The sequence below is a fragment of the Alcaligenes parafaecalis genome (genome assembly GCF_026344135.1).
In the GTDB taxonomy this organism is placed as follows: Bacteria; Pseudomonadota; Gammaproteobacteria; order Burkholderiales; family Burkholderiaceae_B; genus Alcaligenes; species Alcaligenes parafaecalis.
This window is the reverse complement of the sequence record NZ_JAPKNA010000002.1, coordinates 115343-230685: the sequence shown is the minus strand read 5'-3', so window position 1 is coordinate 230685 and position 115343 is coordinate 115343. Positions and strand designations below refer to the sequence as shown.

Genomic DNA, 115343 nt, shown 5'->3' with positions numbered 1-115343 from the left:
GATTAGCCTAACCCATGCCCCTTCGGATTGATCTTCGACTAAACTCTCTAGATCAACTCCATCAGCATCAATCGTAGAGCCAGACAAACGATCTATACGAATTTCTTTTCCATTCACCAATCCATCTGCAAATATTAAATATTCTTTTTGTCCAGAAAGGCTAAATATATTGCGAAAAGAAAATAAATTTCTCTCTGGCTTTGATATCACAAAACCATCTAGCTCCATAAAACCATGGCTCATCTATTTTTCCATCAAATCAATTTCTTGATTAATCATATTTTTAGATTCGCTTTGAGAGCGCACTCGTTTCTGCGCATTCCAGGACAAACGTGAAAACTGTTCCGGCGCATAATACAAATCTTCAATTGCTGCTGCCAAGCCTACCGCATCTTCGCTAGGCACTAGAGCACCACACTCAGGATCAACAAACTCAGATACCGCCGAAACCGCATTTGTAACCGGCACAAGTCCTGAAGCCATCGCCTCATCCCGAGACACGCCCTGTGAATCACAGCGTGTTGGCACCAGAAATATCCCATATTTTTTATGCAGTTTCGCGATCTCAGACTGAGTCAAAAACCCTCTCTCTATATGGACATTAGGAAACTCATGTAAAGGAGCTAACGTTTCTTCAAATAGCTCACCATCACCAATAAAGTGAAACCGCAAGTCTTGGAAAAAGGGTTTTTCACTCAAATACTGCACAGCCTTCACGCTAAGATCATTCGCATAGGCACGCGCTGTATATGGCCGGATAGACAACACACACTTACGCTGCTCAACATCCTTTTCCTGATAGGAAAACAGTGAAGTATCGATAGCGTTGTGGATAATGCTGTACTTGTCTTTAGGAAGGCTGACCCCCAGATCAGAGAACACTTCTTGAGCGAAGTACTGGGACACAAAAACCATATGCAGATTAGGGTGCGGAGCCTTAAGGATATCGCGCCAAAATGCATTGCGTTGCTCCCCCAATTTTTTCCGACGGGTAATTTCCGATTCTGCAAGCCCCTCGAACTCAAACTGACGACGCTCCCAAGCCTGGATCTCAGACCCATGCGCCCAAACAGTAACTCGGACAGTGTCCAAATACTTCTGCAGCACGCGCCACATATTGCTGTCAAGAATATGCACTAGCACATGACGGATCTGACCGGTAGCCAGTGTGGCATCAAGCAGGTCGGCATCGCCATTTGCCACATCGATCCCTTCAAACTCACGATAGCCCGCGGGATCCTTACTGATTCGGAAAATATCGACGATCTGCCCTTCACGCTGGTAAGCACGAATTCGGCTATGTAGAAACCCGTATCTATACAAGTCCTCATAGGCCGGATACTGCTTGGTCAAGACAAGATAAGGGGACCGACAAATAATGGCGGCGGGTCGCTCGGCATTGCTGCCCAAAACCAACCGTTCAATCAATACATCACCGCTTCCTTCAATGCGCAAGCCAAAACGAATCTGGGTGCAATGGGCGGGAATAGCAAGTGCATGTTTGTCACCTGCATGATTCATCTGATGGGAGATTTTCTTACCGTCTTTATCCTGAAACTCAAATACGGTCTTAACAGCCAAACTGCCCTCGCAACAAAGCTCAAACTGGCTATTAAGCAGCAAATTCATTTCCTCACGCGCTTTGACCTTCTTGGCATATAAATACACAAACTGCCCAGGCTTCAACGTCGAAACTATCCGCAAGCGATTCTCGTGCACACCAAGACTTACCCCCTCGCGAGCGGCCAGCATAGTGCGTAATTCAGTCGCACTGATTTGAGGAAGGTTGCTGCTATCTCCACCCGCCAGAGAGGAAGCAGCTGGCAAACGTGCCGATGTGGCCGCCAGATGCTCAGAAAATGACACACCCAGATCTGCTAAAGGCAGATCATCCACTTGCCTATGCAGCTCAACCGGCAAAGCAACACCATTCTCAATGTAATTGAACTCGTCAATCGCCAAAACCTGTTTCACACCGAACTTGAACTGCCCTGGGCTAGCCAGTATCTCGGTCTGCCAGCCCTGTGACAATGCCGACAACCTAGCGATACCACTACGCGCGCTTACTGAATCCACGTAACGATACTGGCCGTTGGGAGATTCCAAGACAAGCCCCCCCTCTTTGACCTTGTAATGCGTGGACTTACCAAACGCAGAGGCACTGCTATAAGTACTGGCCAAAGCCAAATCAGTCAGATAATGCTCGCCGTAGTAGTCGTCCTTACACCACTCACCTACCAACGTTCCCGGATCCACCGTACGCAGATGATTAAGCAACGTCTCTACATTTTCATGCTGGATGAAGTCAACCGAATTAATCTCTGGCTTTGGTAAACTGCATACAATATGCAACTGTTTATATGGATAAGCCTGATGTCGGAAAGTCTCCACCAAACTCAGCACCTCTGCTTGTGTCGATGCAGCAGCGAGCAGCACAACAGGTGGCAACGGAGGGGCGTAAACGGTATTCGTCAGCTTGGCACGGATATAAGCCAGGCGATGCGAATAGGTATGCTCCCCCATTACTTTACGCAAGCCCAACAAACGAGTCTTACGATAAATAACATCGTCCTGGACAACGTCCTGCAACCAGCGGGTCAATGTTTCAGGTTGATCTGATGAGGCCACCAGATCGCCAAACAGCAATCGGACTCCGCGCGAAAAATTCGATACCACAACCGTATTCGAGGCCAGCAACTCAAACACTCTTCGCGCAAACATCGTCTGTGATTGCTTGATGGTGTTCATATTGATGCCGTAGCGATAACCTTTATAAGCTTTATCAATTTCGGCGAACGGTAGTTTGCCCAGAATCATGGGCTTGTACTCATCGGGGAAGGTGTAATGTGGATGTGGGTTATCCGCATTACGATCATAGATCTCAACTGGACGCAGATCTTTGACTGCATCAATCAGTGCAGCAAAGTCTCGTTGGCGCTCTGGATAACGAAGATAGTAAGAGCCCGCAAAATTGAAAGCGTCCTTACGATCAAAAATCTCGATTGGATTATGCGTTTTGGGCTGTGCCGCGAAAGGCAAAAAGTAGACCTGGTCGTGGCCTACATGAGCCTTGTACTTGGGCACACAATCAATGTCAGTCGTAAACACATAATCCACTTGCTTGGCCAAAGGGATAAATGTGCCAAAGTGCACTGGATCCTCTTTATTCCAAAACAAGGTAGGCACGCCATTACGCTTGCACCAATCGATACAAGCGTTAATTTCCGGCCCATTTGTACTGATCTTCAGTTTCCAGAGCTGCTCAAATCCCTGCCAGGCTGACTCAATAAAAAGTATATGTGGCTTGAAGCTTTCTAGCTGCTCAATGCAATGCTCAGGATGCAACTGCAACAGCTCACATTCCGGGTCGTAGGAGTGAAAAGTAAATTCATCCATTACCCCCGCCACACGCAGTTGCTTAGCAGGCAAATTGGCTAACTCACCATAGCTTGCAGACACGCCTAGGCGTGACTGACATAAAGCTAAGTTCGCAGCAAAAAACTGGTGCCCCAACTGCTCTCCCAGCTCTTTGTACAGAGCCATCGCCTGAGCATAATCCCCATCGCGAAATGCCCGCGCAGCACTACTTACTTTCGATTGCAACATATCAGCCTTTTCTGCTTCTCTCGCGCTTATTCCGCAAACAAACCCACAACGTCAATGCACTGAGCATGCTTACGAATCTCAGCGACTTGCTCGATGAATGGACGATGTTTAACAAGAACGCAGACAACATCGGCATCAGCCAACGCGCTACCTAAAGCAGACAGCTCAATACCTGTGCCTTGCAGCTTGGCAGGCAAATCGTCGATGTTGGGTTCTACGGCATGTACTTTGCAGCCCAGGTTGGCAATTTTCTTGGCAACACCAACAGCGGGGCTTTCACGCAAGTCATCGATATCCGGTTTGAATGCCAGGCCCAGGCATGCCACTTTGATATCCGCCATGCGAGCGTCAGGACGCAACGACAACACACCTGCAATTGCCGCTTTCACTTTTTCTACTACCCACTCCGGCTTGTAGTCGTTGATCTCACGAGCCAAACGAACAATGCGAGCTTCTTCAGGAGTCTTGTCCACAATGAACCATGGGTCCACGGCGATGCAGTGACCACCCACCCCGGCACCGGGCTGCAAAATATTAACGCGTGGGTGACGGTTAGCCAGGCTGATCAGTTCCCACACATTAATATTCAAGCGATCGCAAATCAGAGACAGCTCGTTGGCAAATGCGATATTGACGTCGCGGAAGCTGTTTTCTGTCAGCTTGCACATCTCGGCGGTACGCGCATTCGTTGGGACCAAGGCGCCTTCTACAAAAATCCGGTACAACGCAGTAGCCATTTCAGTAGCCTTCTGAGTCATGCCACCGATCACACGGTCATTACTAACCAGCTCATGCACGACGCGACCAGGTAAAACACGCTCAGGACAATAAGCAACCTGGACATCAGCCTCCTCACCAGCTTGCTGAGGAAAACTCAAGTCTGGACGTGCCTGCGCCAACCATTGAGCCAATTGCTCTGTAGTGCCTACCGGAGAAGTCGATTCCAGAATAACCAGATTGCCTTTTTTCAGCACAGGAGCAATCGCTTTAGCAGCATCGGCGATATAGCTCAGATCTGGTTTGTTGCCTTCAAGGAAAGGAGTAGGTACGGCGATCAGAAATGCATCAGCAGGCTCAGGTGTCAGCGTAGCGCGCAGGTAACCGCCATGAACGGCGGCCTGCACCAACATGTCCAGTTCAGGTTCAACGATATGAATCCGGCCTTGATTGATCGTGTCGACCGCGTAAGCGTTCACATCAACGCCAATCACCGTCTTGCGACGGGAGGCAAATAATGTTGCGGTAGGCAGGCCGATATAGCCCAAGCCGATCATGGATAAAGTTTCAAACATGCTGGTCTTCCGAATCAATAGTTCAAAGTTTTTAAAATTTCACCAATGCGGGTAGCGGCTTTGCCGTCACCATAAGGGTTGTGCGCCCGTGCCATACGATCATATTCAGCAGTGTCATCCAGCAACTGAGTGGCAGCGCTGACAATGGCTTGTGTTTCTGTTCCCACCAAACGCACAGTTCCTGCATCCACAGCTTCAGGGCGCTCGGTCGTGTCTCGCATCACCAATACCGGCTTACCCAAAGAAGGCGCTTCTTCCTGAATGCCCCCGGAGTCGGTGACCAAAAGGTCACAACGATCCATCAGATAAACAAAGGGCAAATAATCCAGTGGTTCGATCAAATGAACGTCGGAAACGTCGGATAAGATACGACGTACTGGTTCCTGAACATTTGGATTCAAGTGCACTGGATACACCACCTGCACATCGCCACGGGAGGCAATCTGGCGCAAGGCCAGGCAGATGTTTTCGAAGCCAGAACCAAAGTTCTCGCGACGATGCCCCGTCACCAGAACCAAGCGTTTGGCTGGATTGATAAAAGAGAACTGCGCCTCAAAGCGGCTACGTAGTTCCGAGTCCTGACGTACACGTGCGGCTACATCCAGCAGCGCATCGATTACGGTATTGCCCGTGATGTGTACCGTCTTGGGATCCACACCTTCACGCAACAAATGCGATTGTGATTGCTCGGTTGGAGCAAAGTGCACATCAGCCAGTACGCCTGCTTGGCGACGGTTCATTTCTTCTGGCCAAGGCGAGTACTTATTGTGAGTGCGCAAGCCAGCCTCTACGTGACCAACCTTGATCTTGGCGTAATAGGCCGACAAAGCTGCGGCCATGGTGGTAGTCGTATCACCATGCACCAGAATCATGTCAGGTTGCCATTGTTTGTACACATCACGCATACCCAGCAGCACATTGCTAGTGATGTCATACAGGTCCTGGCCAGGCTTCATCAGGTTCAAATCAAAATCAGGTTTGATGGAAAAAATATCCAGAACCTGATCCAGCATCTGGCGGTGCTGACCTGTTACACACACACGCGCATCAAACGCAGAGTCGGCAGCCAGCGCCTTAACCACCGGAGCCATTTTGATGGCCTCCGGTCGAGTGCCAAATACAGTTAAGATTTTCATAAACTTACCTTGAGTCTTTAGGGTAAACAGTTAATAAACAGGCGTCTTTTTCAAGCTTGTATTCAGTAGATGTTCCAGTCATTCCCAGGGCTTCTATATCTGCCAACCAATGTTGCACCACTTGTTTTTCATCTTCGCGGATATAGTCATCCATCAAAAAATCAATGTGTGCGTTAGGGAAATACTCCACCAACAAAGGACCTGCGGGGTATCGGGCTTGAGGGCCCGTAGCCGCCGGAGGACCATCTACAATCACCAAAATGCGTTTTCGAGAAGCTTGTCTTTGCTTGGCAAGTTTGGCCAAGGTGCTTTGGCAGCTGTAATACGGATAAACTTGACCATCCGCCGCCTGCCAATCCTCAATTGGCGCCAGTGTCAACTGGACAGTCTTCTCCAGCCCTGCTTGCTGGATATAAGCCAATGTTTGCTGATAATACGAATCCAGATGCTCGAAGGAAACGAACTGAGTCTGACGAGTGCCGTTACGTTCAGCCATCAAGGCCAAAGACTTGGCCACAATAACGGTGGACATCCCTGACCCAAACTCAATCACAAGGTCATAGGGTTTAAGCACCAATTGCCGCATCAAACATAATGCAAAGTCCGCAGATACAGGCCAACTGTGAGCTTCGCTGTTGAACGCGGGTAGCACTCCGGTGGCAAAATACTCCTGCATCCCGACAAAGGACTGCAACTGACGTACCGCATTGGCACTATTATTCTTAAGCGCTGTTTCAAGATGACGACGGACTCGTACCAAATCGTCAGATTGCTTTTTAAACAATTCCTCATAGGCGGTTGGCACGGCCATCTCACGCTCGACCAACGACTGCACCTGAACATTCAGGCGCTCAAGCAAGTCCGTTTCGCGTGCAGTCTGTGCCGACAATGCTTGCTGTAACTCTAACTGACGAGTCTCCAGTGCGGCTTTACTCTTTTCCAAGTTCAGTTGCTCTTTAGCTTGCTGCAGCAGTTCTCCCTGGCGCTGCGCAGCCAAAGCGATGTGTTCATCACGCACTTGGAAAGCTTGACTAAGCTCAGCCTGCAAAGACTTGTAGCCTGTTCGCTCCACATTAACTTGCTGCCTAGCCTCATCTAGTTCCTGCGCTATTGCCTGAACTTGAGATTGCAACGAGTGCACTTCATCCAACCGCTGGGCAGCAAGTTCAGCCAACTCATCACGAGCACCTATCAACTCTTGTACTTGCGACAGAAAAGAATCTTTCTCTGCCTGCGTATCCCGCAATTGCCCCTGGAGCTCCTCAGACTCAACCACTGATTCTTCTAACTGAACCAATAAGGACCCGACCTCCCCCAAGCGTTGCTCCGCTATTACATTCAATTCATCGTGAGCAACAATCAAGGCTTGAAGTTGTGACAAAGCTGCCTCTTTGTCCTGATAATGCGTCTGCAACTCTGCTTTCAGGCCCTCATACTGCTGGGCCATATCCGCTAAGCCGCCCTGTACAGTGACGCATTGCTCAAACCATTGCCCCGCCTGGACTTCCTTTTCAGCCAAGGTTTGCTCAAGCCGCTTCAGATCAGCTTGCAAGCCCAAGCACTCACGCTGCACCTGTGACTTCAACAACCCTTCTTGCTCGAGCTCACGTTTCAAAACCGCTACTTGCTTAAGCGCAGTCTGCGTATTGCTCTGCTCCTGAAGTACAAGTTGTCGCTGTTGATCCCCTTGCAGTTTTCGCTCTTGAAGCCTTTCCTGGTGCACTTCCTCTAACTGCCGGATCTGCGCCCGCAGCGATTCAGCTACTACACGTTGCTCTTGCTCCGCTTGCTTCAAACGCCGCGCCTCATCTCGCGCACCCGATAGCTGTCTACCTTGCTGCTCCAAAGTACTGGCAATCGTGTTGCGCGACTGAGCCAACTCATCCCATTGACGCCGCACATCCTCATATTGCGCATCAACTCCGGACAAAGAGCGAGCGTTATCCAAACGGAATTCTGCCGCCTGCTTCAGCAAACGATCGCGTTGACGCGCCTCAGAATCAGTAAAAGGCACATCTTCCGGCAAGAGCGTCAAGAGCGCTTCTGCCTCCAGCAAATCACCCGACTCATGTAATCGAAACGCCAACCACTTTTGACGAAACCCACGTGGCTCCAAAGCAAACGCGCGGCGCGCCATCGTTGCAACCAGTGCGGGCTCTGTCGTCATATAGGTCCGGGCTACGGCTGTCCAAGCACTGGCTTGCACGCTTTTTGACACAGAAGCCTGACTCAACAAGGACTCGACCTGTTGGTCCCCTCCTTGCTGATAAGCCTGAATGATTTTGTCAAAGGACTTTCCACCCAATGCAGCAGGAGGCTGCGTGCGACGACTTTGACGCCAAGCCTGACGCAAACGCCCAGGCACCGAAATCAACGAGCCTGTGGACTGCACACCCTCAATCAAAATATCGCCTAACTGAGCGGCTAAAGCGTATTGAGTCTTTAAATCATGCAGTTGTGTTTGCACTTTGAGCAGGAACTCCAACCGAGCAGTTTCCGCCTGAGACTCTATAAGTCGCACATCTACAGGTGCCACATTAATGACCGTCGGCGTCAAACCACTCCAAACATCTTGGGGGCTATCGTACAAACGGCCCAACTCTTCCTGCACGACCTGCAACTGGTCTAACAACAAGCAGTTTTCCTTCTCAATCTGCTGCATATGCTTGGACTCGGAGCAATCCTGGCCTAACTCAGACGGCACAACAGGTGACATAGACATTAAATGGATTTCCTATCTTTCTTGTTAGTCCACATGGTCAAGCACAATGCTCTTGAGCAGCTTCAATATCCCAGCCAGGATCAGCGCCAACAGCAAGGTCACCAAGGTGTTATAGAGACGACGCGGTTCCATCGGGTACTCAGGCAAGGTCGCTGATTGCAACACTGACACTTTCTCCAACATACGAGTTGCATCGATACGCCCTTTCTCCAGAGCACTTAAAGAGGACTTGTAAAGCTCTTGGGTGAACTGCACGTTCATTTCAAGGCGATAAAACTCTTCTACGTACTTATTCAAGGTCCCACCTGATGGCGTCGCCAACTTCAGCTTTTCCTCTTTGATTTGTGCATCCACGGCTCTCAAAGATTGCTTCAGCATCAAGATATTGGGATGATCCCGATCCAAAGTTTTAGGCAGAGAGGCTAGTTGTGTCTGCAATTGCGCGCGTTGCCCTTCTAATGCCGCCACAATGGCATTAATACTTTCAGCTGTAGCTTGGGGCGACAACAAACCTGCCTTGTTTTGATAGTTCAGCAGGTCCTGGCTGGCTTTCTGAAAGCGGTCTTGAGCTTGATCAACCTGAGTAACCAAGAAATTCACTTGCACCTGAGCCATTTCATGGCCAAGCACATTCATATAACGCTCTCCTTCCTGGACCAACTGTTGGGTAATAGCCTGTGCCATTTCCGGGTTGTAAGCTTGGACCTTGATGCGTAACACACCAGAGAAGTCATCAAACTCCACCTCTACACGGCGCAAATAATGACGATGGAACCACTCTAACGAGGCATCCTGGAACCACATCCGCGACACCAAATCATGATCAGCGGAGCTGTAATGAGTACGTAAATCCAAAGACTCATCAAGCTTCTTGAGCATGTCCACAGACAACAAGTAATCACGTAATAACAGCTGATTCGCGCGGTCAACCGTAGCTACACCCGATACCAGCATCCCCAGGTCAAAAGACGGTGCTCCTACCGTGTCTGTCTTTCGGATAATGACGTTGGCCTCGGACACATAGCGGTTCGAGGCAAAGACTAACCAATACGCCGAAGCCAAGACAGCCAAGATCAGAATCACACGTACGGCATGATCAAATAAACGCAATGAAAACCATGAGCGGAGGCGAGCCCCAAAAGCAGGTTTCTTTGAAACAGCCTTATCGGGAGCGGCACTAGCAGCCTGCGTAGTGACTTGTGGTGTATCTGTCATTTTGGAAGTGAATCCTTGTAGGCATTGAGCGCATCGTCAATATGTTCAAACCAGTGCGCTCGCCCTTGATGCAGCCAGACACCAGCCTGGCAAAATTGTTTTAAGGTTTTATTGTCGTGGGCCACCATGATCAGGCCCGCACGATTTGTCATGGTTTTAAAAGCGTCAGCTGCTTTTTTACGGAATGCCGCATCACCTGCCGCTGTAACCTCATCCGAGATGTACACATCAAAATTAAAAGCAAACGACAAGGCAAACTGAAGACGGGAACGCATACCAGAGGAATACGTATAGACCGGCTCCTCAAAAGCTCGGCCCAGCTCAGAAAAATCTTTAATAAAAGCGAGCCGATCTGCCAGATCCTCCTGATGTCCATGGACCCGGCACACAAACTTCGCGTTTTGACGGCCCGTCAAGGTACCTTCCAACCCTCCGTTGCCCATCGGCCAAGACACCCTGCACAAACGCTGCACAGTGCCTTTATTGGGATGGTCCACACCACCGATCAACCGCAACAACGTAGATTTTCCGGCACCGTTAGAACCAATCAGACCCACATTCACCTTGGGAGGAATCGTTAGGTTTACTCCCTCCAGCACCCAACGCCCAACACCATGGGCCGTCTTGTAGCGTTTATAAACATCATTGACGACGATCATTTCATCACCAACTGCTGTGTAAAGCGTCGATACAAAACCAGACCTAAAAACAGGCTCACTATCCCCCACAGATACAGGTATCCCATGCTGATGCCCGGCACCATGTGGTAGTAATTTGAAAACCCTTTGCGTACCAACTCCAAGCCATGCACCAAAGGATTGAACAAGAGCAGATCCCGATACGGCTGGGGAACCGCAGAAATAGGCATGATGACTCCTGAAATCAGATACAAAGGCATCATCATGATTTTCAGTATGTGCTCAGTTTCGCGAACCAAGGCCATCAACACAGAGGCAACCAAGCCATAGCCCACGCCAAAGAGCCATAACCCGAACATAGTCACTAAAACTTGCAGAGGATCATCAGGCCGCACGTCATGTCCAAGCAACGCTGCGCCAGTCAAAATAATTGCAGACACCAAGGTCATCAAAAACGCTTCCAGGACGCCACGAGCAACCGAGGTATCAAATGGCTGCACCTGCCTATAAGCAAACAAAGGCTTATTGCTATCGACTGCATGCATCACCTGCATCGCAGTACGACGAAACATAAAAAACGCCAACATCCCCACCACAATCCAGACAGTGACATCAATGCCACCGACCGTGCGCAAACGAATCACTGTGAAGATGAATGTGATGAAACTGATATGCAGCACTGGCTCCATTAGCAACCAGAACCATGCAGCCCGCATATCAAACAAGCGATCCAGAGACTCTCGCAAAAGTAACGCCCGCCAGACCGACCAGGTGACGGCCATGGGGCTACGCACCTGCTTATTCATCCCGGCCTCTGCTGAAGAAGTTGTTCTTAGCCATGAACCCGATCACTTCATCATGTTGTTCAATGTCGTACTAGGCACAGCCACCGACACCACTAGACGCAAGAACTTCTGGAACTCAGCCGCTGGCGAGTTGGACACGTAAATCACGTCCTTATCCTGCACAGGGAAGTTCTGGGTGACGAAGAAAGAAGCTGGGTCACGCAGGTCGATCTCGTACACCACGGGTACGACACCTTTCTTGTCCAGCAAGGTCGACTCTGGCGCACCATCCACCAGCGCAGCATCTTCAAAGCGGAAGACAAACACACCGCGAGCATCAGCTCGTGACGTATCCAAGCCCCCGGAGCGGGCCAAGGCCTGTACCAAGGAAATGCCTTTAGCTTCAAACGGAATCTCTTCGTTCTTGCCTGTGGCGCCCAGAATGGAAAAGCTCTGGTTTTGGTACAGCGCGGTAATCACATCACCCGGTTTCAGCATGATGTTCTGGCTCGGATTACGGATGATCGTATCCAGCGCCATGGTCGATGTATTCATCTCACGCGAGAGCTGAATGGCGATACGGTTGACCGCTTGCTTGACGCCACCACCTGCGGCCAAGGCATCCAGCAGGCGTTCGCCTTTCGGCGTCAGCGGCATCAAGGTGCTTTGATTGACTTCACCCACCACAGTCACGTTAGAAGAGTTGTTCTGGGTAACACGCACCAATACTTGGGGGTTGTTGGCCTTGCCTTGCAAACGCTTGGCAATGCTTTCTTCAATCTGTTGGGTGTTACGGCCCTGAACGGCGATGCGGCCTGCAAATGGCATGCTGATCATGCCATCTGACGTCACCATTTGTGACGGGAAGGCTACTGCATTAGTTGTCGCTGCCGTCGCTTTGGGGTCCAAGGAAATGCTGCCAAACAGCATGGCAGGCGGTGCTTCCCAAACCGACACTTCCAGCACATCCCCAGGGCCAATCAGATAGTTGTTCGAGCCCATGCTGGGGAACTGAGCCGCAAAATCGCCCATGCGCTTTTTAGCTGCCAGCTTCCTGGTCAACTCGTCTGTCACGTTAACCAGGGTGATGCCTTCTATACGGCCCTCACGCCGCTCTTGTACTTGCTGGCGGCTAGGGCCATCAGCTGACATCCAGTCCGGCATCGTGGCACATCCGGCCAGTACGGCGACCAGGGCGCTGGCCATGACGGGCCGTCCCATTGCTGCAATCTTGCTAACTGCTGTGTGTAGTAATTGAGCCATGCTTATTTCTTCATGAGCGTGTGAACGGTTTCACACGCCAGGTCTATGTCATCCTGGCTATGCGTGGAGGACAGGAAAAAGCGCAGACGTGCTGCTTTCTCTTCCACCGCAGGATGGATAATGGGTTGCACATTCAAACCGGCATCAAACAACTGGCCGGACAATTTGACTGCTTTCAGAGAGCTGCCTGTGATCGCGGGAATGACGGCGTAGCCTTGGGCAAAGCCGGTATTGACTCCCATCGAGCGCATCGAATTCAGAAACTGACTGCCGCGCTCTTGCAGGGTATGCACACGCTCGGGTTCCCGGCGCATGATCTGCAAGGCTTTAAGCGAAGCAGCCGCCAGCACCGGGGAAATCCCCACGCTATATACAAAACCAGAGGCGGCGTATTTGAGCAGCTCCACCAGCGCGCGGTCGCCAGCGATATAGCCGCCGCAGCTTGCCAGGGTCTTGCTCAAGGTGCCCATCCAGATATCGACATCACGGCCTGCCACAGCAAAATGTTCGTGCGAGCCGCGACCTGTCTTGCCCAGCACGCCCAGGGCGTGCGCCTCATCGACCATCAAGAACGCTTTATAGCGCCGTTTTATGTCAATAAATGCAGGCAGGTTGGGAATGTCGCCATCCATGCTGTACAGACCTTCGATCACAATCAGCACACGCTCGAACTGGCCACGAATGTCAGCCAGAATGCGCTCCAGAGCGGCGCTATCGTTGTGAGGGAAGGAACGGCGGGCGGCACCCGATAACTGGATGCCTTGCAAAATACTGTTGTGGATCAGGCTATCGTGAATCACCAGATCCTTGGGGCCGAACAGGTAACCAATGGTGCTGACGTTGGTGGCGTGTCCACTGACAAAAACTACGCAATCATCCACCTCGTAGTTCTGCGCCAACTCTTCTTCCAGCTCTCGCTGTACACGGCGCTCGCCAGCTACCAAACGGCTGGCCGAGGCTGATGTGCCGTACTGGTCCATCGCTACTTTAGCGGCTGCGTTAACTTCAGGGTGCGCGGACAGACCCAGATAGTTGTAGTTGGCAAAGTTCAGATAGTCCCGCCCATCGATACGGGTGCGCGCAGCGGCCACGCCGTCGTGACTACGAAAGAAGGGATTACGCACGCCCATCCGATCCGCCATGGCTTTGGGCACCAGCATTTTCTCGTAGCCGGGGTGGCGATCAAAGCGGGTAAAGGACTCCGGGATGTGGCTGGCCGCAGCCTGACGGCTTGCGGACTGCTCGGCCATGCGGCCATCGCTGGCAGCTTGTCCGGCTTTACGTCCCAGAATGCGCTGAATCAGCTGTGCTTTACTGCCTGGCACCAGATCGTTCTTACTCATGAATCAGTGATGTCCCTGTTTCTGCCAATCGCTGTACATCCTGCGCCAAACCTTGCAAATCAGCCTCGGACATCTCATCCCCATGCTGACGTACGACATCGGCTACCAAATGCCCTGCCCCCTGCTCTGCCGAGTCCTCGCCACCGGCCGTCAGCTTGTCCACAATGCGGGCCGCGACGTTCCAGACGGTGGGGGAATCGTTCAGTACCATGGCGGGCAACTGCACGCCAAAGCGTTGCTCCAAGCCCAAGGCCAATTCCACAGCCATCAAGGAGTCCATGCCCAGGTCATGCAAGGAGCGTTGGGTTTCGATACGGTCTACTTCGGTGCGCAGAATGCTGGCTACTTCTTGTGCCACCCACTCGGCCACCAAAGCGTGAATTTGCTCGGGTGTTTTACCCGCGATCAAAGCGTGAATATCCTGCCCGTCGCTGCCGGAGTCGTGATCCTTGCGAGCACGGTTCAAGATGGCGAAGCGTTCGCTCTGGGCCGAGGCCAGCAAGCGGGCCAAGGCGTTCCAGTCAAAGTTGGCCACGATGGACACTTCACCATTGGCGGCCAGAACGCGATCCAGTTGATCCAGTGCCTGATCGGACTGCAACGGTGCTTTGCCCAGGCGCTTACCCAAACTGTCTTTTACGGTTTCATTGCGCGTCAGATAACCTGCATCGCCAATCGGCCCCCAAGCAATACAAGAAGCCGCCAGACCCTGGTTCTGGCGCAAACGCGTCAAACCTTCCAGACCTGCATTGGCGGCCACATAGTTCGCCTGCCCGGGGTTACCAATAGAGGTCGTCACCGAGGAATACAGCACGAAGTGAGACAGCTTCAAATCCTGAGTAGCCAGGTGCAGATTCCATGCACCCACCAACTTGGTTTGCAGCACCTTGCTCAGGCTGTCCTGATCCATATTGGCGATCAGGCGATCATCAAACACGGCGGCGGCATGCAGCACACCAGTCAGTGGGCTATCACTTGTCTGAATCTGCTCGACGACGGCCTGTACCGCTGCGAAATCCGTGACGTCACACGCCACGATTTGCACACGACAGCCTTGTGTCTGGAACTGCTCCAGCAGCTCTTGTGCACCAGGAGTATCGGCACCTCGACGACCTGCCAAAACCAGGGATGTCACACCACGCTTGACCAGCCACTGGGCCGAAGCCAGGCCAAAGCCGGACAAACCACCCGTCACCAACCAAGTGCCCTGTGCGGACAAATCAAGGGGAGCGATAGTGTGTTTGGACGGCAATGCAGGCTGAGCATCTTTTAAGGACACCACCAGCTTGCCGATGTGACGAGCCTGCTGCATTGCGCGGAATGCATCAACCACATGCTCAGCACCGAAGCTACGGTATGGCAATGGGAACAGCGCGCCATCATGGAACAGTTCCATGACTTCTTTAAACAGGCGTCCAGCCAAAGCTGGACGTCCCGTCAGCAACTGGTCGGCATCAATACCAAAGTAGCTGATGTTGCTCTTGAAGGGGCGCAGGCCGATAGGTGTGTTCTCGAAGAAGTCGCGCTTGCCCAGCTCCAGGAAACGGCCAAATGGGCTCAAGACATCCAGGCTGCGGCGCATGGCTTCACCCGCCAGCGAGTTCAGCACCACGTCCACACCTTCACCGCCGCTAGCGTCCATCACATCCTGAGCAAAGCTCAAGCTGCGCGAGTCGAACACACGGTCTGCTCCCAGCAGGGAGGCAAAGACGCGCTTCTCGTCTGTACCTGCGGTGGCATAAATTTCTGCGCCCAAATGACGGGCCAACTGGATTGCGGCAATCCCTACGCCACCAGCAGCACCGTGGATAAGGACTTTTTCACCGGGCTGGATCTGGGCCAGATGCGTCAGGGCGTAGTACACCGTGAAGAACACGGTGGGAACCGTAGCCGCAGCCTCAAAATCCCAGCCTTCAGGCATGGGAGCGATCGCATCGGCACGCGTCACAACATGACTGGCAAAGCAGGAGGAGCCAAAGCCCATGACTGGCTGACCCACCGCCAAGTGGGTGACATCAGCACCCACGCGTGTGACCACACCCGAGAACTCCAGGCCCAGGCTGGCACCGGCAAAACCGTTTTCTACGGCTTCATCCGGCAACAAGCCCATCAAATACATCACGTCACGGAAGTTCAGACCGGCTGCCATCGTACGGACTTCAACCTGATCCGCCGCCAAAGCCGGGGCTTGCATGGCTTGCCATTCCAGATTGCGCAGTTGTCCGGGCACCTGGAAGTCCAGCTTGAAGCGGGCGTCCTGATTCAGCCGCGTTTGTCCTGCCTGGGTGGCATCTGCCAACACCAAGGTATGACGCGCGTCTTGGGACAAGACGACTTCAGTCGCCTGATCTGGCCACAGCAGCTCTCGCTCCAGACGCAGGCTAAGATCGCTAGCCAAAGCATCATCTGCCAAATCGATCATGGTGCAGGACAGGGCAGGCAGCTCATTCATCAGAACCCGACCAAAACCCCACAGAGCCGACTGGGCCGGATTAACCGCCCAATCCAGCTTGTCTGCCATAGCGGGCAAAGCACCACCTTGAGTCACCAGCCACAAAAGGCTTTGAGCAGCGCGTGCGGACAGGCTTTGTGCCAGACTCAGCAGCTTGCCGCTAGTATCGCTGGCGACGTCCACGGTATCGCCCCAACCCAGCATCTGCACCACATTGATGGCAGCCTGATCGGCCAACACATCGTCTGACAAAGGCCAGGCTTGAGCACTCACGGCTTGGCCAGCCGCTTGCAAACGCGTCTGCAAAGACTGGGCTTGCATCTGGGAGGCGTCATCAAACAGCAGCACCCAAGTAGCCGCGGGCACGGACTCTGTACTCTGTGTCGTCTGAGTCTTGGCCGCATTGGCCAGTAGCAGATAGGCACCTTCACTTAAGTCTTGGGCAGCAGGCTCCAGAGCGGTTTGCACCTGCTCAAAACCCGCCTGCTCCAAGGCCTTGTGCCAGCCCTCAGGCGACAACAAGGAAGAGGATTGCGTATCACCGGACTCGTGCCACCAGCTCGGTTCCAGGCCAGACAGGAAGTCGGCATGCCAGTCCGGGTGACATTCAGCCAGCAACAGCACACCCTCGGCGGCCAGCCATTGTTTGCTATGCGCCAGGGCAGGCGGCACATGCACCGTGCGGTGCAAGCTATGGCGCAGAATCACGACATCAAATGCAGTGATGTCAGCCTGCTCCAACTGCCATTCCTGCAAGTCAAAACCAATAACTTGTACATTTGCCAAGCCATGATGCTGAGTTGCCTGACGCGCTTGTAAATCAGCGTCGGGCAATGCCAGCACATAGTCGAACTGATCTTCAGACAAACAAGCCGCCAAGGTCTTGGGCAAATTGCTAGGGCCTACGGCGACTTCCAGCACGCGCAGGCGCTGCGAGGCAGGCAAGTTAGCGGCCAGCTCGCGCAATTGGGCTTCCAATGCCAGACGCACACCCAGATACATGGGGTCGTCGTCATACAGCACTTCAACCACGGGAGAGCGGCGCAAGGAGGCCAGCAATTTCGGGCCTGACACTTCGCCACGCAGCAAGGCAGGCAGTTGACGGCCCACCGAGCCAATTTGGGTCAGTTGTGGCAGGCTATTGGGTGAATCCTGCAAGATAGTGCGCCACAAATCTTGAGCAGGCGGCATATCGGCCTGATCCACCACATTCCAGCCCTGCTCGCTGTCTTGCAACAGCTCTTCACGGCGGAGCAGATCTGTCATCCAGCGGCCATATGGGCTAGTCATGACGTCGGCGCTAATAGCGGAAGGCTGGGTCGACAGGCTTTGGAAGGCTTCGTAGATAAAAGACAGACTCAGCGCATCCAGCAAAGGCAGGCTTTGCTGGAACCAGGTTTCGCGTTCTTGCTGCTGATCAGCCAGTGCTGCCCAACCGCTTTGGGCCAGTTGTTCGGGCGCGAGCGTAACAGCAGCTCGCTCATCACGAGGATGAGGGCGCAGATACGGGGTAATTTGCCAGTTGGAGACCGCATGACGATCCTGGCGCAAGAAATACGCTGCGCGGAAACGGCAAGCCTGCGCGCTGGCCAGCAAGCAGCCATCAGCACCGTACAGCTCAAAATCTGCCAAGACCGAACGAGTACTACTACGACGCAGATGCGCACGGAAGTGCGTCACCTGTCCTTCAGTGGACAAGGTAAAACGCCCTACTTTCACAGGCAGCAAGGCCACGCCTTGGCCCGCTTCAATATCTTGTGCGAAAAAATCCACCAGAGACTGGTAGCACACGTCCATCAAGGCCGGATGCAGCAGGTAAGCTTCCTGATCCAGGCTGATCGGCATATCCAGTTCAGCACTCAAATAAGTGCCCTGAACGTGGGCCTCTTTCAAGCCCTGAAAGGCAGGACCGTAATCCAGACCCAAGGTGTGAGCCAGACGGTAATGACGCTCGCGATCAATCTGCAGCGTGGACGACACCAGAGGCTGTAGTTCCGCTTTAGGCAGGCGCTCATCAGACGCCAAAATACGGCCACTGGCATGGACGACCCACTCGTCCTGACTCAGGCGCTGACGGCTCTTGATATGGAAACTGCCATCGCGCGGATTCAGTACAAATCGCAGGCTGCGGGCATGCTCACCGTCGAACACCAATGGGGCCAGAATATCCAGCTCATCCACCAGAATCAGGGTTTCGCCCAACCACTCGCGGGCGGCGGCCAAGGCCATTTCCAAATAAGCGGCACCGGGGTAGACCATCGCCCCGCCAACTTTGTGGTCGGCCAGCCAAGGCAGAATCACTGGGTCCAGCACGTTTTCCCAGCCAAGATCGCTGTCGGGTAAACGCCAACCCAGCAAATCATGCACGCGACGGCGCTCAATAGAGCGCATCCCTTCTGTGCTGGACTTGTACCAATGGCGCTCACGCTGCCATGGGTATACAGGCAGATCCACTGAATTACCGGCCACGGGGAAACGGGCTTTCAATTGGGTCGGCAACAAGGCCAAGGTATGCAAAGCCGTATCGGCCAGGCGCTGCGGGCCATCGTCATGCTTGCGCAGGCTGGACAGCACCACACCCTGAACATCAAGCTGAGTCAGGGTTTCACGGATATAGCGCTGCAAAATAGCGTGCGGGCCAATTTCCAGAAACACACGACAGCCCTGTTCGCCCAGGCAGGCAATGGCTTTCTCGAACTGCACGGGCTCACGGATATTGCGCCACCAGTAATCCACGCCCAGCTCTTGCGGGGGCAGCTCTTCACCGGTAACGGTCGAAACAAAACGGGCTTGTGCTGCTTGCTGGCCGGGCTGCAAATCGCCCAGGCTCTTTTCCAGATGCGGCAACAAGCCATCCATATAGGGGCTATGAAAGGCGTAATCCAAATCCAGCAGACGGAAGAAAACGCTTTGGCCTTCCAGGGCAGACTGAATACGCTGCAAGCCTTCCAGGCTGCCGGACAGAGTGATATTGGAGGGGCTGTTCACACCCGCCACATTCACGCCCAAGTCTGCACCCAAGCCTTCCAGCAAGATATTCACCGCTTCCAGCGACAAACCAACAACAGCCATCCGGCCTTGGCCACGAGTCAGACCCTGAGCCTGACTACGGGCACAAATCACGCGTATGGCTTGCTCCAGATCCAAAGCACCGGCGGCCCAGGCTGCAGCGATCTCTCCCACACTGTGACCAGCTACAGCATCGGGTTGAATGCCATCTTCGCGCAGCATGCGCGTCACAATAACTTGTACGGCAAACAGCAAAGGCTGGGCGACTGTTGTGTCGTCCATGCGGGAAGCGGCAGGCTCGGCCTGTAATTGCTCCAGCAGCGAGAAGCCCGCCAAGGGCTTCATCATGCTGTCCAGTTCGGACAGCAAAGCCGCGAAACGAGGGGACTCGCGCAACAAGGTCACGCCCATGCCCAGCCACTGCGCGCCGTTACCGGCGTAGACAAAGGCCAATTGGCCTTCTTTGCTCAGGGCGTCTACGGTTTGCAGACCTTGTGGGGCCTGACCGTGCGCGTAAGCACGCAATTGCGCCACGCCTTCTTCAACCGTTTCGGGTTGAATGATCAAACCACGGGCCAAAGTCTGGCGACGGTGAGCAACAGCGTAGCTGACATCGTAAAAATCTTGGGCTGTTTTGCCATCCAGCAAGTCCGCATAATTACCCGCCTGTTCGCGCAGGGCGGCTTCTGTCTTGGCCGACAAGACCAAAGGTGGCAAACCCGCGTTCGGCAGCGTTATCGATTGGCTTGCTGTCGCTACAGGAGCCTGCAGCAAGACGTGGGCGTTGGCACCACCAAAACCAAAAGAATTCAGGCCAGCCACCAACGGCTTGCCATCGCTACGCTGCAACTCACGGCCCTGGGGCAGCAGCTCCAGGTTCAAGCCGTCAAAATCAATGGCGGGATTGGGTGTCTTCAAATGCAAAGCAGGCGGCAAGGCCTGATGCTGCAAAGCCAGCACCGTTTTGACCAAACCGGCCATGCCGGAGGCCGATTCCATATGCCCCAAGTTCGCTTTGACTGAACCGATAGGCAAGCGCTGTTCGCGCGATTTGCCATACACCGCGCTGATCGCGGTAGTTTCAATGGGATCGCCTACAGCCGTACCGGTCCCGTGGGCCTCTACAAAGTCCACATCACCCGCTGTCAGGCCACTGCGCTCCAGCACGGAGCGCATCAACTCAATTTGCCCCTGACAGCTAGGAATAGTGATGCCGGTCTTGCGAGCGCCATCAGCATTCACACCCGTTGCCAAAATGACGGCCTGTACTTGATCGCCATCGGCCAAGGCCTGCTCCAAGGGTTTGAGCATCAATACAGCGCCGCCCTCGGAGCGTACATAACCATTACCGGCTTCATCAAACGCCTTGCAACGGCCATCTGCCGACAGCATCGAGGCTTTAGTAAAGCCAACAAAGGGATAAGGATGCAGCAACAGATTGACGCCTCCCACCAGAGCGCTGGAGGCCTCGCCATTGCGCAGACTTGAACATGCTTGATGCAAAGCGACCAAAGAAGACGAGCAGGCGGTATCCACCGCCATGGACGGTCCATGCAAATCGTAGATATAAGACAGACGATTGGCCGCAATACTCATGGTATTGCCGGTCATCATATGAGCTGTCAGGCTGGCCAGATCATCCAGGCCGCGCATGCCGTAATCCAGACCGGAAATACCAACATAAACCGCGCAATCGCTACCGGCCATGGCAGACGGCAAGACACCGGCATTCTCCATAGCTTCCCAGGACAGCTCCAGCAACAAACGCTGCTGGGGGTCCAGCCAGGCGGCTTCGCGAGGGGAAATGCCAAAGAAGTCCGCATCGAACTCGTCGATACGAGACAGAACGCCCGCCGAAAAGGTGATGCTGCGGCCCGGTTCGGACCGTTTATCGTGCTGCAACTCGGCCGTTGCCCAGCGATCTGCCGGGATTTCCGTAACCAGGTCACGCTTTTCAATTAAGGCATTCCAGAACTGTTCGGGTTGCGACAGGTTGCCCGGAAAGCGAAACGCCATACCAATAATGGCGATTGCACCAGACGAAGTACTGCTTTTATTAATATCCGTACGGGATGCTTCTAACTTATTAGCATCCTTGCCTGTATTTTGAGACACGCACCCTACCCTTTCGATCTTTACTGACTCGCCCTGTCACCCCGGAGCACGGAATAGTCATATTTGATAAAACGCTATTTCGGACAACGACTTCTGACATCATCGTGTCGCAGGTAGCACACCAGCAAACAATGGCGAAAATTACACACCGTTACTATGGTTTACAAACAATAATTACATGGAATATATAAGCCCCATGCAATTTGATAATATTTATTTTTCGATTTTTATTTAATTCTTTACACAATAAATAAATATCTAAATTAAATATCCACTGACAATATTGTTCTATTTATTTTTAAAAACAAAAATACTAATATTTGAAAAACAACCAGGCCTTGGGCGCATTTACCAAGGCAATTCAATCAAAACACTGGGGAAATATCAAAGGTGTTTGTATTTTTCTGCCACCCTGCATAAAATAAAAATCACAATTAAATATTTAGCAAAAACTCTTATCCACCCAGAAAACTCTTTAACCCAAGAGGTAGCCCGCAGCGTTTCAAAAATATTTATAGCTGCGAATGTTACCATTGCGCAGTTGTTCTAATCTATAAAGAATTGAAATGGAACAGGGGCTTACTGTAACAATCCGATGCTGCCAAAAAGCCGCGATATGGGCTGCATGGCAACTATCAGGCGGCTTACGGCCTAGTCATTAGTGTTACTTACTACCCCAAACATTGACAAGAAAAGACTGGTCAGTCGTATATAAAAAGTCATTTTTGATACAAACACGACAAGCGCACGACGGGTGCAAACCCGTTACTGGTGCAGGTATACAACGATCTGCTGCTCTGACCTGACGATCCGGCCCCGAAGCAGTGTTTTCCCTTAGCGACCTCAAAAGCACCCGAATCAGGGTATTTTTCTTGGGGGTTATCCCTCATTTATAGCCAGGGGCACCTAGGCTCTATACGAATTGTCTTATGGCATGCCTGTCGCACGCCGTTACATTGAGATGGCTTCATCTAATAATTAATCCACTCTGGAGACATTTCATGGGTACGAACGCGACCACCGCACCCGTCGACGAACGATTACCAAACGGCAGGCTGGCTGCACTGGGCCTGCAGCACGTTTTGGTAATGTACGCCGGTGCCGTCGCGGTTCCACTAATTGTGGGCCGGGCATTAAATCTGACGTCTGAAGAAGTATCTATCCTGATTGCTGCTGACTTGTTTGTCTGCGGCATCGTATCCATCATTCAATCGATGGGTTTTACACAGTACTTTGGTATCAAACTGCCTGTCATGATGGGCGTAACCTTTGCCGCGGTAGGCCCTATGGTCTCGATGGCGCAGGCCAACCCCGGCCATGACGGCGCCCAACTGCTCTTTGGCACTGTGATCGGGGCAGGGATCATTACGATGATCATTGCCCCCGCCGTCAGCCGAATGCTGCGCTTCTTCCCCCCCGTGGTCACCGGCACGATTATTGCCATGATCGGTATTACGCTGATGCGCGTGGGGATTAACTGGATTTTTGGCAATCCCTTCGGCCCGACTGCCCCCAGCGTCATCAACCCGGACCATTTGGCCTGGATACAGCACGCCCAATCGGCAGCGGCCATGCCAGGCTCTGCCCTGCCTCCCTTACCGGAAGGTCTGGCCCTGAAGGCGACAGTCCCTAACCCACGCTACGCCAACCTGACAGGCCTGGGCATTGCGGCCATCGTGCTGACCTCGATCCTGCTGATCGCTAAATTTGCAAAAGGTTTTCTGGCGAACGTAGCCGTATTGCTGGGTATCGTCATTGGCGCGGTTGTTGCTTCGGCCATGGGCATCATGACCTACGAGAAGGTCGCCAATGCAGCTTGGGTTGATCTGGTCTTGCCGTTCCACTTTGGTATGCCCAAATTCAACCTCCTGCACATTGCCACTATGACACTGGTCATGATCGTCGTGCTGATCGAATCCACCGGCATGTTCCTGGCGCTAAGCGACATGACAGGCAAGAAAGTGGATCAGAAAGATCTGGCTCGCGGCCTGCGTACCGACGGTCTGGGCACTTTGCTGGGCGGCATCTTCAATACCTTCCCGTACTCCAGCTTCTCGCAAAACGTAGGTCTGGTTGCGGTAACAGGTGTTCGCAGCCGCTTTGTCTGCGTGGCCGGTGGTGCCATTCTGATTATTCTGGGCCTGCTGCCCAAGATGGCCGCCCTGGTAGAGTCCCTGCCTACCGTGGTTCTGGGCGGCGCCGGTATTGTGATGTTCGGTATGGTCACAGCCACGGGTATCCGCATCCTGTCCGGCGTGGACTACAAGACCAACCGCAACAACTCCATGATTGTGGCTATCTCCATTGGCGTCGGCATGATTCCTCTGGTTGCGCCCAACTACATGCAGTGGATGCCTCACGCCATTCACCCGCTGATCGAATCGGGCATATTGCTGACCTCGATTGCTGCCGTTCTGCTGAACTTGTTCTTTAATGGTGCTAAAGAAGATACACAGGCAGCGGTAGAAGCCGCCAAGCACGCCGAAGCGTAAATCGCCCGCCATGCTTGCCATGAAACCGGCCTGTCTACTGAGTAGACAGGCCGGTTGTTTATCGCCTAACGGTTCCAAAAGCTCAAGACCTTCGTCAGCCAGGAGTATTGCATCTAAGCTTTTTATGCCCCGGTCATCACGAAGCAAAACGACGGGCACCCGCCACACACAAGGCCGCGCCTAAGGTGACCCAAATCATGCTGGGATTGACGGCCTCGCCCAACAAGGCCGCCGCCAGCCCCAGGCCCATAAAGGGCTGCAACAACTGCAACTGCCCTACCGCCGCAATCCCGCCCTGCGCCAGCCCTCGGTACCAGAACACAAAACCCAAAAACATGCTAAATACCGACACATAGGCAAAACCTAACCAGGCCGAGGCTTCAATCCCGCTAAAGCTCTGCGGCCAGAACCAGATCATCATGACAAACATGAAGGGCGAGGACAGCACCAAGGCCCAGCAAATCACTTGCCAGCCTCCCAGACGACGCGACAAGCGTCCCCCTTCGGCATAGCCCATACCGCACACCACCACAGCGGCCAACATGTACAGATCGCCCTGCCAGGCGGCATCCAGACCTTCCCTGGCGGCATACGCCATCACCACCAGGCTGCCTAGAATGGAGAAAAACCAGAACACGGGTTTATGCCGCTCACCGGCCAAGATGACGCCAAATACTGCCGTACACAAAGGCAACAAGCCCAGATACACAATGGAATGGGCCGAGGTAATGTGCTGCAAGGCCAAAGCGGTCAGCAAAGGAAAACCCAGGACAACACCAAAGCCGACCAGGGCCAGTGAGGCCAGGTCTGCGCGTTGCGGACGCGCTACTCGTCCGATCAGCAGCCAGAGGCTTGCCAGCAAGGCGGCCACTACTGCTCGCCCCCCCGTCAGGAAAAAAGGATCCATGCCCAGTACAGCAACTCGTGTAGCCGGTAATGAACCCGCGAAAATTGCTACCCCGATAAAGCCGTTCAACCAACTGACTGCCTTGCTATCCATCATTCACACTCCCACCAAGAAGCTTGTCAGTACAACACAGCTATGCCAGCATACACAGGCACAGTCCAGTACAGTTTTTAAAAACTGTATTGCTCATTAGACCCATACACCGTGCCCAGCCCATGCCCTCTTTGACTCGCATCGACCACATCATGCAATCCGTGCGTGAACGCATTGCCGCGCGCACCTACCCGCCCGGCACCCGGCTCCCGTCCGTACGTGCTCAAGCCCAATCGTCAGGGGTATCAATCTCTACGATTGTGGAGGCGTATGGCAGGCTGGCTGCCGAAGGCTTGATAGAGGCACGGGCAGGCTCCGGTTTTTACGTGACCGCCCCCTTGGCCCCCTTGAGCCTGGCTGCGCTGGAACCGGCACTGGAACGGGATATCGACCCCCTATGGATCTCGCGCCAATCGCTGGAAGCAGGTCAGGATATGTTGATGCCGGGCTGTGGTTGGCTACCATCGGACTGGATGTACGACCAAGGCGTACGCCGAGGGCTACGCAAAGCCGCACGCAGTTCTAATGCAGACCTGACGGATTACGGCTCGCCCCTAGGCTTGGAGCCGCTACGCCAACTGCTGGCCCGCCGCCTGGTCCAGTCCGAGATTGACGTCGCCCCCCATCACATCATGTTGACCGACTCGGGCACCCACGCCATTGATTTGATCTGCCGCTTCTTTTTGGAGCCGGGCGATACTGTGCTCGTGGACGACCCCTGCTACTTCAATTTCCATGCTTTGCTGCGAGCACATCGCGCCAAAGTTGCCAGTGTCCCGTATACCCATCAGGGACCGGACCTGCACGCCTTTGAAGCCGCCTTGCAAGAACACAAACCTCGTCTGTACATCACCAATTCCGGTATACACAACCCGACCGGAGCGCGTTTGTCAGCCACAACTGCCCACAGTGTTCTGGCCATGGCGCAACGTGCTGATCTCTACATTATCGAAGACGATATTTTCGGGGATCTGGAATCTCGTCCTGCCACCCGCCTGGCCGCGCTGGATGGCCTGTCCCGGGTGGTACAGATAGGCAGTTTCTCCAAAACCTTGTCTGCATCCTTACGCTGCGGCTATATCGCCGCCCAGGCTCCCTGGATAGACAGTCTGGTCGATCTGCGTACGGCCACCAGTTTCAGCAGCAACCGTCTAGCTTCTCATATCTTGCACAGCGCACTTAGCGACAGCGGCTATCGCAAACATCTGGAGCGAGTCCGGCACCGGCTCTCCAAGGCTATGGACCACACCGTGACACAACTGGAACAGCTAGGTCTGACACCGTGGTTGCGCCCCCGCGAGGGCATGTTTCTGTGGGCTTGCTTACCCGTCGGACACGATGCACTTAGTCTGGCACGCGCCTGCCTGCCCCATGGTGTAGTGCTGGCTCCCGGCCCCGTTTTCAGCCAGGCCCCGGATGCCGCTCGGTTTCTGCGTTTCAACGTGGCCCAATGCAGCGACAAACGGATCTTTAGCGTGTTGAAGCGGGCACTTGATAAAGAGTTGTCTGTTTAAAGAGTCAGGCAACTCCCGATCTGGCTGTAGCCGCCCAAGCCAGACGCCCGCGCCGCAGCCAGAGGATTACAATCGGCTCTGTTAGACGGCCCATGCGGACCGCCACCACCAACACCATTCCCATGTCCCCCAAAGACTTACGCGATTTATTCCTGCTGGCCGCCATTTGGGGCGGCTCGTTTTTATTTACGCTTCAAGCGGTTCCGGAGTTTGGCCCCTTTCCGCTGACGGCAGTCCGTGTCGGTGTCAGCGCCCTGGCCTTGATGAGCTACATCACCATCACAGGACGCTTGCCAATCTTTCTGGCGAACTGGAAACCCATCTTTGCCTTGGGTGTTCTGAATGCCGCCGTGCCCTTCTCCTTATATGCCTTTGCGGCCCTGCGTCTGGAGTCGGGATTACTGGCAGTTCTGAATGCCATGGCACCCTTGTTTGGCGCACTGGTCGCCCGCGTCTGGCTAAAAGAACGTCTGACACCCAGCCGCATACTGGGGCTCTGTTTGGGCTTTCTGGGTATTTTGATTCTGGTGTACGACAAGCTGAGTTTCAACAAAGGAGCCGAAGGCTGGGCCGTCCTGGCATCCTTGTTGGCTACCGTGTTTTACGGCATTGCTGCCAACTTTACAGCCCGCTATCTGCGAGGCGTACAGCCACAAGCCGTAGCTGCAGGCAGCATGGTCAGCGCGACTCTGATTTTATTACCTGCTGCCATTTACTGGTGGCCCGCCCAACTGCCGGGCCTGCATGCCTGGGGCGCAGCGCTGTCTCTATCCTTGTTGTGTACGGCGGTCGCCTACCTGATTTTTTACCGTCTGCTGTCCAATGTCGGCCCGTCCAAAACCATTACGGTGACCTTTCTGGTCCCGCCCTTTGGCGTACTGTGGGGAGCCTTGTTGCTGGACGAAGCTCTGACTGCACAAATGCTGATCGGCATGAGTACGGTCCTGTTTGGCACCTTGCTGGCCACGGGGCTGATTGGCAGGCGCAGGGCAGCGTAAGTCTGCTGCGCTGCCCGCAGGCAGCGCTTCTAGCACCTGAAAGCCGAGGAGCAGAAATCAGTCCTCCAACCCCTGCTCCTGACGCCAGTGCTGGTAACGTCGCTCCAGCACGGGACGCAGGGTTTCGTAGGTATCCCAATCGTCAGGCACATGGTAGATGGACGGCAGAACCTCGTCGTCCAGCGTTTCCACGTAATCGTCCAGATACAGCTCGTCGTAATAAAAATCGCTGAAGGATTTGCCCAGATCTGACAGATCTTCGCTGACCAGCACATCGTCACAACACTCTTGCAGCAGTTGCGAGCCCTTCAGCATGTGATCTCGACACTGCCGGACTTCGTTGGGATAGCGATCCAGAAAGGCATTAGCCAACAGGCCTTTTTCTACCAGCCAGGCCAAATACATGCCGATATGTGTGCGCCCGCCTTGCGGACCCAAGTCAGAAGGGTAGTCCCCACCCACATGCCAGTCCACAGCATCGTACTTAACGGGATCAGTGTGCGTTTTCAATGTCGTACCTCCGTAGGTATGTGAATGTCCTTGGGAAGCGGCTGCCCGGATTTTGCTCGTGCTCTTGCCTTTTATCAGTATATCGATCACACGGCGGGCCACTAGTATTTTTGCAGATACCTGCTTCCTGTTTCAAAGTGGGGCATACCAGCGCTCAAGTACGACGACAATCCGCAGCACTGTTTCTATCTATCCCACAACATAGCGTCAATCACCATATGAATTCGACACAGGCCGAAGCTGCAAGGCGACCTGTTCACGATCAACAGCGCAAAGCGCAGGATCATTAGGGTCGCATAGCACAGCCACGGTGTTACCCGGACGGAATCGGCTGAACAACTCGGGCTGCACCAGAACATCTACAAACGCCCTGCTGCCAGCCACATCCAGGCTTAAACGCAATAGGGGGTAAGCCAACTGGAGCACACCGGGAAGCAATTCATCGTGGGCCACGATCATCGCTTGGCACCGCTTGGCATCTTGTGACACCAAACGCTGATACAAGCACTGCTCAGGCAAGGCCCGCTGATAGAGTATAAAAGCTCGGCCACTAGCAATCAGGAAACCGACGGGCACGAGCAGTACCAGCGCGGCCAGATACGGCAAAGAGCCGCCCCACTCCAAGGTAATACCGACAAGTACCACCATTGCCGCCAAGCCAAAAGCCAAGAGCATCCACAAAAGCAGCACGACCATCTCACCTCCTTTGCAAGCACCCGCTCAAAAGCAGTTATCAAAGTGCGACAGGCGGAGTGGATGCTGGGCCTGCGTATCCAGTCGACCGCCAGATAAAAGAACTATGGTGCGAGTCCATGTCCACTCTATGACAACAACAAACCTTTACGTTTTTGATACTTGAGCAGTTTTAAGCAAATTTGCTTATAGGTATGGAGCAGTTACCCTCCAAAGCCTGGCGAGCATCAATAAAAAAGCCGCCCGAAGGCGGCTTTGTACTACAGCGATAGAAGCAGTGGCAGACCTGAGATTAGGTTCGCTCGAAAATCCCGGCAGCGCCCATGCCTGTACCAATACACATGGTCAGCATGCCGTACTTCAGTTGACGACGCTGCAAGGCATGAACCACGGTAGCAGCACGCATGGCACCGGTCGCACCCAGAGGGTGGCCCATGGCAATAGCGCCACCCAGCGGGTTGACGCGCTCTGGGTCCAGGCCCAGATCACGAATCACCGCCAGAGATTGAGCGGCAAAGGCTTCGTTCAGCTCGATCCAGTCCATCTGATCTTGCTTCAGGCCAGCCAAGGCCAAGGCATGAGGCACGGCTTCTTTAGGACCGATACCCATGATCTGTGGAGGCACGCCACGGACCGAGAAGGTCACGAAACGGGCCAAAGGCGTCAGGTTGTGCTCACGCAAAGCACGTTCGGACACCACCAGCAAAGCGCCAGCACCGTCAGAGGTCTGCGAGCTGTTCCCGGCCGTTACCGAACCACGAGCCGCAAATACGGGACGCAGCTTGGCCAGCACTTCCAGGCTGGTATCAGGACGTGGCCCTTCGTCACGATCAACCACTTGGGTTTTGACCGAGATCTCCTGAGTGCTCAAGTTAGGCTGACGACGCGTTACCGACACGGGCAGAACCTCACCCGTGAACTCGCCGGATTCCCAAGCCTTGACGGCTTTCTGGTGCGAAGCCAAGGCAAACGCATCCTGATCTTCACGGGATACTTTCCACTGACGGGCCACTTCTTCAGCCGTCAGACCCATGCCATAGGCAATGCCATAGTTTTCATCCGAAGTGAAAATCTCCGGGCTGAATGTGGTGCCAACGCCCATTACGGGCACTTGGCTCATGGATTCCACACCGGCAGCCACAATGATGTCCGCCTGACCCGTACGGATACGGTCGGCAGCAATGGCAATGGCACTCAAACCCGAGGCGCAGAAACGGTTGACGGTCATGCCCGCCACGGTATGTGGCAGACCTGCCAGCAAGGCAGAGATACGCGCCACGTTAAAGCCTTGTGGGCCTTCGGGCAGCGCGCAACCAGCCACGACTTCTTCAATGGCAGCCGGGTCCAGAGTGGGCACACCCGCCAGCGTGCCGCGAATGGCTTCAGCCAGCAACTCGTCAGGACGGTAGGCCGAGAACACACCGCGAGGTGCTTTGCCAATGGGCGTACGCTTGGCAGCGACGATATAAGCTTGTTGTACAGTCATGTCTACTCCTTGATCCGCTCTAGTTACGCACCGGCTTGCCAGTACTCAACATCCCAGTAATACGTTCCTGGGTCTTGGGGGAATTGAGCAGCTCCAGGAAAGCCTGCCGCTCTTGCGCCATCATCCATGCTTCATCCACCAACGAGCCTGGATCAACATCGCCCCCGCAGATCACGGTTACGACCTTCTCGGCGATATGGAAGTCATATTCCGAGATGAAACCACCTTCTTTCATGTTCACCAGTTGAGCCTTCAGCGTGGCGATGCCATCGCGACCGGCAACCGGGAAGCGACGTGGCAAAGGAGCACGCCAACCGGTGCTGGCCAGAGCCTGTGCCTGACGGACGGCAACGTAAACCAGTTCCTGGCGGTTCATGACGATGGTGTCGGACTCTTTCAGGAAGCCAAGCTGACGAGCATCCAGAGCGGAGCGCGACACTTGAGCGCTGGCAATCGCCAGAGCAAAACGCTTCAGGTAAGCCAGCAATGGAGCATCGGGTGCGCCCATCGCCTGGAGTTCAGCGGAGCGGCGAGCCGAGTACGCCAGGCCACCTGCACCTGGAACCAGACCCACACCCACTTCCACCAGACCGATGTAAGACTCGAAATGAGCGACACGGTGCGCGCAATGCACAGCCAGTTCGCAACCACCACCCAAGGCCAGACCGGCAACCGCAGCCACCACAGGCACTTGCGCGTAACGGATACGTAAAACCATGTCTTGCATGGCACGTTCCACCGGCTCAACTCCAGCCACACCTTCTTTCTCAAACACAGGCAGAATGGCTTTCAGGTCGGCGCCTGCGGAGAATGGATCACCATCCTGAGCCACCACCAGAGCCTGATACGAGGCTTCGGCCAATTCAATTGCCTTGAACATGCCATTGACCACACCGGGGCTTAACGTGTGCATCTTGGTCTTGAAGGACACGATCAGCACATCTTGTGGGTGCGGTGCAGGCAGCGTCCAGCAGCGTACGGACTCATCTTCAAAAACCGTAGTGGTTTCCAGAGACTCGACCTCGCCCACCAGCAAAGGGGTGCCAATGTGACGCTGGTAAACAGGCAGTTCGCTACGGCCTTCAAAGCGCGATTGCGACGGATTCCAGGAACCGGCGGCGGTATGCACGCCTTGCGCCTCCCATACGGGACCACGGGTAGCCCAATCTGGCAGCGGCTGGCTGCTGAGGGTCTTGCCATCCTGGATATCCTGATTGATCCACTCGGCCACTTGACGCCATCCGGCAGCTTGCCAGATCTCGAACGGGCCTTGCTTGTGACCAAAGCCCCATTTCAAGGCCAGGTCCAATTGACGTGCGTTGTCAGCAATGTCTTGCAGATGAATGGCGCTGTAGTGGAAGGTGTCGCGCAATACCGCCCACACGAATTGAGCTTGAGGCTTGTCGGACTCACGCAACTGACGCAGGCGCTCAGCCGGGTCACGTACAGCCAGAATGGCAGCAACATCGGGATCAATTTTCTGATCAGCAGCCACGTAATCACGTTGCTGAGCATCGAAGCGCTGAATCTCACGGCCTTTCTTGCGGAAGAAACCGGCGCCTGTCTTCTGACCCAATGCGCCCGCATCGATCAAGCCCTGCACTTCGGGCGGCAAGCCAAAGTGAGCTTTGAAGCTGTCATCAGGCAATTGATCCTGCATGGTGCGGATCACGTGAGCCAGCGTGTCCAGACCGACAACGTCGGCGGTACGGTAAGTACCCGATTTGGCACGGCCCAGGCGAGTGCCTGTCAATTCATCAACCTGCTCGTAAGTCAGGGAGAAACGGCGCGCCTGCTCAAACACGGACAGAATGCCAAACACACCGATACGGTTACCGATGAAGTTAGGGGTATCTTTGGCACGAACCACGCCCTTGCCCAACTGCGATACCAGGAAAGTTTCCAGAGTATCCAGCAAGGCTGGCTGGGTGTATTTGGTGGGGATCAGCTCCACCAGGCTCATGTAGCGTGGTGGGTTGAAAAAGTGCACACCGCAAAAACGTGGACGCAAGGCTTCGGGCAGCACATCCGCCAGGGAGGTGATGGACAGGCCGGACGTGTTGCTGGCGATGATGGCGTTGGGATTCAGAGCTGGCCCGATCTTGCGGTACAGGTCCTGTTTCCAGTCCAGACGTTCGGCAATGGCTTCGATCACCAGATCGCAATCGGCCAGACGGTCCAGATTATCTTCGTAGTTGGCAGGCTCGATCAGGTCAGCCAGGTCTGGCGTGCCCAAGGGAGCGGGATTCATTTTGCGCAGATTGGCAATCGCACGAATGGCGATCCCGTTTTTCGGACCCTCGCGGGCGGGCAGATCAAACAGAACTACTGGTATGCCTGCATTCACGCAATGAGCGGCAATTTGCGCGCCCATGACGCCGGCACCGCACACGGCGACCCGACGCAAGGTACGGGCACCGCCCGTCACTGCACTGGCTGAACTAGATGTCATAGGTTTGTCTCCAGGAAACTGAAACCCCACGCAGCATAGGGTCCCAAACGGACGCTCTACGATGCGAGGCAATCGAATAATCGTACACGCACAACCGGTTTTAAGACCATAAAGTCTTTTTTATTTTGATTCAAAGATGGGCATAGATCAAATCCATCTTCATAAAACTGTCCATGACTCGATCGTGGCTTGCTTGTTCAGCGACTCCAGCACCGCACACGGAATTCAAACAGTCGTTTCAATCTCTTTTATTTCAACAGATTGAACCATGCAAAAGCTCATTGCACCCCTCATTAATCAGAAGCGGATCCAGCCTTGGCAAGCTGGCATCACGCATGGTTTCAAGATATTTTTTTAATTCTTTTTTTATTTATTTCAATCAGGTTTCTATTTAATTTTTAAGGCCTTATTAATTAATTTATTTCTTTAAATATTTCAAACAAATAAGAAACACCTGGGAATGAAAAAAAATTTGGCCTCCCCTGGCCCAGACCCCATTTTCCTGCCCCCAAAGGCCCGAAAACATCGTCAAGCCGGGGACAAGCCTGCCCACACATGCCCACAAGAGGGTAAAAACAGCTTAATTTGTATGCCAGAATGTTCAAACCTCCACTTTTACGAGCCCGATCCGCCTTCATTTCTCTATGACCCGGTCCCAAGAAGCTGCCCCTTTATCCTTAAGTGCTCTGTTTCTGATCTTTGCCCGCATTGGCCTGACCAGCTTTGGCGGGGGCTTGAGTGGCTGGTTAATGCGCGAGTTTGTCGTCCAGCGCCGTTTGATGAGCCAAGCAGACTTTCTGAGCGGCCTGGCCCTGTCCCAGGCACTGCCCGGCATCAATGTGGTCAATCTCTCTATATGGATCGGTTACCGCCTGCAGGCCGGGCCAGGGGCCTTGGTTGCCACGCTGGGCATGGTGCTCCCACCGCTGCTCTTGGCCATTCTGATGCTGATTGGCCTGGAACAACTGACGGGGTCTACCCTCGTGCCTCAGGTCATGGCCGGAATTGCCGCCGCAGCCATCGGTCTGTCGCTTGAAATGGGGGTACGCTCGGCGCGCAGCGCCGCCACCGGAATCGTGCCAATTGCGATCATGTTGGCGGTTTTTGTCGGCATTTTCGTCATGGAATGGAGCCTGATCCCCGTTATTCTGATCTGCGCGCCGCTGTCCGTCTGGTATGCCTGGTTGCAGCTAGGAGACTCATCCGTGGAGCAATCATGATCACGATTCTGCTCCAGCTCATGCGTGTATTCGCCCCCCTGTCTTTTCTGACGATAGGTGGCGGGCAAAGCATCATTCCCGAGATTCATCGGCAATCAGTAGAAATCCATGGCTGGCTCAGCAATCAGGAGTTTCTGGATCTGTTCGCCCTGTCACGCCTGACGCCCGGCCCCAAATCCTTGCTTGTCACCCTGGTGGGCTGGAAAGCGGCAGGCTGGGCCGGAGCCCTGGCCGCATCCGTCGCCATTTTCCTGCCCTCTGCCTTGCTGATCTATTACCTGGCGACAATCTGGAAGCGCTATGAAGGCACCCGCATTATCCGCGCCATCGAGATCGGCCTGCTGCCCATTGCCGCCGGGATGATTCTGGCGGCCAGCGGCACGATTCTGAAAGCGGCTCAAGGCGGGCTGTGGGCCTGGGGTACAGCTCTGGCCTGTACGGCCATTTTGCTGCTTAGCCGCATCAACCCTTTATGGTTGCTGGCAGGCGGCGGATTGCTGTTCGCTTTGATACAACCCGCGACCTAAGACAAATTCGTCACATAAAAAGGACGACTTCACAGCCAAACCCGGCTTGAAGTAAGCGGCTGTATCAAGGGCCACAAAAGGGTCATAAAAGAGTCACGATCTGCCGTTCATGGAGTGCAATACATTGAGCCGCCAGACGCGCAAGCGGTACAATGGCAAGTCCTTTTATCCCATCTTGCCCGCGACATGGCTGTAAATACTGACCAAGCCGTACTAAATCTGGATTCTGCTTCGCTGGGCTATGGTGCCTTCACCGTGCTGGCGAACGTGTCTATGACCGTCCAGAAAGGTCAGGTCGTCGCCATGATGGGGGGCTCAGGTTCCGGAAAAACAACACTTCTGCGTGCTGCCACCGGGCAAATCCGTGCGCAGAAAGGGACTGTTACGGTTTTTGGCCAGGACTTGGCCAAACTCGACGGCGAGGACCTGCGCCAAACGCGCCAACGCATGGGTGTCCTGTTTCAGCAAGGCGCTCTGTTTACCGACCTGAATGTGTTTGAAAACGTGGCCTTTCCCTTGCGAGAGCTGACCAATGCCAACGAATCCGACATCCAGGACCGTGTGCTGGACAAGCTGGATGCCGTAGGTTTGCGCGCCGCCGCCCATTTGGGCGTGAACGAGATCTCTGGCGGCATGGCTCGCCGGGTCGCCTTAGCCCGCGCCATTGTGCTGGAACCGGAACTGATTCTGTACGACGAGCCCTTTGCCGGTCTGGACCCCATTTCCATGGGTATTACCGCCCAACTGATTCGCGACCTGACCGACCGCCTGAACTGCGCTTCGGTACTGATTACGCATGATGTGGCCGAATCCTTTGCCATTGCCGACCAGGTCTATATGGTGGGCCAGGGCCGCTTGCTGACCCAGGGTACGCCCACAGAGCTGCGGGCATCCAAAGATCCTTACGTACAGCAGTTCCTGCGTGGCGAGCCCGACGGCCCTATCGCCTTTAACTACCCCGTCACCCCGGCTTTTGAAGCCTGGCTCCAGAATCGGACGACGCGCTCATGAATTTCATCACCGCCCCGATTAGCGCGCTAGGCGCTGCCATACGTAATAGCATTTACGGCCTGGGTGCATTCAGCCGCCTGTTTGCCGCCTTGCTGGCCCGTTCGTCCCTCTTATGGCGTCGTCCGCGTCTGGTTTCCCAGCAAATCCACTTTATTGGCAACTATTCGCTGCTGATCATTGCCGTTTCCGGCCTGTTCGTGGGTTTTGTACTGGGTTTGCAGGGGTATTACACGCTGAACCGCTATGGCTCCGAAGAGGCTCTGGGCCTGCTGGTCGCTCTGTCACTGGTGCGTGAGCTTGGCCCCGTCGTCACCGCCCTGCTCTTTGCAGGCCGGGCAGGCACCTCGCTGACCGCCGAAATCGGCCTGATGAAGGCTGGCGAGCAGATTGCCGCCATGGAAGTCATGGCAGTAGACCCCATACGCCGCCTGCTGGTGCCGCGTTTTTGGGGCGGCATCATTGCCATGCCCATACTGGCCGCGGTGTTTTCCATGGTCGGTATTTTGGGCGGCTATGTAGTCGGTGTACAAATGATCGGCATTGATGCAGGCGCCTTCTGGTCGCAAATGCAAAACGGCGTCGATGTGATTGATGACGTACTCAACGGAGTGATCAAAAGCCTGGTATTTGGCCTGATCGTCACCTTGATTGCGCTCTATATGGGCTGGCATGCCAAGGCCACGCCCGAAGGCGTTTCTCGCGCGACCACACGCACGGTCGTCAGCGGCGCTTTGGCGGTATTGGGCACGGACTTCCTGCTCACCGCCCTTATGTTCAGTTAACTATTTAGGAATTGCTCAGCTATGAATCGCGAGAAAACCGATTTCTGGGTTGGCCTGTTTGTTTTGCTGGGGCTGGTCGCACTGGCATTCCTGGCCCTGCGTGCGGGTAACCTCAGTACTTTTTCCTTTGCCAAAACCTACCAGGTATCGGCCAAATTCGATAATCTGGGTGGCCTGAAACCGCGTGCCCCTATCAAGGCCAGCGGTGTGGTCGTGGGTCGCGTGGGCTCCATTGGTTTTGATAATCAGGATTTCAAAGCCGTGGTTACGCTGGATATGGACGAACACTACAAATTCCCCCTGGATACCTCGGCCTCTATCCTGACCTCTGGTCTGCTGGGCGAGCAGTACATTGGCCTGACCGCCGGTGGCGACGATAAAGACCTTCAAGGTGGCAGCACCATTACCTATACCCAAAGCGCGGTTGTGCTGGAAGAGCTGATCAGCAAGTTCCTCTACAACACAGCCTCCAAGGAAGGCGGCTCCAAAACGGAGTAAGACCCGGCTGCCTCATGCTCATTACAGACGACACAATCATGAATACAACAACAACTCGCCGCTCTTACTCCCTGCCCCGTGGAGTCCGTTTGAGCCTGATCGGTGCCAGTGCTGCGCTTGTGGCTGGTTGCGCCAGCGTGCCTAACCCCAACCCCCAGGATCCCTGGGAAGGCATGAACCGCGGCATCTACGCCTTTAACGAAACCGTGGACGGCGCGCTGATCAAACCGATTGCAGAAGGCTATAACGCTCTGACGCCGCAGCCTGCACGCACATGTATTAGTAACATTTTCAACAACCTGGGCGATGCCTGGTCGGCCGTCAACAGCTTCCTGCAAGGCGAGCACGTTGACTTCTTCAACACCCTGGGTCGCGTCCTGTTCAACTCCACCATGGGGCTGGGCGGTTGTATCGACGTTGCCACCATGAACGGCTCCAAGCGCATCCCCAACGACTTTGGCGTGACGCTGGGCGTATGGGGCGTCAAATCTGGCCCTTACGTGGTTCTGCCCTTCTTTGGCCCCAGCACGGTTCGTGACGGTGTGGCACGCGGCACCAGCTTCCTGGAAGGCTTCTCGTCCACGGGTCCGATCATGGCCATCAAGGATGTACCCGTACGCAACAGCATCATGGGTCTTTGGGCTCTGGATGCCCGCGCTGGCGTGCTGGATGCAGAAAAACTTGTTAACGACATCGCCCTTGACCGCTACAGCTTCATACGCGACGCTTACCTGCAACGACGCCATGCCTTGGTGCAAGCTCGCCGCACCGGTGGCGATACCAGCCAGGATTTGCCTGATTACTCGGACGCAGACGAATAAAAACGCCCTGCCCGCAGAACACTCATCTGGAGTTTTTTTATGATTTCCCGTCCCGCCTTGGGCGGGACTGCTTTGCAGTCCTCTCCCTCTCGCCTGATTTCCTGGATTCTGACCGTCTGTGCAGCCTTGGCCCTGTGTTTGCACGCTGTGGCGGCTCAAGCACAAGCGGCTGACCCCAAAGGGGAGCCCAACAAGTTTGTTGAAGCGGTCGGCAATCAGGCCTTGCAAGTCGTCAAGGAAAGCGAATCCATCCGCAAGGGTGATCGTGCTGCCATCATGGCTGCGGTCAACGACCACATCATGCCTTACGTGAATCTGGAAAAGACCACCCGCCTGGCTGCTGGTCGTTACTGGCGTCAAGCCAATGCCGAGCAGCGCCAGAAGCTGGTTGATGCCTTCAAGGGCACGCTGGTGCGTACCTATAGCGGCGCCCTGTCCCGCGTTGACGACAAGACCCAACTGACCATTCTGCCTTTCCGTGGCGATGCCAATGCGGATGATGTGGTGGTGCGCTCCTCGCTGACCCAGCCTAACGGCGGCCCCGTGGGCGTGGATTACCGTCTGGAAAAAACACCAGAAGGCTGGAAAATCTACGACTTGAACGTGGAAGGCATCTGGCTGATCCAGAACTACCGCAACCAGTTCTCCCAGCAAATTGAACAGGGCGGTATTGATGGCCTGATTCAGGCGCTGAACAAGCAAAACAGTTAAGACAGGCCGTGGCAAGCACGGGCGCTTTGGTCGGGCATTCTTAAGCAGACCAGAGTCGTACTCTATAATAAAGAGCCTGATCACCCCCAAACAGGTCTACGCCCATGCGTAGGCCTGTTTAGTTAACAAAGACGCTACAGCGACGACTTCCACCGCCACACCCGCGTCAGGCCAACCCACACTGCCATGTCCGCCTTCAAACTCGATAACGTCAGCAAACGCTTCGCTCCCCAAAGCCGGGGACTCAAAAGCCTGTTTTCCCCTCCTCGTTCCGATGCCGGTTTTCTGGCCGTCGATCAGGTCAGCCTGACTATCGAACATGGTGAATTTTTTGGTTTACTTGGCCCCAACGGTGCCGGTAAAACGACCCTGATCTCCATGCTGGCGGGGCTGACCCGCCCCACTAGCGGCCAGGTCAGCGTCTGTGGTTACGATGTGCGCACCCAGTACCAGAAAGCCCGCCAATCGCTGGGCGTGGTGCCGCAGGAAATTGTTTACGATCCCTTTTTCACCGTCCGTGAAACCCTGCGTCTGCAATCGGGCTACTTTGGCCTGAAAAACAATGACGACTGGATCGACGAAATTCTGGCCAATCTGGCCTTGAGCGACAAGGCAGACGTCAATATGCGTGCCTTGTCCGGCGGCATGAAGCGCCGCGTGCTGGTGGCCCAGGCGCTGGTGCACCGCCCCCCTGTCATTATTCTGGATGAACCCACTGCCGGTGTGGACGTGGATCTGCGCCGCACGCTATGGGAGTTCATCATTCGTCTGAATCAACAAGGCCACACCATCTTGCTGACCACCCACTACCTGGAAGAAGCCCAGGCTCTCTGTGGTCGGCTGGCCATGCTGAAAAGCGGCAAGATCGTTGCCCTGGATACCACGCAAGCCATCATGGAGCGCGCAGGCGGCCACGATCTGGAGGATGCATTTGTGCGCATCATGCACAACGAAGGAAAAATGGGGGTGGCGCTGTGAATCAGAACAACTCCCCCAAACACTGGGGCGTGCCTCAGAACACGGACGCTCCCGCAGCTAAAATCGGGACCCTTAGCCTGCCCCCGCAACCCAAAATGGGTTCGGGCTTTCCAACGCTGCTGCGTAAAGAGCTGATGCGTTTCTGGAAAGTGGGCTTTCAAACCATCGCCGCCCCCGTGCTGACGGCGCTGATGTACTTGCTGATTTTCGCCCACGTCCTGGAAGGCCGCGTCACGGTGTACGACTCCGTGCCCTATACCGCCTTCCTGATTCCGGGCCTGATGATGATGAGCATGTTGCAAAACGCCTTTGCCAACCCCTCCTCGTCACTCATCCAAAGCCGTATCACGGGCAATCTGGTCTTTATCCTGCTGCCGCCGCTCTCACACCGCGAAATCTTCTCGGCCTACCTGCTGGCGTCCATCGCCCGCGGCATCTGTGTGGGCCTCTGTGTCTGGCTGGTGTCCCTGTTCTTTGTGTCTCTGCCCGTCTCCAAGCCTTTGTGGGTGTTGGTCTTTGCCATCCTGTCTTGCGGCATCATGGGCACCTTGGGGCTGATCGCCGGTTTATGGTCTGAAAAGTTCGACCAACTGGCGGCGTTCCAGAACTTTTTAATCATGCCCGCCACCTTCCTGTCGGGTGTGTTTTACTCCATCCATAGCTTGCCGCCCTTCTGGCAAACTGTTTCACACTGGAATCCGCTGCTCTACACCATTGACGGATTCCGCTACGGTTTTTTTGCCGCCTCGGATATTTCTCCCTGGTTCAGCCTGACCGTTGTCGCCAGCGTCTTTGTTGCGCTGTGTCTGATTTCGCTACGCCTGCTTGCCTCAGGCTATAAATTACGGAATTGATTTCATGTTGCCGACCCCCGAACAAGTTCACCAATACATTGCCGACAACCTGCCCTGTGAACACTTGCAAGTGCAAGGCGATGGTTCGCACTTTGAGGCCCTGATCGTCAGCACCGCCTTTGAAGGCAAACGTCTGATTGCCCGTCACCAACTGGTCTACAAGGCCCTGGGTGACCGCATGAAAGCTGAAATCCACGCCCTGTCCATGCGCACGCTTACCCCCGACGAATACAAGGCCAATCCGAATGGATAAATTACGCATCACAGGCGGTCAACGCCTGAATGGCGAGATCACCGTCTCTGGCGCCAAAAACGCCGCCCTGCCTATCTTGTGCGCCAGTCTGCTGACGGCTGATACGGTGTACCTGGAAAATGTCCCGCGTCTGCGCGATATCGACACCACCCTGAAGCTCTTGGGGCAGTTAGGTGTTAGCCAGGCACGCAATGGCACGCTGGAGCTGAATGCGGGCAATATCACCAATCTGGAAGCGCCGTACGAACTGGTGAAAACCATGCGTGCCTCGATTCTGGTGCTGGGCCCCTTGCTGGCCCGCTTTGGCGAGGCCCGCGTCAGCCTGCCCGGTGGTTGCGCCATTGGTCAACGTCCCGTGGACCAGCACATCAAGGGCCTGGCAGCCATGGGTGCGGAAATCCATGTCGAACACGGTTTTGTGAATGCCCGCGCCAAACGCTTGCGCGGTGCCGTTGTGCGCACCGATATGGTGACCGTCACCGGTACTGAAAACCTGATGATGGCAGCCGTCCTGGCGGAAGGTCAGACCATTCTGGAAAACGCCGCACGCGAACCCGAAATTATTGATCTGGCCGAACTGCTGATCAAAATGGGTGCCAAGATTCAGGGCCACGGCACGGACCGCATTGTGATTGATGGCGTAGAGCGCCTGCACGGTGCCACCCATCGCATTTGCCCGGATCGCATCGAAGCTGGTACGTTCCTGTGCGCTGTTGCCGCTACGGGTGGCGAACTGACCTTGCGCAATACCGATGCCGACGCCATGGGTGCCACTCTGGACAAGCTGCGCGAAGCGGGCCTGCAGATTGAAACTGGCCCTGACTGGATCAAGGCCAGCATGAATCAGCGCCCCAAGGCCGTCAGCTTCCGCACCAGCGAATACCCGGGCTTTCCCACGGACATGCAGGCCCAATTGATGGCCTTGAACACCATTGCGGATGGAACTGCCTCGGTCGTGGAAACCATCTTTGAAAATCGCTACATGCACGTACAGGAACTGAATCGCCTGGGTGCACAGATTGATATCGAAGGCCATATGGCCGTCATTACCGGCGCCCCCTATCTGACCGGCGCCACCGTCATGGCAACGGATCTGCGTGCTTCGGCCAGCCTGGTCATTGCTGGTCTGGCTGCTCGGGGTGACACCACCGTCGAACGCATCTACCATCTTGACCGTGGCTACGACCGTATGGAAGCCAAGCTTCAAGCCGTAGGCGCCAATATCGAGCGAATCAGCAGCAAGGAAACCTAATGAGTCCCGCCGGTTTAAATCAACCCCTGACGCTGGCCTTGTCCAAAGGCCGGATTTTTGACGAAACCCTGCCTTTGCTGGAAGAGGCCGGTATCAAGGTGCTGGAAAGCCCAGAGACGTCGCGCAAACTGATCCTGCCTACCAATAGTCCTGACCTGCGTCTGATTATTGTGCGTGCCACGGATGTCCCGACCTATGTGCAGTACGGTGCCGCCCATATCGGGATTGCCGGTAAGGACGTGCTGTACGAGCACATGGAACAGCACCCCGGCGGTCTGTATCAGCCGGTAGACCTGAACATTGCCCGCTGCCGTCTGTGCGTGGCCGTAGCCGAAGGCTTTGACTACCATTCGGCCGTCAAGCAAGGTTCGCGCCTGCGTATCGCCACCAAATACACCCGAGCTGCCCGTGAACACTTCGCCAGCAAGGGTGTGTACGTGGACCTGATCAAGCTGTATGGCTCCATGGAGCTGGCTCCGCTGGTCGGTCTGGCCGACGCCATTGTGGATCTGGTATCCAGCGGTGGCACTCTGCGCGCCAACAAACTGGTGGAAGTGGAAGATATCAGCCCTATCTCCTCGCGCCTGATCGTCAACCAGGCCGCCATGAAGAACCGTGGCGCTCAGTTGCAACCCCTGATCGACGCATTCTCGCGCGCCTCGGTGGACGAGTAAGCCCTCTGCACCTCCCAGGGGTAAACAGTCGGTGAATCCAGCTTAGGCAAAAGGCGTAGACCGCTTTTTGCCTAAGCGAAATGTTATACACTGGCCCTTGAACCTTAGCTTTTTCCTATAGCGACATGTCACTGATCCATCGCCTGAACTCCCAATCCGCCCAGTTCGATGCCGAACTGCGCACTCTACTGGCTTACGAAGCGTCCGAAGACGCGTCTATTGAGCACGCCTGTGCCGAGATCCTGCATCGTATCCAGCATGAGGGAGACACGGCCTTGCTGGACTACACACGCCGCTTTGATCGCATGGCGGTTGAACAGGCCAGCGCATTGGAAATCACTAAAGAAGAACTGTTTGCGGCTCTGGACAGCCTGCCTGCCGATCAGCGCAAGGCACTGGAACAGGCCGCCGAACGCGTGCGCCGCTATCACGAGCATCAACGCACGGAAACCTGGACCTACACAGAAGCCGACGGCACCGTGCTGGGACAACAAGTCACTCCCTTGGACCGTGTGGGACTGTACGTTCCCGGTGGCAAGGCGGCTTACCCCTCTTCCGTTCTGATGAACGCCATCCCTGCCAAAGTGGCGGGCGTTCCTGAACTGATCATGGTCACGCCTACACCCGATGGCGTGCGCAACCCCATCGTACTGGCGGCTGCCGCTCTGGGCGGTGTTGATCGCGTGTTCACCATTGGTGGCGCGCAAGCCGTAGGTGCCCTGGCCTACGGTACAGACACAGTGCCTGCAGTGGACAAGATTGTCGGCCCCGGCAACGCCTATGTGGCCGCTGCCAAGCGCCGCGTCTTTGGTGTGGTGGGCATCGACATGATTGCTGGCCCCTCCGAGATCCTGATCATCAGCGACGGCAGTGCCCCTGCCGACTGGGTGGCCATGGACCTGTTCTCCCAGGCCGAACACGACGAGCTGGCCCAGGCCATCTTGCTGTGCCCCGATGCCGACTTCCTGGATCAGGTTGAAGCGGCTATCGAACGTTTATTGCCTGCCATGCCACGTGCGGACATCATCCGCCGCAGCCTGTCGGGCCGTGGTGCCCTGATCCACGTCCGTGATCTGGACGAGGCCTGTCGGATCAGCAACCATATCGCGCCGGAACACCTGGAAGTCTCTACCCAGAACGCCCAGGACTTGTTGGGCAAAATCCGCCATGCTGGCGCCATTTTCCTGGGCCCCTACAGCTCCGAATCGCTGGGCGATTACTGTGCCGGGCCTAACCATGTCCTGCCGACGGCACGCACTGCGCGTTTCTCGTCACCCTTGGGCGTCTACGATTTCCAGAAACGCAGCAGCATTATCCAGGTTTCAGAATCAGGCGCCCAAACACTGGGACCCATAGCCGCTACGCTGGCACAAGGCGAGGGGCTGTACGCCCACGCTGCCAGCGCGCAATTCCGATTGAACCAATCCTGATACCGGCCTTGCCGCCGGCTCTGATATGCGTACCGCCGAGATTACCCGCAATACTAATGAAACCCGCATCCGCGTGGCCGTTAACCTGGACGGCACTGGCCGTCACTCGCTCAACAGCGGCGTGCCTTTTCTGGACCACATGCTGGACCAGATTGCCCGCCACGGCCTGATTGACCTGGACGTGCACTGTGAGGGCGATACCCACATCGACGATCACCATACCGTCGAGGATATTGGCATTGCGCTGGGCCAGGCTTTTGCCAAGGCCGTAGGCAGCAAAGCCGGTCTGCGCCGTTACGGCCACTCCTACGTGCCGCTGGACGAAGCTCTGTCGCGCGTGGTCGTGGACTTCTCCGGTCGCCCAGGTCTATTTTATTTTGTGCCCTTTACCCGCGCACGAATCGGCCAGTTCGATGTAGACTTGGCACGCGAGTTTTTCCAGGGTTTTGTGAATCACGCCCTGGTTTCTATGCACATCGATAACCTGCGCGGCGAAAACGCACACCACCAGTGCGAAACCGTGTTCAAAGCCTTTGGCCGAGCATTGCGCATGGCTCTGGAGCTGGACCCACGTAGCGAAGGCGTGGTGCCTTCGACCAAAGGGGTTCTGTAAACGTCCTTCGGACACATATCGTGACCACTATCGCTATTGTCGATTACGGTTCGGGCAACATCTTCTCGGTTGCCCGAGCACTGCATGCCGCCGCACCTGATGCGCGCATCATTCTTGCTCAAACCCCTCAAGCCATTCTGGATGCGGACCGGGTTGTATTACCCGGCCAGGGCGCCATGCCTGATTGCATGGCCCACCTGGACCAGTCCGGTTTGCGCGATGCCCTCCTGACGGCAGCACGCAGCAAGCCCTTGCTGGGTATCTGCGTTGGCGAACAAATGCTGTTCGACTCCAGCCAGGAAGGCGACGTCCCCTGTTTAGGTCTGATTCCCGGCCAAGTGCGCCGTTTTGAAGGCCCCAACTACAAAAGCAGTGATCCTGCTGACTCCGGCCCCGGGTTGAAAGTGCCCCATATTGGCTGGAACCGCGTACACCAGACTCAGGATCATCCCTTATGGGCTGGCATTGAGGATGGCGCGTTCTTTTACTTTGTACACAGCTACTTTGTCGATCCGCTGCATATAGATCAAACTTGTGGTTCGACGCACTATGGCCAACGCTTTACCTCTGCGATAGCAAACGCTAATATTTTTGCGTTGCAATGCCATCCTGAGAAAAGTGCAGACAACGGCCTGCAACTGTTCCGGAATTTCGCCAACTGGAAGCCATGATTTTTCAATAAGCCTCCCCAGCGTTTTTCTGACTTTTTCCGACCCAGTATTTCTTACGTTTTTTACGGCTAAAGACCATGCTTTTGATTCCCGCCATCGACCTTAAAGACGGGCGTTGTGTGCGCCTACGCCAGGGTGACCTGGATGACGCCACTATTTTCTCGGATGATCCGGCCAAAATAGCAACACAGTGGCTAGAGCAAGGGGCCCGTCGCCTGCATCTGGTGGACCTGAACGGCGCCTTCGCGGGCAAGCCCAAAAACGGCGAAGCCATCAAATCCATTATTGCTGCCATTGACGGTGAAATTCCCGTCCAGATCGGCGGTGGTATTCGCGACCTGGATACCATCGAGCGCTATCTGGATGCTGGCATGAGCTATGTCATCATTGGCACCGCCGCTGTCAAAAGCCCCGGCTTTTTGCAAGACGCCTGCAGCGCTTTCCCAGGCAGCATCATTGTTGGCCTGGATGCTCGTGATGGCAAAATCGCCACCGACGGCTGGAGCAAGCTGACGCGCCACGACGTGCTGGATCTGGCCAAGAAGTTTGAAGACTACGGCTGCGAATCCATTATCTACACCGACATCGGCCGTGATGGCATGCTGACAGGCGTCAATATTGAAGCCACCGTCAAGCTGTCCCAGCACGTGAAGATCCCGGTTATTGCCTCTGGCGGCGTGACCAACCTGAAAGACATCGAAGACCTGTGTGCCGTCGAGCACGAAGGGGTTGAGGGTGTCATTCTGGGCCGCAGCATCTACGAAGGCACCCTGAATTTTGCCGAGGCACAAACCTTTGCTGACGAGTACCAGGCATGAGCCAGGACGTCACAAGCGAATTAGCCTGCCGCATCATTCCTTGTCTGGATGTCACCGCCGGTCGTGTCGTTAAAGGCATCAACTTTGTGGGCCTGGTCGATGCCGGAGACCCGGTTGAGATCGCCCGCAAATACAACGACCAGGGCGCTGACGAACTCACATTCCTGGACATTACCGCCACCTCGGACAACCGCGATCTGATTTTGCCCATCATCGAACAGGTGGCCAGCCAGATTTTCATCCCCCTGACGGTGGGTGGTGGTGTGCGCGAAGTGGCCGACATCCAGCGCCTGCTCAATGCCGGTGCGGACAAAGTGTCCATCAACAGCGCCGCCATCAGCAATCCTGACCTGGTGCGTGCCGCCAGCGACCATCACGGCAAACAGTGCATGGTCGTGGCCATTGATGCCCGCCGTGTCAGCGCCGAGAACGAAGCCCCCCGCTGGGAAGTCTTTACCCACGGTGGTCGCCGCGCAACCGGCCTGGATGTGGTTGAGTGGGCTGCTCGCATGGCCGAATACGGCGCAGGTGAGCTGCTCTTGACCAGCATGGACCGCGACGGCACCAAATCCGGCTTTGATCTGGAACTGACCCGTGCTGTGTCTGATGCCGTCTCCGTTCCCGTCATCGCCTCTGGCGGTGTGGGCGGGCTGCAAGACCTGGCCGATGGCGTCATCCAAGGTGGTGCCAGCGCCGTACTGGCCGCCAGCATTTTCCACTATGGTCAACACACTATTGCTGAAGCCAAGGATTTCATGGCTGCGCAAGGTATTCAGGTGCGACGCTAATGGCTGACTTACCGGCTTGGCTGGCTGAAATCCGCTTTGATGAACAGGGTTTGATTCCTGCGATTGCGCAGGATCAGGCCACGGGCAAAATCTTGATGGTGGCCTGGATGAACCAGGAATCCCTGCAAGAGACCGTCAGCACCGGCCGCGCCGTGTACTGGTCGCGTTCCCGCAAGCGCCTGTGGCGCAAGGGCGAGGAGTCCGGCCACGTACAACATGTCAGCGATTTGCGCCTGGATTGCGACGGTGACGTTATTTTGCTCAGCGTGGAGCAGGTTGGCCAGATCGCTTGCCATACGGGGCGTGAAAGCTGCTTCTTTCGCCAGCTACAAGGCCAAAGCGATGAGGCACAGTGGGTCACAGTTGACCCCGTCCTGAAAGACCCGGAGCATATTTACCGATGAGCGAACAACCTACCATCGACACCATCCTGGATCACCTTGGCCGTACGCTGAAGTCCCGTTTGCCTGCTCAAGGCGGGGACCCATCCTCGTCCTACGCGGCCAAGCTGCTGGCCAAAGGCCCGGATGCCTTTTTGAAGAAGATTGGCGAAGAAGCGACCGAGCTGGTCATGGCGGCCAAAGATGAAGAGCGCGAGCGCATTGTCTACGAAACCGCTGATCTGTGGTTCCATAGTCTGGTGGCCCTGACTTATTACGGTTTGGAGCCGCGTGATGTGCTGACAGAACTGCTGCGCCGTGAAGGTACATCAGGACTGGAAGAAAAAGCTTCGCGGCCTAAGGATCAAGTGTAATCCTGTCATCTAGTCGCGCTACACTGTCCTAATACCTAGATTTTCGGCACTCGCCAGGCGAGTGCCTCGCTACCGAGGTTGCTATGAGCGAGAACTGTCTGTTTTGTAAAATTGCTGCTGATCAGATCCCGTCCAAAAAAGTATACGAGGACGAGGACTTTCTGGCGTTTCACGACATCAACCCAGCCGCACCAATCCATATCCTGGTCATCCCCAAGAAACACGTCGTCTCCATGCAGGACGTATCGGGTCAGGATAGCGAATGGTTGGGTAAAATGATGGCTTTGGCACCTTCCCTGGCCGCAAAGGCTGGTTGTCGCCCCGGCCCAGAAGGCGGTTTCCGCATTGTCATCAACAACGGTTTGGATGGCGGGCAGGAAATCAACCATTTACACATGCACATCTTGGGCGGTGAGCGCCCATGGCAACAACGCGCAGCCATGGCTGCTTAAGGGAGATACATTATGGGTAGCTTTAGCATTTGGCACTGGCTGATCGTTCTGGTCATCGTTGCCCTGGTTTTCGGCACCAAAAAACTGCGTAACATCGGCTCGGATCTGGGCGGTGCAGTCAAAGGCTTTAAAGAAGGCATGAAAGACGTGGGTGAAGAAGACAAAACACCCGAATCCGTCAGCCAGCGCGCTGCCGATCCCCAAACGATCGACGTGCAGGCCAAGGAAAAATCCGATCGCGCCTGATCCCCTTCTTGTGTGAGTCTGAATGTTTGATGTCAGCTTTAGTGAACTGCTCCTGATTGGAGTGGTTGCCCTGATCGTCATCGGTCCTGAACGTCTTCCTAAAGTAGCGCGCACTGTCGGCCATTTGCTTGGCCGCGCGCAGCGCTACGTGAACGAGGTCAAGACCGATATACAACGCGAAATCAATCTGGATGAGGTGAACAAGCTCAAAGACCAGATGGAGGACGCTGCGCGCTCGGTGCGCAGTTCGGTCGAGGACACGGGCAAAAGCATCAGCCAGCCTCTGACAGAAGCCCGCGATACCCTGCAAAACGCGTCGGAATCTGCACGCAAAGTCTTTTCGGATACCACCGACAAAGCCGCTGTGCAGCCCGATGCGCCCGCCAGCGAACCGCTTGCAGAACCTGCTACCCAGGATGCAGCCGCCCAGCCAGCGCCCAGTGCGCCAGCCAGTGACGACGCTCCCCGTCCTACGGATGCTCCCGCCTCTACCCCTAAAGGACCTACGGCATGAGCACCGACGCGCCTCAAGAAGATACCTTTATCTCCCACCTGATCGAGCTACGCACACGCTTGTTGCGTGCCGTGATTGCTGTGGTGGGGATTTTTATCGTGCTGTTTACCTATCCGGGTGCTTCCGCCATTTACGATGTGCTGGCACAGCCCATGATGAGCTCCCTGCCCGAAGGTACACGCATGATCGCCACCGGGGTGATCACCCCCTTCATGGTGCCAGTCAAAGTCACGCTGATGGCCGCTTTCGTGCTGGCCTTGCCCGTGGTGCTTTACCAAGCCTGGGCCTTTATTGCTCCCGGACTGTACAACCACGAAAAGAAACTGGCTTTGCCGCTGATCATGACCAGCACCTTGCTGTTCATCGCTGGTATGGCCTTCTGTTATTTCGTCGTGTTTCGCACCGTCTTTCACTTCATCGCTTCGTTTGCTCCGCAATCGATTACGCCTGCACCAGACATTGAAGCCTATCTGGGCTTTGTCATGACCATGTTCCTGGCCTTTGGCATTACCTTTGAAGTGCCTATTGCCGTCATCTTGCTGGTGAAAACAGGGGTCGTCACCGTTGCCAAGCTGCGTGAAATCCGTGGCTATGTAATTGTGGGCGCATTTGTGATTGCCGCGATTGTGACGCCACCCGATGTCGTCAGCCAGATTCTGTTGGCTGCGCCGCTCTGCCTGCTCTACGAGATAGGTATTCTGGCCGCCAGCCTGATCAAGAAGCGGGAAGCGGAAGCCAGCGAAGGCCGCGAGCTGGATCTGTAAGCCGTCCTGCATAAAACCCGGGCCGGATAGGCCACGAACATACAGACCATAAAAATGGCTCTCTACGCCGCTCCTTACGGAGCCAGGCAAGAGAGCCATTTTTTATGAATACCCTGCAGCGCTTGTGCGCCACTACGATCTGCAAGACAGCGTAGCCAAATGCAAATCACCGCATAGCGAACAGCCCATAGGTGAGACGCATTGCCCTGAATGCCACCAGCGCCTCCCCAGCCTCCCGAATCATCCCGCATAGGCAGAGGGAGGGCTTTCCTTTTACTTGCGCACCTGAGGCCGCACACCGACCTTGACGGCTACATCCAGTTCCTTGCCGTCGCGCAGCACACTCAAAGTCACCGTTTGCCCCGGTTGCACCGGGCCAATCTGATTGAGCAGCCCAATCGAATCAGCGACCTGCTGACCATTCAATCGCAAAACAATATCCCCGACGAGCAAATGCGCCTCCGCTGCCGGGCCGTGACGCTGCACACTGGCAATAATCACCCCGGCATCACTTTTCAGCTTGAAGGACTTGATCAAATCCGGGGTAATGTCCTGAGGCTCCAGTCCCAGCCAGCCACGCGTCACTTCGCCATTACGGATAATTTCGTCCATGATGGCCAGCGCTGTTGCTGCAGGAATGGCAAAACCGATACCCAAAGACCCGCCTGTCTCGGAATAAATAGCCGTATTGATCCCGACCAGACGGCCAATGGCATCCACCAAAGCGCCACCGGAATTGCCAGGATTAATGGCCGCATCCGTCTGGATGAAGTTCTCGTAGATATTGATGCCCAGGCGATTACGTCCCAGGCCGGACACAATACCCATCGTGGTGGTCTGCCCCACCCCAAAGGGATTCCCAATAGCCAGCACCACATCTCCCACCCGCACTTGATCCTGCGCCTGGGTCTGAATCACGGCCAGCTTGGGCAAATTCACCTTAAGCACGGCCAAATCACTTTCGGGATCCGTACCAATCAAACTCGCCTTGGCCTGACGTCCATCCGACAAAGCAACCTCAATCGCGTCGGCCGCTTCGATGACGTGGTAATTGGTCAGGATATAGCCCTGTTCGTGTACGATCACGCCCGAACCCAGGTTGATCGTGGAACGACGCCCCATCAGATCAGGCAGTTCACGAAACAGGCGTTGCAGGTCCGGGTCTTCCAGCAAGGGCGAATTGCCTTCCAAATGCTTGCTGGTGTACACATTAACGACAGCAGGCGCGGCACTGGTGACGGCCGAGGCATAGGACAGCGGGCCTTCCTGCGCGACAGGTGTCAACAAAGAAGGAACCGGCGCAGGCAAGACCACGGTATTCGTAGAGCGAACGGGTGCCTGGGGTGCTCCCACCCACTGCGGTCGCAACGTCACCACAATAAAAAAGCCCGCCAGACAGATCGTCACCGCTTGAGCAAACACTAGCCACAATCGACGCATAGCACTCTTTCAGATAAGGATTTCCATGACTCAGGTTTCAACGACCGAACTGGCCAACTGGCTCAATAGCACCTTGGATATCGCCCGTTTCAAGGACTACTGTCCCAATGGGCTCCAGGTCGAAGGCAAGCCGTATATTGGCAAACTCGTCACCGGTGTGACGGCCTCGCTGGCACTGATTGATGCCGCTATTGCCCGCCAGGCGGACGCAATTTTGGTGCACCACGGCTGGTTCTGGAAAAACGAAAACCCGTGCATTGTTGGCACCCGAAAAACTCGTATCGAACGCGTCCTGTCGCATCAGCTTAACCTCTTGGGCTATCACTTGCCCCTGGACGCCCACCCCGAGTTGGGCAACAACGCCCAGTTGGCTCGACAGCTAGGCATTGAAGTGCTGCGCGATGCAAACGGCCAAGCACAAACCTGTGGTCCGGATGGACTGGTTTGGCTAGGCGAACTGCCAGCCCCCGTCTCGCTGGAAACATTCGGCCTGACAGTTTGCAATAATTTACAACGCAAACCGCTGATTGTTGGCGATTTACAACGGAAAATTCACCGAATAGCCTGGTGCACAGGAGGGGCACAGGGCTTTATTGATGCCGCCATCGCCGCCCAAGCCGATCTTTACATCAGCGGCGAGGCCTCGGAGCAAACATTCCACAGCGCGCAGGAAAACAATATTGCCTTCATGGCGGCCGGGCATCACGCCACTGAGCGCTATGGTGCCAAGGCGCTGGGTGAGGAAATTGCCCGCCAGTTTGGGATCGAGGTCGAGTTCATCGACCTGGACAACCCGATCTGATGACATCAAAAACCGGCGCGTATGACTTTGCACAAGCTTTAAAGCGGCACAGGCTAGACAAGCCCAGGCCATGAAAGGCTAAAATCAGGCATCCGGCGCGGGCGAACTTGACCTTGCCGGTGGGTTTACATAAACAAAAAGGTGCCGAAAGGCACCTTAAAGCTTTGATACGGTTACGCTTTTATTTTTTCAGCGAATCCCTGATTTCACGCAGCAAGATCACGTCTTCAGGGGTTGGTTCGGGTACGGCTTGTTCAGCCTCAGCCTTGGCCACGGTGGCACGCATACGGTTAATCATCTTGACCATGCAAAACACAACGAAGGCCAGCAAGATGAAGTTGATCAAAATGGTCAGGAAGTTACCCCACGACAAAACAACAGCGCCGGCCGAATTCAGAGCCTCCAGGGTTTCTGGGCCGGTATAGCCCTCTGGGGTACGCAAGACCGTGAACTGATTGGTAAAATCCACTTCGCCGCCCAGGATGAAACTGATGACGGGCATGACGATGTCTTTAACCAGCGAGTCGATAATCTTGCCGAAAGCAGCGCCAATAATGACACCGACCGCAAGGTCCATCATATTGCCCTTGACTGCGAACTCCCGGAATTCGTTAAGGAAACCTCGAGCCTTGTTCATATGTTCACCTTTGATCAAGTTATGCTGCGCTGGGTACAGCGTATAATGTGCGGTTGAATAATATACCCAGGCCCAAATCCGTAAATTGTGGTATTGCCCGAGTCGGGCAGGAATAAGGATACTAGAATGAGTCAGAATACGACACAGCCCGATGCCATAGGCGCGGTTGATTTCAACCTTCCGCCCGATCCTTCGCGCCGAACCTGGGTCGCCACCGCCTGTGCATTAGGTGGTGTCGCTGGTGTGGCGACAGCTGTTCCCTTTGTCAGCTCCTTTGCTCCTTCCGAGAAAGCAAAAGCGGCCGGCGCTCCCGTAGAGGTTGATATCTCTGGTATCGCCCCCGGTCAGATGCGCACCGTTGAATGGCGCGGGAAACCCGTCTGGATTCTGCACCGCACCCAAGAGCAACTGGACACACTGCCCAAACTGGACAGCCAGCTTGCCGACCCTGAATCGGATCGCCCTGGTTACACCCCTGCGTACGCCAAGAACGAATACCGTTCGCGTCGCCCTGAAATCTTTATCTGTATCGGTATTTGCACCCACCTGGGTTGCTCCCCTACCCCGCATCTGGCCGCTGGCGCTGGCGCTGGTCTGCCCGGTGGTTGGGAAGGCGGCTTTCTATGCCCCTGCCACGGCTCCACGTTTGACCTGGCCGGTCGCGTCTACAGCAACAAGCCTGCTCCAGACAATCTGGAAATCCCGCCCTACGAGTTCTCGGCCGACGGCACGATGGTTACCATCGGCGTAGACGAAAACAACAAGGCCTAAGGCGGCTGTAACCCAATACGTACTATTTAAAAAGATAAAGGAGCCGTTTCATGGCTGGCGAGAAAACCGTCGAAACGACAGGACTCTTGGGATGGATTGACAGGCGCTTCCCCCTGACATCCATGTACAAAGAGCACATGTCAGAATATTACGCGCCGAAGAACTTCAACTTCTGGTACTTCTTTGGCTCTCTGGCACTGCTGGTGCTGGTTATTCAGATCGTGACAGGTATTTTCCTGGTCATGAACTACAAGCCCGATGCCAAACTGGCTTTCGAGTCGGTTGAATACATCATGCGTGAAGTGCCCGGTGGCTGGATCATCCGCTACATGCACTCCACCGGCGCTTCCATGTTCTTCGTGGTGGTGTACCTGCACATGCTGCGCGGCTTGTTCTACGGTTCTTACCGCAAGCCACGTGAACTGGTCTGGATCTTCGGCGTTGCCATTTTCCTCTGTCTGATGGCTGAAGCCTTCATGGGCTACCTGCTGCCATGGGGCCAGATGTCCTACTGGGGCGCCCAGGTGATTGTTAACCTGTTCTCGGCCATTCCTTTCATTGGTCCTGACCTGGCTATTTTCATCCGTGGTGACTACGTGGTGTCCGACGCCACCCTGAACCGCTTCTTTGCCCTGCACGTGATTGCTGTGCCTCTGGTCCTGCTGGGTCTGGTTGTGGCTCACCTGATCGCCTTGCACGAAGTGGGTTCCAACAACCCCGACGGTATCGAAATCAAAGAAGGCCCCAAAGACGCCAAAGGCCGTCCTTTGGATGGTATTCCCTTCCACCCCTACTACTCGGTGCACGACATCCTGGGTGTGGCTGGCTTCCTGATTGTGTTTGCTGCGATTGTGTTCTTTGCCCCTGAAATGGGCGGCTACTTCCTGGAGTTCAACAACTTCAGCCCTGCCGATGCTCTGAAGACGCCTCCACACATTGCTCCAGTCTGGTACTTCACGCCTTTCTACTCCATGCTGCGTGCAACCACTGCCGACTTTACCTGGGTTCTGGCCGGTGCTTCCGTCCTGGGCGCTCTGGTGCTGTTCATCAAAGGCAAGCTGCCCGGTATCTGGCGTCTGGCCGTCCCCGCTATCCTGATCGGTGTTGCCGTGCTGCTGCGCGTTATTGACGCCAAGTTCTGGGGTGTGGTGGCCATGGGTGGTACGGTCGTGATCCTGTTCTTCCTGCCTTGGCTGGACAAATCGCCTGTGAAGTCGATCCGTTACCGTCCAAGCTGGCACAAAGTGTTGTACGCGATTTTCCTGGTCAACTTCCTGATCCTGGGTTACCTGGGCACGCAAGCTCCAAACGACTTGTTTAACTTGCTGAGCCAGATCGGTACGGTGATCTACCTGGCCTTCTTCCTGCTGATGCCGGTATGGAGCCGCATGGGTACGTTCAAACCCGAACCCGATCGCGTGACTTTCCGCCCTCACTAGGCCCCCAACAAGAAACGGAATGACCATGATTAAAAAACTGCTTGGCGCTCTGGCCTTGTCCCTTACCTGCACGGTGGCTGGTGCCGCCGAAGGTGGCTATGCCCTGGAGCGCGCGCCCGACCGCATGCATGACATGGCGGCGTTGCAAAATGGCGCAAAACTGTTTGTGAACTACTGTCTGAACTGTCATAGCGCCAACTCCATGCGCTACAACAAGCTGACAGACCTTGGCCTGACTGAAGAAGACATCAAGAAAAACTTGCTGTTTTCCTCGGACAAGGTCGGTGATCTGATGAAGATCGCCATGACCCCGGACATGGGCAAGAAATGGTTTGGTGCTGCACCTCCTGACCTGTCCGTGATCGCACGTGCCAAGTCCACCAACCTGGGTCCTAGCGGCGCAGACTACATCTACACCTACCTGCGTACGTTCTACCGTGACGCCTCCCGCCCAACCGGCTGGGATAACCTGGTTTTCCCAAGCGTGGGTATGCCTCACGCCATGTGGGAACGCCAAGGCGGCGTGACCTTGCACCGCACCACCGTGGCTGAAACCGCCAAGGATGACGGCAGCAAAGAATGGACCAAAACAGTGGCTAGCTACGATCCGGCCGGTTTCTCCTCCGTCAAGACAGAAGTGCTGGCTAACTACACCGGCCACGCAACTGACACAGTCAAGCTGGAACCAGCCAACGCCAAGTTGGCAGCCAAGTACGACAGCGATGTCGCTGACCTGGCCAACTTCATGGACTGGATGGCTGAACCTGTTCAGTTGGAGCGCAAGAAAATCGGCGTGGGCGTGATCCTGTTCCTGCTGCTGTTCTTTGTCGTTGCATGGCGACTCAATAGCGTTTTCTGGAAAGACATCAAGTAAAACGCTATGCTAGACGGGCAGGCTAAACTAGCCTGCCCGGCTTTTTATTGTTAAAACCCCTTGCAGGGTTTTAAATTCTGAGCCGTGAGGCTCTTGTTTTTATTTCTACGACTGGAATCTCCTACCATGATGGTGCTCTACTCTGGAACAACTTGCCCATTCTCACAGCGCTGCCGTTTCGTGTTGTTTGAAAAAGGCATGGATTTCGAGATCCGCGACATCGACTTGTACAACAAGCCTGAAGATATCGCCGTCATGAACCCCTACGGACAGGTGCCTATCCTGGTAGAGCGTGACCTGATCTTGTACGAATCGAACATCATCAATGAATACATTGATGAGCGCTTCCCTCATCCACAGCTAATGCCTGCGGATCCCACCATGCGCGCACGCACACGCCTGTTCCTGTACAACTTTGAAAAGGAACTGTTTGTGCACGTGGCTGCCCTGGAAGACCGCCGCAACGTCGATGCCAAAGCTCAGGAACTGGCCCGCCAGCAAATCCGCAACCACTTGTCGCTGTTGGCTCCGATCCTGCTCAAGAACAAGTACATGCTGGGCGAAGAGTTCTCCATGCTGGACGTGGCGATCGCTCCCCTGCTCTGGCGCCTGGATCACTACGGTATCGAACTGCCCAAGAGCGCTGCTCCTGTGCAAAAGTACGCCGAGCGCGTGTTCTCGCGTCCTGCCTACATTGAAGCACTGACTCCTTCCGAAAAAGTCATGCGTCGCTAATCCATTATGCAAGAGACTTCGACCAAACCTTACCTGCTGCGCGCCCTGCACGAGTGGTGTTCCGATCACGGATACACCCCTCATATTGTGGTGACGGTAGACGCCAACACGGTTGTTCCACGTGGCCATATTCAGGATGGTCAAATCACTCTGAATATCGGGCATCTGGCTACCAATGGCCTGATCCTGGGCAACGACTACATTGAATTCCAGGCCCGCTTTGGCGGCGTCACGGAAGACATTTTCGTGCCTGTAGCAGCGGTGTCCGCCATCTACGCACGCGAAACAGGTGCTGGCATGGGTTTTGAAGTCGTGGAATCCGCGCCTTACGCAGAAGAGGGCGCATCGGAAACAGCTCCTGAAGCTGTTCCAGAAGCTCCTGCTGCAAAGAAAGACGCTGACAAGGTCTCGCACCTGAAGATCGTCAAGTAAGGCGCGTTCGACGCAGACAAAAATAGAGCCCCATGTAGGGCTCTATTTTTTTTGGGACCAAACCCGGCATACGCCCGAGCTTTGGCTTTGGCTTTGGCTTTGGCTTTGGCTTTGGCTTTGGCTTTGGCTTTGGCTTTGGCTTTGGCTTTGGCTTTGGCTTTGGCTTTGGCTTTGGCTTTGGCTTTGGCTGGTCAGTATCAGCTACCTGAGCTAGGCCAGGGAATACTCAGTCAGATAAAGCCACTGAAAATATTACCCAGCCCAGCCCCACCTAAGCTTGCACTGCCTCCGCCTGATTACGGCGACGCCCTGCCGCTACACGCCACTCCAGCAGGCTCTTGAGCATCACAGAGACCATAGCGAATACCGCCAGCAGCGCAGCCGCTGTAAAGGCCGCTGCAGCCTTGTTGTCGTTGTTTAACTGGTCAACCAGCAAAGACAAGGTCAAGGTCTGATTCATGATGGTGCCAGACACTACAGAAACCGCACCAAATTCACCAATCGCACGGGCATTGGTCAACACCACGCCATACAGCAAGGCCCATTTAATATCCGGCAGCGTCACATGCCAGAAGATCTGCCAACCATTCGCACCCAGGCTCAACGCAGCCGCCTGCGCGTCCGAGCCCTGTGCCTGCATGATCGGAATCAGAATCCGGGCCACATAAGGCGTCGTCACAAAGATGGTCACCATCAAAATGCCGGGCCAGGCAAACATGAGCTGGATATCACGCGCGCTTAACCACTGCCCCAGCGACGATTCCACGCCGTAGACCACCAGGTAGCACAGGCCCGCCACCACCGGTGAGACTGCGTAAGGCAAGTCCACCAGGGTACTCAGCAGCCGACGACCACGGAACTGGTAATGCGTCAGGCACCAGGCGAGCAAAATACCAAAGACCATGTTCAGAGGCACTGTCAGCACTGCCACGAACAGAGTCAGCCCGATGGCATGCAACATATAGTCTTCTTGCAGATTGCTCCACAAGGCAGGCAAGCCATCGCCCAAGGCTTTGGAAAAAATCAGCAGCAAAGGCACGACCAGCAGGCCCAGCACCAGAACAATCCCCAGAGCCAGAATCAAACGGTCAGCCGTACTTTTAGGTGTTTTTCTCATGGTGCTCTCCGCTGCCAACCCAACAAGCGATTCTGCACCAACTGCAAGGTGAACAAGAGCAGCAAGGAGGCGATCAGAATCACCGAAGCAATCGCTGCCGCCGCCGGGTAGTTGAACTCTTGCAGACGCACAAAGATCATCAGAGACGACACTTCAGTTTTAAAGGGGATGTTGCCCGCAATCATGATGACCGCACCAAACTCGCCCAGGCTGCGGATAAAGGCCTGAGAGGCCCCCGTCACCAGAGCAGGTATCAAGGGCGGGAACACGACCTTGCTAAAGGTCTGCCAGCCACTGGCACCCAGTGTATGGGCGACTTCCTCGTATTCGGCACCCAGCTCTTCAATCACCGGCTGCACAATCCGCACAACAAAAGGCAGGCTGGTGAAGGTCATCGCCAGGACAATACCGGGGTACTGATAAGCCACTTTCCAGCCCTCCGGCAGAAACTGACCAAACCAACCACCGGGCACAAACAAGGTAGCCAAGGTCAAACCCGCCACAGAGGTTGGCAAGGCAAACGGCAAATCAACCAAAGCATCAATCAGACGACGCCCTGGAAACTCAAACCGCGTAATGATCCAGGCAATGATGAAACCCACCACACTGGCAATCACAGTGGAGTAGAAGGCAGCACTAATCGTGACCTGATAACTGCTGACTACACGCCGGTCTGTCACTGCGCGCCAATAATCGGCCAGGCTCATGTCACTGACGTACATGAACAGGGCCGACAAAGGCAGCAGCACAATGATGGACAGGTACAGGACGCTAAAGCCGAAGCTCAGCCCAAAACCTGGCATGACGGGGCGGCGAAGAAAGAAGATGGGCTTTAGCGCAGTCTTCGCCCCGGAATCCTGCGCCTCGCCCACAAGAGTACGACTCATGAATTACTTGGCCAGCAACTGGTCCAACACTCCATTAGCAGCAAAGTGACGGCTTTGAATGTCAGTCCAGGAACCCAGAACGTCGGTAGGATTGATCAGCTTGACCGGTGCGTATTTGGACTCAAATTCCTTGGCAACAGCAGGATCAGTCACACGGTAGTTGAAACCAGCCAGCAGACGCTGAATCTCGGGGGTGTACTGGAACTTCAGATATTCGGTCGCTTCCTTGCGAGTGCCTTTCTGATCAACTACGCGATCCACAACGGCCACAGGAAATTCTGCCAACACGCTAACAGGTGGCACCACCACTTGCAGCTCGCTACCCTTGAACTCTTCGCTGGCCGCAATATTGATCACTTCGGATTCAAAGGTCAGCAACACATCGCCCTGACCGTTCTGGGCAAAGGCTACGGTTGCGCCACGACCACCCGTAGGGAAGCTCTCGACATTACCCAGCACCTTACCTACGAATTCTTTGATCTTGGCCTCATCACCGCCGAAGGCTTCATTGGCATATAACCAGGAAGCCAGATAGGTGTAGCGGGCATTACCCGAGGTCTTGGGATTCGGGAACACCAGTTTCACATCGTCGCGCACCAGATCATCCCAGGACTTGATGTTCTTGGGGTTGCCCTTGCGCACCAGGAAAGCAATGGTGCTGTAGTAAGGTGAGCTGTTGTTCGGGAATTTGCTGGCCCAATCCTTGGCAACTGCACCGCGCTCAGCCAGGAATTCAATATCGGTGACCTGGTTGAAGGTGACGGTATCTACTTTCTTGCCCTGAATAATGTCCTGAGCCTGACGGGAGGTGCCAGCAAAAGACTGGTCAATCTTGATGTCTTCGCCCGTAGTGGCTTTCCAGTGTTCAACAAACTTGGGGTTGATCGCCGCAAAGGTCTCGCGCGCCACGTCAAACGAAGCATTCAGCAAAGAAACCTGGGCACTGGCAGTGCCACCCAGCAAAGACGCCAACAACAAGGCAGAGCCAACAACAGACTTCAATTTCATGGTGTTCCCCAGAGTTCCCGGACGCGGCCGTCGGAGCCCGTCACTGATGTTCAATCGCGTGCTATCTATATAAGCGCAGCTTGGATAGATCAGATTATGGGTAGGGGAAAAGGCATTTAAAACGACATTTTCATCATGCTCTTATAACCAGAACCTATCTATTGGCTAGGCTGGCGTGGCGTGGGCCACAGCAATATTTTTCTGGTGATTGCTTCTTTGCAAAAAACCCGGCTATAATCGTCAATTCGCCGGCTTAGCTCAGTTGGTAGAGCAGCGCACTTGTAATGCGAAGGTCGAGGGTTCAACTCCTTTAGCCGGCACCACGAATAAAATAGAACGCCAAGCTTTCAAAAGCTTGGCGTTTTGTTTTTCTGCTGTCTGAATCCTGACTTTATTCAGCAGAGGATACAAGACATTGGCGCAATTCAGCCGGACACGATGCCCCCAACAAAACCATCGTGCGCTCCAGCTCCTGAGCCACCAAGCCAAGCACTTGCGCAACGCCCTGCTCTCCTGCCTGCGCCAATCCGTATGCCACAGCACGTCCTAGAAACGCCCCAGTCGCACCGTAGGCAATCGCTTTGGCTACATCCGACCCGCGCCGAAAGCCGCTGTCGATAAATACGGGCATCTGCGTTTTGACGACATCCATAATCTGCGGCAGCACGCTGATGGTGGACGGCGCACAATCCAGTTGTCGGCCACCGTGGTTGGAAACAATCAGCCCGTCCACGCCGTACTGCAGAGCCTGACGCGCATCTTCGGGATGAAGTATTCCTTTGATCAGCAAAGGGCCATCCCATTTGGAGCGTAACCAGGACACATCCTCCCACACCAGACTACGGTCCATGCTCCGCGCCAAGAGTGCAGCTTGTGCCTGTGCAGAACTCGCCCCTTCTGCAGGTCTTAAGTTCACAAATTGGGGTTGTCCGGCCAGCGCCTGTCGCCATAGCCAGCGCGGCTGGGAAGCCATATCCAGCAACAAGCGGGGACCGGGACGAAACGGCAATTTGAAGCCGTGACGTATGTCTTTTTCTCTATAGCCTCCCACGGGCACGTCTACAGTCAGAACCAAAGCCTCGAAACCGGCTTGGCGAGCGCGGTCCAGAATGGAATTGGCCATACCCCTGTCCTGCATGACGTACAACTGCATCCAGCAAGGGCCTGCGCAGGCTTCGCGCACTTGTTCCAGAGGGCTATTGGAGGCTGTAGACAAGATGTACGGCAAGCCAACCTTGCCTGCCGCACGTGCAGCATGCAGGTCCCCGCGAGGGCGCACGACGTCGATCAAGCCAACGGGAGCTACGCCAAAAGGCGCTGACCATCGGCGTCCAAAAACCTCTATCTCTGTTGAAAGCGTCGAGGTATCACGCAGACTGCGTGGCGCTAAAGTCAGTGCCTGCAAATCCGCTTGGTTACGCGCCAGGCAGAGTTCATCTTCCGCCCCACCTGCCACGTAGTCATAGACAAAACGTGGCAGGCTGCTTTGGGCCGCTAACTGAAAATCCTGAATGCTGAGCCGCATGATGCAAGCTATCTCCACCTGATGCCGGGCGTTCAAGGCCCGATTCAATTTAATTGTTTAGACATCAAGTATATGATTGAAAGTGCTGCTCCATACAAAGAAAATACGCCTATTTCTGCTCAGCCCAAAGGGAAGGTTTTGGACAAGCCAAAGCGATACACGTTATCGCTTGCTCATAAAAAAAGCAGCGATTTCAAGCCGGAAACTTGAAACCGCTGCTTTTTTTCTGCACTCCCCCTTACAACTTCACAGGCGTGACCAGACTCCCTTCTGTGACAAAGCGCTCGACATTCCTCAGCACCAGCTCGCACATGGCGGCTCGAGTTTCGCGGGTTGCGCTCCCTACGTGGGGCAGCACCACGACTCGCTCATTGCTCAACAATTCAGTAGGCACTTCAGGTTCGTTCTCGAATACATCGAGCCCAGCACCACCCAATTGGCCGTTTTCAAGCGCAGCAACCAGTGCTTTTTCATCCACGACGGAGCCGCGGGCAACGTTGACCAGGAAGCCGTTGGGCCCCAGGGCTTTCAAAACCTCGGCAGAAACCAGGTGGTAGGTTTCCGGGCTACCGGGGCAAGCCACGATCAGGAAATCGCACCATTCTGCTAAAGCGCCAAGCGAAGGCTCATGCTTCCAGGGCAGCTCGGGTTTTGCGCTACGTGTGTGATAGCGGATATCCATATCAAAGCCAATCGCTCGCCGTGCAATAACCTGGCCAACTCGCCCCATACCCAGCATGCCCAGGCGCTTGCCGCTGACCCGGGTGCTTGGCATGGTGGGACCCACACGCGGCCAATCACCACGTCTGACATGACGATCGGAAGCGGAAATGCCGCGCACCGTATCTATTAGCAGACCCATGGCCAAATCAGCCACGCAGTCGTTCAGGACGTCGGGGGTATTGCTCAGCATCACCCCACGCGCACGGACTGCATCCAGATCGATGGCATCGTAGCCAACACCCAAGCTGCAAATGGCTTTCAGGTTCGGCAATGCATCAATTAACGCCTTGTCTGCGCCCTGCGTGCCTGTGGTGATCAGCACGGTGAATTCGCCACCACGTTCGCGCAAGAAAGCCGCTTGGTCAGGTGCATCGCTCAGGGTCTCGACCGAGCCCAAGGCAGGCAGTTTGCCCGCCAGAGGAGGCGGCAAGGGGCAGGCTTGAAGAATTTTCTGGGTCATGGTCATGCCTTGCTGGTAAAGACGTCGAAATCCACTTGTTTCAGCAGCGCATTACTCTGGCGCACGACATGGCCTGCGGCGGAGGCTTTGCGGCGATAAGCCAACCAGCGAGGGTCTGCTTCCAGCGCATTACGGCGAGCCTCTCGGTCGGCCATGTCTTCGTACGCCCACAAATGCACCACTTGATTCAGCTCGCCCACTTCGGTGGTGTAGTAACCGTGGCAAGCGCCCAGATGCTCGATCTGGACTGCTCGCCCTTCTGTTGCGTACAAGGCCAGGAAGTCGCGTAGCAAGCCGGTCGGGATGGTATAGGTTCTTTGGTCGATAATCATATTGCGAATCCGTTTTTATCCAAGATATTTGGGCAAGAGCAGCGAGATAACCGGGAAGGCCAAGAGCACAGCCAGGCGAAACACATCAGCCACCACAAAGGGGATAACACCGCGATACAGCGTGCTCATCTTCACATCGGGCAGCAGGCTTTTCAGAACCATCACGTTCATGCCCACGGGCGGTGTGATGAAGCTGATTTCCGTGACCACCACCACGATGATGCCGAACCAGATCAGGTCAAAGCCCAGGTGCTGCACCAGCGGGTAGAAGATAGGCACGGTCAGCAAGACCATGGACATGCTCTCCAGCACACTGCCCAGCACGATGTAGATCGCGCAGATCAGCAGAATCACCACGATGGGACTCATGTCGAACTGCTGCACCCAGTCTTGCAAGTCGCCAGGCATGGAGGTGAAGTTGATGAAGCTGGAAAACAGCAAAGCCCCGATCAGCACCATGAACAGCATGCCCGTGGTGCGAGCCGACTCCACCAGAACATTGGAGAGGATCTGCCAGGTCAAACGACCACGCAGCAGCGCAAACAGGAAGGCACCGCAAGCGCCGATCCCGGCTGCCTCGGTAGAGCTGAAGATCCCGCCATAGATACCGCCCATGACGATGATGAACAGCACCAGCACACCCCAGACATCCCGCAAAGCATGCAGACGCTCTTTCCAGCTCATGCGTTCACCGGGAGGCCCCGCATTGGGGTCACGCCAGATCGTCCAGCGCACCGCCAGCAGATAAAAAATGATGGCCAGCAGGCCCGGCAAAATACCGGCGGCAAACATCTTGCCTATGCTTTGTTCAGTCAGAATCGCATAGACCACCATGACGATAGAAGGCGGAATCAGAATGCCCAGCGTGCCACCCGCCGCAATCGAGCCGGAGGCCAGCGCACGGCTATAACCCAGCCTGCGCATTTCCGGGTAAGCCACTTTGGACATGGTGGCTGCCGTCGCCAGACTGGAACCGCACACTGCACCAAAGCCGCCACAGGCCACCACGGTGGACATGGCCAGCCCACCTTTTCGGTGACCCAGGAACGCATAGGCCGCGGCATACAGTTCTTTGGACAACTTGGCTTGAGTAATGAAATTACCCATCAAGATAAACAGCGGCAGTACCGACAACAGATACTGAAAACCGCTTTCACGCACGACCGCACCGGTCATGGCATAGGCAGAGGGCCAGTTACGCATGATGCCCACGCCAATGAACCCCACTAAAGCCATGGAAAATGCCACCGGCACGCGCAGGAAGATCAGGAGGAGCATGGCTGCAAAGCCAATGAGTGCTTCAGTCATTCTTTGCCTCTTCTTCCAGATGTGCCGTGTCTGTGCACAGGTCACGTCGAAGCTGACCCAACTCCACGATTGTGTTGACGAACAGCATGATGCTCATGAAATAAACAACCGGAGCCAGTGGCAGCCCCAGCAAGGTAGTCTGGTCGGCGTACTCGGCAGCCGACTCGGCTTGCGTCCAGCTAACCATTGCCAACAAGGCGCTGATCCCTGCCGCCAGCAAGTGGCTGGAGACATGAACGACACGGGCGCCCTTCTCTCCACCTGGGATGGGCACCAGATCAACCACCACGTGTTCGCGCTCCATCGTGGCAAACACAATGCCGCAGAAGATGACACCGACCATCAGTATTTCAGTCAGCTCCACGGCCCCCATGACCGATACGTTGAAAATGTAGCGCCCTAATACGTCAAGCAAAGTCAGCAAGGCCAAGGAGACCATGCATAACTCCGTCAGACGCCGAAGACCTGCTCTTAATAAAGAGAGAAGGGAGTTCATGATTTGTAGCTCCGGGACTGCTGGCGCACAGGGCGCACAGCAGGTTCAAGACAGTCTGGATGCGCTAATCAGTTACCGCTTTCCCGCGCTTTAAGGTCGGCACGAAACTCTGCCAATACAGCAGGCCCGTCTATGCCCTTGGCCTTGGCCGCATCCAGCCACGCCTGTTCAAATGACGCAGTACGCTCTTTGACGGCAGCGATCAGTTCTTCACTGGCGGGATGAAACTGCACATTGTGTTCCTCCAGAACTTTCATGGCGGCCACATCGGCGTCGCCCCAGGCCTTGCCACCCAAGCGTGCAATGTGCTCACCCGAAAGACTCATCAGGATCTCCCGGTCTTTTTCAGACAGACGATCGAAGGCTGCCGGGTTCATGATGATGCCGTGCAGATCGGCATAAAGACCGCCGGGGAAAACCGTCGCGTGCTTGACCACCGTGTCCAGGCGGAAGGAAGCAACAGACTCGGGTGGGAACAGAACTCCGTCCACCACACCAGTGCTCAAGAGTTCGTACGACTCCGAAGCAGGTTTCACAACCGCGTTGACCTTGAGTGCCTTGGACAAGTCAGCCTGCATGCCACCACCAATGCGCAGCTTCAGCCCATCAAAATCATCAATGGTCTGTACCTGTTTCTGTGTCGTGTAGACACTGCCTGGGCCGTGACCATACAGGCCCAGCAACTTGATACCGCGATGCTCTTTGGCATCTTGCAGGTACTTGCTGTAAATATCCCAGGCCGCCAGCGACGTGGACTCGGCGCTATTGCCGGAAAAAGGCAACATGGCGAACTTCATCAGATCGAAGTTGCCGGGGTAATAGGAGTAAGAAATAAAGGCCAGATCCACAATGCCATTGCGGACCGCATCCAGATGCCCGACCGGGTTGGTCACCGCTTTGGTCAGGAAGTTGATCTTGACGCGCCCTTCTGTGGCCTGCTCCACCTCTTTGGCCCAGGGCTTCATGAAGTTGGCCACCAGAATATGCGTTTGCGGAATCCAGGCAGAGAAAGTCAGCTCTACAGGCTTGTCCGCTTTTGCGGGGCCAGCCGCCACAGCCAGGCTGGTCAAGGCCATACCCAACAGGCGAGAAATCCATCGGTTCTTCATGGGGAAATCCTTTTTTGGTGGTAGATCGTTATAGGTATAGTTAAGTGGGCCACTCAGGAGACAAGGGCCTGTTCAATCAAGGTCGTCACATCGCCGTCATGATGCATACCCAATTGCGTGGCGATTGCCGTTGTCAAAGGCGGCCACTGGGCAAACTGCTGGTCAAACTGTGGGTTGGACTGGAAGCGCAAGCCCGCATCGGCCCCCAAGCCATAGCGGGATTTCGCTGCCTGAACCAGGTCTGCGACCTGGAGGCGCTGGGCGGGAAGGTTCCACACCCGCCCGGCAGGAAGCCGGGTTGTTTCAAGTCTTGCAGCCATCTGAAGATGCTGGATGCAAGCGGGTAAAGAAAGCAGCCAGATCCAGCCCTGAGGTCCGATGGGGCAATCGTAGGGACTGCCTGCGGCCAGGGCGTGAATCAAGGAACTGGCAAAGGAAGACAAGGCTGTTTCGGCCGTCATGGGTCTGGCGACCACGGTGGGAAGGCGAACCGAGCGACTGTCCAGAAACCCCCGGCGGCTGTAATCGGCCAGCAGCAGCTCCACCATCCGTTTCTGTGTGCCATAACTTAAGGTAGGTGCGACGGCGGTGTCGTCGTCCACTTGCTTGGGCAGCGGCGTACCAAAGACGCCGATACTGCTTGCATACACCACGACGGGGCACTGCCCTTGTTCGCGCAAGTGCTCCAACAAGCCTATCGTGCCGTCTATATTGACGCGCAAACCCAATGCGAAGTTTTCTTCGGCCAAGCGACTGGTCACCGAGGCCAGGTGAAAAACCGTATCTGGCGCAGGCGTCAGAACCTGCTCCAGGACGGCCTTGTCAGACAAGTCTCCACTGATGCAGCGCAGGCCGGGCGTGTGGTGATAGGGTTGATCTTCAAAGGCCAGATCAGTCAGCGTCAGGCTTTGAATTTCATTGGCGGCAAGACGTTTGGCCATCGCACAGGCTAATGCCTGGCCGATATAACCGTTGGCGCCGGTAATCAAGACATGGTTCATGGCTTACCTCCCGGCAGTCTGAAAGCAAGCCGCAGCATCGCGACGACGTGCCGTATTCAGCACCCCTCGATCCTGCAAAGGCTGGCACCAGGACAAGCCCTCTGCCGGTAGGCCGCGAGGCTGATACTCGCAGCCCAACCAGCCGTCGTAACCCAAGGTGGGCAAGGCCGCTACGCCTTCCAGCAAACCATCCTGGCTCAGATCAGGCTCATAACGCCCATCCGCACCAGCAATCTGCACATACCCAATCCAGGGAGCGCAAGCTGCAACACTGGCAGGCACATCCAGGCTTTCTTTGACGCAGTGGTAGTAATCAAATTGCAGCCGCAGACGCGGGTTATTGAAATGCTTAAGCACCGCTATCGCCTGCTCGGGCAGGTGATAAAAATACCCCGCCATGTCGCTACGGTTCAGCGCTTCCAGCGTCAGCACCAGATCATCGGCTTCGGCCAAGGCCAGGGCATGTTCCAGATTATTGAGCAGTGTGGCCAGGCAATCCTCCTGCTCCAAACCGCTCACATACCCGGCCATCACATGGATGCGACGGCACCCTGCTGCCTGCGCCACCGCGCGAGCACGATCAAAGGCTTCCCGGAACTGCGGCTGTGCCTCAGGAATCGCCGCCCAGCCCAGCCTGCCCGTCCCCTCGCCGATAGGCGTATTGATCAGAGTCAGATCCAGCTTGGCAGCCTGAAGCTGTTTGGCATACCAAGCGGGAGGATAGTCATAGGGCAGCAAAATCTCGACGCCCTGAAAACCATCGGCCGCCGCTGCCTCAAAGCGTTCGCTCCAGTCCAGATGCCGATACAACCAACTGAGATTAGCGGATAGTTGCATGGGGCCGCCTGTCTTACGCGTCTATCTGTCGAAGGAAGGCGTCGCGCTGCTCGGGTAGAACCACGCTGACCACGGCAGAGACTTCGGCCTGCCCCAGACCCATGGCGCTAGCGACACGCAGCATTTGCTGCACGCTGGCCGCAACCGGCATAGGCGCACCACTCTGTTGAGCATTGGCGATAAGGGTGTCGACATCCTTGAGCATGGTGGACAGCGCACCGATGCTTTTTGCCTGCGCTTCTATCATGCGTGGGGCGAAGATCTGCAAAGGCTTGGAATCTGCCCAGCCGCCCGCCAGCGCGGGTGCCAGCTTGTCTACATTGATGTTATTGCGTTGGGCAAAACCAATCGCTTCAGCCAGCGCCGCAATCGAAGTGGCAACGATGGCCTGATTGCATAACTTGGTCGCCTGCCCGGCACCGGAAGGCCCCATATGCGTGATGTTGCCTGCATAGGCACGCATCGCCGCCTCGGCTTCTGGCATATGAGTTTCACTACCGCCTGCCATGATGGCCAGCGTACCGGCCTCCACACCAGGAATACCGCCGGAGACTGGGGCATCGATCCAGTCAGCCCCGCCGTTTTGCGCCAGACGAGTGGCCAGGCGGCGCGTTGCTTCGGGATCGATGCTGGAATGATCCACCACCCATTTAAGCCCCGCTGCCTGAGCAACCCCGTCAGCACCAAAGACCACGGCCTCTGCCGCCTTGGCATCGAACAGGCATAACAGGACGCCATCCGCGCCTTCAGCAGCCTCGCGTGGAGTACCCACAACCTGAGCACCCAAAGCCGCCAGCGGCTCCGCCTTTTCTCTGGAACGATTCCAGACTTTAACCTCGTGGCCCGCCTTGAGCAGACGCTGCACCATCGCAGCGCCCATCAATCCTAAACCGCAAAAACCGAGTTTCATCTTATACATCCTCAAGCTGTTCTTGCGGCCACTCGGCAGCACCAGAATGGGTCACCGCCCCTTCATTGGTTGGTCCAACCAGGCGTGCGTATTTTTCCAAAGCACCGGCCAGACGGTCTCGCAGATAAGGCTTCCATTGCGCCCGGCGTACAGCCAGCTCTTCATCCGACACATGCAATTGCATGCTGCTTTGTGTGGCGTCGATGGTGATGCGATCACCGTCGCGCACCAGACCGATATTCCCGCCTGCCGCCGCTTCGGGGCTGGCATAGCCGATACACATGCCGCGTGTCGCACCCGAAAAACGGCCGTCAGTCAGCAGCGCTACTTTCTCGCCATTGCCATGACCATAGATCGCTGCGGTGACGCTTAACATTTCGCGCATGCCGGGGCCGCCTTTGGGGCCTTCGTTACGGATAATCAGTACGTCGCCAGCCTCATAGGCCTGCTTGGACACCACCGCCATACAGTCTTCTTCGGTTTCAAAAACGCGGGCGCGCCCGTCAAACACAAGAGACTTCAAGCCAGCAATCTTCAGCAAGGCGCCGTCAGGGCACAGATTGCCCTTCAACACGACCAGACCACCCGAAGCATGAATAGGCTGATCACTGCTGCGCACGATGCGGCCATCCACATCGGGGAAACTCTCCAGAGCCTCTGCCAGGGTTTCGCCCGTAATGGTCAGTGCATCGCCGTGCAAGTGGCCGCTTTTCAGCAGCGCCTTAAATACCACGGGCACCCCGCCGATCACATCCAGATCCCGTGCCAGATAGCGGCCACCGGGCTGCAAATCGGCAATCAATGGCGTGCGGTTGAACACCTCAGCCATATCGTCCGTAGTGAAACGAATGCCCACTTCGTGCGCAATGGCGGGAATATGCAGGGCCACGTTGGTCGATCCGCCGGTGGCGGCGACAGCCGCAGTGGCGTTTTCCAGACTCTTGCGTGTGATGAGATCGCGCGGCAGTGGACCACCGTTAGCCAGAATTTCCATTACACGTCGACCCGCACGGCGAGCCAGCGCATGACGTTGGCTGTATACCGCCGGGGTGGTCGAAGAACCCAGAAAGGACAGGCCCAAGGCCTCTGCCACCATACCCATGGTATTGGCCGTGAACTGACCCGGACAGGAGCCGACAGTCATGGCACAGGTACGTTCGATGCCGTGCAACTGTTCCAGTGAAATCGCGCCAGTCTGGTAGCGACCCACGCCTTCAATGGCGGTAAGCACCGTGTTCTCAGTACCGTCGGGCGAGTAGCCCGGCAACATGGAACCACCGTAAATGAAGACCGAGGGGACGTTGAGTCGCGCCATGGCCATCAGGGTGCCAGGCAGCGTCTTGTCGCAGCCGCCCAAACCGACCAAAGCGTCATAGGCATGGCCACGCACGGCTATTTCCATACTGTCGGCAATCATCTCGCGCGAGACCAGGCTCATGCGCATGCCAGCGTGGTTCATGGAGGTGCCGTCGGACACGGAAATCGTGTTCATCATGACGGGGACGCCGCCACCTTGAGCAACGCCCAGGCGCACGCTATCGGCTTGAGGACCCAGGGATTTGGAGCAAGGGGTGTTGTCTCCGGCAGTGCCAATGATGGCGACCATCGACTTGTCGAGATCGTCGTCGTCCAAGCCGGTAGCACGCAAAAAGGCACGGTGTGGGGTGCGGGTCACGCCCTCGGTCACTGCTTTTGATCTATGTTTTTTTAGCATGGTCTTTGGTGGTGAGGAGTAGTTGAAAGGTCGATTTAATCGGCAAGATCCAGGCGGTCAAATACCCAGGAAACATCTTCCTGAATGTATTGACGTGCCTGGGTGAAATTCCCGGCGCGCAGTGCTTTTACGGTGGACTCATGCAACTGATCGGCGGAGTCCTTGTTATGCAGCAGCTCGCGGGTTTCACGCAGATAGGCGCCAGACTGCAGCCACAAGCTCTCGATCATGGCGAGCATGACGGGCGACTGGGCCGCCCCGTAAATTGTGAAATGAAAGATGCGGTTTTTCTCAAGGCTGCTGGCAACGCCTTTGGGCGTGCGGCGCTCTTGTGTGATTTCTCGTGCCAGCCCTTCAAGCTGATCCAGCAAAGCCGGGGTGAGATGAGGGCCAGCCCATTCGGTGACGGTGCCTTCAATCAAAACGCGGGCGCGGCGAATATCGCTCAGACACGCTTTGGTGATCAGGGGAACTCGGGTCGTGCCGTTGGGCAAGGGCTCCAGGCCCTGCTGCGCCACAAGACGGCGGAGCGCTTCACGCACAGGCATGGTGCTGGTACCCAGCGCATCAGCCAGGTACTGGATGCCAAGAACTTGGCCCGCACGGTACTCGCCATGCATCAACTTATTGCGTAAGGCTTGGTAGACCGCTTCGTTCACCGATTGCCGAACGATGGGTTGAAAAGCCTCAAGCGGAGCGCTTGTGCTGACAGCGTCTGAATGTTTCATTAAGTTCCGTCACAAAGTGAATTCGACCAAAGATTTGTGATTTTTGATCAATTCTAAGGACGGACTTCGCCAACAACAAATCAGAGCAAACCCTTAGCGCCTGCACTGGGGATACGCGGCTTGGCAGGCATTTTTGCCTATCCGCGCACCCCGATTAGTACGGCACCAAATCAAGCAATCGCGCCGCTTGCCGCCGGAATAGGCAGCTCATTCAGACCTTTGAATTCTTGCAAAGAAAAGCTGGTTTGAGCCTGCCGAACACCCGGCAAGCGATGCAATTTGCGCTGCAGCAGCTCGGAATAGCTATCAAGATCTTTGGCAACGACCATCAGCAAGAAATCGGCTGGACCGGCAATGCCATGGCACATCACCACCTCGGGAATATCGCGTACAGCCTCAACAAATTCCACCGAGCGCGCTTCGTTTTGAAAGTCCACACTGATGCTGACAAAGGCCACCACCCCATACCCCAAGCCGCGACGATCCAGCCTGGCCTGGTAGCCTGCAATCAGCCCGGATTCTTCCATGCGCCGAATTCGACGCCAGCAAGGCGACTGCGAAATGCCCACTTTTTGAGCCAGCTCGCTTGTTGTGAGCCGGGCATTTCGCTGCAGTTCAGCCAACAAGCTGCGGTCCACCTCATCCAGTTCTATTTGCATAAAAAAATCCATTTTTGGAAATTTAGAGAAAAAATTATGCGTCCACGAAAAACAGCTTGGCACAACTCCCTTAAATACATAAGATCAACGCATAAATTTAAGTGGGATTTGCTTAAGAAACCACAGACAAATCCCATCTTTGCCCTGGCAGCATCTACCCGGTTGACCCCACCCTGCCTGCCCATCATGGGCGGCAAACACAGCGCCCAGCGGCTATCCCCTGAAGCGCAAAAAATACTGGTGACATCAGGCAATATACGCATGCCAGGCTCTAACACACGATAATGTTCGGCATATCACAAACGCCATTATTAACGTACGGGAGACAGAATAAATGAATGCTTCCAAAGCATCGGCTGACCAAGGCGTCGGCGAGACAGAGCGCATTGTTTCGGAAGAAAAGGCGCAGTTGGATTTCAGCCAATCCATGAGCTATGGCGATTACCTGCACCTGGACGAGGTGCTGGGCGCCCAGCATCCACTATCGCCTGCCCATGACGAGATGTTGTTCATCATCCAGCACCAGACCAGCGAGCTCTGGATGAAACTGATGCTGCACGAGCTGAACGCCGCTACCGCCTCCGTCGCCGCTGACCGCTACGCCGACAGCTTCAAAATGCTGGCGCGTGTCTCGCGCATCATGGAACAACTGGTCAGCGCCTGGACCGTCCTGTCCACAATGACCCCGCCGGAATACACCGCCATGCGGCCGTATCTGGCTAGCTCCAGTGGTTTCCAAAGCGCGCAGTATCGATGTATTGAGTTTGCCCTGGGCAACAAGAACGCCGCCATGCTCAAGCCCCATGCACACCGGCCCGACCTGCTGAGCCAAGTTGAGGCAGCCTACCGCGCCCCTTCGCTTTATGACGAGTCGCTGCGTTTGCTGGCACGCCAAGGCTTTGATATTCCTGCAAATTACCTGGATCGTGACTGGACGCAGCCCTACGTCGCCAGCCCCGAAGTCGAAGCCGCATGGCTGCAGGTTTATCGTGACCCCTATGCTCACTGGGATCTGTACCAGCTTGGCGAGAAACTGACCGATATTGAGGACGCATTCCGTCTGTGGCGTTTCCGCCATGTCACTACGGTCGAACGCGTTATTGGCTTCAAACGTGGCACTGGCGGCACCGGTGGCGTCAGCTATCTGCGCAAGATGCTGGACGTTGTGCTGTTCCCCGAGATCTGGACAGTTCGGACCGCGCTGTGATGCACGCTCCCAAGGACTCACTGTCGGCCCAAGAACGAGAGCGTGAATACTCGCCAAGCTCCTGTATAGGCGGAAACTATGCGCCTTACATTGAGCAATACGCCACGCTCAGCGCAGCCGCTTTGAAAAGCGCCTCTCGGCATGTCGAGCTTGCCTATGGCAGCGCGGCAGCGCATAAGCTCGACCTCTTTTTACCGGAACGTGGTGACTCGGAATCCCTCCCGCCGCTGCTCCTGTTTATTCATGGCGGCTACTGGCAGGAGCTGTCCAAGGCCTCCTCTTTGTTCTCGGCCCCGGACTGCAACGAGGCGGGCATCGCCTTTGCCGCCATCGATTACACCCTGGCACCGCAAGCCTCTGTCCACGACATGGTGCTGGAATGCCGCAAGGCTCTACGCTGGCTGCATCAACACGGTGAAGAACTGGGCTTTGACCCGCAGCGCATCGTCGTTTCCGGCAGCTCTGCCGGGGCGCATCTGGCGGCCATGTGCTGCTTGCGTGGGTGGAAGGATGATGCGGATTTGCCTGTAGGCGCGCCCGCCGCGGCAGTGCTGGTTTCAGGCATTTACGAGCTGCAAGCCCTGATTGGCACCAGCATCAATGAGGCACTGTCCCTGGACGTGGGGAGTGCACAGGCGATCAGCCCTCAACTGCTTGATCTGACGGGTTTTCCGCCCACCATCATCAGTTGGGGAGAAATCGAAACCTCGGAGTTCAAGCGCCAGAGCCAGGCTTTTGCCGATGCGCTGAACACACTCGGTGCCCAGTATCTGCCCCCCATCGAAATGCCAGCACGCAACCACTTCGATGTCATTCTTGACCTAGCTCGTCCCAACACCCGCTTGGGCGATGCCACGCACGCGCTCTTTGCGTCCTTGCCGGTCACCTCTACTCGGAGCAAGTGATGAAACAAGTTGTCGACGTCGGGCTGCCGCCCCTGAAGCAAGCGTTTTCCTGGGCAGTCAAAGCCAAAGGGGAAATGCTGTTCATGGTGAACGGGCCTGTGCGCCCGGACGGCAGCATCGATACGGGAAGCATCGAGCAGCAAGCCCGCCTGACTTTTGCCAATATGCAGCGGGCCACGCAAGCGGCGGGTGGCAGTCTGGAAAGTGTCACCCAAGTGCTGATCTACATGACTGATGTTGCCGACATGGACATCATCGACAAGGTGTACAGGGAGTTTTTCTCCGCCCCCTTCCCCAACCGCGCCAGTGTTGGCGTTGCGGCCTTGGTGGAGCCGGGCATGAAGCTGGAAGTTGTGGCCTACGCCATGATTCCTTGATGCTGCAAAAGGCGGGCACGTTGCGGGAAAAACCTGGCAGTCCCCGCCTGATTACAGCGAATCGAACGGGTCCTGCGTGCTTGGCAAGCCCGTGTCATCCCCCAGCACAAAGCGCGGGATGAATTGCAGCACATATTGCCGCATGGCTTCGACCAGACGCTGCGCATCGGGACGCAGTTCGCGAGATCGCAAGGACACCACGCCAACCATATACGGCACGTGAATATCAATCGGGCGCAGCACCACATTGGGCAGTGGCAGACCGTGGGCGGTGAAGGGGTCGATCAGCGACACACCCACACCCTGGCTGGCCAGCACCAAACCCTCCAACGAGGAGGCAACCTCGATATGACGAATCTCTTCCGGTGATTCCGGGCTGGCACGCAACAAGGCTGTAGCCAGGGTATGACGCAGGCGGTGGCGGTTCTGCACCGAGATCAAGGGTGTGCCTTGAATATCGCTAAGACGCACCAGCTCCTGTTTCGCCAAAGAATGGTTAACGGACATGCCCAGCAAGCAGGGACTTTGCCCGGACCAATGCAAGGTGCAACCATCAATGTCCAGCGGCAGACTGGTCACCGCCAGATCTGCCCGCCCTTCGTCGATGGCTTGCACGACTTCTTCCGGTTTCACCGTATCAATAATCAGCTTTTGCTTGAAGGCTGGATCGTGCTGTTCCATGATGCCCAGAGCTTGCGGCAACAAGCCTATAGCCAGAGCATGGGTCGCCACGATACGCAGGGGTCGCAGACCCCCACGGGCGATTTCCAGTGCACGGCTTTGCAGCACCTCCAGATTCATCAGTACAGGCCGGGCTTCCAGATAGAATTCGCGCCCTTGCTCGGTCAAGGTGACCTGCGGCCGGGTACGGGTAAACAATCTGAAACCCAGTTCCTGTTCCAACTCCTGGATCTGGCGGCTAACCACGGGCTGAGAGCGGTCCAGCAGTCGACCGGCAGCGGTAACGCTACCTGCGGACATCACCGCTGCAAAAGCTTCTAATTGGCGAATTTCCATGTCGTTCTATGTGAATGCCGCATTTATCAACATGGAATATTCTAATGCGGAATAGTTAGCCGGACTAGCGTTTGACACCGAAACATTGATCCAGCGTGGGGAAAGAGCCATCACGCACTTCAGACGCATATTGCGCGGCGGCTTGCGAGATCAGGGCCCCCACATCGGCGTAGGGTTTGGCGAATTTGGGGATCTTGCCGTTGGTCAGGCCCAGAATGTCTTCTGTCACCAGTACCTGGCCATCACATGCGGGCGAAGCTCCAATGCCAATGGTAGGAATTGCAATGGTTTCGGTAATGCGACGACCCAGAGACTCTGCCACCCCTTCCAGAACCACACCCCAGGCACCGGCCTGCGCATGTGCCACGGCATCTTCCAGCACGCGCTGTGCAGCGGCATCAGTCATGCCCTGAGCTTTGTAACCGCCCATGGTGTTGACGTACTGGGGCATCAAGCCCACGTGGGCCAACACAGGCACGCCACGTTCCACCAGGAAACGGGTGGTTTCTGCCATCACCTGGCCACCTTCCAGCTTGACCGCTTGCGCGCCGCTGACGGCCAACATACGCGATGCGTTGGCAAAGGCTTGCTGGGGTGATTCCTGATAGCTACCAAACGGCATATCCACGACAATACAAGCATGTTGAGTCGCACGCACCACGGCGGCAGCATGGGCAGCCATCATATCGACCGTAATGCTTAGGGTATCGGGCATTGCATAGCCCACCATAGCGGTCGAGTCGCCCACCAAAATCATGTCCAGGTGCTCGTCCAGCATACGTGCGATAGGCGCGATGTAGGCTGTTAACGAAGCAATTTTTTGTTTGCCCTTGCAGGCGATCAGGGCGGGAACGCTGACGCGAACCTGCGTGGTATGTACGCTCATACTTACTCCATCTGGAATCCCATAGAGCTAACGCTTATATGGGATTATGAATGATGCAGATTGCATCATCTTGAGAAAATATCCAGTCGGCGCCTCTATAATCGCCGCAGGACAAAAAACAATAAGCTAATTTCCTGCCTACGTACAAGCTTCACGTGTCCATCCCATGCGGATTCAGGTCCTTTTAAGGACATTTTCTTTGACACTGCCTGTACGCTAGAGCCCGATCGTTCCCAATGCACGGTGGTTTCAGCAGCCATGTCCTGGCTGTTTTGCCGTGCACTCAACCGAGGAGAGACCTATGTCGACTACCCCCCCAACAATCACCTTCCATGACGATAACCGTGCGCCACAACTGGGCATGGGCGTCTGGCAGGTACCTGCCGAGCAAACGGCCGATGTGGTGTGCAGTGGCATCGAAGCGGGCTACCGCCTGATCGATACCGCCGCCATCTATGGCAATGAAGCCGAGGTCGGCCAAGGGATTCGTCAGTCCAAGGTGCCACGCGAAGAGCTGTTTGTGACCACCAAGCTGTGGAACGACATGCATGGCCATGACAACGCCCGTGCAGGCTTTGAAGAAAGCATGGACAAGCTGCAACTGGATTATGTGGATCTGTACCTGATTCACTGGCCTGTGCCCAAGAACCGCCAGTACATCCAGACCTGGGAAACGCTGATCAATCTGCGCAATGAAGGCCGCGTGAAATCCATTGGCGTGTGCAACTTCCTGCCGCAGCATTTGCAAACCTTGCTGGATAAAACCGGCGTGCTACCTGTGCTGAACCAGATTGAGCTGCACCCTGGCTTTCAGCAGGCAGAATCGCGTCACTACCATGAAGACCACGCTATCCAGACGCAAGCCTGGAGCCCATTGGGATTAGGCACGCTGTGGGACAACCCGGTACTGAACCAGATTGCCAAAGAGCATGGCCGTTCTGTGGCACAAATCATGCTGCGCTGGCAGATTCAACTGGGCAATATGGTGATTACCAAGTCCAACTCCGCCCAGCGTCAACGCGACAATCTGGACATTTTCAGCTTCGAGCTGAGCGAGCAGGATATGGCAGCCATTGCCAGCCTGGACCAGGCCGAAGGCCGTCTTGGCCCTGATCCAGAACTGTTCCGCCTGCCTAAAAGCACCGTCTAAGGCTAAGCCTTAGGGCGTACCCGACGCGCTGGCCCGGACAAAAAGGCAGCGAGAAGGGGCGCCAGGGCAAACAGCCACAGCAGAGCCTGCGCCGACTGGCGTGCGCCCTGCACCCCACCGGGGTCCACAAAGCCCGAGGCTGTCGTGATGATTCCCGCCAAGGCCGCGCCCAATGCCATCGTGAACAACTGCAAGGTGGTAATGGCGGCCGAGGCAATATTTTCCTGCCCCTTGGGCGCAGAATGAAACACCCGCGTCAGCAGATGCGGCCAGGCCAGACCAATCCCCACCCCGACGCCCAGCAAGGACAGATACAAGGCCCAGGAGTAATCCGTGCCTTCACTCAAGCCAACCCAGGGGATAAACACGCCCAAGGCCGCTAGCGACAAGCCCGAGACCACGGGCCCGGCAATAATCAGCCTGTCACCGGTTTTCAGACTACGGCTGGAGCTGGTAATCGAACCCAAGGTCCAACCACCGGACATCAAGGCAGTCAGATAGCCTGCTTTAAGAGGGCTCATGTGGTGGATGATCTGCAGGAAATAGGGAATGAAAATTTCCGTCGCGACCGCCACGCTGACAAGACCAATACCGGCATACAGGCTGCCCAATGCGGTGCTGATGGAGTACGTGCCTTGCGGAAACAGGCGGCTAGTGGACTTGCTGTCCGCACGCGCCATCAAATACACCAGCACAGCGCCTCCCACGACTCCAGCCAGATTAATCATCCAGGAGGTAGACAGGCTACCTGCCGACATGACCAGCACAGAGGCCGTCAACAACAAAACCTTGCCCAAGGTAGAGCCGGATTTACGGGTTTCAGGGGCACGCGCATCGCGCAGTTGAGTCCATACCAAAATAGCCAGCAAAGCCGCACACGGCAGGACACTCCAGAAAGCCAGACGCCACTGCCCCATCTGGGCGAAGATGCCGCCAATGGCCGGGCCGGATAAGGTCGCGACACCCCACATGCTGGAGACCAGGGCCATGACGCGTGGCCAGAGCCGCTCTTCAAACACCAGCCGGATAGAGGAATAGCTCAGACCCAGCAGCAAGCCGCCCCCCAACCCTTGAATCGTGCGGGCAAACAGCAGGAAAGGCATGGATGGCGCGACCGCACACAAGGTCGTGCCTATGGCAAAAAACAGCAAGGAGATCAGAAAACTGTGTCGCAGGCCCAGTTTTTCCAGAACCTGGGGTGACAGGGCCGAACCCAGAATCGAAGCCACCACAAACAGCGTGGTGTTCCAGGCGTAGTACTCCAGCCCGCCGATGTCCTCCACCACAGAAGGCAGAATCGTGGTCGCCACGTACACGTTGATCGCATGGACCGCCACGCCCCCGGCTAATGCCAGTGAGCGCAAGCCATTACGGCCAGACAGTAATTCAGACCAAGACGCTTCTTGGGTAGTTTGCATTTTTTCTTTTTCCAAGCAAAAAACCGACAAGAATGCCGGCCCTTAAACACACAAGTGCGCCAGTCGCACAATGCCACTGGCGCACCTGCTGGCGTGTCACAGCACGCCTTAGCCCAAGCCGGGCTTAAGCCTTCAACAAGCCCCGCAAAACGTATTGCATGATACCGCCGTGGCGGTAGTAATGCGCTTCGCTAGGCGTATCGATTCGGACCAGGGCCTCGAATTCAATATCACCCGCACGCACTTTGACCTTCTCGGGGATTCTGTCCTGATTCAAGGCGGTAATGCCTTCAATATCAAAGACCTCATCGCCTGTCAGGCCCAGGGTTTCAGCGTTTTGGCCGGCCGGGAATTGCAAAGGCATCACGCCCATGCCCAGCAAGTTGCTGCGGTGAATGCGCTCGTAGGACTCCGCAATGACGGCACGTACACCCAGCAGCACCGTGCCTTTGGCCGCCCAGTCACGCGAGGAACCCGAACCGTATTCCTTGCCCGCCAGAATCACCAGCGGAACACCGGCAGCCACGTAATTGCGCGAGGCGTCGTAAATGGTTGCGACCGGTGCGCCATCCTGGGTGAAGTCGCGTGTATAGCCGCCTTCCGTGCCCGGAGCCAGTTGGTTACGCAAACGCACGTTAGCAAACGTGCCGCGAATCATGACTTCATGGTTACCGCGACGCGAGCCATAGGAGTTGAAATCCAGAGGCTTCACGTCGTGATCCATCAAGTAGGTGGCGGCAGGCGAGGTACGAGCGATCGAACCAGCGGGGCTGATGTGGTCAGTTGTGACCGAATCGCCCAGCTTGGCCAGCACACGCGCAGAGCGAATATCCGTCACCGGGCTAGGATCGCGCTTCAAATCAATGAAGTAAGGCGGTTTGCGCACGTAGGTGGAATCATCCTGCCACTCGAACCGATCCCCTTTGGGGGTGGGCAGGGAGCGCCAGCGTTCATCACCGGCAAACACGTCGGCGTAACCATCGCGGTACATATCCGAGGCAATGGCCTTGCTGATCACATCCTGCACTTCTGCGGCAGACGGCCAGATGTCTTTCAGGTATACATCCTTGCCATCGCTACCCTGGCCCAAGGGCTCCTGGTACAGGTCGATATCCATCGTGCCTGCCAAGGCGTAGGCCACGACCAACGGTGGCGACATCAGGTAGTTCATTTTCACTTCGGGGTGAATACGGCCCTCGAAGTTACGGTTGCCGGACAAGGTGGAGACTACCGCCAGATCATTCTGGTTAATCGCCTGGCTGACTTCAGGAATCAACGGGCCAGAGTTACCGATACATGTGGTGCAACCGTAGCCAACCAGATCAAAACCCAGCTTGTCCAGGAAAGGCGTCAGGCCAGCACGCTGATAGTAGTCGGTGACCACGCGCGATCCGGGGGCCAGACTGGTTTTCACCCAAGGCTTGCGGCTCAGGCCCTTTTCCACCGCTTTTTTGGCCAGCAAACCCGCTGCCATCATGACGCTGGGGTTAGAGGTATTGGTACACGAGGTAATAGCAGCAATCACCACAGAACCGTGGTCCAGTTCGCACTGGCTACCATCAGCCAAGGTGAATTTCACACCGGCTTTACGCGGTGCAGGTGGCTTGTGCGACGGTACATCCGAGGCGGGGAAGCTCTCTTCCAGGGCTTCGTCGTAGGTTGCCACATCGTCGCCCAACAAATCACGCACGGCAGTACGGAAAGCCGACTTGGACGAAGACAGCGCAATCCGGTCCTGAGGTCGCTTGGGGCCTGCAATGGAAGGCACAACGGTGGACAGATCCAGTTCCAGACGCTCGGAGTAACGAGGCTCGTGCTGCGGATCGTGCCACAGGCCCTGGGCCTTGGCATAGGCGCGCACCAACTCGATCTGTTCTTTGGTACGACCGGTCAGTTCCATATAGCGCAGAGTTTCCTCGTCGATAGGGAACATGGAGATCGTGGAGCCATATTCGGGGCTCATATTGCCGATGGTGGCGCGGTTGGCCAGAGGTACAGCACTGACGCCAGGGCCGTAGAACTCCACAAACTTACCGACCACGCCATGTTTGCGCAGCATATCGGTAATCGTCAGTACCAAATCGGTCGCCGTCGTGCCCTCAGGCATCTGGCCTGTCAGCTTGAAACCCACCACACGGGGAATCAGCATAGAAATGGGTTGGCCCAGCATGGCTGCTTCGGCCTCGATCCCGCCTACGCCCCAGGCGACCACGCCCAGACCATTCACCATAGGCGTGTGCGAGTCCGTGCCCACACAGGTATCGGGGTAAGCCAATTGGCGGCCTTGCTCGTCGCGAGTAAAAACCACGCGGGCCAAGTGCTCCAGGTTCACCTGGTGAACAATACCCGTGCCCGGTGGCACGACCTTGAAGTTATCGAAGGCACTTTGGCCCCAGCGCAGGAACTGGTAGCGCTCCATATTGCGCTCGTATTCGATCTCCACGTTGCGCTCGAAGGAGCTGGGCTTGCCAAAATCGTCCACGATGACCGAGTGGTCGATAACCAGTTCGACCGGTGCCAAAGGGTTGATTTTTTGAGGGTCGCCACCCAACGCCTGCATGGCTTCGCGCATAGCGGCCAAGTCCACCACGGCTGGCACGCCGGTAAAGTCCTGCAAAACAACGCGTGCGGGGGTGAAGGCAATTTCGCGGTCTGGTTCGGCGGCTGGATTCCAAGCCGCCAGGGCACGGATATCGTCCGCAGTCACATCGCCGCCGTCTTCCGTGCGCAGCAAGTTTTCCAGGAGGATCTTCAAGCCATAGGGCAGGCTGGCAACATCCAGGCCATCTCCACGAACCGCATCCAACCGATAGTAGTCGTAGGACTGCCCGCCGACATCCAACTGGTGCAAAGCCTTAAAACTATCTACGCTTTTCATATCGGGATCTCCATGGAAAGGTGCTGGCCGATACCGTCCAATTTACCCAGCCAGCGAAACACATGTGGTAATTGTCTATTGGTCTAGACCATTTCACATCTTACACTCTGGGCTTGCCCCCTGCCCGGTGCGGTCTCCCTCCTGTGGCCTTACGTCACACTTACACAAACTCCGAAACATTCTTTACGTATAATGGTTTAGGTGCCTTCCACCCGTCTTTTTGCCTTATCGCCCCCCTTTTCTTCGAGCATTCGCCCACCTCATGTTTTTTGTTGATCTGCGCCGGCTGATTCTCTTGTTGGCTACTGCCAGCAGTCTGCTGACCATGGGCTACACCTTGTATGGGGCCTATTCGGCGGAGCGTACCTTGCTGATTGAGCAGGCTCTGGAGAAAAACCGCGCCTATGCCCTGAAGCTGGCCAGCAGCACCGATGCCTTCATCGGCAACTTGCAGCAGCAGCTTCGCTATAGCGCCACTATGCTCTCCCGCTCCCTGTATCAGGGCGAACTTCTGTTAGGTGACGAAGTTCGACGCCTGAACGAACAAAACAACAGCTTTAACTCCGTCCTGATCCTGAACGCGGAGGGGCGCGTTCTGGCCAATGCCCCCCACAAGCTCAGCCTGATCGGCACCACGCTACACGGGGAAGGCACTCAACTGGCCCTGAAAACCAAAGTGCCCGTCATCAGCCCGCCTTACCTGTCGGCAACCGGGCGTTTGTTGATCTTTATCTCGCACCCTATTTTTGATGCAGACGGCAACTACAAGGGTCTGGTCGGCGGCTCCATTTACCTGCACGAGCCCAATAGCCTGAATGCCTTGCTGGGCGAGCACTTTTACCGCGACGGCTCCTACATTTACGTTGTGGATGAGCACAAACGCCTGATTTTCCATAAAGATGTGGCCCGTATTGGCGAAGTCATACACGGCAACCCGGCCATTGATGCCGTCAGCCAAGGCGAGAGCGATGCCCTGTCCCTGCGCAACGTGAAAGGTGTAGACATGCTGGCCGGTTTTGCACCCAGCAGTGATGTGAAATGGGGGGTGGTCGTCCAGAGCCCTACCAAAGTCGTGCTGGACGAGCTGACCGTCTTGCTGGGCAAGGTGCTACGCAACTCCATCCCGTTTTTTCTGGCTGTGCAGATTCTGATCTGGATGTTGGCCATGCTGATCGCCAAACCCTTGCGCCAGTTGGCCCGCCAAGCGCCGCATCTGGATTCGGCCAAGGCCAGCTCGCGCATCGCGCAAGTTCACGCCTGGTATTTTGAATCCCGCCAGATCAAGCTGGCCATGCTGCTGGGCTTGAAGCGCGTTAATCGCAAAATGGGCGTCATGGATGTGGAACGTAATACCGACCCCTTGACCTGCCTGAACAACCGGCGCGGTATGGCGGCCGTATTGCAGCAGTGGAAGGAAACGGACACGCCCTTTTCCGTGCTGACGGTGGATATTGACCACTTCAAGCGCGTCAACGACACCTACGGGCATGATGTAGGCGATCTGGTCCTGAGCTTCCTGGCCGACACCATGCGTGCGTGTACTCGCGAGACCGATCTGATCTGTCGGGTCGGCGGTGAAGAATTCTGTATTTTCCTGCCCGATCAGGATATAGACCAGGCCCTGCAACTGGCCGAGCGTCTGCGTATCCTGATCAGCGAGACCAATAGTCCTGCGGGTTCGCCCATTACGATTTCAATTGGGCTGGCTCACTGGCCGGTTCATGGCCGCGAACACAGCACCGTTCTGAAACTGGCGGATGAAGCGCTGTACAAAGCCAAGCGCAACGGTCGCAATCGGGTTGAGCTCTGCGACCCTGGCGTCAATAATTCCGACATCAAAACTGCTTAAAGTCGGCGCAGAACCTTGATTCGCACATCCACCTGCACATCCAGGCTCGTCAATTGACGAGCCTGCTCCAGCCCCTGGGCGCTGGCGCGAAACAGGTGGGGAGTCATCAGGAGCAAATCAGCAATTTTTTCTTGTGAATCAAGGCTGATCTCACAACGAATACGCTCCGTCGCTTCCAGACTGAAACCGGCGGGAGCTTCCTGGACCTCATCCTTATCGGCTTTCAAGGTCGGATAAATAATGCGCCGCAACTCCAGCAAGTGATCCGGGCCCGCTTCCACCTGTACCCAGATACCGCCCGACTTCAGGGCTCGCAAAAACTCCTCGGGCACCGCAAAGCCAAACATGCACAGCAAGGCATCCAGAGAGCCATCCGGCACCGGCAATTGCGCATTGCTGCCCACCAGCCAACGTATATCTGAAGAGCTGCGTGCCGCCGCCATCACCGCCCATTTAGAGATATCCAGGCCGATCAGGGCCAGTTGCCCCTCCTGATCTTGCTGACGCAAATAGCGCGGGTAGTAGCCCTCGCCACAACCGGCATCCAGACAGGCATAAGGGGCTTCCCCTTCCAGCCCATCCATCAAAGCCCGCCAAACCCCGGCGGCAATTGGCTCGTACACACCCGATTCCAGATAGCGACGGCGCGCGGACACCATCTCTTTGCTATCGCCCGGATCGCGCGAACGCTTGTTCTGTACAGGCAGCAAGTTGATATAGCCCTGGCTGGCGGTATCGAAGCAATGGCCGGACGGACAGCGCCAGCTAGGAGCCTGGAACACGAGCGGCAAGCCGTCCAGAGGACAGCACAGTTTCTCGAACAGGGGCGGGGAAAGGTCAGACATGAAGGAATCGCTCTACGGCCACCGTGGCCAAGGCGATAGTGTAGCGCCCCGGCTGGTCTGTGCCGGGGCTACAGGTGAATTCAGGACTCGGTCGCAAAGGCCAGCGCGTCGCGCAGCAAGGCCTCGATCAGGGGCTGGATATTGCGGGCGGCCTCTTCTTTGTAATCAAAGGGCCACTGCTCTTCCATATAACAGCATTGCGCCATTTCCAACTGGACGGCATGAATGTTCTGCTCGGGACGTCCATAGTGGCGCGTAATGTAGCCGCCTTTGAAACGGCCATTCAAGATGCTGCTGTAGCCCTTGTTGGCCGATGCCGTTCTCATCAAACGATCGCTCAAGGCAGAATCACAGCTCGCCCCATTGGCCGTACCAAAATTCAGATCCGGCAAACGGCCTTCAAAAAAGCGCGGCACGACCGAACGAATCGAGTGCGCATCCCACAGAACCACACGGCCATGCAGGGCCAGCAAGCGCATCAGTTCCTCTTCCAGCTTCTGGTGATACGGCAACCAGATCGTCTCGCGACGCTGGGCAATTTCACGTTCGTCCGGTTCCTGACCGGGCTGGTAAATGGGCTCGTCGCCAAAGGTGTCCAAAGGACAGAGACTGGTCACGCTTTGACCGGGGTACAGACTAGTGTTGTCCGGTGGACGATTCTGATCCACCACAAAACGCGAATGTGTCGCCACCAGCACGGACGCACCCAATTTCTGGGCGCATTCATACAAGCGGGGGATATGCCAATCCGTATCCGGCACCTGACGCGCGGACTCCGTAAAACGCGCCAGCAAATCCGATGGCACATAAGTGCCCGAATGAGGCATAGAAATCAGCAAAGGCGCAGTGCCCGGATAAAACTCAAAGGCAGCGGGAACGGTCATCAGCAAGCTCCAGTCTGTGTCAGCACATCATCAAGAAGGAATAGGATACAGATCACCCCGGCGGTGTTGCCAGGCCGGAAGCGATTCGCGCATGCGTTGCACACGGGCAGGATCCAGATCGGCGCAGATATAACCCGCATGATCAGGCATGCAAGCCAGCACTGTTCCCCAGGGATCAATAATCATGCTACGGCCCAGGCAAGGCATGGCGGGGCCTGGGCCACCGATCTGCGCGGCAGCCAGCACGTAGCACTGGTTTTCAATGGCACGGGCACGCAACAGGACTTCCCAATGGTCGCGGCCAGTATGCACATTGAAGGCAGCCGGCACCACCAGCACATTCGCGCCACGGGCGCGCAAGGTACGGAACAGCTCGGCAAAGCGCATGTCGTAGCAAATGCTCAGGCCCAGGTTCAAATCCCCGACTTGCACATTTTGCAGATGCTGACCGTGGCAGAAATCGTCGGATTCCCGATATTCCAGACCATTAACCACCGCATCGTACAAATGCACTTTGCGGTACTGCGCCACGATCTGCCCGTCGGGCGAAAACGTGACACTGGTGTTGCCCAGACGATGATCATCAGGACGGCGCTCGTGCATGGAACCCAGATGAATCCAGGCTCCGGTGCGACGTGCCAGACTGGCCATATGCTCGGTGACCAGACCTGGAATCGGCGTCGCATTTTGCTGCAACCATTCCGTGTCACCACGCACATCGCTGTATTCCGGGGTCACAATCAGTTGTGCCCCGTCTTTGGCGGCGGCCAACACCCAATGTTCTAGCTGATCCAGATTGGTCTGGCGGTCGCGGCCGCTATCCAGTTGAACCAGGGCAACACGTGTCGTAGACATACTTTTATCCTTTCGGACCGGCTCAGTACTGCAAGGCGCGGGCCGTTTCCAAGGCCAGACGGGACAAGACACCCGCCCCCTGGCCACCGTAAAGAGAAGTGCTGGTGCGACCATCGGTAAAGCCATCGGCCATCACGGCCAGCACCACACTGCGCTCGCCCATCGTCAAGATACCGGCGTCGTGACGCAGGCCCGGCAAGGAGCCGGTCTTGTGAGCCAATTGAGCGATAGAAGGCAGAATTGCTGCAAAGTGACCGCGCTCGCGCTGGTCAGCCAGCATGTCCAGGCCCTGCTGACGCAGGTTCTCGGGCAAGGCAGGCGAGTGCAACAGGTACAGCAAGGTCGAGCAGGCATCCTGCGCTGTCGTCCAGTTATCTTTACCGGCTTCACGCGCCTTCATGTCCATCATGTGACGCTGCAAATCCGTATGCTGCAAACCGGCCTGGGCACTCCAGGCGTTGATGTTATCCATACCCAGCAAGTCGATCAGGGCATTGGTGGCGACGTTATCGCTCAGGATAATCATCAGCAAAGCCAGCTCGCGCAGGCTCAGGCTGGGCACGCCGGGCAGTTGGCTCAAAATGCCGGTGCCAGGCGTACGGTCACCCTCGGGCAGAGGGTAGACCGTATCCAGCGACAGCTTGCCCTGGGCCACTTGCTCCAGCAAACACAGGAGCATGGGCGTTTTGATCAGGCTGGCGGATGGCATGACGCGCTGCGCATGCCAATCAAACAAGGAGGTACCGTCGGTTGCGTAGACCGCCATGGAAATACGGGCGGACTCCTGACTCAACACAGGCTCAAGACGTTCTTGCAGGCGCTCGCGCACTAGCGGCGCATCCAATAACTCGCTTCCTAAGGTAAACATACCCACACTCCTTCAATACTTAGACCAAAATCAGGAACAGGCCGGCGAACATCAACAAGTTGATCGCCATGACCGCCCAGCCGTTATACAACATGTACTTGAGCTGAGTGGAGCGTGCCAGGCCCATCTGGCCAAACATATCTGAAGAAGGGAAAGGACCAAACCAGTCAATCTGCGAGCTACCCAGAATCACGGCAGCCGTCGCGGCGGGGCCCACACCGGCGGCCGCCAGCACAGGACCAAAAATCTTCGCGGTAAAGGTCATCTGCGCCACAGCCGCACCGGGGATATGACCGACCACGTTAAAGGCCACGATCAACATGCACAGCACCGCGCCGCTAATACCGATCAGGTACGGTTGCACCGAATCCAGCAAGGCGTGATAGGCGTTCAGTTGATCCACCAACACCAGCACCGGGTTGAACAGCCAGAACAGGAAGAAAATCCAGATCAGCTTGCCCGCACCGGCATACATGGCTTGCAGAATCTCACGTGGGTTCAGACCACCGGCCAGACCGGTCGTAGCACCCAGGGACACCATCACAATAATGGCGTAAGCAAAACCGGCTTTGGACGCAATACCGATAGCGGCCAGACCCACAATGGTGATGCAGAACGCCCAGGCGGCGCGCACAGCCTTGGGCGAAGCCTTGGCATTCACATCAAACGCAGCCGCGCCTTGCGAGGCTTCTTCGTACTGGAACTGATCTTTGGTGATCTTCTGAATACGGCCAGACATGAACCAGCCCGTCAGCAAGGTCGCCACCGCCATAGGCAGACCGGCAACCAGCAAGTACTCGGTGTAGCTCAAGCCTGTCAGACCCGTTACCGTCACCACGTTAGGGGTGAAGGGGCCCAGCACCAGACCAGCGGAACCGGCGCTTTGGAACAAGGCAGCCACCGCAGGGGGAGACAGACGCACCGCCGCGGCAATCGGGATCACCACAGCCGCAATAATGGCGTTACCGCCAGCCAGCGTACCCAGAGCGCCACAGATCAGGGTGGACGCCACCATGATGCCCAGACGCACACGCAGCGGATTGGACAAACCAATACGCTTCACAATGGCTCGCACCAATTGTTCCGCCGCACCGGTACGGGCAGCCACTTCGCCTACCCCGGCGCCCAGCACAATGATCAAACCCACTACGGCAATAAACGAGCCCAGGGACTCGGCCAGCAGTTTACCCATGGCAATGGGGGTGGTGCTGGTCATGATGGCGCCCAATACAATCGCACCAATCGTGGCCAGAACAATGTCCACACCCAACAGGGCGATAAGCGCAAACACCACTACCGGCGTCAAGCCCCACAGGGAGCTTTCACCCGGCATGTAAAAGTGGGTGTACAAGGCAATCGCCATGCCAATTAAAAACACCACCATGGCCGCATTGCGCTTGCCCGTTGGCATTTGTTGCTGAATGACACTCATGTCGTCTCCTTAACGATCCTTCTTGGCCAGCTTTCACAAGACTGGCCTGCATGTGATGCAATCACCCTGCCCTGGTTGACCACCCCAGACCACAGCGACTGTTTTTTTGTCCGACGCGCCGCTTAGAGCGGAATAATCGGCGCATCCAGGCTTTGCGCCTGAGCGGCAAAGGCGCGGTTAAGCACCTGTCCGGGCCGCTTTTCCGGGGCGACAGGGTGAACCTGCACGCCATTCACAAACACGGTCTGCACACCTTGAGACGGTAAGGTGGGCTCCTCCCAGGTGGCGCAATCTTGCACCGTTTCGGGATTAAACACCACCAGATCCGCCCAGGCGCCGACCTGCAACACGCCGCGATTTTCCAGCCCGAAGACCGAGGCAGGCATGGCCGTCATTTTGGCCACAGCTTGCTCCAGCGACATCAGGCCATCTTCGCGTACGTACCGCCCTAAAATGCGCGTGAAGCTGCCCCACAAACGAGGGTGGGGGTGCGCATCCGCGGGCAATCCGTCCGAGCCCACCATGCAACATGGGTGGCTGAAAATGCGTTGGACTTCTTTTTCATCCATCGCAAAGTAAATAGCGCCAGCAGGCAGCAAACGCCGTGCGGCTGTTTCCCGATCACACCCCCACTGCTCGGCAATGTCGGCCAGATACAGGCCATTGCATTCCGGGTGCGGCTCGGACCAGGTAATACGAATCTGCTCAATGGTGTGAGCACGCTCGGGGATCAGGATCGTGGAGCTGCCCGAATAGGGATAAATATCCAGAGTGGCCTGCACGCCATCGGCGCGGGCCTGATCAATATTGGCCAAGGTATTGGCGCTGCGGCCCCAATTGGCGGGCATCATGCACTTGTGGTGCGATACCAAAGTGGCGCACTGTGTCTGACGGCCGACAGACAGCACTTCTTCTACCGATTCCTGAACCGTATCGCCTTCATTGCGAATGTGGCTGGTGTGCAAAGAGCCTTTGGAAGCGGCAACATGGGCCAGACCTTCCAGCTCGGCCTGCTCGGCCATGCAGCCAGGCTCGTAGGCCAGGCCGGTACTAAAGCCCACGGCACCTTCTTCCAGTGCCCGGGCCAACAAGGATTCCATCGCCGCTTGCTCAGTCTCGTTGGGCTGAGCCAAGGGGTCCTGCATCACAGCCATACGCAAGTTTGCGTGACCAACCAAGGCCGCCACATTAATCATGGGCTTCAAGTTGCGCACGGCCTGCACGTACTGCGCCATGTCATCAAACAGGGGCGAATCACCCAGCAAGGCCAAGGCAGCCGCCGAATTACCAGGCAAAGGAGCCGGGAACGCACTGACGCCGCAATTACCAACCACAACCGTCGTAATGCCCTGGCTGGTTTTCCAGTCCAGAACAGGCCGCTCAATGAACATCAAATCATCATGGCCGTGAGTATCAATAAAACCGGGAGCCACGACATGGCCGCTGGCGTCTACCGATTGATCGGCGTGCCAGGCGCTCAGGTCGCCCACGGCGACAATACGTCCCTCTCGAATACCCACATCACCACGCCAACGCGGGGTGGCCAAGCCATCAATAATCCAGCCATTGCTGATCTTGACGTCCAGCCTGCGGTCGTCTGTCTGCATCTACGTCTCCACTAACCCTCCCACAAAAAGGGGAGTTGACCGCATTATCCAAAGGTATTATTAATATGAAAAATTGTTTAAGTTAATTGATTAATCAGAAAATGATATGGACAGACTTCCCAAGCACATCACGCTCAAGCACCTGAACGCGTTTGTCGCGGTGGCCCAAGAGGCCAGTTTCACTCATGCTGCGCGTCGTCTTTTTCAAACACAGTCCTCAGTCACGGGCCTGATTCAGCAGTTGGAAGTGGCCCTGAACACGACCTTGTTCAATCGCACCAGCCGACGCGTATCCCTGACGCCTATTGGCCTGGAGTTCCTGCCGCGCATCACCCGCCTGCTGGCGGACTTTGATGGGGCGATCAGCGACGTCATGCGCTATGGAGAACTGAAAAGCGGTCGGGTCAGTGTGGCCGCTGCGCCATCCGCGATTACGGACTTGATTGCACCGGCTGCTGCCAATTTCACGCAGCAACATCCGGCGGTGCGGCTGTATTTACGGGATGACAACTCGGGCCGTATTCAACGCCAGATCGTGGCGGGCGAAATTGACTTTGGTCTGACCAGTCCCTGGGCGGATGTCCAAGGACTGGACAGTCAGCCGCTGCTGGAAGATCAGTTCGGTGTGCTCTATCGCAGCGACGACAAGCTGATCACACCCGACGCGAATAACACGGTCAGTTGGTCTGCGCTGAATGAGCGCAAGCTGGTCGGTGTGGTGGATGAAACCGGGATTATGGCCGTGCTGCAATCGCGCCCGGATCTGCCTATTGAAGCCTCGGCCCCTTTTTACGAAGCTTCCAGTACAACGTCTCAAGCCGCGCTGGTACAAAGTGGTCTGGCCATTGCCTTGCTACCCGCCCTGGCCGCTCAACGGGTCTTGATGCCCGGCCTGACGTTTTCGCTGCTGCAGGCTCCCACCCTTGTTCGTACCCTGTGCCTGATGTTCCATCAGGAACATGATTTGACGCCTGCTGCTGCCGCCCTGGTGGAAGAAGTACGAACCTACGTGAAAAAAGCACCTTTACCGCCGGGATGCCGCGCTCTGTAAGTATGTGCAAATGTCGTGGGAGGCGGCCTGCGGCTCAGTAACAATAAGGACTGCAAGTCGCGTCCCGTTTTTCTCGCGACTTGGCTCTGCCTGCTCGACCCTTTCAATTGATAGACGAACAGCAAAGCCGGACGTAGAATCGCCTCCAAGCCTCGCCTGATCAGAAAGTCGTCATGCCAGTGCTCCTCCTGGCCCAGATGACCCTCAGGTCGAAACCTGCAGCTCATCGTCCTGCTCACCCGGAGAAGCCCTATGACGCAGTCCCCCGCGGCATCCAGCAACGCCAAGCCGCTCCACATTGACGACATCACCGTCGTAGACAACAGCAAACTCAAAAAAGCCGTTACCGCCGCTGCCCTGGGCAACGCCATGGAATGGTTTGACTTTGGTGTCTACGGTTTTGTGGCCGCTACCTTAGGTAAAGTCTTTTTTCCCGACGCTTCACCCGCTGTGCAAACCATCGCCGCCCTGGGGACCTTTTCCGTGCCCTTTCTGGTGCGGCCATTGGGCGGTGTGTTCTTCGGCCTGATGGGCGACAAATTCGGACGCCAGAAAGTGCTGTCCCTGACCATCATCATCATGGCCATCAGCACCTTCCTGATTGGTCTGATTCCGTCCTATCTGTCCATCGGCCTTTGGGCACCCATCTTGCTACTGCTGTGCAAACTGGCCCAAGGCTTTTCCGTAGGCGGGGAATACACCGGAGCAGCGGTCTTTGTGGCCGAATACGCCCCCGACCGGCAACGTGGTTTCCTGGGAAGCTGGCTGGACTTTGGCTCGATTGCAGGCTTTGTTTTAGGTGCCGGTCTGGTCGTGCTGTTGCAGACCTCGCTGACTGAAGAAACCTTCCAGGATTGGGGCTGGCGCATTCCCTTCCTGATCGCCGGTCCTCTGGGTATTTTGGGCTTGTACTTGCGTCATGCCGCCGAAGAAACGCCTGCCTTTACCGAGCAACTGGAAAAGATGGAGCAGGAAGACCGTGCCGCCCTGCAAGAGCGTCCCACTGTTTCCTTTCGCGAGATCTTCTCCAAGTACCGCAAAGCCCTGCTGATTTGTATTGGCATGGTGCTGGTCACCAATATCACCTACTACATGTTGCTGACCTATATGCCCACCTACCTGTCCAGCAGCCTGGGCTACGCAGAAGAGCATGGGGTGTTCATTATTGTGGTGGTGATGATAGGGATGCTGTTTGTGCAGCCTGTGGTGGGCTTTATCAGCGACAAGATAGGCCGCAAGCCCTTCCTGCTGGCCGGTAGTCTGGGTCTGCTGATCTTTGCCATTCCCGCTTTCCACTTTATTGGCAGCGACAGCAATGTGCAGATTTTCCTGGGCCTGCTGATTCTGGCCGTTTTGCTGAACTGCCTGACTGGGGTGATGGCCTCTACCCTGCCCGCTCTGTTCCCGACCCGCCTGCGTTACAGCGCCCTGGCCGCTTCCTTTAACATCGCCATTATTGTGGCGGGCCTGACGCCTACCGTTGCCGCCTGGCTGGTGGAACGTACCGACAACCTGATGGTGCCCGCATACTACCTGATGGCTGCCAGTGTTATAGGTCTGATTACTGCCTTGTTCCTGCCCGAAACGGCCAACCGCCCACTACGCGGCGATACGCCAACCGCCTCTAATCGCAAGGAAGCCAAAGAGTTGTTGCAACAGGCTTATGACCATATCGAGCAAAGCGTACAGGATGTGGAAGAAGCCATTGCCAAGGCCGAGGAAGAACTGGAAGCCTTGAAGCAAAAACGCCAGCGTCTGGTGGACCGCCACCCCGAGCTGGATTAAGGGGTACGTCTGAACGCAGGCAGTGTGCGATCTACTCAATCCATAATGCCAACGGTTCATCTTCCCATCCTTTAACTCTCCACCTAAATACAAGCACATTAAAAACGGGCCTGAGCAAAACGCTCAGACCCGTTTTTTTGTCGCCGGGCCGCCCCAAGGCAAAAACTCCCCCTCGGGGGGCAGCAAGCCGAAGGCGTAGCGTGGGGACTTTTTTTGTAGCCAGTATCCATCATTACTAAATAGAAGCTACCAACTAAAGGCTACGAACGATTCAATCCTTATCTACGCGGCATTAAACCGTCAAACCACCCGACACTTCCAGGGTGGTGCCATTGATGAAACTGGCTTCATCCGAGGCCAGAAACGCATACACATTGGCGATTTCTTCAGGCTTGCCCATGCGGCGCAACCAGCAATGATCGCGAAAGCCTTGCAGCACTTTTTCCGGGATGGTTTTCAGAATATCGGTCTCGATAAAACCGGGACAGACGGCATTGACGCGAATCCCTTTGGGGCCCAATTCTCTGGCCCAGGTTTTGGTAAAACCGATGACACCAAACTTGCTGGCCGCGTAATTGGTTTGACCATAATTACCGTACAGGCCCACCACGCTGGAGGCATTCAGAATAGAACCGCTCTCCTGCTCCAGCATCACCGCGGCCACGGCCTGGGTGAAGTTGAAAACCGCTTTCAGGTTCACATCAATCACATCGTCAAATTGCTGCTCGGTCATGCGGACCAGCTTGGCGTCTTTGGTGATCCCGGCATTGTTCACCAGCACATCAATGCGGCCAAACTTTTGCTTCACATCCGCTACCATGGCATCAATCTGCGCACGGTCCGTCACATCCACGGTGTAGCCCACAGCGGTCACGCCATTGCCACTTAAAGACTGCGCTGCTTGATTGACGGCATCCGCATTACGATCACACAACACCACAATCGCCCCTTCCTGGGCAAACTTCCTGGCCGTTGCCAAACCAATACCCGCTGCCGATCCGGTAACAACCGCCACTTTATCTTTCAATCGCATTCCAGCTACCTTTTAAAAATCGCTCAACGCTGTCGTGCAAACACAGGTTTTTACAGCACCCAAACAGGCCATTGCCTGCTAGCTCGTTCACACCAGCACACTGTTTTGTACTCCGATCACTGGCAGACCGCCAGTCAAGGTAGGCAAATTTCGTCCAAAAACAATGGCCCCAAAAGTGGCCATTCAGGCAAAGCATCAGCAGCACAATCAACGCAAGCAGAACGGGTTCGGGCTCAACACCCGTGCCGATCTAAAAACAGAAATCAGGCTGTTTCCCAAGGCAAATCAGGGGCCAGCAAAGGGTCGCCGTCATAGCCTTGCACCACACCAAAACGATCATGGGCCGCACGCCAATCGTGTTGAGCCTGGGTGATGACGTCCTTGTTTTGAGCAACAAAGTTCCACCACAGAACCAGCTCATCGGTATAAGGCTCGCCGCCCAGCAAAATGACTCGGCTGCCCGCGCTTAATTCCAGCGACAACTGCGTCAAACCACGGCCTACATAGGCCAGTTCATTGGCTTGAAACTGCTCGGTGCCAATGCCCACGGTGCCTTGCACCACCAGAAACCCATATTCAAACTCAGGCTTCAGACTCAGCGTAATCTGCCCTGCCTTCACACTATTCAAATCCATACCCACCAACGGCGAATACAGCTTGCTGGGTGCCTGCTGATCACCATAAGTACCCGCCAGCAAGGTGAACTCACATTCGCCCTCACACCAACGCGGCAAGTCCGGATGATGGTCAAAAGCCGGTTCACAGGCGGCGTCCTTGGCGGGCAAGGCAATCCACAGTTGAACCGCATGCAGCTTGTCTTCGCCGGGCAAGGATTCTTCGGTATGGCTGATGCCACGCCCCGCCGTCATCAAATTCACCTGGCCGGGTTTGATCACCTGCACATGGCCCAAACTATCGCGGTGCAACACCTCGCCCTGAATCATCCAGGTAAAAGTCTGCAAACCAATATGCGGATGCGGCCCGACGCGCAGACCAGGGCCGGAAGTGAACACGGCTGGTCCGGCGTGATCCAGAAAACACCAGGCTCCCACCGTACGTCGCTGCGAGGACGGCAAGATGCGGCTAACCTGAATGCCCCCACCCACTTGTGCACTGCGTGAGGTCACGCGCTGGATCTGTTTGTCGCCATTTTGGTCTTCAGGACAATCAAAGGATACGGAGACTTCGGAACTGAGGGTGCTCATGGGTCAAACTCCAAAAATGCGTGTAGCAGGGGCATGGCTTAAGGCCAGCAAAAAGCGCTGCTCACCATCATGAGCAGCGCTGCGCCAAGGCGCTTACTTACCGGAAGTGAACTTGGTGTGGCTGTTGATCAGGTTGCGGTAGTCAGGGATGTGGTTGGAGAACAAAGCACCCAAACCTTCCACGTCGTTACGCCAGTCGCGGTGCAGCTCGCACGCCACGCCGAACCAGGTCATCAATTGCGCACCGGCGGCAGACATACGATCCCACGCCGAATGACGGGTGAACTCGTTGAACGTGCCGGAAGCATCGGTGACCACAAACACGTCAAAACCTTCTTCCAGAGCCGACAAGGCAGGGAAAGCCACGCACACCTCGGTTACCACGCCAGCAATAATCAACTGCTTCTTGCCCGTTGCTTTGATGGCTTTAACGAAGTCCTCGTTGTCCCATGCATTGATCTGGCCAGGGCGAGCAATGTAAGGAGCGTCCGGAAAGGTTTCTTTCAGCTCGGGAACCAAAGGACCATTAGGGCCTTCTTCAAAGCTGGTGGTCAGAATCGTGGGCAAGTTGAAGTACTTGGCCAGATCCGCCAGCGCCAGCACATTGTTCTTGAACTTGTCGGGATCAATATCGCGTACCAGAGACAGCAGCCCGGTTTGGTGATCTACCAGTAGTACAGCGGCTTGGTCTTTGTCCAGTCGTTTGTAAGGCGTCGTCATCTCAGTTTTCCTTAACGGTGATTGAAAGAGGTGGGTGCAAAACTGCACCCGGTACAGCAGCAGCGCTGGGGGGTATTAGCGCTGCGAATCAACTTTGCGGAACATGTCAGCTTGGATGAAGAGGGCAGGCCTAGCTCCCCTCTTCCACTTGCTTTACGAGGCCGGTGTGGGTGCCATGGCACCGAAGCGACCACTATTGAAGTCATCCATAGCCTGCAAGATCTCTTGCTTGCTATTCATGACAAAAGGACCGTGACCCACAATGGGCTCATCAATCGGTTGACCACTGATCAGCAGAACCACGGCATCGTTATTGGCCTCGACACTGAACTGGCTACCTGCCCGGTCCAGCACCACCAACTGCCCTTCACGTGCCACGCTTTGGCCATTGACCAGCACCGTGCCTTGCAGCACCACCAAAGCAGCGGTCCAGCCATCTGGGCTTTCCAGCTCGGCAATCCCACCCTGATTCAGACGCATGTCCCATACATTCATGGGAGTGAAGGTCTTGGCAGGGCCAGCGGCTCCGTCCCTTTCTCCAGCGATCACACGCACCATGCCAGCGGCATCAGGCAGTGCGACCACAGGAATTTGCTGGTCGGTAATGGCCTGGTAGCCAGCGGGGGCTCCTTTGTCCTTGGCAGGCAGGTTTACCCACAGTTGCACCATCTCCAGCGTGCCGCCCGAACGGGCAAAAGCGTCGGAGTGGTACTCCTCGTGCAAGATGCCCGAACCGGCCGTCATCCACTGCACATCGCCGGGGCCAATGGTGCCGCCCTGGCCGGTGGAGTCGTGATGCGACACTTCGCCCTTGTAGACGATGGTGACGGTCTCAAAACCCCGGTGTGGATGCTGACCGACACCGCGCTTGTTGTTGCTAGGTGCAAACTCGGCAGGCCCGGCGTAATCCATCAGCAGGAAGGGGCTCAACTGTTTTGCGTGTGTGTGGTACGAAAACAGGGAGCGAACGGGGAAGCCGTCGCCCACCCAGTGAGGACGGGGAGCGCTATAGATACCAAGAATTTTCTTCATGTCCATCTCCTTGTTTCAACATAAGAGACAGAATAAACTCGGGACGACAACACCAGTAGCCCCCTAAATCTGCCATCTCTGTTCCATTTATGGAACGATAAAAACGCCATGCAAGATTTAAACGACTTGTACTTCTATGTTCAGATTGTGGACCACGGTGGCTTCGCGCCAGCGGGCCGCGCCCTGGGGCTGCCCAAATCCACCTTGAGCCGCAGGCTGGCTGCACTGGAAGAACGCCTGGGGGTACGGCTGATCCAGCGCTCCACCCGACGTTTTACCGTCACGGAAATTGGCCAGACCTATTACGAGCACTGCAAAGCCATGCTGGTCGAGGCGGAAGCGGCTCAGGCCGCCATTGAGCTGACCCGTGCCGAACCACGTGGTGTCGTGCGCATCAGTTGCCCAATTACCTTACTGAACGCGCATGTCAGTAATATGTTGGCCGGTTTCATGGTCAGCTATCCGCATGTGACGGTGCAACTGGATGCCACCAACCGGCGAGTGGACCTGATTGGTGAGGCTCTGGACATTGCCATTCGCGTGCGCCCTCCACCGCTACAAGACAGCGATCTGGTGATGCGAGTTCTGTCTGACCGCAGCCAATGCCTGATTGCCAGCCCAGCGCTAATTGAACAGCATGGCATGCCCGGCTCGCCCGCTGATCTGGCGGACTACCCCAGCCTGGGACTGGGCCTGCCACAGCAAAGCCATACCTGGACCTTGTTCGGCCCGGACGGCGCACAAGCCCTGCTGCATCACACGCCCCGGCTGATTACCACCGATATGACTGCATTACGCGCTGCAGCGCTGGCTGGTGTAGGGGTGGTCCAGTTACCTACCTTGGTGGTGTGCGATCAACTGGCCGAGGGTTCGCTGGTCAAACTGATTCCCGACTGGGCACCCCGGCGCGAAATTATTCATGCGGTGTTTTCATCCCGCCGGGGGCAGATGCCCGCTGTGCGAGCACTGCTGGATTATCTGGTCGAGCGCTATCAGGAAATGGACGAGGACTGATGGCGTGCCTTGCCGCTAGCCATGACATTCCGCCCAGCAAGGACTTGAAAGACGAATAAAACCGCCCTGCTTACGTAATTTCCCCCCAGCGCTTGGACCTTGATCCACGTGCTGAGGGGAAATGATGCAGGGCGTTCTTTCAGGCCGAATCAATCAGCCTGGAACATCAAGCGCCGCCGTTGAAATCGCGCACTTGCTTTTCAGCTTCTTCACGCGCAATACCGTAGCGCTCCTGGATTTTGCCGACCAGATATTCGGTATTGCCTTCCGCAACATCAATATCATCATTTGTCAGCTTGCCCCATTTGGCCTGAATTTTACCGGACAACTGCTTCCATTTACCTTTGATCGTATCTTCATTCATAGTCGTACTCCTGATTTAAAAGGAATTCAAAACATGGATTGAAACCAGATCACTTATTCCGGCTTTACTTTCAATCCCGACGAATCAACTTTCACAACACCTTTAACGCTTTCCGTTGCGGCAACTGCTTTCTTTTGTTCAATTTCGCTGGGCACGGTACCGGTCAATGTTGCAACACCGTTATTGGTCTCAACAGAGATATCCGTGCTCTTCAGATCCTTGGTGCTGGCCAGATCAGCCTTGATCTTGGTGGTGATCCAGGTGTCGCTGACGGCTTCGCCGGTCGTGGCAGAATGATCTTGATTGACACCGGCCTCATTGGCCATTGCGCCGCTTTGCAGACCGAAACTCAAGGCCGTAGCCATTAATACACTGGATAGGATGGCAGATTTTTTCATCGACTTTCTCCAATATCAGAAAAGGAAATTTTTAATTTAAAAATAACCTTGTCCCTGTTATTAAAAGGAGTCCACTTCAATCAACAAAGATTTCGTTGTTTTCAATGGATGAGTCCACCGTAACATTTACGATTTAGTCGGAAACTACAAAATGCTACGAGCGTTTTCCTGATACTAATTTTTTATTTATTTTTATAAGGCTCGTTTTTTACCCCAATCTGCATCACATTTTCAGGGCTGATTCAGACACCGCAGCACAAGCCTGCCAATATGGCGGCAACAGGCATGAGTACTGGGTTTCAGAAGATAGATCGGACAGACCATCAAGGGCTGTCAGGGCCTCTGGCAAGCCAAGAGATAGCGAGCCAATTCGGTACGTATCCGCTAGGGGACAGTCCTAGTGCTCCAGATACATCAAGTAAAAATATAAGCGGGCTTCTTGGCCAGTCTTACTCGTGCTCCACCGCAAGAGCACTTCCTTGAAGCTGACGGCCTTTGACGGACAAGGTGTAATCGCCCAGCTCAAAACCATGTTTGCGGCACAAAGCCTCTACCGCCTAGGTGATTTGCCCGCAATGGTGCACGTCGAGATCCTGCATACGCCGCAAAACGGTGTAAATAGTCGAGATCACAATGCAAAAACTGCGACGAATCAGACAGCGCTTGATCTGCTCATCGCCACAGCAGGCACGATGTGGATGAAATCAAGCAAAAACGGAGCGAGACTTGACCCCCAAGCCTCGCCCCGTTTCACAGCGACATATCATCAACGCAGATGATGTACCTCTTGCGTTCCGTACACCTGCACCGGCAAACCAGCCTGACGCGCTTTAAGCTGCAAGGCCAAGTACTGAGAGTAATGACGCGACTGATGCAGATTCCCACCGTGAAACCAGAGATTAGGCTGCTGAGTCGGTTTCCACATATTGCGTTGCTCGCCTTCCCACGGTCCCGGATCTTTAAGGGTCTCCGATCCCAGGCCCCAGCACTTGCCAACCCGGTCAGCCATTTCCTGACCCGCCAGATCGGCTACCCAACCGTTCATGGAACCGTAGCCTGTGGCGTACACCACCAGATCAGCAGGCAGTTCGGTGCCGTCCGTCAGCACCACCGCGTCCTCGGTCAGATGACTGATATCGGTGCGCGACTTCAATTTGATGCTGCCGTCGATAATCAGCTCGCAAGCGCCTACGTCGATGTAATAACCGGAAGCACGACGCAGATATTTCATGAATAAGCCGGAGCCATCATCACCCCAATCCAGCATGAAACCGGCTGCTTCCAATTTGCTGTAGAAATCTGCATCACGTTCGCGGATCTTGTCGTACACAGGGATCTGGAAGTCCGCCATGATGCGATACGGCAAGGAGGCAAACAGCAGGTCTGCCTTGCGTGTGGTGACGCCCGACGCCAAAGCACGCTCCGAGTACAAATCACCCAGACCGATCTCCATCAAGGAGTCGGATCGCACAATATGCGTGGACGAACGCTGCACCATCGTGACGTCCGCGCCCGCTTCCCAAAGGGCGGCGCAGATATCGTGAGCCGAGTTGTTGGCACCGATCACCACCACTTTCTTGCCCGCGTAGGCCTCCGGGCCAGGATGTTGTGAGGAGTGCTGTTGCTCGCCCTTGAACACATTCTGTCCCTTCATGGTGGGCACATTCGCCTTGCCAGACATGCCGGTCGCAAAGACCAGTTGTTGAGGCCGCAGGGTCATGGGTTTGCCATCGCGCTCAATCTCTACTTCCCAGGTCTGGCTGGCCTCGTCGTAGCGCACCTTCTTGCAAATAGTGCTGCTCCAATAGTTCAGCTCCATCACCTTGACGTACATTTCCAGCCAATCCCCGATCTTGTCCTTGGGTGCAAAGACCGGCCAATTGTCAGGAAACGGCATGTAAGGCAGGTGGTCGTACCAGACAGGGTCATGCAGACACAGCGACTTGTAGCGCTTGCGCCAGCTATCGCCGGGACGGGCATGCTGGTCAATGATCAGGCTAGGCACATTCAACTGCCGCAGGCGCGCACCCAGTGCAATACCACCCTGCCCACCACCGATCACCAGCACATAGGGCTGCTCCGTGGTGCCCAGCTCCGCCTGCTCTTGCTGACGACGCTCCTGCCAGGTCTGGCGACCCCGCCGGATGCCATGCTCGGCCCCCATAGGGCGACGTACGCCCAAGGGCTCCTCATGGCCCTTCAGTTCGGACATGGTGGTCAGGAACGTCCAGATCTTCCCGTTCTTCAAGCGGATGTGCCCATAGCCACGCGCCACATCGGTTTCAACACGAAACCAGCCTTCCACCAAGCCCTGCCCATCATCACTGACGGGCTCGGCGCTATCGCGCTCAAACTTGGCGGAGCGAGCGGCCTGCTCTTGCTGCGTCAGCATGTCCCGTATCTGATCGCGCCCTTCCATGGTGCGCAGGTTCCAGGTGAACATGACCAGATCGCGCCAATAACTGTCCTCAGCAAACAAGGCGGCTGCATCGTCTGGGGCATTGCTGACAAGCGCATGAGTCAACTGTTCAAGAACCGTATCCAACTGTCGTGCAGACGGCTGCAGTTGCTGCTGTGTTGGCATGATTTGTCTCCATATCGTTTTAATGTTGCGCCGGACTTTTACTGTCCAGCTATGGAGTACATAGCAAACATCATGCCAAGCCGTGATGGGCTTGTTTTAACGGGGTATCGCGTCTTTCTGGGCGACGAAACTGTGCCAGGTGTGGCACAGGTGGCGCATCAGGTGTCGCAGCCTGTGTCACCTACACTAGGCAACCTATGTGTCACACCCGCGCGTTTGATATGCCTGTGCAAGGTAGAACGGCTAATCCCGAGCTGCCGCGCTGCGGCACTGACATTGCCACCACATGCTTGCAAGGTCTGCTGCCAGGACAATTCCCCAGTCCTGCCCAGCATCGTCTTGCCAGGCAAACTGGCAGGACGCAAACCACGCAAGGTTTCCGGCAAATCGTGCACTTCCACGCATGAACCTTCGGCCAAGGCCAGAGCCAAGACCAGCGCATTATCCAGCTCACGCAGATTGCCCGGCCAGTCATACGCATGCAAGGCTTGCCAGGCTTCTGGAGACAGGCCCGGCACATCACCCTCTACCCGACGTCGACGCAGTATCTGCTGCACCAGCCATTCCACGTCCGTACGTTCACGCAAAGCAGGCAAGGTCAGGACCGCCGCATTCAGGCGATACAGCAAATCAGCACGAAAACGGCCTTGCTCAACCAGCGCCGTCAAATCATGGTGGCTGGCTGAAATCACCCGTATATCGACACGCTTGCCCGTGCGCGCACCCAAGGGCATCACTTCGGACTCGGCCAGCACGCGCAGCAGACGGCTCTGCAACGCCAGCGGCATGTCTCCTATCTCGTCCAGGAACAAGGTGCCGCCATCGGCCGCTTCAATCAAACCTGTGCGACCGCGTGCCGCACCCCCGGTATAGGTTCCGGCCAGATAACCAAACAGCTCGCTTTCAATCAGGCTTTCGGGCAAAGCAGCACAATTCAGCGCTACAAACTCCCCCCGACGGCCACTTGCCGCATGAATGGCACGCGCCAAATATTCCTTGCCCGATCCCGTCTCGCCCTGCAGCAGCACTGGCATTTCCCGCGTCGCCAGCCTTGCCGCCTTCAGCAACATGGACTGCATGGCGGCATCCGTTCCCGCCAAGCCGCGCAGCGCTTGTGGCAGCGCGGCATCCACCGCCGCCCCGTCCATCCCCACAGAACGGCTTGTTAAAACACGTCTGGGTTCAATGGCATGGGCAAACAGCACGCTGCCATCACGCGCCATCACCACCCGTTCCTGCGTCGGGCGATAACGCATCAGCGTCGGTAACTGATCAACTTCCAGATGCAGAAAACGCATCAGACTCTGCCCCAGCAAACCAGCGGGATTCCGCCAGTCCACCCCTGCCGCCCGCGCCAGAATACGCGCGCCGGTATGCGTCATGCCTTTGATGCGGCCGGAGCCATCAATCGCAATCGCTGCCTCGGGATCAATATCCAGAAACTCGGGCGATTGGGATAAACACAGAATCCATTCCTGCCGATGGCAGGCCATCAAATTGGCCAGCTCAATACGCCGGGTCGCCGCATTGGCCAGGTGCAAGGCCAAACCTTGGCTGGCCTTGGCTTCCGGTGACTGCAGCAAAGACAAATCCAGCACCGCCGCCAGCTCGCCGTCATAGTGATAGATAGGCGCCGCCGTACACGACAAGGGCGCATGCATGTGGTCGAAATGGTCGCCCTGATGAATGGTCAAGGCCTCGCCCGTATGCAGACACGTCCCTACCGCGCACGTACCCGCCCGTTCTTCAGACCATTCCGAGCCCATATAAAGCCCCGCCTGCCGCAGCGCATCCCGCTGGCCATCAGAGCCCAGAAAATCAACGGTCACACCCTTGTTGTCAGACAGCAAAAGGACGTAGTTAAGCCCTGATACCTGCTGATAAAGGCGTTCCAGCCCGGAGCGCGCAATATTGATCAGGGCCTCGGACTGCTGACGATGCTCGCGCAACTGGGAGTCCGGCACGATGTAGGCCTCGCAGGCCTGGGCAGGATCAAGACGGTGATGCTCGATACACCGCCGCCAGCTATGAATGACAGCCTGATCGCGCCGTGACAGGTTTCCCTGCCAAACAGCCGTAATCTCCTGAACATGTGCCACATGTGAAGACTGCATATCTGCGCTCATCCCGAAAACAGGCCACCCCCGGACGGGCGCGGCCTATCTTCCAGTGTGCCGCCACGCTTAGGTGCCGTACATGGAGGTTTTCCTTGAGATGCGGTGCAGCACACAAAGTCAGGACGAGCGCACAGCTCTTCGTATCCCGCCAGACACATTCCGAAAGGATTTCGGACATGGGAATGAGAATTATTGCTAATATGAGCCCTTCCCTGTTCCTACACCTTGTCTCATTGTCATGTCCCGCCCACCGCCATTTATCAAAGGCTGGCTCGCTCACTACAGCGGGTTGATCGGGACATGGGCCAAGAGAAATTCCTTATCTTGCGATGCGGAAGATGCGGCCCAGGAATCGGCGCTGCAGTTTCTGAGCAAAGGCTCCGAAGCGGTTCTGAACCCCAAGGCCTACTTGATACGTTCAGCGCATAATCGCCTGATTAATGAGGTCAAACGGCAGTCCCGCGCCAATCTGGTGTCGTTGGAAGAGCTGGCAGAGGACGATCACCCGTTATTGGCAGATCCGGAAGCCCATCTGCATGTCTGCGATCTGGCCCGTTCCCTGGAAAATGCCCTGGCCCAGCTACCGCTGAAAAAGCGCCAGGTCTTTATTTACCACCGGCTGGAAGGCTATACCCACGCTGAAATCGCCCAAAAAATGGGGCTGGCTCTCAATACTGTCGAACGGTATGTGATCGATGCCACCCGTCATATTCGTAGCCAATTGCACAGCTTTTGCCCTCCCGATTCCGGGCTCATCGAGAAGGCTGGCAAGCCTATAATCCCATGAGATTATTTGGCGCCCCCTTGTCGGACTTTGATCCCGTGAAAGACCCCCACCATCCTCCCACCGAGCAAGATCCCTGCGATGCAGCGTCGTTCTGGCTCGCACGTGAAAAATCGGGAAGCATGGATGAAGCCGAACGCCAGCAACTGCAAGCCTGGCTGAACGCCAGCCCGGAGCACCTGCTGGAATACAAACGAGCCCAAGGGATCTGGAATGCCATCAGCCTGGTCTCCAGCGAGCGTTTACGCAAACTGGCGCAGGAACCCGCCCCTCCCAGCCCCGGTTTTCTGCAACGCCGTGGTCTGTTGATTGGGGCTGGTGCCGCCTGCACTGCTGCTATTAGCGGCGGCGTAGCCTTGTCCTGGTTTCATCAGGGCGAAGCGCTTTATGAGCAGAAATTTGCCACTCGTCAGGGCGAGCGCGAGCAAGTCTCTTTACCCGATGGCTCCATCATTGAGCTGAATACCGCCACAGCCTTGCACGTGCAGTTGTTTGAACATAGCCGCGTGGTCACCCTGAGCGCCGGGGAAGCCTCTTTCACTGTTGCCAGCGATACGCAGCGCCCCTTTCTGGTGGATGCGGGCGACACCTCTGTACGCGTCACGGGGACTCGTTTTGGTGTGCGTCGTGACGATGCGCAAGTACGAGTCGTGGTGGAATCAGGCTCGGTACAAGTCAAACACGGTCCCTGGTGGAGTCGCAGCACTGCTGCACTGACCGCCAAGCAAGGTGTCAGCGCCCAAGCAGATAAGGATCTGATGAGGATGGGTGACAGCGATGTCGCCTCCCTGATGGCCTGGACGCAAGGTCGATTGCTGTTTAGCGATACACCTTTGAGCGAGGCTATCAGCGAGATCAACCGCTACGCCCCCAAGCCTGTCCGTACGAACCGCCAGGAACTGCAAGGGCTGCATATTGCCGGTGCATTCAGCACCGATGACACAGCCGGGTTTCTGGAGTTGCTACCCGAGATTGTTCCGGTAACGGTCAGCTATTTGCGAGACGGAACGCCTGTGGTGGCGCGGCGTAGATAAGGCCCAAAGCCGAAAAGAAACAATTAGTTTCAAATGCGAGCCGGATTGTTATCCGGTTTTGGTTCGCTTGCTTTGTCTTTATCCATAAGAGGCTGTTTTTTATCCGCAAGCCTACGCTCTTGTCTGGGCGTGTGCGGTCAGGAAACGCCAGCAACCCAACCGGAACCCTCGCTCAGTGAACCAGACCCGACAAGGCCGCCGCCGCGCTGCGTGCAGCAAGACCCTTTTTTCTTTCTCGATAAGTTGCCTGACTGCGGCGGTGCTCTTGGGGCTAGGTGCAACACCGGCCCAGGCTCAAAGCACGGCCATCTCCATCAGCATTCCTGCTCAACCCCTGAGCCAAGCGCTGCTTGAGCTGGCCAATCGTTACTCCCTGGATCTGGCCTACTCCCCCGAGATCGTCAAAGGGCTTTATGCCCCCGCCGTTTCCGGCAGCCTGACTGCCGACCAGGCCTTGGGCCAACTGCTGGCCAATACCAATATCCGCTATCAGCGCCGTGGCAAGAATGTGTCCCTGACAGCCTTGGCCCCCAACGCGGATAGCCAGGTCACACAACTGGCTCCCCTGACCGTCGTCGCTTCCAGCAATGGTCTGACACCGACCTATGCCGGGGGCCAAATCGCCACCGGCAGCCGCGTAGGGATGCTGGGTAATAAAGACTTCATGGAAACGCCCTTCAGCACCAAGGCGTACACCCGCGAAGCGATTGAGAACACCCAGTCGGGCAATTTACTAAGGGTGATTTCTGACTCTGACCCTTCTGTATCCACCACAGGCAGCGATTACGATTTGAGTAATTACGCCTCGGTGCATATCCGTGGTTTCAACACCGCCGGTCTGGAAGACCTGGGCATTAATGGCTTGTACGGCCTGGCCTCCTACGGCAACCGCAGTCTGGGCGACTTCTCGGAACGCGTAGAGATTTTCAAGGGCCCCTCCGCCCTGCTCAACGGCATGATGCCCAGCGGCAGCGTCGCCGGAACCGTGAACACCGTCACAAAACGCGCCACCGACGAGGACCTTAACCGGGTCGGTATCGGCTACGAAAGCGACTCCATCTACTCCGGCAAAGTGGACTTTGGTCGCCGCTTTGGGGCCGACAAGGAATGGGGGGTACGCATCAATGCCACCAAGCGCAAAGGCGAGACCGCCGTCAAAGACAAGAAGCTGGATAACGAAGCCGTAGGCTTGGGTCTGGACTATCGCGGCACCAATCTGCGCGTGGGCTTTGACTGGATTCACAACGAAGAAAATACGGATGGTGTCTCGGCGCAAATCACCTCCAGACTGGCTGCTGTCCCCGCGCCCCCGACGCATGACAAGCTGATCGCGGGCGAGCCGTGGTCGGTCTATAACACCCGTGGCGACCTGTTCATGCTGAAGGGCGAATACGACCTGAGCGATGACACCACCATCTGGGCCAGCGTAGGCCGTAACGACCGCAAAATGACTGCCAACGTCATGAACTGGCGTCTGCTGAACACCGATGGCGACTTTGCGCGCGACTCCGTGCTGGTATGGAACTCCAAATTCGAGAACATTGCCGCCGATATTGGAGCGCAAACGAAATTCGTCACCGGGCCGATCAGCCATCAGTTGTCGTTCAATGCCAATGCGTCTGAACGAACTGTGTATCAGGCCCGAGCCAACTACCCGGTGGCCGGTCTGCCTTCCGGCAATATTTACGACCCCACCTACGTCTCCAAGCCCAACGTCGACTATTCGCCTGACATGCCCAAGAGCAACGAAAACACGCTGCAAAGCCTGGGGATTGCCGACACGCTGTCCATGCTGGACGACCGTTTGCAGTTGACGGTCGGGGTACGCCAACAGCGCGTCAAACAAAAGACCTTTGATGCCGTCACGGGTCAGGTCAAAGGCGATGTCTACGACGAACGGGCGACCACACCTGCCTTTGCGGCTCTTTTCAAACTGACGGACCAAGTCTCTGTTTACGGAAACTACATTGAAGGCCTGAGTGCAGGCGCTCAAGCCCCCGCGACCGCCGTCAACGCCGGGCAGATGTTCGCCCCCTACAAGTCCAAGCAAAAAGAAATTGGCCTGAAGTTTGATGCCGGTAGTGTGGCCAGCACCCTGGCCGTATTTGAAATTACGCGCCCCAGCGCCATCACCAATGCCGACAACGTCTACAGCTTTGACGGTGAGCAACGCAACCGAGGCGTTGAATGGGAAGTCTTTGGTGAGCCCGTCAAAGGTCTGCGCCTGATTGGGGGCTTGAGCTGGAAACAAGCCAAGCTGACCCAAACCCAGGGCGGGCTGTATGACGGTTACGACGCGCCCGAAGTGCCACGCTTTGAAGCCAAACTGGGCGTCGCCTATGACGTGCCTCAAATCAATGGTCTGACATTGACAGCCAACGCCATCCACACCGGCAAGCAGTACCTGGATCAAGCCAATAGCCAGTCCATCCCTAGCTGGCGTCGATACGACCTGGGTTTTGCCTACGCCACCAAAATCGCCTCTACCCCAGTGACCTTCCGTGGCACGGTCTACAACGTGGCCAACTCGCACTACTGGTATGGCGCCTTATGGCGCGGTGTCAGCCAGCCCCGTACCTTCAATCTGTCCGCCTCGTTTGAGTTCTGATGGCGCTGCCCACCCTTTTTATACGGCCTGACTCCATGACCCGAACTTTTGCCGCTACCTTGCTGTACGCCGCCCTTGCTGCCAGCCTGATGGCATGCAGCACGCCTGCCCAGAATCAGCATGCCAGCGCTCCCACATCAGTAGAAAACCGCGCCGAGCCCGTGCTGACTCGTGCACAGATTGCCCAGGGCATTTACGAACTGGTTTACAGCGACAAGCTGGACCTGCTGTTTGTCGCGTCTGCAGGCAGCTTTAGCGATAGCTCCGTACCCTATCAGATCCTGGTCGTGAACCCGGCGGATCTCAAGGTCGTGAGCACCATCCCCTTGACCCGCAAAGCCTTCAGTCTGGCCCTGGATGACCAGGCCAATCGCTTGTATGTAGGCAATACCGGCGAAGGTGCCATCACCATTGTCGACACGCAAAACCGCCAGGTGCTGCAGACTGTGCAAGTAGCCTCCATGCTCAAGGGCAAGGACGGCAAGGAGCGGCCTGAATATCACTTCCGGCAACTGATGCTGGATCCCGCCAAGCACCGTCTGTACATGCCTGCCTTCGACAACACGCAAGGCAAGCTGTTCGTGATTGATACCCAGGCCAACAAGGTAGAAAAAATAATTCCAGGCTTTGGCTTTACGGCAACCGGGATTGCTTTGGATGCCAAGCATCAACGCCTGTATGTCTCCAATATGCAGGGCGAGGCCGTGGTGGTCGACACGAAATCCAATGAGATCGTGAAACGCTTTAGCCTGGGCGCAGAGCAGCCCCTGAACCTGGCCTATGACGAGATCAATCACCGGCTGTTAGCGGTAGACCAAGGCCACCCCAAAATGCGTGGTTTCCAGGAACGTGGCATTCCCGGCTATCAATCCCGCCACCCAGGCAACCGGGTAGTCGCCATTGATCTGAACACCGAGAAAATGGTGGCTGAGATGCCCGCCTCCGGCCCCGTCAATTTGAAGCTGGACCCGGCCCGACAGCGCTTGCTGGTGACCAACCGTGAATCCGGCGAGATCACCGTATTCGACAGCAATACCTACCGCAAGCTGCACAGCATCAGCACACCCGCCCATCCCAACACCTTGGCCATCGCCAAGAAAACCGGTGATGTGTATGCCACGGTGAAGAACGGCGAAGATGCCGCCAAGGGTACGTTTGAGAGCGTGGCACGCATTCAGTTCTGATGTTCAAAACGGATCGTAGATATTGATGATGAAATTGGGAGCAGGTTTTCACACCTGCTCCCAACTCCAACTTGCGTCACCTTTTCAGGTCCTGACTGCCAGCATCACACAGGAACAAAGCCTACGATCAGGCTTGGGCCAGCTCGACCAAGTGTTGGGCAAACCCTCCCTCTGCCCCCGACGCATTGACGTGGTCAAAATACTCGTACCAGCCGCTGGCTTTGATACCCGACAGTAAAGCCTCACATGCCTGTTGATCGGGAAAGCGCCACACGCCCATAAAGCGATGGTTACTGGCGCGATCAATCTCGGGCTCGGTCGCTGTCAGGGCCAACACTTCGATGCCAAGACTGGATAGCCCCCCCATCGCTTCCTGAAGACCTGCCAGGAAATTCTGACGCTGCTCGACAGGCAGTGCATTCCATTTGGCATTAGGCGTGTAAAGCTCGATCAGATAGTGAGACATGGGCGGTTTTCCTTTAGCTGAAGAAGCACACTCTGTGCTGAAAAATGCGATAGATGGATTTGGCGGAAGGGTCGACAAGGAGGCGACCTACGGCACAAGGGCTAGCTATCTTTCTCGTAGCCCTTCTGAAACCATCATTTAGTTAGATATCTAATCTTATAGTTTAGTAGTAAATATCGCAAGTAATCCACATGCAAAAAACCCGAGTTCAGCATGACGCCGAACCCGGGCTTTTGGACCCACCTTGTCAATCAGTCTTGCAGCCTTGCTGCGTGCCGGTCCCGCTTAGAACTGGATACGCACCATACTTTCCTTAGTCCCTTTTTCCTTGCTGTTGCCGTCGTTCTTCACCGACACGTACAAGGCTTTTTCAGCAGGAATGTATTCCAGACTGTTGGGATGCGGAGCCAGCTCAATCGTTTGCAGTGGCTTGTAATTCACCGTGTCGAACACGCTGACTGAGCCCTTGCCTTCTTTCTCTCGCACACCACCGCGGTTGGCTACGAACAGACGCTGCGATTCAGCATCAAAACGCACGCCAATAGGCACTTCGCCAGTAGGCATCACCGCCAAGGTTTTGCCATTGTCTGCGTTCAGCACAAACACCTGATGACCGGAACTGCGGCGTTTGTACTCACGCTCCAGATGCAGGTTACGTGCATCGTCACGATCAATACCCTGGTCCACACCAAACAGGCGATTTTGCGCCGGGTCGTAGGCCATGTTCAGCAACTGATCGGCCTCGATTTCCCAGACCTGATCAATATTCAAGGTCTGGGTATTCACCACCATAAGCTGACCTTGCATATTGGACACAAACAGACGGTTATTGGCTTCGTCCAGGGTGATACCCACGACGTTATAGCCAAAGCCGGGCAGCACTTTTTCCAGTTCCAGAGTCTGTGTATTCACCACGAACAAGACACTGTCAAAACCCAGGCCCAGGCCGGGTGCAAACACGCGGTGGTTTTTCTTGTCCACCACCAGCTCACGCGTCTTGTACTTGTAGTCGTCCGTCACCTTGAAGCGTTCCATCATCTTCAACAAGCCATCTTTACGTGACTGACCAAAGTCGGCAGCCGCAATAGCGTCCTGAAAATTGATTTTGTCCTGCATGGGGATACGCTTGATCACCTCATTCTTGCTGGTATCCACCACGGCCATACTGCCGTTAAAACCTTGGGTCAGGTACAAGCGGTTGGCGGCATCATCCAGCGCCACCCCGAAGCTCTTGGCCTGCATCGGAATTTCTTGCTTGATGGCCAGCGTTTCCGGGTCCAGCACCAGCGTGCGAGACAAGGTTTCATCCTGCCAGTTGGGCGAGGACACATACAAGCTGGATTGCTTGGGGCTAAACACAATTTCCAGCACTTCGGTGGCAGTCGGTTTTTGCATGATCTGGGCTTGTGTAACGGCTTGGTAGCCCGCGGGAGCAGGCGTTTTGGCGTGTACGTAGCCGGTCGACATGCTCATTGCCATAGCAAGGTACAGACCACGAACAAGATGGCGAGTAGTAGACGACGTCATAATTCAGGCTCGAAAAAAGTAGGTGGAGGAATTACCACTGGTAATCAATGGACAGATGCACATTGCGCGGCGCGCCGTAACGTGCCCGGAAGATCACGAAGTTGTCGTAGTAACGCTTGTCAAAGAGGTTGTTGACGGTCAGCTTGGCGTTCCAGTGCTGGTTCACGCGGTAATTGGCATGCAGGCCAACCAGGGCATAGCTGCTGTGGGTGTCTTCCAGCACCTTGCCATTGCTGGCGGTGTAAGGACGACCAGCCGTCCACAGATCACGCTTGCCGAACCAGTTCACGGTGGCACCGGCGCTCAGTCCCTGCAGCGCACCGGAGAATTGGTACATGGTGCCCAGACGGAAGGTTTGGCTGGGAATGTAGGTGTTGATCCGCTCACCTTCACCATTCTTGGTGCTGGCGTAGCTGTAGGAGGCAAACACGTTCCAGTTATTGGTCAGCGCGCCGTTCAGCTCCACTTCAAAACCCTTGGTTTTGTTGCCAGCGCCCGAGGATACGTAAGGGCGGCTGCCATCAGGCAAGAGGAAGTCATCCGGTACTGAAGGATCCAGCACGGCCAGGTTGTTTTGACGGGTCTCGAAAGCAGCCAGGGAGAACTGCAGGGCCTCCTCCATCAAGCTGCCTTTCAGACCGATTTCACGGTTAACCCCGGTGATAGGGTCCAGGAAGTTCTCGTTGATGTCCTTGTAGCTTTGCGGCTGGAACAGGCGGGTATAGCTGGCGTAGGCCGTCAGGTTCGGGTTGATGTCATACGTCACCCCAAAGTACGGCGTAATTTCATTGCGGTTGCGCAGCTCGTTGGACACGCCGGTGAACTGGCCGTCTTTACCGTAGTTGTCGCGGTAGGTTTTGTAGTCCGACAAGCGCATGCCCATGATCACATTCAGCGGATCAATAATGTTCAGACGCGTGCCTGCAAAGAAGCCGTATTCGCGTGTGTGGGCCCGGTTCCATTCACCTGTGCGGCTGACGCTGGGCTCAGGCATATAGCCGTCCCAGTCGTAAATATTGGGAATGAACCAGTTGCGGGTATCGCTGACCTGCATGGTGTACGTGGTGTCACGCTTGCGAGTGCCGTTAAAACCAAACATCAACTGGTGCTCACGGCCAAACATCTTGAAAGGACCATTGGCCGACAACTCCAGGTTGTCCTGCTGGCGATAGCCATTGGCGGCCAGGTTGGCACGAATGCCAATGCCGGATCCATCCGGGCGCACCACGGGGTTCACACCCTGTCCCAGGCCAGTAATCAAGGCATCGCCATCGTCACGTTGATGGCTGTAGCTGAGCTTGGCATTCCACTTGTTTTCAAACTCGTGCTCAACCGAGAAGAAGGCATTTTGATGTTTCTTGTCCCAGTAGGTCCAGTCCGGCACCAAGGACATGGAACGCGAGACGTCGATACGGTCGCCCTCGCTGGTAAACAGAGGCACGCCCATATTGCCTTCGCCCCGCAGCTTCGCGGTCTGGTAGTCGTAGCCTGCCGTCAGCAAGGTACGGTCGGTCAGGTCATATTCCAGCATGCCGGACAGCAAGTCGTTCTTGTTGTCCTGGCCATCCATGAAGGAGTCCGCCTGCTTGCGGGAACCAATAACGCGCATGCGTAAACGGCCGTCTTCGGTCAGCGGGCCGGTCACGTCTGCCGTCACACGCTTGTCGTTCCAGGAGCCGTATTGGGCACTCAATTTGCCACCAAATTCTGCTTGAGGACGTTTGCGAATCAGGTTGATCAAGGCCGATGGTTCGCCAGTAGGAGACAACAGCCCGGTCGCACCGCGCACTACCTCCACGCGGTCGTATAAATCCATATCCAGAGAAATAGGATTGAACGCACCACGCCCGGCAGCACGGTAACTGCTTTGCACGCCATCCACCTGCACATTGCTGATGTCAAAACCGCGCGCCTGAAACTGAAACCCGCCACCCACAGCCGCCGTATTAGCGGTAACACCAGTGGTGAAGTTCATGACGTCATCAAAGCTGGTCAGCCCGAAGTCATCCATTTGCTGACGCGTCATGACACTGACCGATTGCGGCGTGTGCTGGGTGTCCATGTTCAAACGGGTGGCCGTACTGCTGGTGCCGTTCAGTGTGTACAGGCCGGTGTCTTCCGTCGGCCGGTTCAAGCTGCCCTGAACCCGCACGGGTTCAAGCTGTGTGGTTTCTGTGACAGGCCACAAATTGACGGTATTGGCACCACGCGAATAGCGAATGCCTGTCCCTGCCAGCAAGGTATCCAAGGCCTGTGCCACGCTGTAATTGCCTTTCAGACCCGCACTTTGCTTGCCTTCAGCCACACTGCCCGCACCCACCAGATACACCCCGCTCTCTTGCGAGAAACGCATCAACACACGGCTCAAGGGACCAGCAGGAATGTCATAGCGCTGTGTCTTGTCCGCCGCCGGGCTATTTTTCGTAGCCGCCTGGGCAGCCTGAGTACTGATGACAAAGGCACTGCCCGCCATCAGCAGGTACAAGGCCAGAGCCAATGGGCGCAAGGGAGTGCGATGCAATCCCGTTTCCCGGGATACGGAAAGTGGATCGGGGCGACGATGCATAAGGAGACATCCTTCAAAAACACGGGTCAGTCACAATAAAAACGATGAACCTGAACGATGTTCTTGCGTTGATGTTCAGTACTGAGCGAGCGCTGCGGCCCGCCTCCTGCTTCATTGGCGTCACGCCAATCAGGTCCTCTTACTGTCTAAAACCACCAAGTCTCCAAAACCCGGAACCTGCTTTTGCCTGTTTTTTTGAATTTTTTGTTAAAAAAACGGCAAGCCATTGAATTTCATAGGCTTTTATTATTAATTTTTTGCTGAAAGCGGTGCCGAAATACCCTGAGCTATCAGTTCAGGGCTTCCACATTGGTCCACCACGGCAAGGGCTGCCCGATACGAATCGGCAGTGCCGAGGCCAGCATTTTCAGCACACGGTCGGTATCGTGGATGGGAAAACTGCCATAGACCTTCAGGTCGGCAACGGAATCATCCACCCCCAAATAGCCTTTGCGATAACGGCTCAATTCCTGGATCACGCTGCGCAACGTAATGTTGTCAGCCACCAGTACACCTTGCGTCCAGGCCTCCCGCGCCTGATCAGCATCCATGCTTTGCTTGATACGCTGAGCACTAAAGTGCACCTGCTTGCCCGCCTGTACCGTGGCGGTGTTTTGACCCGTTGCGGTAGATACCTGCACGGCTCCTTCGTAGACCGCCAACTGTGTACAGTCCTTGTCCATACGCACATTGAATTTCGTACCCAAGGCACGCATATTGCCCTGCGGGGTCTGAACAGTGAATGGCCGTGCCGTGTCGTCCTTGGCCGTCTGAATGAAGATCTCGCCCGAAATCAAAACAATATGACGAGCCTGTGCGGTGAACTGCACATCAATGGCAGAAGCCGTGTTGAGCCAGAGCTGGGAGCCATCAGCCAGCACAATCTGATTTTGCTCGCCCGTTTGCGTGGAGTGGTCGGATGCCAACGCCAGGACACTGGACGGCAGCCAGGACTGACGCCAGCTCAACCAGCTTAAAACCCCGATCCCCGCCAGCGCGGCAACGCTAGTCAGCACACGGCGGCGTTGATGCAAACGCTCATTGGCGCTGTGCAGTTTCTCCACCACGCGGCGCGAATCCGGCGCCGTGCGTACCGGCTCAAAACTGCGGCTGACTTCTTCCACATAGCGCCAGGCGGTGCTATGCATCTCGTCCTGCTTCAGCCAGCTTTGCCAGGCAGAACGCTCGGCCGCACTGGCTTTGCCATCACGCAAGCAGGCATACCACTCGGCGGCTTGCATCAAGACAGCATGGGGAGGCGTCGCGGAAGAAGAAAAACTGGAACTGTGCTTCATGGGGCTTAGTACTGGGGTTCCTGACGCAGCTCGGCCACTGTCTGGCACGCATGCAGGCTGATGCACCCCAACATGGCCTGGGCCACGTACTTACGCACCATGCGACCGGAAATACCCATTTCTGCACCGACTTCGTCGTCAGTCAGCTCGCAAATGACGGCAAGCGTAAAGGCTTTGGCAGCTTTGGGAGACAAGCTGCTTAGCATGGTGCTGATCTCTTCGAGCGCCTGCAAAATCATGGCTTGCCGCTCTGCTGAAGGGTAGAAAGTCTCCGGCGTCGCGGCCAGAATATCCAGCCAGGCCTGCTCAATTTCCTGACGTCGCCACAAATTGATGCACAGATTCTGCGCGGTCTTGCGCAAATAAGCCCGAGCTTCACCCGGGCTGGAAAATTGCCACTTGGAGCGGCTGCTTAACAAGCGTACAAACGTGTCCTGCGCCAAGTCAGCCGCCTGGTCTGCCCCACCCAACCGATGATGCAGCCAGCGCTGCAACCAACTGTGGTGGTCGCAGTAAAGTGACTCGACCGAATCGGCCGAAGACACACCTGACAAGGGTAGAACTGAAGATGACACGAGGGTACTCCGCACTGATAGCTAATGAGAATCGTTATCAATTATTATATGTTGCTGTCCGTCCAGTCCGCTAGCGGTGTGTGTTTGGGGCGACAAATGGTCTGGCTGTGAAGCATTACTCATCTTCTTTCACAGGGCTCACTTCCCTATGAGAACCGAGCAAAAACGTAAGGTGGAGCCGAATGCAAAAAGAGCCGCATAAGCGGCTCTTTACAGTCGATCTAGTCTGAAAAACTTATTCGACAGTCACACTCTTAGCCAAATTTCGTGGTTTATCCACGTCCGTGCCACGCGAGCAAGCCGTGTGATAGGCCAGCAATTGCAGCGTCACGGTATGCAAGATTGGAGACAGCTTGCCGTAGTGCTCTGGCATACGAATGACATGCACACGTTCGCTGCTACCGATGCGGGTATCGGCGTCGGCAAACACGTACAGTTCGCCACCGCGTGCGTGGACTTCTTCGATATTGGATTTCAGCTTTTCCAGCAGCTCATCGCGTGGGGCGATGGTGACCACGGGCATGGCT

At 55.9% G+C, this 115343-nt stretch carries 102 protein-coding genes and 1 tRNA gene (2 of these 103 running past the window's edge); 46 read left to right on the top strand and 57 right to left on the bottom strand.

Going from position 1 to position 115343, the window contains the following annotated elements:
* The 11 genes in view from OSH09_RS07995 to OSH09_RS07945 are tightly spaced (at most 42 nt apart) and all read right to left on the bottom strand, a layout consistent with a single transcriptional unit that may run on beyond the window.
* On the bottom strand, nt 1-243 hold the 5' end (the start) of the coding sequence (locus tag OSH09_RS07995; RefSeq protein WP_266120664.1) for a hypothetical protein. 1575 nt of this gene lie to the left of the window's left edge; 243 of the gene's 1818 nt are visible here — the first part of the coding sequence; the start codon lies at nt 241-243; its stop codon lies beyond the left edge, outside the window.
* The gene (locus OSH09_RS07990) at nt 244-3606 is read right to left on the bottom strand and encodes a glycosyltransferase family protein (protein WP_266120663.1); all 3363 of its coding nucleotides are present in this window, start codon (nt 3604-3606) and stop codon (nt 244-246) included. It lies immediately after the preceding gene.
* A 26-nt stretch (nt 3607-3632) separates the two neighbouring features.
* The gene (wecC, locus tag OSH09_RS07985; RefSeq protein ID WP_266120662.1) at nt 3633-4898 is read right to left on the bottom strand and encodes a UDP-N-acetyl-D-mannosamine dehydrogenase; all 1266 of its coding nucleotides are present in this window, start codon (nt 4896-4898) and stop codon (nt 3633-3635) included.
* Nucleotides 4899-4912: 14 nt separating this feature from the next.
* Entirely contained in the window at nt 4913-6034 is a 1122-nt protein-coding gene (gene wecB / locus OSH09_RS07980; RefSeq protein ID WP_266120661.1) for a non-hydrolyzing UDP-N-acetylglucosamine 2-epimerase, read from the bottom strand.
* Nucleotides 6035-6038: 4 nt separating this feature from the next.
* Nucleotides 6039-8756: a coiled-coil domain-containing protein gene (locus tag OSH09_RS07975; protein WP_266120660.1), complete on the bottom strand. Its 2718-nt coding sequence runs from the start codon at nt 8754-8756 to the stop codon at nt 6039-6041.
* A 24-nt stretch (nt 8757-8780) separates the two neighbouring features.
* Nucleotides 8781-9971 (bottom strand): chain-length determining protein, encoded by a 1191-nt coding sequence (locus tag OSH09_RS07970; protein ID WP_266120659.1) that lies wholly within the window; start codon nt 9969-9971, stop codon nt 8781-8783.
* The gene (locus tag OSH09_RS07965) at nt 9968-10630 is read right to left on the bottom strand and encodes an ABC transporter ATP-binding protein (protein WP_266120658.1); all 663 of its coding nucleotides are present in this window, start codon (nt 10628-10630) and stop codon (nt 9968-9970) included. The genes OSH09_RS07970 and OSH09_RS07965 overlap by 4 nt, the downstream gene beginning before the upstream one ends.
* Complete coding sequence (locus tag OSH09_RS07960; RefSeq protein ID WP_266120657.1) at nt 10627-11415, bottom strand: ABC transporter permease; 789 nt, start codon at nt 11413-11415, stop codon at nt 10627-10629. The genes OSH09_RS07965 and OSH09_RS07960 overlap by 4 nt, the downstream gene beginning before the upstream one ends.
* A gap of 42 nt (nt 11416-11457) precedes the next feature.
* On the bottom strand, nt 11458-12657 hold the full coding sequence (locus OSH09_RS07955; protein WP_266120656.1) for a polysaccharide biosynthesis/export family protein: 1200 nt from the start codon (nt 12655-12657) through the stop codon (nt 11458-11460).
* Nucleotides 12658-12659: 2 nt separating this feature from the next.
* Complete coding sequence (locus OSH09_RS07950) at nt 12660-14000, bottom strand: aminotransferase class I/II-fold pyridoxal phosphate-dependent enzyme (RefSeq protein WP_266120655.1); 1341 nt, start codon at nt 13998-14000, stop codon at nt 12660-12662.
* Nucleotides 13993-21576 (bottom strand): type I polyketide synthase, encoded by a 7584-nt coding sequence (locus tag OSH09_RS07945; RefSeq protein ID WP_266120654.1) that lies wholly within the window; start codon nt 21574-21576, stop codon nt 13993-13995. The genes OSH09_RS07950 and OSH09_RS07945 overlap by 8 nt, the downstream gene beginning before the upstream one ends.
* 1001 nt (nt 21577-22577) lie before the next feature.
* Here OSH09_RS07945 and OSH09_RS07940 point away from each other — a divergent pair.
* Nucleotides 22578-24068, top strand: coding sequence for a nucleobase:cation symporter-2 family protein (locus OSH09_RS07940; protein ID WP_266120653.1), 1491 nt, complete (start codon nt 22578-22580; stop codon nt 24066-24068).
* 136 nt (nt 24069-24204) lie between these two features.
* Here OSH09_RS07940 and OSH09_RS07935 read toward each other — a convergent pair whose 3' ends face one another.
* A complete protein-coding gene (locus tag OSH09_RS07935) occupies nt 24205-25068 on the bottom strand; it encodes a DMT family transporter (protein ID WP_266120954.1) in 864 nt (287 codons plus the stop codon).
* Nucleotides 25069-25190: 122 nt separating this feature from the next.
* Between OSH09_RS07935 and OSH09_RS07930 the strand changes: the two genes are divergently transcribed.
* Together OSH09_RS07930 and OSH09_RS07925 are read left to right on the top strand one after the other, a co-directional pair.
* On the top strand, nt 25191-26582 hold the full coding sequence (locus OSH09_RS07930) for an aminotransferase-like domain-containing protein (protein WP_266120652.1): 1392 nt from the start codon (nt 25191-25193) through the stop codon (nt 26580-26582).
* A gap of 92 nt (nt 26583-26674) precedes the next feature.
* Nucleotides 26675-27580 (top strand): DMT family transporter, encoded by a 906-nt coding sequence (locus OSH09_RS07925; RefSeq protein WP_266120651.1) that lies wholly within the window; start codon nt 26675-26677, stop codon nt 27578-27580.
* Between the two features lie 57 nt (nt 27581-27637).
* Here the strand turns inward: OSH09_RS07925 and OSH09_RS07920 are convergent, their stop codons facing one another.
* The 4 genes from OSH09_RS07920 to OSH09_RS07905 all read right to left on the bottom strand — a co-directional run bounded on the left by OSH09_RS07920 (nt 27638) and on the right by OSH09_RS07905 (nt 32721).
* A complete protein-coding gene (locus tag OSH09_RS07920) occupies nt 27638-28090 on the bottom strand; it encodes a DUF7832 domain-containing protein (protein WP_207872455.1) in 453 nt (150 codons plus the stop codon).
* Nucleotides 28091-28297: 207 nt separating this feature from the next.
* Nucleotides 28298-28786: a hypothetical protein gene (locus tag OSH09_RS07915; protein ID WP_266120650.1), complete on the bottom strand. Its 489-nt coding sequence runs from the start codon at nt 28784-28786 to the stop codon at nt 28298-28300.
* A gap of 289 nt (nt 28787-29075) precedes the next feature.
* Nucleotides 29076-30269, bottom strand: coding sequence for an acetyl-CoA C-acyltransferase (locus OSH09_RS07910; protein ID WP_222669040.1), 1194 nt, complete (start codon nt 30267-30269; stop codon nt 29076-29078).
* A 19-nt stretch (nt 30270-30288) separates the two neighbouring features.
* Nucleotides 30289-32721 carry a 3-hydroxyacyl-CoA dehydrogenase/enoyl-CoA hydratase family protein gene (locus OSH09_RS07905; protein ID WP_207872457.1) on the bottom strand — a complete coding sequence of 811 codons (2433 nt, stop codon included), beginning with the start codon at nt 32719-32721 and terminating at the stop codon, nt 30289-30291.
* 644 nt (nt 32722-33365) lie between these two features.
* Between OSH09_RS07905 and OSH09_RS07900 the strand changes: the two genes are divergently transcribed.
* From OSH09_RS07900 to tatC, 23 genes are all read left to right on the top strand, one after another.
* On the top strand, nt 33366-33941 hold the full coding sequence (locus OSH09_RS07900; RefSeq protein WP_266120649.1) for a chromate transporter: 576 nt from the start codon (nt 33366-33368) through the stop codon (nt 33939-33941).
* Nucleotides 33938-34468, top strand: a complete 531-nt coding sequence (locus OSH09_RS07895) for a chromate transporter (protein WP_222669043.1) — start codon at nt 33938-33940, stop codon at nt 34466-34468. The genes OSH09_RS07900 and OSH09_RS07895 overlap by 4 nt, the downstream gene beginning before the upstream one ends.
* A 186-nt stretch (nt 34469-34654) precedes the next feature.
* Nucleotides 34655-35479, top strand: coding sequence for an ABC transporter ATP-binding protein (locus OSH09_RS07890; protein ID WP_207872460.1), 825 nt, complete (start codon nt 34655-34657; stop codon nt 35477-35479).
* Complete coding sequence (gene mlaE / locus OSH09_RS07885) at nt 35476-36261, top strand: lipid asymmetry maintenance ABC transporter permease subunit MlaE (protein ID WP_207872461.1); 786 nt, start codon at nt 35476-35478, stop codon at nt 36259-36261. Before OSH09_RS07890 ends, mlaE begins: the two co-directional genes overlap by 4 nt.
* 21 nt (nt 36262-36282) lie before the next feature.
* A complete protein-coding gene (gene mlaD / locus OSH09_RS07880; protein WP_207872462.1) occupies nt 36283-36759 on the top strand; it encodes an outer membrane lipid asymmetry maintenance protein MlaD in 477 nt (158 codons plus the stop codon).
* A gap of 38 nt (nt 36760-36797) precedes the next feature.
* The gene (locus OSH09_RS07875; RefSeq protein WP_207872463.1) at nt 36798-37580 is read left to right on the top strand and encodes an MlaA family lipoprotein; all 783 of its coding nucleotides are present in this window, start codon (nt 36798-36800) and stop codon (nt 37578-37580) included.
* A gap of 39 nt (nt 37581-37619) precedes the next feature.
* Nucleotides 37620-38291, top strand: coding sequence for an MlaC/ttg2D family ABC transporter substrate-binding protein (locus OSH09_RS07870; protein WP_222669045.1), 672 nt, complete (start codon nt 37620-37622; stop codon nt 38289-38291).
* A 186-nt stretch (nt 38292-38477) separates the two neighbouring features.
* Nucleotides 38478-39269 carry an ABC transporter ATP-binding protein gene (locus tag OSH09_RS07865; protein WP_009455490.1) on the top strand — a complete coding sequence of 264 codons (792 nt, stop codon included), beginning with the start codon at nt 38478-38480 and terminating at the stop codon, nt 39267-39269.
* A 95-nt stretch (nt 39270-39364) separates the two neighbouring features.
* Nucleotides 39365-40123, top strand: coding sequence for an ABC transporter permease (locus OSH09_RS07860; RefSeq protein ID WP_266120953.1), 759 nt, complete (start codon nt 39365-39367; stop codon nt 40121-40123).
* Between the two features lie 4 nt (nt 40124-40127).
* Nucleotides 40128-40376 (top strand): BolA family protein, encoded by a 249-nt coding sequence (locus OSH09_RS07855; RefSeq protein ID WP_009455487.1) that lies wholly within the window; start codon nt 40128-40130, stop codon nt 40374-40376.
* Nucleotides 40369-41628: a UDP-N-acetylglucosamine 1-carboxyvinyltransferase gene (murA, locus tag OSH09_RS07850; protein WP_207872464.1), complete on the top strand. Its 1260-nt coding sequence runs from the start codon at nt 40369-40371 to the stop codon at nt 41626-41628. Before OSH09_RS07855 ends, murA begins: the two co-directional genes overlap by 8 nt.
* The gene (gene hisG, locus OSH09_RS07845) at nt 41628-42302 is read left to right on the top strand and encodes an ATP phosphoribosyltransferase (protein WP_189392723.1); all 675 of its coding nucleotides are present in this window, start codon (nt 41628-41630) and stop codon (nt 42300-42302) included. The genes murA and hisG overlap by 1 nt, the downstream gene beginning before the upstream one ends.
* Before the next feature lie 125 nt (nt 42303-42427).
* The gene (gene hisD, locus OSH09_RS07840; protein ID WP_266120648.1) at nt 42428-43732 is read left to right on the top strand and encodes a histidinol dehydrogenase; all 1305 of its coding nucleotides are present in this window, start codon (nt 42428-42430) and stop codon (nt 43730-43732) included.
* Between the two features lie 25 nt (nt 43733-43757).
* Nucleotides 43758-44345, top strand: a complete 588-nt coding sequence (hisB, locus tag OSH09_RS07835; protein WP_094197990.1) for an imidazoleglycerol-phosphate dehydratase HisB — start codon at nt 43758-43760, stop codon at nt 44343-44345.
* 20 nt (nt 44346-44365) lie between these two features.
* Nucleotides 44366-45016, top strand: coding sequence for an imidazole glycerol phosphate synthase subunit HisH (hisH, locus tag OSH09_RS07830; protein ID WP_207872466.1), 651 nt, complete (start codon nt 44366-44368; stop codon nt 45014-45016).
* Nucleotides 45017-45093: 77 nt separating this feature from the next.
* A complete protein-coding gene (hisA, locus tag OSH09_RS07825; protein ID WP_207872467.1) occupies nt 45094-45834 on the top strand; it encodes a 1-(5-phosphoribosyl)-5-[(5-phosphoribosylamino)methylideneamino]imidazole-4-carboxamide isomerase in 741 nt (246 codons plus the stop codon).
* Nucleotides 45831-46622, top strand: coding sequence for an imidazole glycerol phosphate synthase subunit HisF (gene hisF, locus OSH09_RS07820; RefSeq protein WP_207872468.1), 792 nt, complete (start codon nt 45831-45833; stop codon nt 46620-46622). Before hisA ends, hisF begins: the two co-directional genes overlap by 4 nt.
* Nucleotides 46622-47026, top strand: coding sequence for a phosphoribosyl-AMP cyclohydrolase (gene hisI / locus OSH09_RS07815; RefSeq protein ID WP_207872469.1), 405 nt, complete (start codon nt 46622-46624; stop codon nt 47024-47026). The genes hisF and hisI overlap by 1 nt, the downstream gene beginning before the upstream one ends.
* Nucleotides 47023-47376 (top strand): phosphoribosyl-ATP diphosphatase, encoded by a 354-nt coding sequence (locus OSH09_RS07810; RefSeq protein ID WP_207872470.1) that lies wholly within the window; start codon nt 47023-47025, stop codon nt 47374-47376. The genes hisI and OSH09_RS07810 overlap by 4 nt, the downstream gene beginning before the upstream one ends.
* An 83-nt stretch (nt 47377-47459) precedes the next feature.
* Nucleotides 47460-47828: a histidine triad nucleotide-binding protein gene (locus OSH09_RS07805; protein ID WP_026483636.1), complete on the top strand. Its 369-nt coding sequence runs from the start codon at nt 47460-47462 to the stop codon at nt 47826-47828.
* 12 nt (nt 47829-47840) lie between these two features.
* Nucleotides 47841-48074, top strand: a complete 234-nt coding sequence (gene tatA / locus OSH09_RS07800; protein WP_207872471.1) for a Sec-independent protein translocase subunit TatA — start codon at nt 47841-47843, stop codon at nt 48072-48074.
* 22 nt (nt 48075-48096) lie between these two features.
* Nucleotides 48097-48588 (top strand): Sec-independent protein translocase protein TatB, encoded by a 492-nt coding sequence (gene tatB / locus OSH09_RS07795; RefSeq protein ID WP_266120647.1) that lies wholly within the window; start codon nt 48097-48099, stop codon nt 48586-48588.
* Complete coding sequence (gene tatC, locus OSH09_RS07790; protein WP_207872473.1) at nt 48585-49352, top strand: twin-arginine translocase subunit TatC; 768 nt, start codon at nt 48585-48587, stop codon at nt 49350-49352. The genes tatB and tatC overlap by 4 nt, the downstream gene beginning before the upstream one ends.
* Nucleotides 49353-49625: 273 nt before the next feature.
* Here tatC and OSH09_RS07785 read toward each other — a convergent pair whose 3' ends face one another.
* Nucleotides 49626-50792 carry a S1C family serine protease gene (locus OSH09_RS07785; RefSeq protein ID WP_266120646.1) on the bottom strand — a complete coding sequence of 389 codons (1167 nt, stop codon included), beginning with the start codon at nt 50790-50792 and terminating at the stop codon, nt 49626-49628.
* A gap of 25 nt (nt 50793-50817) precedes the next feature.
* On the opposite strand from OSH09_RS07785, the gene OSH09_RS07780 reads away from it, so the two are divergent.
* The gene (locus OSH09_RS07780; RefSeq protein WP_266120645.1) at nt 50818-51594 is read left to right on the top strand and encodes a Nif3-like dinuclear metal center hexameric protein; all 777 of its coding nucleotides are present in this window, start codon (nt 50818-50820) and stop codon (nt 51592-51594) included.
* Nucleotides 51595-51775: 181 nt separating this feature from the next.
* On the opposite strand, the gene mscL is transcribed toward OSH09_RS07780, so the two are convergent.
* The gene (gene mscL / locus OSH09_RS07775; RefSeq protein WP_189392736.1) at nt 51776-52231 is read right to left on the bottom strand and encodes a large conductance mechanosensitive channel protein MscL; all 456 of its coding nucleotides are present in this window, start codon (nt 52229-52231) and stop codon (nt 51776-51778) included.
* A gap of 126 nt (nt 52232-52357) precedes the next feature.
* On the opposite strand from mscL, the gene petA reads away from it, so the two are divergent.
* The 5 genes from petA (at nt 52358) to OSH09_RS07750 (ending at nt 56482) form a co-directional block, all read left to right on the top strand.
* Nucleotides 52358-53002, top strand: coding sequence for a ubiquinol-cytochrome c reductase iron-sulfur subunit (gene petA, locus OSH09_RS07770; RefSeq protein ID WP_266120644.1), 645 nt, complete (start codon nt 52358-52360; stop codon nt 53000-53002).
* Nucleotides 53003-53052: 50 nt separating this feature from the next.
* Entirely contained in the window at nt 53053-54441 is a 1389-nt protein-coding gene (locus tag OSH09_RS07765) for a cytochrome b (protein ID WP_207872476.1), read from the top strand.
* Between the two features lie 19 nt (nt 54442-54460).
* A complete protein-coding gene (locus tag OSH09_RS07760; protein WP_207872477.1) occupies nt 54461-55315 on the top strand; it encodes a cytochrome c1 in 855 nt (284 codons plus the stop codon).
* 126 nt (nt 55316-55441) lie between these two features.
* The gene (locus OSH09_RS07755; protein ID WP_266120643.1) at nt 55442-56050 is read left to right on the top strand and encodes a glutathione S-transferase N-terminal domain-containing protein; all 609 of its coding nucleotides are present in this window, start codon (nt 55442-55444) and stop codon (nt 56048-56050) included.
* Between the two features lie 6 nt (nt 56051-56056).
* Nucleotides 56057-56482, top strand: a complete 426-nt coding sequence (locus OSH09_RS07750; protein ID WP_266120642.1) for a ClpXP protease specificity-enhancing factor — start codon at nt 56057-56059, stop codon at nt 56480-56482.
* Nucleotides 56483-56753: 271 nt separating this feature from the next.
* On the opposite strand, the gene cysW is transcribed toward OSH09_RS07750, so the two are convergent.
* From cysW to cysP, 3 genes are read right to left on the bottom strand one after another with little or no spacing between them, the layout of a single operon-like run.
* Complete coding sequence (gene cysW, locus OSH09_RS07745; RefSeq protein ID WP_266120641.1) at nt 56754-57599, bottom strand: sulfate ABC transporter permease subunit CysW; 846 nt, start codon at nt 57597-57599, stop codon at nt 56754-56756.
* Nucleotides 57596-58486: a sulfate ABC transporter permease subunit CysT gene (cysT, locus tag OSH09_RS07740; protein ID WP_207872480.1), complete on the bottom strand. Its 891-nt coding sequence runs from the start codon at nt 58484-58486 to the stop codon at nt 57596-57598. The genes cysW and cysT overlap by 4 nt, the downstream gene beginning before the upstream one ends.
* A gap of 3 nt (nt 58487-58489) precedes the next feature.
* A complete protein-coding gene (cysP, locus tag OSH09_RS07735) occupies nt 58490-59494 on the bottom strand; it encodes a thiosulfate ABC transporter substrate-binding protein CysP (RefSeq protein ID WP_266120640.1) in 1005 nt (334 codons plus the stop codon).
* A 247-nt stretch (nt 59495-59741) separates the two neighbouring features.
* On the opposite strand from cysP, the gene OSH09_RS07730 reads away from it, so the two are divergent.
* Nucleotides 59742-59817, top strand: a tRNA-Thr gene (locus tag OSH09_RS07730).
* Between the two features lie 68 nt (nt 59818-59885).
* Here OSH09_RS07730 and OSH09_RS07725 read toward each other — a convergent pair.
* From OSH09_RS07725 to OSH09_RS07670, 12 genes are all read right to left on the bottom strand, one after another.
* Nucleotides 59886-61019 carry an alpha-hydroxy acid oxidase gene (locus OSH09_RS07725; RefSeq protein ID WP_266120639.1) on the bottom strand — a complete coding sequence of 378 codons (1134 nt, stop codon included), beginning with the start codon at nt 61017-61019 and terminating at the stop codon, nt 59886-59888.
* A gap of 238 nt (nt 61020-61257) precedes the next feature.
* Nucleotides 61258-62208, bottom strand: coding sequence for a 2-hydroxyacid dehydrogenase (locus OSH09_RS07720; protein ID WP_266120638.1), 951 nt, complete (start codon nt 62206-62208; stop codon nt 61258-61260).
* A complete protein-coding gene (locus OSH09_RS07715; RefSeq protein WP_207872485.1) occupies nt 62205-62534 on the bottom strand; it encodes an NIPSNAP family protein in 330 nt (109 codons plus the stop codon). The genes OSH09_RS07720 and OSH09_RS07715 overlap by 4 nt, the downstream gene beginning before the upstream one ends.
* Before the next feature lie 15 nt (nt 62535-62549).
* The gene (locus tag OSH09_RS07710; RefSeq protein ID WP_266120637.1) at nt 62550-63842 is read right to left on the bottom strand and encodes a TRAP transporter large permease; all 1293 of its coding nucleotides are present in this window, start codon (nt 63840-63842) and stop codon (nt 62550-62552) included.
* Nucleotides 63835-64338, bottom strand: a complete 504-nt coding sequence (locus OSH09_RS07705) for a TRAP transporter small permease (RefSeq protein WP_243430167.1) — start codon at nt 64336-64338, stop codon at nt 63835-63837. Before OSH09_RS07705 ends, OSH09_RS07710 begins: the two co-directional genes overlap by 8 nt.
* A gap of 68 nt (nt 64339-64406) precedes the next feature.
* Nucleotides 64407-65447, bottom strand: a complete 1041-nt coding sequence (locus OSH09_RS07700; protein WP_266120636.1) for a TRAP transporter substrate-binding protein — start codon at nt 65445-65447, stop codon at nt 64407-64409.
* Between the two features lie 53 nt (nt 65448-65500).
* Nucleotides 65501-66448 (bottom strand): NAD-dependent epimerase/dehydratase family protein, encoded by a 948-nt coding sequence (locus OSH09_RS07695; RefSeq protein ID WP_207872488.1) that lies wholly within the window; start codon nt 66446-66448, stop codon nt 65501-65503.
* A gap of 3 nt (nt 66449-66451) precedes the next feature.
* Nucleotides 66452-67285, bottom strand: a complete 834-nt coding sequence (locus OSH09_RS07690; RefSeq protein ID WP_266120635.1) for a hydroxypyruvate isomerase family protein — start codon at nt 67283-67285, stop codon at nt 66452-66454.
* A gap of 13 nt (nt 67286-67298) precedes the next feature.
* The gene (locus tag OSH09_RS07685) at nt 67299-68195 is read right to left on the bottom strand and encodes an NAD(P)-dependent oxidoreductase (RefSeq protein WP_266120634.1); all 897 of its coding nucleotides are present in this window, start codon (nt 68193-68195) and stop codon (nt 67299-67301) included.
* A gap of 1 nt (nt 68196) precedes the next feature.
* On the bottom strand, nt 68197-69909 hold the full coding sequence (gene ilvD, locus OSH09_RS07680; RefSeq protein ID WP_207872491.1) for a dihydroxy-acid dehydratase: 1713 nt from the start codon (nt 69907-69909) through the stop codon (nt 68197-68199).
* A 35-nt stretch (nt 69910-69944) separates the two neighbouring features.
* A complete protein-coding gene (locus OSH09_RS07675; RefSeq protein WP_207872492.1) occupies nt 69945-70637 on the bottom strand; it encodes a GntR family transcriptional regulator in 693 nt (230 codons plus the stop codon).
* Nucleotides 70638-70807: 170 nt separating this feature from the next.
* Nucleotides 70808-71296, bottom strand: a complete 489-nt coding sequence (locus OSH09_RS07670) for an Lrp/AsnC family transcriptional regulator (RefSeq protein WP_207872493.1) — start codon at nt 71294-71296, stop codon at nt 70808-70810.
* A gap of 334 nt (nt 71297-71630) precedes the next feature.
* Between OSH09_RS07670 and kynA the strand changes: the two genes are divergently transcribed.
* From kynA to OSH09_RS07655, 3 genes are read left to right on the top strand one after another with little or no spacing between them, the layout of a single operon-like run.
* Nucleotides 71631-72503 (top strand): tryptophan 2,3-dioxygenase, encoded by an 873-nt coding sequence (gene kynA / locus OSH09_RS07665; protein WP_207872494.1) that lies wholly within the window; start codon nt 71631-71633, stop codon nt 72501-72503.
* Entirely contained in the window at nt 72503-73408 is a 906-nt protein-coding gene (locus tag OSH09_RS07660) for an alpha/beta hydrolase (RefSeq protein WP_266120633.1), read from the top strand. Before kynA ends, OSH09_RS07660 begins: the two co-directional genes overlap by 1 nt.
* On the top strand, nt 73408-73785 hold the full coding sequence (locus OSH09_RS07655) for a RidA family protein (protein ID WP_266120632.1): 378 nt from the start codon (nt 73408-73410) through the stop codon (nt 73783-73785). The genes OSH09_RS07660 and OSH09_RS07655 overlap by 1 nt, the downstream gene beginning before the upstream one ends.
* A gap of 51 nt (nt 73786-73836) precedes the next feature.
* On the opposite strand, the gene OSH09_RS07650 is transcribed toward OSH09_RS07655, so the two are convergent.
* Complete coding sequence (locus OSH09_RS07650; RefSeq protein WP_266120631.1) at nt 73837-74802, bottom strand: LysR family transcriptional regulator; 966 nt, start codon at nt 74800-74802, stop codon at nt 73837-73839.
* 64 nt (nt 74803-74866) lie between these two features.
* Nucleotides 74867-75688 carry a 3-methyl-2-oxobutanoate hydroxymethyltransferase gene (panB, locus tag OSH09_RS07645; protein ID WP_266120630.1) on the bottom strand — a complete coding sequence of 274 codons (822 nt, stop codon included), beginning with the start codon at nt 75686-75688 and terminating at the stop codon, nt 74867-74869.
* A 301-nt stretch (nt 75689-75989) separates the two neighbouring features.
* On the opposite strand from panB, the gene OSH09_RS07640 reads away from it, so the two are divergent.
* Nucleotides 75990-76838 carry an aldo/keto reductase gene (locus OSH09_RS07640; protein ID WP_266120629.1) on the top strand — a complete coding sequence of 283 codons (849 nt, stop codon included), beginning with the start codon at nt 75990-75992 and terminating at the stop codon, nt 76836-76838.
* Nucleotides 76839-76840: 2 nt separating this feature from the next.
* Here the strand turns inward: OSH09_RS07640 and OSH09_RS07635 are convergent, their stop codons facing one another.
* Together OSH09_RS07635 and acnA are read right to left on the bottom strand one after the other, a co-directional pair.
* On the bottom strand, nt 76841-78256 hold the full coding sequence (locus tag OSH09_RS07635; protein WP_207872499.1) for an MFS transporter: 1416 nt from the start codon (nt 78254-78256) through the stop codon (nt 76841-76843).
* A gap of 124 nt (nt 78257-78380) precedes the next feature.
* Nucleotides 78381-81134, bottom strand: a complete 2754-nt coding sequence (gene acnA, locus OSH09_RS07630) for an aconitate hydratase AcnA (RefSeq protein WP_266120628.1) — start codon at nt 81132-81134, stop codon at nt 78381-78383.
* Between the two features lie 262 nt (nt 81135-81396).
* Between acnA and OSH09_RS07625 the strand changes: the two genes are divergently transcribed.
* Nucleotides 81397-82983 (top strand): sensor domain-containing diguanylate cyclase, encoded by a 1587-nt coding sequence (locus tag OSH09_RS07625; RefSeq protein WP_266120627.1) that lies wholly within the window; start codon nt 81397-81399, stop codon nt 82981-82983.
* Here OSH09_RS07625 and OSH09_RS07620 read toward each other — a convergent pair.
* The 6 genes from OSH09_RS07620 to OSH09_RS07595 form a co-directional block, all read right to left on the bottom strand.
* On the bottom strand, nt 82980-83828 hold the full coding sequence (locus OSH09_RS07620; protein ID WP_266120626.1) for a putative RNA methyltransferase: 849 nt from the start codon (nt 83826-83828) through the stop codon (nt 82980-82982). The genes OSH09_RS07625 and OSH09_RS07620 overlap by 4 nt on opposite strands.
* 80 nt (nt 83829-83908) lie before the next feature.
* Nucleotides 83909-84712, bottom strand: a complete 804-nt coding sequence (gene hutG, locus OSH09_RS07615) for an N-formylglutamate deformylase (RefSeq protein WP_266120625.1) — start codon at nt 84710-84712, stop codon at nt 83909-83911.
* A 30-nt stretch (nt 84713-84742) separates the two neighbouring features.
* Complete coding sequence (locus OSH09_RS07610; RefSeq protein WP_266120624.1) at nt 84743-85567, bottom strand: carbon-nitrogen hydrolase family protein; 825 nt, start codon at nt 85565-85567, stop codon at nt 84743-84745.
* Between the two features lie 22 nt (nt 85568-85589).
* Nucleotides 85590-86435 carry a serine hydrolase gene (locus OSH09_RS07605; RefSeq protein ID WP_207872504.1) on the bottom strand — a complete coding sequence of 282 codons (846 nt, stop codon included), beginning with the start codon at nt 86433-86435 and terminating at the stop codon, nt 85590-85592.
* Nucleotides 86436-86454: 19 nt separating this feature from the next.
* Nucleotides 86455-87867, bottom strand: coding sequence for a gluconate:proton symporter (locus OSH09_RS07600; RefSeq protein ID WP_207872505.1), 1413 nt, complete (start codon nt 87865-87867; stop codon nt 86455-86457).
* A 122-nt stretch (nt 87868-87989) separates the two neighbouring features.
* The gene (locus tag OSH09_RS07595; RefSeq protein ID WP_266120623.1) at nt 87990-89474 is read right to left on the bottom strand and encodes an N-acyl-D-amino-acid deacylase family protein; all 1485 of its coding nucleotides are present in this window, start codon (nt 89472-89474) and stop codon (nt 87990-87992) included.
* 106 nt (nt 89475-89580) lie between these two features.
* Between OSH09_RS07595 and OSH09_RS07590 the strand changes: the two genes are divergently transcribed.
* Entirely contained in the window at nt 89581-90525 is a 945-nt protein-coding gene (locus OSH09_RS07590; RefSeq protein WP_266120622.1) for a LysR family transcriptional regulator, read from the top strand.
* A gap of 252 nt (nt 90526-90777) precedes the next feature.
* The gene (proP, locus tag OSH09_RS07585; protein WP_207872508.1) at nt 90778-92310 is read left to right on the top strand and encodes a glycine betaine/L-proline transporter ProP; all 1533 of its coding nucleotides are present in this window, start codon (nt 90778-90780) and stop codon (nt 92308-92310) included.
* Nucleotides 92311-92602: 292 nt separating this feature from the next.
* Here the strand turns inward: proP and fabG are convergent, their stop codons facing one another.
* The 4 genes from fabG to OSH09_RS07565 form a co-directional block, all read right to left on the bottom strand.
* The gene (gene fabG / locus OSH09_RS07580) at nt 92603-93343 is read right to left on the bottom strand and encodes a 3-oxoacyl-ACP reductase FabG (RefSeq protein WP_125277169.1); all 741 of its coding nucleotides are present in this window, start codon (nt 93341-93343) and stop codon (nt 92603-92605) included.
* Between the two features lie 263 nt (nt 93344-93606).
* Nucleotides 93607-94548: a pirin family protein gene (locus OSH09_RS07575; RefSeq protein WP_266120621.1), complete on the bottom strand. Its 942-nt coding sequence runs from the start codon at nt 94546-94548 to the stop codon at nt 93607-93609.
* A gap of 93 nt (nt 94549-94641) precedes the next feature.
* Nucleotides 94642-95268, bottom strand: coding sequence for an isochorismate family cysteine hydrolase YcaC (gene ycaC / locus OSH09_RS07570; RefSeq protein ID WP_207872510.1), 627 nt, complete (start codon nt 95266-95268; stop codon nt 94642-94644).
* 153 nt (nt 95269-95421) lie between these two features.
* A complete protein-coding gene (locus OSH09_RS07565; protein WP_266120620.1) occupies nt 95422-96300 on the bottom strand; it encodes a pirin family protein in 879 nt (292 codons plus the stop codon).
* Between the two features lie 108 nt (nt 96301-96408).
* On the opposite strand from OSH09_RS07565, the gene OSH09_RS07560 reads away from it, so the two are divergent.
* Complete coding sequence (locus OSH09_RS07560) at nt 96409-97314, top strand: LysR family transcriptional regulator (protein WP_222669086.1); 906 nt, start codon at nt 96409-96411, stop codon at nt 97312-97314.
* Between the two features lie 166 nt (nt 97315-97480).
* On the opposite strand, the gene OSH09_RS07555 is transcribed toward OSH09_RS07560, so the two are convergent.
* Together OSH09_RS07555 and OSH09_RS07550 are read right to left on the bottom strand one after the other, a co-directional pair.
* Entirely contained in the window at nt 97481-97678 is a 198-nt protein-coding gene (locus OSH09_RS07555; protein WP_009456875.1) for a CsbD family protein, read from the bottom strand.
* A gap of 53 nt (nt 97679-97731) precedes the next feature.
* A complete protein-coding gene (locus OSH09_RS07550) occupies nt 97732-98076 on the bottom strand; it encodes a BON domain-containing protein (RefSeq protein ID WP_207872514.1) in 345 nt (114 codons plus the stop codon).
* Nucleotides 98077-98555: 479 nt separating this feature from the next.
* Here OSH09_RS07550 and OSH09_RS07545 point away from each other — a divergent pair, with 479 nt between their 5' ends.
* Nucleotides 98556-98855, top strand: a complete 300-nt coding sequence (locus tag OSH09_RS07545; protein ID WP_266120619.1) for a hypothetical protein — start codon at nt 98556-98558, stop codon at nt 98853-98855.
* Here OSH09_RS07545 and OSH09_RS07540 read toward each other — a convergent pair.
* Together OSH09_RS07540 and OSH09_RS07535 are read right to left on the bottom strand one after the other, a co-directional pair.
* Nucleotides 98843-100660: an NAD(P)/FAD-dependent oxidoreductase gene (locus OSH09_RS07540; RefSeq protein WP_266120618.1), complete on the bottom strand. Its 1818-nt coding sequence runs from the start codon at nt 100658-100660 to the stop codon at nt 98843-98845. The two genes, OSH09_RS07545 and OSH09_RS07540, sit on opposite strands and share 13 nt — an antisense overlap.
* 158 nt (nt 100661-100818) lie before the next feature.
* Complete coding sequence (locus tag OSH09_RS07535) at nt 100819-102774, bottom strand: sigma-54-dependent Fis family transcriptional regulator (protein ID WP_266120617.1); 1956 nt, start codon at nt 102772-102774, stop codon at nt 100819-100821.
* Between the two features lie 241 nt (nt 102775-103015).
* On the opposite strand from OSH09_RS07535, the gene OSH09_RS07530 reads away from it, so the two are divergent.
* The 4 genes from OSH09_RS07530 (at nt 103016) to OSH09_RS07515 (ending at nt 108387) form a co-directional block, all read left to right on the top strand.
* Nucleotides 103016-103564: an RNA polymerase sigma factor gene (locus OSH09_RS07530; RefSeq protein WP_266120616.1), complete on the top strand. Its 549-nt coding sequence runs from the start codon at nt 103016-103018 to the stop codon at nt 103562-103564.
* Nucleotides 103561-104595, top strand: a complete 1035-nt coding sequence (locus tag OSH09_RS07525) for a FecR family protein (protein ID WP_266120615.1) — start codon at nt 103561-103563, stop codon at nt 104593-104595. The genes OSH09_RS07530 and OSH09_RS07525 overlap by 4 nt, the downstream gene beginning before the upstream one ends.
* A 265-nt stretch (nt 104596-104860) precedes the next feature.
* Complete coding sequence (locus OSH09_RS07520; protein WP_266120614.1) at nt 104861-107203, top strand: TonB-dependent receptor; 2343 nt, start codon at nt 104861-104863, stop codon at nt 107201-107203.
* Between the two features lie 35 nt (nt 107204-107238).
* Nucleotides 107239-108387 carry a YncE family protein gene (locus tag OSH09_RS07515; RefSeq protein WP_266120613.1) on the top strand — a complete coding sequence of 383 codons (1149 nt, stop codon included), beginning with the start codon at nt 107239-107241 and terminating at the stop codon, nt 108385-108387.
* A gap of 127 nt (nt 108388-108514) precedes the next feature.
* Here OSH09_RS07515 and OSH09_RS07510 read toward each other — a convergent pair whose 3' ends face one another.
* The 6 genes from OSH09_RS07510 to glmS form a co-directional block, all read right to left on the bottom strand.
* Nucleotides 108515-108853, bottom strand: a complete 339-nt coding sequence (locus OSH09_RS07510) for a DUF6616 family protein (protein WP_207872525.1) — start codon at nt 108851-108853, stop codon at nt 108515-108517.
* A gap of 285 nt (nt 108854-109138) precedes the next feature.
* A complete protein-coding gene (locus tag OSH09_RS07505) occupies nt 109139-110380 on the bottom strand; it encodes a YncE family protein (protein ID WP_266120612.1) in 1242 nt (413 codons plus the stop codon).
* A gap of 31 nt (nt 110381-110411) precedes the next feature.
* Nucleotides 110412-112946: a TonB-dependent siderophore receptor gene (locus OSH09_RS07500; RefSeq protein ID WP_266120611.1), complete on the bottom strand. Its 2535-nt coding sequence runs from the start codon at nt 112944-112946 to the stop codon at nt 110412-110414.
* A 290-nt stretch (nt 112947-113236) separates the two neighbouring features.
* Nucleotides 113237-114241: a FecR domain-containing protein gene (locus OSH09_RS07495; protein WP_266120610.1), complete on the bottom strand. Its 1005-nt coding sequence runs from the start codon at nt 114239-114241 to the stop codon at nt 113237-113239.
* 5 nt (nt 114242-114246) lie between these two features.
* A complete protein-coding gene (locus OSH09_RS07490; protein ID WP_266120609.1) occupies nt 114247-114816 on the bottom strand; it encodes a sigma-70 family RNA polymerase sigma factor in 570 nt (189 codons plus the stop codon).
* Nucleotides 114817-115051: 235 nt separating this feature from the next.
* Nucleotides 115052-115343 carry the 3' portion of a glutamine--fructose-6-phosphate transaminase (isomerizing) gene (gene glmS / locus OSH09_RS07485; protein ID WP_207872530.1) on the bottom strand. It continues 1535 nt past the right edge of the window, so only the last 292 of its 1827 coding nucleotides appear in the window; its start codon lies off the right edge, out of view; its stop codon occupies nt 115052-115054.

What these genes read in the sequence shown, in the direction of transcription:
- OSH09_RS07990 (WP_266120663.1), bottom strand. Translation starts at nt 3,606, where the DNA reads ATGTTGCAATCGAAAGTAAGTAGTGCTGCGCGGGCATTTCGCGATGGG.
- wecC (WP_266120662.1), bottom strand. Translation starts at nt 4,898, where the DNA reads ATGTTTGAAACTTTATCCATGATCGGCTTGGGCTATATCGGCCTGCCT.
- wecB (WP_266120661.1), bottom strand. Translation starts at nt 6,034, where the DNA reads ATGAAAATCTTAACTGTATTTGGCACTCGACCGGAGGCCATCAAAATG.
- OSH09_RS07975 (WP_266120660.1), bottom strand. Translation starts at nt 8,756, where the DNA reads ATGTCTATGTCACCTGTTGTGCCGTCTGAGTTAGGCCAGGATTGCTCC.
- OSH09_RS07970 (WP_266120659.1), bottom strand. Translation starts at nt 9,971, where the DNA reads ATGACAGATACACCACAAGTCACTACGCAGGCTGCTAGTGCCGCTCCC.
- OSH09_RS07965 (WP_266120658.1), bottom strand. Translation starts at nt 10,630, where the DNA reads ATGATCGTCGTCAATGATGTTTATAAACGCTACAAGACGGCCCATGGT.
- OSH09_RS07960 (WP_266120657.1), bottom strand. Translation starts at nt 11,415, where the DNA reads ATGAATAAGCAGGTGCGTAGCCCCATGGCCGTCACCTGGTCGGTCTGG.
- OSH09_RS07955 (WP_266120656.1), bottom strand. Translation starts at nt 12,657, where the DNA reads ATGGCTCAATTACTACACACAGCAGTTAGCAAGATTGCAGCAATGGGA.
- OSH09_RS07950 (WP_266120655.1), bottom strand. Translation starts at nt 14,000, where the DNA reads ATGAGTAAGAACGATCTGGTGCCAGGCAGTAAAGCACAGCTGATTCAG.
- OSH09_RS07940 (WP_266120653.1), top strand. Translation starts at nt 22,578, where the DNA reads ATGGGTACGAACGCGACCACCGCACCCGTCGACGAACGATTACCAAAC.
- OSH09_RS07935 (WP_266120954.1), bottom strand. Translation starts at nt 25,068, where the DNA reads ATGGATAGCAAGGCAGTCAGTTGGTTGAACGGCTTTATCGGGGTAGCA.
- OSH09_RS07930 (WP_266120652.1), top strand. Translation starts at nt 25,191, where the DNA reads ATGCCCTCTTTGACTCGCATCGACCACATCATGCAATCCGTGCGTGAA.
- OSH09_RS07925 (WP_266120651.1), top strand. Translation starts at nt 26,675, where the DNA reads ATGCGGACCGCCACCACCAACACCATTCCCATGTCCCCCAAAGACTTA.
- OSH09_RS07915 (WP_266120650.1), bottom strand. Translation starts at nt 28,786, where the DNA reads ATGGTCGTGCTGCTTTTGTGGATGCTCTTGGCTTTTGGCTTGGCGGCA.
- OSH09_RS07910 (WP_222669040.1), bottom strand. Translation starts at nt 30,269, where the DNA reads ATGACTGTACAACAAGCTTATATCGTCGCTGCCAAGCGTACGCCCATT.
- OSH09_RS07905 (WP_207872457.1), bottom strand. Translation starts at nt 32,721, where the DNA reads ATGACATCTAGTTCAGCCAGTGCAGTGACGGGCGGTGCCCGTACCTTG.
- OSH09_RS07900 (WP_266120649.1), top strand. Translation starts at nt 33,366, where the DNA reads ATGACCCGGTCCCAAGAAGCTGCCCCTTTATCCTTAAGTGCTCTGTTT.
- OSH09_RS07895 (WP_222669043.1), top strand. Translation starts at nt 33,938, where the DNA reads ATGATCACGATTCTGCTCCAGCTCATGCGTGTATTCGCCCCCCTGTCT.
- OSH09_RS07890 (WP_207872460.1), top strand. Translation starts at nt 34,655, where the DNA reads ATGGCTGTAAATACTGACCAAGCCGTACTAAATCTGGATTCTGCTTCG.
- mlaE (WP_207872461.1), top strand. Translation starts at nt 35,476, where the DNA reads ATGAATTTCATCACCGCCCCGATTAGCGCGCTAGGCGCTGCCATACGT.
- mlaD (WP_207872462.1), top strand. Translation starts at nt 36,283, where the DNA reads ATGAATCGCGAGAAAACCGATTTCTGGGTTGGCCTGTTTGTTTTGCTG.
- OSH09_RS07875 (WP_207872463.1), top strand. Translation starts at nt 36,798, where the DNA reads ATGAATACAACAACAACTCGCCGCTCTTACTCCCTGCCCCGTGGAGTC.
- OSH09_RS07870 (WP_222669045.1), top strand. Translation starts at nt 37,620, where the DNA reads ATGATTTCCCGTCCCGCCTTGGGCGGGACTGCTTTGCAGTCCTCTCCC.
- OSH09_RS07865 (WP_009455490.1), top strand. Translation starts at nt 38,478, where the DNA reads ATGTCCGCCTTCAAACTCGATAACGTCAGCAAACGCTTCGCTCCCCAA.
- OSH09_RS07860 (WP_266120953.1), top strand. Translation starts at nt 39,365, where the DNA reads ATGGGTTCGGGCTTTCCAACGCTGCTGCGTAAAGAGCTGATGCGTTTC.
- OSH09_RS07855 (WP_009455487.1), top strand. Translation starts at nt 40,128, where the DNA reads ATGTTGCCGACCCCCGAACAAGTTCACCAATACATTGCCGACAACCTG.
- murA (WP_207872464.1), top strand. Translation starts at nt 40,369, where the DNA reads ATGGATAAATTACGCATCACAGGCGGTCAACGCCTGAATGGCGAGATC.
- hisG (WP_189392723.1), top strand. Translation starts at nt 41,628, where the DNA reads ATGAGTCCCGCCGGTTTAAATCAACCCCTGACGCTGGCCTTGTCCAAA.
- hisD (WP_266120648.1), top strand. Translation starts at nt 42,428, where the DNA reads ATGTCACTGATCCATCGCCTGAACTCCCAATCCGCCCAGTTCGATGCC.
- hisB (WP_094197990.1), top strand. Translation starts at nt 43,758, where the DNA reads ATGCGTACCGCCGAGATTACCCGCAATACTAATGAAACCCGCATCCGC.
- hisA (WP_207872467.1), top strand. Translation starts at nt 45,094, where the DNA reads ATGCTTTTGATTCCCGCCATCGACCTTAAAGACGGGCGTTGTGTGCGC.
- hisF (WP_207872468.1), top strand. Translation starts at nt 45,831, where the DNA reads ATGAGCCAGGACGTCACAAGCGAATTAGCCTGCCGCATCATTCCTTGT.
- hisI (WP_207872469.1), top strand. Translation starts at nt 46,622, where the DNA reads ATGGCTGACTTACCGGCTTGGCTGGCTGAAATCCGCTTTGATGAACAG.
- OSH09_RS07810 (WP_207872470.1), top strand. Translation starts at nt 47,023, where the DNA reads ATGAGCGAACAACCTACCATCGACACCATCCTGGATCACCTTGGCCGT.
- OSH09_RS07805 (WP_026483636.1), top strand. Translation starts at nt 47,460, where the DNA reads ATGAGCGAGAACTGTCTGTTTTGTAAAATTGCTGCTGATCAGATCCCG.
- tatA (WP_207872471.1), top strand. Translation starts at nt 47,841, where the DNA reads ATGGGTAGCTTTAGCATTTGGCACTGGCTGATCGTTCTGGTCATCGTT.
- tatB (WP_266120647.1), top strand. Translation starts at nt 48,097, where the DNA reads ATGTTTGATGTCAGCTTTAGTGAACTGCTCCTGATTGGAGTGGTTGCC.
- tatC (WP_207872473.1), top strand. Translation starts at nt 48,585, where the DNA reads ATGAGCACCGACGCGCCTCAAGAAGATACCTTTATCTCCCACCTGATC.
- OSH09_RS07785 (WP_266120646.1), bottom strand. Translation starts at nt 50,792, where the DNA reads ATGCGTCGATTGTGGCTAGTGTTTGCTCAAGCGGTGACGATCTGTCTG.
- OSH09_RS07780 (WP_266120645.1), top strand. Translation starts at nt 50,818, where the DNA reads ATGACTCAGGTTTCAACGACCGAACTGGCCAACTGGCTCAATAGCACC.
- mscL (WP_189392736.1), bottom strand. Translation starts at nt 52,231, where the DNA reads ATGAACAAGGCTCGAGGTTTCCTTAACGAATTCCGGGAGTTCGCAGTC.
- petA (WP_266120644.1), top strand. Translation starts at nt 52,358, where the DNA reads ATGAGTCAGAATACGACACAGCCCGATGCCATAGGCGCGGTTGATTTC.
- OSH09_RS07765 (WP_207872476.1), top strand. Translation starts at nt 53,053, where the DNA reads ATGGCTGGCGAGAAAACCGTCGAAACGACAGGACTCTTGGGATGGATT.
- OSH09_RS07760 (WP_207872477.1), top strand. Translation starts at nt 54,461, where the DNA reads ATGACCATGATTAAAAAACTGCTTGGCGCTCTGGCCTTGTCCCTTACC.
- OSH09_RS07755 (WP_266120643.1), top strand. Translation starts at nt 55,442, where the DNA reads ATGATGGTGCTCTACTCTGGAACAACTTGCCCATTCTCACAGCGCTGC.
- OSH09_RS07750 (WP_266120642.1), top strand. Translation starts at nt 56,057, where the DNA reads ATGCAAGAGACTTCGACCAAACCTTACCTGCTGCGCGCCCTGCACGAG.
- cysW (WP_266120641.1), bottom strand. Translation starts at nt 57,599, where the DNA reads ATGAGAAAAACACCTAAAAGTACGGCTGACCGTTTGATTCTGGCTCTG.
- cysT (WP_207872480.1), bottom strand. Translation starts at nt 58,486, where the DNA reads ATGAGTCGTACTCTTGTGGGCGAGGCGCAGGATTCCGGGGCGAAGACT.
- cysP (WP_266120640.1), bottom strand. Translation starts at nt 59,494, where the DNA reads ATGAAATTGAAGTCTGTTGTTGGCTCTGCCTTGTTGTTGGCGTCTTTG.
- OSH09_RS07725 (WP_266120639.1), bottom strand. Translation starts at nt 61,019, where the DNA reads ATGCGGCTCAGCATTCAGGATTTTCAGTTAGCGGCCCAAAGCAGCCTG.
- OSH09_RS07720 (WP_266120638.1), bottom strand. Translation starts at nt 62,208, where the DNA reads ATGACCATGACCCAGAAAATTCTTCAAGCCTGCCCCTTGCCGCCTCCT.
- OSH09_RS07715 (WP_207872485.1), bottom strand. Translation starts at nt 62,534, where the DNA reads ATGATTATCGACCAAAGAACCTATACCATCCCGACCGGCTTGCTACGC.
- OSH09_RS07710 (WP_266120637.1), bottom strand. Translation starts at nt 63,842, where the DNA reads ATGACTGAAGCACTCATTGGCTTTGCAGCCATGCTCCTCCTGATCTTC.
- OSH09_RS07705 (WP_243430167.1), bottom strand. Translation starts at nt 64,338, where the DNA reads ATGAACTCCCTTCTCTCTTTATTAAGAGCAGGTCTTCGGCGTCTGACG.
- OSH09_RS07700 (WP_266120636.1), bottom strand. Translation starts at nt 65,447, where the DNA reads ATGAAGAACCGATGGATTTCTCGCCTGTTGGGTATGGCCTTGACCAGC.
- OSH09_RS07695 (WP_207872488.1), bottom strand. Translation starts at nt 66,448, where the DNA reads ATGAACCATGTCTTGATTACCGGCGCCAACGGTTATATCGGCCAGGCA.
- OSH09_RS07690 (WP_266120635.1), bottom strand. Translation starts at nt 67,285, where the DNA reads ATGCAACTATCCGCTAATCTCAGTTGGTTGTATCGGCATCTGGACTGG.
- OSH09_RS07685 (WP_266120634.1), bottom strand. Translation starts at nt 68,195, where the DNA reads ATGAAACTCGGTTTTTGCGGTTTAGGATTGATGGGCGCTGCGATGGTG.
- ilvD (WP_207872491.1), bottom strand. Translation starts at nt 69,909, where the DNA reads ATGCTAAAAAAACATAGATCAAAAGCAGTGACCGAGGGCGTGACCCGC.
- OSH09_RS07675 (WP_207872492.1), bottom strand. Translation starts at nt 70,637, where the DNA reads ATGAAACATTCAGACGCTGTCAGCACAAGCGCTCCGCTTGAGGCTTTT.
- OSH09_RS07670 (WP_207872493.1), bottom strand. Translation starts at nt 71,296, where the DNA reads ATGCAAATAGAACTGGATGAGGTGGACCGCAGCTTGTTGGCTGAACTG.
- kynA (WP_207872494.1), top strand. Translation starts at nt 71,631, where the DNA reads ATGAATGCTTCCAAAGCATCGGCTGACCAAGGCGTCGGCGAGACAGAG.
- OSH09_RS07660 (WP_266120633.1), top strand. Translation starts at nt 72,503, where the DNA reads ATGCACGCTCCCAAGGACTCACTGTCGGCCCAAGAACGAGAGCGTGAA.
- OSH09_RS07655 (WP_266120632.1), top strand. Translation starts at nt 73,408, where the DNA reads ATGAAACAAGTTGTCGACGTCGGGCTGCCGCCCCTGAAGCAAGCGTTT.
- OSH09_RS07650 (WP_266120631.1), bottom strand. Translation starts at nt 74,802, where the DNA reads ATGGAAATTCGCCAATTAGAAGCTTTTGCAGCGGTGATGTCCGCAGGT.
- panB (WP_266120630.1), bottom strand. Translation starts at nt 75,688, where the DNA reads ATGAGCGTACATACCACGCAGGTTCGCGTCAGCGTTCCCGCCCTGATC.
- OSH09_RS07640 (WP_266120629.1), top strand. Translation starts at nt 75,990, where the DNA reads ATGTCGACTACCCCCCCAACAATCACCTTCCATGACGATAACCGTGCG.
- OSH09_RS07635 (WP_207872499.1), bottom strand. Translation starts at nt 78,256, where the DNA reads ATGCAAACTACCCAAGAAGCGTCTTGGTCTGAATTACTGTCTGGCCGT.
- acnA (WP_266120628.1), bottom strand. Translation starts at nt 81,134, where the DNA reads ATGAAAAGCGTAGATAGTTTTAAGGCTTTGCACCAGTTGGATGTCGGC.
- OSH09_RS07625 (WP_266120627.1), top strand. Translation starts at nt 81,397, where the DNA reads ATGTTTTTTGTTGATCTGCGCCGGCTGATTCTCTTGTTGGCTACTGCC.
- OSH09_RS07620 (WP_266120626.1), bottom strand. Translation starts at nt 83,828, where the DNA reads ATGTCTGACCTTTCCCCGCCCCTGTTCGAGAAACTGTGCTGTCCTCTG.
- hutG (WP_266120625.1), bottom strand. Translation starts at nt 84,712, where the DNA reads ATGACCGTTCCCGCTGCCTTTGAGTTTTATCCGGGCACTGCGCCTTTG.
- OSH09_RS07610 (WP_266120624.1), bottom strand. Translation starts at nt 85,567, where the DNA reads ATGTCTACGACACGTGTTGCCCTGGTTCAACTGGATAGCGGCCGCGAC.
- OSH09_RS07605 (WP_207872504.1), bottom strand. Translation starts at nt 86,435, where the DNA reads ATGTTTACCTTAGGAAGCGAGTTATTGGATGCGCCGCTAGTGCGCGAG.
- OSH09_RS07600 (WP_207872505.1), bottom strand. Translation starts at nt 87,867, where the DNA reads ATGAGTGTCATTCAGCAACAAATGCCAACGGGCAAGCGCAATGCGGCC.
- OSH09_RS07595 (WP_266120623.1), bottom strand. Translation starts at nt 89,474, where the DNA reads ATGCAGACAGACGACCGCAGGCTGGACGTCAAGATCAGCAATGGCTGG.
- OSH09_RS07590 (WP_266120622.1), top strand. Translation starts at nt 89,581, where the DNA reads ATGGACAGACTTCCCAAGCACATCACGCTCAAGCACCTGAACGCGTTT.
- proP (WP_207872508.1), top strand. Translation starts at nt 90,778, where the DNA reads ATGACGCAGTCCCCCGCGGCATCCAGCAACGCCAAGCCGCTCCACATT.
- fabG (WP_125277169.1), bottom strand. Translation starts at nt 93,343, where the DNA reads ATGCGATTGAAAGATAAAGTGGCGGTTGTTACCGGATCGGCAGCGGGT.
- OSH09_RS07575 (WP_266120621.1), bottom strand. Translation starts at nt 94,548, where the DNA reads ATGAGCACCCTCAGTTCCGAAGTCTCCGTATCCTTTGATTGTCCTGAA.
- ycaC (WP_207872510.1), bottom strand. Translation starts at nt 95,268, where the DNA reads ATGACGACGCCTTACAAACGACTGGACAAAGACCAAGCCGCTGTACTA.
- OSH09_RS07565 (WP_266120620.1), bottom strand. Translation starts at nt 96,300, where the DNA reads ATGAAGAAAATTCTTGGTATCTATAGCGCTCCCCGTCCTCACTGGGTG.
- OSH09_RS07560 (WP_222669086.1), top strand. Translation starts at nt 96,409, where the DNA reads ATGCAAGATTTAAACGACTTGTACTTCTATGTTCAGATTGTGGACCAC.
- OSH09_RS07555 (WP_009456875.1), bottom strand. Translation starts at nt 97,678, where the DNA reads ATGAATGAAGATACGATCAAAGGTAAATGGAAGCAGTTGTCCGGTAAA.
- OSH09_RS07550 (WP_207872514.1), bottom strand. Translation starts at nt 98,076, where the DNA reads ATGAAAAAATCTGCCATCCTATCCAGTGTATTAATGGCTACGGCCTTG.
- OSH09_RS07540 (WP_266120618.1), bottom strand. Translation starts at nt 100,660, where the DNA reads ATGCCAACACAGCAGCAACTGCAGCCGTCTGCACGACAGTTGGATACG.
- OSH09_RS07535 (WP_266120617.1), bottom strand. Translation starts at nt 102,774, where the DNA reads ATGCAGTCTTCACATGTGGCACATGTTCAGGAGATTACGGCTGTTTGG.
- OSH09_RS07530 (WP_266120616.1), top strand. Translation starts at nt 103,016, where the DNA reads ATGTCCCGCCCACCGCCATTTATCAAAGGCTGGCTCGCTCACTACAGC.
- OSH09_RS07525 (WP_266120615.1), top strand. Translation starts at nt 103,561, where the DNA reads ATGAGATTATTTGGCGCCCCCTTGTCGGACTTTGATCCCGTGAAAGAC.
- OSH09_RS07515 (WP_266120613.1), top strand. Translation starts at nt 107,239, where the DNA reads ATGACCCGAACTTTTGCCGCTACCTTGCTGTACGCCGCCCTTGCTGCC.
- OSH09_RS07510 (WP_207872525.1), bottom strand. Translation starts at nt 108,853, where the DNA reads ATGTCTCACTATCTGATCGAGCTTTACACGCCTAATGCCAAATGGAAT.
- OSH09_RS07505 (WP_266120612.1), bottom strand. Translation starts at nt 110,380, where the DNA reads ATGACGTCGTCTACTACTCGCCATCTTGTTCGTGGTCTGTACCTTGCT.
- OSH09_RS07500 (WP_266120611.1), bottom strand. Translation starts at nt 112,946, where the DNA reads ATGCATCGTCGCCCCGATCCACTTTCCGTATCCCGGGAAACGGGATTG.
- OSH09_RS07495 (WP_266120610.1), bottom strand. Translation starts at nt 114,241, where the DNA reads ATGAAGCACAGTTCCAGTTTTTCTTCTTCCGCGACGCCTCCCCATGCT.